Below are 115,343 nucleotides of genomic sequence, written 5' to 3' on the forward strand. Positions count from 1 at the left end.
CGTTGGTGAACCTAAAGATGTCATGTATAAAATGATTGATGATGCGATTAAATGGTTACCAGAAGATAAACCAAGATATTTAATGGGGGTTGGAAATCCAATCGATCTTATTGAAGGTGCTTTAAGAGGAATTGACATGTTTGACTGTGTTCTTCCAACGAGAGTTGCTAGACATGGTGCATTAATGACACATCATGGTCGAATCAATATTAATAATGAGAAATTTAAATATGACTTTACACCTATTGATGATCAATGTCATTGTTATACTTGTCGTCACTATACACGAGCATATCTTAGACATTTACATAAGTGTGATGAAATATTTGGAAAAAGTTTACTCTCTATTCATAACGTTGCTTTCTTATTGCAGTTGAGTGAAGATATTAGAATTGCGATTCAAGAAGATCGTTTGTTAGACTTTAAAGAAGAATTCTTAAATAGTTATGGTAGAGATGTATATGAAAGGGCGTTTTAAAAATGAAACTAAGTGAATTTGATTATCATTTACCTGAAGAATTAATAGCACAAACTCCCTTAGAAAAGAGAGATACTTCTCGTTTAATGGTATTAGACAGAAAAACAGAAACAATTGAAGATAAACATTTTTATGATATTCTTGATTATTTGCATGAAGGAGATATTCTGGTTAGAAATAATACGAAAGTTATTCCAGCAAGACTTTATGGAACAAAAGAAGAAACAAATGGTCATGTAGAAGTCCTATTACTAAAAGATAAAGGTCAAGATATTTGGGAATGTTTAGTTGGTAATGCAAGAATTGTAAAAATGGACACAATGATTACTTTTGGTGATGGTTCTTTAAAAGCAAAATGTGTCTATATTGGTGAAGAAGGTATCCGTCATTTTCAAATGATTTATGATGGTATTTTCTATGAAATTCTAGATAAGTTAGGAACAATGCCTTTACCTCCTTATATTAAAGAAAAACTTGAGGATCAAGATCGTTATCAGACAGTTTATGCAAAAATAGAAGGAAGTGCTGCTGCTCCAACAGCAGGTTTACATTTTACAGATGAAATCTTAGAAAAAGTGAAAGCAAAAGGTATTCAAATTCTAGATGTCACATTACATGTTGGTCTTGGAACATTTAGACCTGTAAAAGTAGATGATGTTTTAGAACATCATATGCATAGTGAATTCTATATGATTGATGAAGATGTTGCCAAAACATTAAATCAAGCAAAAGAAAATGGTCAACGTATTATTAGTGTTGGAACAACTTCTACACGTACACTTGAAGCCAACTTCAAAAAATATGGAAAATTCAAAGCAACACAAGAAAGCACTGATATTTTTATCTATCCAGGTTATCAGTTTGTTGCGATTGATGCATTAATTACAAATTTTCATTTACCAAAATCAACACTTGTTATGTTGGTAAGTGCCTTTGCGAATAAAGATTATATCTTAAGAGCCTATCATCATGCTGTAGAAGAAAAATATCGTTTCTTCTCATTTGGTGATTGCATGTTTATTCAATAATGAAAATTAACTATGATTTAAAGTTACAAGAAGAACTTGAAAAAATTAAAGGCACAAAACCATCTTTATTATTACATGTATGTTGTGGACCATGTTCTAGCAATGTTATTAAAGAATTATGTGAACATTTTGAAATTACTATTTATTATTCTAATTCCAATATCTATCCACCAGAAGAATATCAAAGAAGATTTCAGGAATTATTACATTTCATTGAAAGATTCAATCAGGATTTTCAACAAAACATTCAAGTCATTGAAGATAAGTATAATCACTCTGAATGGATGAGTCATATGTACCCATTGAAAGAATTACCTGAAGGTAGTTTAAGATGTCGTCTATGTTACAATTTAAGAATGAGAAGAACATTTGATTATGCAAAAATCAATCACTATGATTATTGGACAACTGTTTTAAGTATCTCTCCACATAAGAATAGTCAATGGATTAATGAAATTGGTGATAGTTGGCAAAGTGAAGCACCAAAATTTCTATATGCTGATTTTAAGAAAAATAATGGTTATTTAAAATCTACTCAGATGACCAAAGAATATGAAATGTATCGACAAAACTATTGTGGTTGCATGTTTAGTTATGAAGAAATGTTAAAGAGAGAAAGTCAGAAATAACTTTCTCTCTTTTCTATTTTCCCAAAGTTTTACTTCTATCTGTATATGATGTATGTAACATATCTTCAGCTAAGTCACTCATCGGCGCTTGATAAAAATCTTGATATAATTGTTTGATTTCTGGATTCTCATGACTCTTTCTTAAAGACATAGATTGATCTCGATTGTATAATCCAGCAATGCGTTTTGCACGTAAAATATCTCCCTGGTATTGAGTATCTTTTGGTTGACCTCCACCACCAATGCAACCGCCAGGACAAGTCATGACTTCTATAAAGTGATATTGTTTATTAGATGTTTTCATTTTTTCAATAAATGCACTCGCATTCTTTGTTCCAAAAATCACTGCAATATTAACCGTTATTCCATTAATCTCAACACTTGCTTCCTTGACATCATCTAATCCTCTTACTGGAGTATAACTCAACAAATCAGCAGGAGCACTCTGACCTGTCATAATTTCATAAGCAGTACGCAAAGCAGCTTCCATAACACCACCTGAGTTACCAAAAATAACTCCTGCTCCACTAGCTTCTCCCATTAATGGATCAAATTGAGAATCTTCTAAAGAAGTAAAATCAATATTTTCTTCTTTTGCCCATTTTGCAAGTTCTCTTGTCGTAATGACATAATCCATATCACGCATATTATCAATTCCTAAATATTTACCAGCATCACACATTTCTTCTCTACGAATTTCATATTTTTTAGCGGTACAAGGTGTTACTGCAATATTGACAATTTTTGTTGGATCTAAATTCATTTTTTTAGCAAAATATGTTTTAACAGTTGGTCCTTGCATACCAATTGGACTCTTAGCTGTTGAAAGATGTTCACGCATATCAGGATGATATATTTCTAAATATTTCACCCATGCTGGACAACAACTTGTGAATTGTGGTAAAGGCTTTGTTTGATTTGTTAAGCGACGTATTAATTCTGTACCTTCTTCCAAAATTGTTAAGTCCGCAGAAAAATTTGTATCTAAAACAAATTGACCTCCCAGTTTTCTTAGTAATGCAACCATTTTCCCTTCCACAAAAGAACCATCAGGCATTCCAAATTCTTCACCTAATGCTATTCTGACTGATGGAGAAGTATTAAAAATAATGATTTTATCAGGATTTTTCATTTCTTCTTGAACCAATGGATATTCATAAGTTTCATGAATACTTGATACTGGACATACATTTGCACATTGTCCACAATTGATACAGACAGCTGTATCTTGTGTATCCTCTAAACGATATGTTCCATGAACGCCAATATAATCTTGACAAATTGTTTTACATTGACCACATCGAATGCATTTCTCTTCATCTCTTTGAATTGATGGATTATCACATTCTATTGGTACACGAATATCCATTCCTAAATGTTTACTCATACTCTATCCTCCTATAAATAGTAATCGTTACTATTATTATATCATTGTGACAAATATTGTCAATTTAAAAAGAAATCGTAATGATTATTTTCATTACTGATTCCTTTGTCCGTGATTTAAACGATTATATATATTTTGCATTTTATGATCTAATTCAGATATATCAATTGCACACTGGATTAACTCATCTTTAATATCTTCTGGAACATTATTCTCAGTCTTATATCTTAATCTATGTTCTAAGGAAGCCCAAAAATCCATCGCAATTGTTCTAAGTTGTACTTCTACATGAATAGGTTGTGCTCCTTCTGCTAAAAATATAGGCACCTCTAATACCAGATGTAAACTTCTATAACCATTAGGTTTGGGATTTTGAATATAATCCTTTATCTTGATAAGTCTAATATCATCTTGATCAATTAACAATTGTGCTACCACATAGACATCATCTATATAATTACAAATCACTCGAATTCCAGCAATATCATGAATATGATTCATAATCTCTTTTTCAGTTAATGTAATATCTTTATCAATTGCTTTTTTAATAATACTTTCTGGTTTCTTTAACCTAGATTCAATATGATGAATAGGATTATGATCAAACTTTACTTTAAATTCAGAATCTAATATTTCCAACTTTGTTTGAATCTCTTTAATCCCTGCTTCATAAATTTGTTGCATACGCAATAAGCTATTCACATTACTAAAAACTGGACTTTTAATAACCTGATTCAAAATATCTTTTTTTAAATTTTTGTTATCTAATAATCTTAATTTTTCTTTATTTACCATTTCTAATCACCTTACTACTATTTAATACAATAGACATGAACTCATAGTGAACTTATACTTCACAAATGAAGTATGAAGATATAATATTACTTTTTCATTAATTAACTCTTCTTTTACTAAAAATTAACAAATCATAACGATTAATCCGTCTAATAACTTTGTATTCCCTATATTTAATGTTATAATAAAATCAGTGTAAAATATCATGAATAGGAGGAGATTTTTTGTCTTGGAATATAGTTCCTGAGTGTGTATCTATCATTATTCTTATGATCATATGGATATACTCAAGAAAAGGAAGTGCTTTACCAACTTTAAAGAATCAACTTTTCCAAAGTTGCTTTCTGATTACTTTTTGTGCAATGGCAACAAATATTTTATCTACTGTAATGATTCAATATCTGCATTTATTTCCTATTTGGTTAACTGAACTCATAACAACTCTTTATTTCATTTGTACACCACTTATGGGAATGATTTATTTTCTTTATTCTGCTTCTATTATTTATGATAATGATTACTTATTCAAAGTTATGTTGATGGGAAGCATTCCTGGTATAGGTTATGTTATTTTGGTTTGTTTAAACCCTGTTCTTCATCTTTTATTTCAATTAGATTCAATTAATGGTTATACTCGTGGTTCATTAATTGCTGTTACTTATATTATTTTTTACATATATTGCATAGCAAGTGTCATTATTGTCATGATTAATAAAAAGAAGGTTGATTATCAAATTTATAAAATATTAACAACCTTTCCAATCATTGCTGTTATCGTTATTATTATTCAACAAATTTATCCAACTATTATTTTATCTGGAACTGCAGCAACAATGGCTTTATTAATTATTTATTTACATTTACAAAATAAGCAATTAACAATTGATTCAATTACGAATCTCCCTAATCGTTCTGAATTATTTTCTATGATGGAAATCTTAATTCATAAAAATAATCAAGCTCCTTTTATTCTTATGGTTATTTCTTTAAGAGATTTTAAAAGAATTAATGAGATCTATGGTCAATTAAAAGGAAATGAATTTTTAAAAATAATTTCACAATTTTTATGTACTATCACAAGTCGAAATCACGTATATCGTTTTAATGGTGATGAATTTGCTATTCTCATTCCAGGTGATTCCCAAGAAGAGGTCAAGTCTATTACTCATAAACTGACTGAGAGAATGAATCATTCCTGGCAACTCCATGATTATCGAATTCATATTTCTACAGTTATTGGTATCGCAAGTTATCCTTCTAGTGCTATCACTGCTGAAAAGTTAATTACAGCAGTTGAATATGCTGTCATTCAGGCAAAACATGATCCCCATAAAGACATTTATTATTGCGATTTAGAAATGATGAATTCTATTTCTAGACGTGATGAAATTATTCAAATATTAAAAGATAAGATTGCTGATAAAAGTTTTGAACTCTATTATCAGCCAATTATTAATATGGAAACTGGAAAATTTCAATATGCTGAATCTTTACTCAGAATACCTGATTCACCTCTAGGACCTTTATATCCAGATGAATTTATTCCGATTGCTGAAGAAACAGGATTAATTATTGAAATGACATATCAAATCATTGATAAAGTTTGTCAATTTATTCAATTACTGATTAATGATAATATAGAGATGACATCTATTCATATTAATTTTTCTGCTTCTCAATTTAATGAAGATAATCTTGTTGAAAAAGTAATAAATATTATTGAAAAAAATCAAATTCCTTTTTCCAAAATTAAAATTGAATTTACTGAAACAACTATTGCTAAAAACGTTCAGTTGGTGACTGACTTTACCAATACCTTAGCTCAAAAAGGTATCCGCATGGGTCTTGATGATTTCGGAACAGGTTATTCTAATATTGCATCAGTTCTTGATATACCGTTTGGAACAATTAAATTAGATAAGAGTTTAATATGGTCAGCTATTGAGCATCCTCGTTCTGCTATTATTGTAAAAAACTTAACACGTGCTTTTCAAGATTTAGGATTATCAGTTGTTGCTGAAGGAGTTGAAAATGAAGAACATGTACAATTGATTAAAGATTGTCATATTGATTATGTACAAGGCTTCTATTATGCACGTCCAATGGATAAAGAACAAACAATTAAATTTCTTAAAGAAAAATGCATCTCTAATTAATTGAGGTGCATTTTTTCTAGATTCATTAGACTCTCTTTTGCAAAGAAATGTCATGATTTCTACATCTGTAAGACTCTAAAACGAAACAAAATCATATATATTTTTCAGTTAGAACATTAATATTATTCTAGTGATTTCTCATCTTATCCACAAATTCTTTGATTTTTATAGTTGCAACTTTTAATTCTTCTATACTATAAGCATAAGATACACGAATAAAACCTTCACCCGCTGGTCCAAAAGCAGTACCAGGAACACAGGCTACTTTTTGATCATCTAATAGTTTTTCACAAAACTCATCTGATGTTAACCCTGTTGATTTAATACATGGAAAAACATAAAATGCACCTTGTGGTTTAAATGTTTCTAGTCCCATATCATTAAATGCCTTGACTAAGAAATTTCTTCTTGTTTTATATGAATCACGCATTTTTAAAACTTCATCCTCACAATGTCTCAGACCTTCAATAGCACCATATTGAGCAGGTGATGGAGCTGACATAATAACATATTGATGAATCTTATTCATCGCTTTTGTAAGTACTTCATTGGCTAAAGTATATCCTAAACGCCATCCTGTCATCGCAAATGCTTTTGAAAAACCACTAACAACTATGACTTGATCTTTAATTTCATCAAATGACGCAATTGAACAAAATTCCTCCTCATAACTTAATTCAGCATAAATTTCATCAGATAAAACAATCATTCCTGATTCTTTAATAATGGGAACAATTTTTTGATAATCTTCTTTTGTCATAAAACCACCAGTTGGATTAGATGGATAATTCAACAAAATAGCTTTCGTTTTAGGAGTAATAGCTGCCTTCAACAACTCTGGCGTCAATTTGAACTGATCTTCATGACGTAAATTAATAGGAACGGGAATTCCTCCTGCTAATTCTACTCCAGGGGTATAAGCAACATAGCCAGGATCCAGAACAATCATTTCATCACCAGGATTAAGAATAGCACGAATTGCAATATCAATTCCCTCAGAGCCACCCACTGTCACAATACAGTTCTTATCAGCATGATAAGTGACTCCAAATCTTCTTTGATAATATTGACAAATTTCTTCTCTTAATTCTAGAAGTCCTTGATTTGCTGTATAGAAAGTACGCCCTTTTTCAATAGAATAGATCGCAGCTTCTCTAATTGCCCAAGGTGTTGTAAAATCAGGTTCACCAACCCCTAAAGAAATAACTCCTTCCATTTGTGAAGCTAAATCAAAAAACTTACGAATTCCACTTGGCTTAATGACTTTCACTCTGTCACTTAAAACATCTTCATAATTCATTATGGAGTCACCACCAATCTATCATTTTGACCATCTTCATCCTCAATCAAAACAACACCATTATTCTTATATTGCTTTAACACAAAATAAGTCGATGTCCCAGTTACACCATCAAGACAAGCTAACTTACTAGCCACAAAATGAGCAACCTCCTGCATTGTCTTCCCTTTTACAATAGCAACAAACTCAAAACTACCACTCAATAAATACATTGTATCAATTTCATCAAATTTATAAATATGACTAGCAATACGATCATATCCATATTCTCTTTCAGGACTTGCATTAATTTGTATTAATGCAGTAACGATTTCTGTATTTGTTAAATCCCAATTGACAATTGTATGATACCCACAGATAACTTTTTGTTTTTCTAACTCTGTTAATCTTTCAATTACATTATCTTTCGTTTCATCTAAGGCGGCCGCTAGGTCAGTAATCTTCATCCTCGCATTTTTTTGTAACAAACTTAATAATAATCTATCTTCCATAACGCTTCCTCCTTTAATATAGTATTTATTGTATTACATTTTCTTCCATTAGGAAAGCATTTCTTTTCATTAACAACAAGAAATCTATCATTTAATTTCCTAAAAACTAAAATTAAGACAATAAAATTTATCTTTATTCATAAATTTACATTCACTTTATAATTTACAAGAAAAGTATTTCTCTATTAGTAAATATCATATGATTGTGATAAAATAGATTTATGAAAGGGGTTATATTATGAAAGTATTCTACGTTTCAAGTTATGGAAAAAACAACGATAAGGGAATTTATATAATGAAATTTGATGAAGAAACATTAGAAATGAAAAGAGTTCAACAAATTTTAACAAAAGACTTCCCTTCTTATATGATTACCAAAAATCATGTCCTTTATGTTGCTTATAAAAATGCAAGTTCTCACAATGATGGTGGAGGCATTGGAAGTTTTACAATTCACTCTGATGAATTAATTCTTAATAATAATTATAGTTCAAGTGGACGTTCTTATACTCATTTATGCGTTGATGAAAAGGATCGTTATATTTTTGCAGCAAATTACCATGTTGGTGCGACTGCTTCATATCAATTAGAAAATGGTATTATTACTCAAAAAATATGTGCTGTACATCATAAGGGACTTGGTCCTGATCTATTAAAAAGACAAACTGGACCCCATGCTCATTGTGTTGGTATAACTCCTGATCAGCAATTCGTTTATTCGGTTGACTTAGGAGCTGATAAAGTTGTTATGTATCGTTACAATCAGGGTGTGCTATTAGAAGATACTGACTTTACTTTAAACATTGTTCCTGGTTCAGGTCCACGACATATGCTTTTTTCTCCAGATGGACGTTTTGCATATTTAGTTAATGAAATTGCTAATAATATTATGGTTTTTAAATATATTGAAGGACGCTTTAATTTAATTCAGGCTATTCATTGTTTACCTAGACATTTTAAAGGATTTTCTAGTGCGTCTGCCATTCGAATGACATCTTCTGGAGAACATTTGTTTGTTTCCAATCGTGGTCATGATAGTATTGCAATGTATCGTGTGAATAAAGAGACTGGTAAGATTTCTTTACTTTATATGGTTCATACAGGCAAAGGGCCTCGTGATTTTAATATTATTGATGATAAGTATTTAATTGTTGGTTGTCAGGAACTGAATTGTTTACAAGTTTTAACTTTTGATGAAGAGGCTGAGAAATTACTGATGAGTGATTCTTCTATTGAACTTCCTGCCCCAGTTTGTATTGCTTTTGAATAGTTCTCCATTTGGAGAACTTTTTCTATCCTCAAAGAACAGAAATAAAGAGGAATCTTTTTCTTTTCTTCATTATAATTGAAGTATGGAGGTTATAAGAGAATGGAAGAAATGAGAATCGAAAAGAAAGAGAGTTTTCAAATTATTGGTTTTCCTATTCATACAACAAATCGTAAAAAACAGGCTTCAAAAGCTATTTTAGAACATTGGAAACAATTTCATGAAGCGAACTTCATTGACCAATTGATTCCGCTTATGGATCAAAAAGATGATGGAATATTAGGTGTTAATGTTTATAATGTTGATAAAGATGATGCTAAAAAATTGGATTATTATATCGCTGTGGCTAGTTCTAAGACAGCAAATGATTTAGTTACTTATCAAGTGCCTGAATGTTTATGGGCAATTTTCCCTTGTACTACTGATACAATTGGAAAAACAGAAGTGATGGCAATTTCTAAATGGTTACCTAAATCACAATATAAACCTTTAAACTCAGGCTATATCACTGGGAAAATGAAATCTCAGGCACCTGATATTGAATATTATGGTCAAGATCATTATGCTGAAGTTTGGATTGCTGTAAGAAAAAAATAAAAAACGTACAATGTACGTTTTTTTATTATAGTTTTCTAACAGGAAATTGAATTTCCGTTAACCATTCATCCTCACTATCCTTATTCCAAATACCATCTATATAAGATTCTCTTTGATAACCAATAATTTCATATCCACTTTCCTCAATAAATTGAACTATCGCTTCATATGCTTTTGGTAATGTATAATAAGGTCCTTTATGTAAAACACATGCAGCTAGTTCAACTGCTGGAAGAACCTTGAACTGAACAAGTTTAGTATCTTCAGGCTTTTGAGTGATAGCTTCACAAATCTCAGCATGAATATCTGATTCACGATATTCCTCATCATAATAAATTGTAAAACAGTATTCAGGAATTGCACATTCACAACCAGCTTTTTCCATTTCACTTCCCATTGCTGGCATACATTCAAAAAGATCCTCATAACTATCCATATGCACCTGCATAGAAGCGACAATTACTTCTGGTATAGATTTCATAACAACACGATAGTCACTATTCATACAATTGCCTGCAAGGTATCCTTCCACACATGCAATTTGTTTTTGAATATGTACCATCTCTTGTAATAATTCACATTTCTTTTTTATTAACAAATCTTTTTCTGAAATACCTTCACTTGCTTTTTTAATTTCTTCCAATGAAAAGCCTAATTCACGCATTGCTAAAATTCTATGTAATTGTGGTAATTGAGCTGAAGTATAATAACGATAACCATTAATCTCATCTACATACTCTGGTTTTAATAAACCAATATCGTCATAATGTCTTAATGCTTTAATAGTGACTCTATTCATTTGTGCAAACATACCTATTTTATATAACTTCTGAGGTAACTTCTCTACATAACAATTTTCTCTACTCATCCTTGATTCCTCCATTATTCCCATTTAAATGATACAACAGATATAACACATCCGACAATAGTGATGATAACTAAAATACCAATTGAAAACATCATATGCTCACTTGAAACACCCATTGATATATCTTTTAATAATTGAATACCATGTGTAAGTGGTAAAATAGTAGCTACATTTTGTAAAAATGTAGGAAATATTTCAAACGGAATGGTTGCTCCTGATAAAAACAACATTGGAAAATAAACAAAAGTTGTTACAACATTAGCAATCTTCACTGTTTTACATAAACTTGCAATAACCATACCCAAACTAAACATTGAAAATAAGACAAGAAAATATGCTCCAATAAATGCCCATATATTTCCTTGCATGTGATAATCAAAAACAAAGATAGCAATCAATGATACAAGCATTGACGATAACAAAGCTGTTATTAGAGCAATTATCACTTGTACCAATAACATAAGCATAGGACTCACTGGTGTAACAAAGAAATGCTTTAAAATCTTCTTATCTCGATAATCTGCAAAAGTCAGTGGTAATCCCATGAATGCTGTTGCACAAATACCAACAGTCAATAATGAAGCAAAAGCACTATCCATAAATGTATATGAACTTTGACTGTTAACTGCTTGATTACCTGCAATCATTCCAATCAAACACAAAACACCAACTGGCATACCTACTCCAAATATCAATCCATCTGGACATCTTAATGATAATTTCCCTTCAACTTTTAACATTGTTAGCATTCTCTTCATACCAGTTTCTCCTCTCCCATATACCATAAATAAGCTTCTTCTAAATGATCGTAAGGACTTTTTTCAATGATTTCCTGAACTGTGCCCTCAACCCTTTTTTGCCCATCTTTAATCAGTAACACACGATCACAAAGATTTTCTGCTTCTTCCATATAATGTGTTGTTAATAATATAGTCATTCCCTGTTTTTTCAACAGTTTTAAAATCTGCCAAACTTCTCGACGGGCTGCAACATCAAGTCCCGTTGTTAATTCATCTAAAAAGATCACTTCCGGACTTGGAATTAAAGCAACGACAACTGACAGTCTTTGCCTTTCCCCTCCTGATAATTTATCAACTGGCTGATGAATATACTGTTCTAACTGAAATTGCTTTAACAGATAATGATAATCTGCTGGATGGCTATACATTGCCGCTCTTTCTTCACATACTTCACCAACTCTTATATTATTTTGATAATGTGATTGCTGTAATTGTACCCCTACTTTTTCAAATACTGTTTTTCGATGTTTAGCAGCATCCTTCCCCAATAACTTCGCAAAACCACTATCAGGAGTATTTAATCCTAATATACATTCTATGGTTGTAGACTTTCCAGCACCATTATGACCCAAAAGACCATAAACCTCTCCTTTTTTGACTTCAAAAGTCAAACAATCAACAACTTTTCTTCCATCATAAATCTTTGTTAATTCGTGAACTTCAATACATTTACTCATCATCTCTCTCCTTTCAAACCTAGGATATATCCTCCTGTTAGGGGAGAGTCAAGAATCAAAAAGGACAAAATAAATTTGTCCTCATCTATAACTCTAAAAAGTTATCAATTAACCCAAAATGTACAAATGCTTTATAAATACCATCCTTATCTACATCATCAGTTACATAATCTGCCATGGCTTTAATCTCATCTCCACCGCTATTAACTGCTACTCCTACATGACAATATTCAAGCATTGGTATATCAATTTTAGCATCACCAAATGCAAAAGTATCTTCTATATTTGCATTTAAATATTTTAACAATTCATCAATCGCATGTGCTTTTGTTATATCTTTAACACCTAAATCTCCAAATAATGCTGTTTCTCCAGCACCACCCCAAGTTCCAGGCTTCAAATCAGGAAATTCTTTTATTGAATCCAAATGATCCTGATAACTTTCCAATATAAAACTTACCTTATTCACATCATCACGATACAACTCACCATCAAAAATCATTTCTGGGAAAGCATCTCTCACACGCTTTTGACTTGCTCCTTCAGTTCCTTTACGTTTACAATATTCCTGAACCACTGGTTCTCCTCTTGTTTCAAAATTTTCACTTGCAAATAATCCATTATTACTCTCTAAATAAAATTCTAAATGACGAGATTTTAACCAATCAACAATATGTCGACACTGTTCTTTTGTGATTAATTGATGCATAACAACAGTATCTCCATCTTCTACATAACTCCCATTTCCACCAATCATTCCATCTAAACCAATATCCCATAAATAATCATAGACTTCAGCCTTACTTCTCCCTGTACAAATATAAACTCTATGACCTCTTTTTCTTGCTTCTTTAATAGCTAAATCAGCAGATTTAGGTAAAACATTCTCATAATCCAGCAAAGTTCCATCAACATCAATAAATATAATTTTCTTATCCATTTTTGTTCTCCTTTTCAATCATTTAATTAAATTTATTATAACGAATATTTTTAATAAATTCCTAATATTCATATTTAAAAAAATAAATTTTCATTGATTTCAATGATTTGAATGAAAAAAAGAAATAATTTATCATATGATTGAAATGATTAAAGATTCCAACAATGATTTAATGGTCCACTGCCATGTCCTAAATCAAGTCCATCTTTTAAAGCACCTGTAATATATGCTTTGGCTTTTTGAACACTTGTAACCATATCATCACCCATTGCTAAATTGGCTGCAATAGCACTAGATAAAGTACAACCCGTCCCATGTGTATTAGGATTATTGATATGTTCACTCTTTAACCAGATAACATCATCACCATGATATAATAAATCATCTGATCTATCTTCAAAATGTCCTCCTTTAATTAAAATATCACCATGATACCACTGGCGTATTTCTTTAGCTGCTAAAATCATATCTTCTTGACAAGTTATTGTATGATCTACTAACACTTCAGCCTCAGGAATATTAGGTGTAATGATATCTGCCATCAAAATGAGTTCCTCTTTTAATGCTGTTAAAGCCTGATCGGCTAATAATCTTGAGCCACTTGTTGAAAGCATCACAGGATCAACAACAATATTTTTTGCCTGATACTTTTTGAGTTGTTCAACAATTTGATGAATCAATTGTGTTTCTGACACCATACCTATTTTAATAGCATCAGGATAAATATCTTCAAAAACACATTGAAACTGTTCTTTTAAAAATTCAGGTGTCACATTCATAATATCTTTTACACCCAATGTATTTTGTGCAACCAAAGCTGTGATAATACTCATGCCATACACCTTATGTGCCATAAATGTTTTTAAATCAGCTTGTGCCCCTGCTCCACCTGTAGGATCAGTGCCAGCAATTGTTAATACTGTTTTCATCTTATACCTCCATATTTTGAAAAGATTGATATGTTTGATCGGCTGTTAAAACAATTTGATTCCAATCCGAATCATTCGCTTTATCATAAATTGCTTTAACATAAAAACCTGCTTTTTTTGCTGTCACAATAGCATGTAATGCATCTTCTACAACAATACATTTATCAATGGATAAATTTAATGTTTGGGCAGCATATTGATAACTTCTTTGATCTTGTTTGGTATATTGTATATCTTCACAAGAAATAACACTTTGAAAATAATGTCTCATATGAAATTGTTTTAATACATTTTCTGTTATGTCACGATGGTTAGCAGTTAATATACACATTGAAATATTTTGTTGTAAACATTTTTCTAAAAAAGCAATAACTCCTTCTTTAAGCGTCACTGATTGATATTCTTTTTCTAATTGCGTCATAAATCCCTTTTGAATATCAATCAATGATTCAGATAAATGATATGTTTCTTTTAAATATATAGCAGCTTCATGTAATGAAAGTGGTTTTAGAGATTGCAATAAATCTTTTTGTGGTTGAATATGAAGATGTTCTAAATAATGAATAGAGAGAACATCCCATATATGCATCGAATCAAGTAAAGTCCCATCTAAATCAAAAATATATCCTTTCATAATAACAATACCTGTTCTTTTAATTCAATTGCTGATTGTTGAATATGCTCTTGTGCTAAAATAGCACTCACAACAGCTACTCCTGCAACGCCTGTATCCTTTAAAGCCATAATATTTTCATGATGAATTCCACCAATCGCAACCACTGGTATAGAAACAGCATCACAAATATCCCTTAATGTTTGTTTATCAACTACAATGGCATCATCTTTTGTTTGCGTTGAAAAAACAGCACCCACTCCTAAATAATCAGCTCCTGCCTGATAAGCACTTACAGCCTGTTCAACAGAATGAACAGAAACTCCTAAAATCTTATTTGGTCCAATTCTTTTTCTTACATCCTTAGCTTGCATATCATGTTGCCCAACATGAATCCCATCTCCATTAACTGCTAACATGACTTCAACATTATCATTAATGATGAAAGGAACATGATATTTTTCACAAAGCTTCTTCACTTCTTTTGCTTCCTCAATAAAACTTTGATTATCCATATGTTTTTCTCTTAACTGAACACATGTAACACCACCTTTTAATGCTTCTTCAATATCTTCATAAAAAGAGTGATGTACCCATCTTTGATCAGTCACAAGATATAAACACATTGCTTGTTGTATACTATCTTCTTTCAACTTTAAGTCCCTCCTCTAAACGATGAAAATCCATCAAATAAAGATAATCCATTAAATAAACTCTCAAACTCCCTATTCCTAATTGTTCCTGTTGAATCCTTTGAAAAGCCAATTCACCACTATATCCCATAATTGCTGTAGCACAAGCAACAGCTAATAAAACTGACTCTGTATTTGCTGATACATAAACACCAGTTATTGCACTTAACATACATCCTGTTCCTGTAATCAATGACATTTGTGGACAACCATTTTGAATCAGATAAGCTTCTTTTTCATTCGCAATCACATCTATAGCCCCACTGATAGAAATCACTGCTCCTGTTTTTTGACTCAATCTTTTAGCAAAAGCAATCACATCATCTCTATTATTTTCATCAATCGCATCTTCCTCGCTTGCATCAACACCTCTTGTCGTTGATGTATTTAACGCAATTGCTTTTATCTCTGAAATATTTCCTCTAATGACAGTCATCTTAACTTCATCTAAGAGTTGCTGTATACACTCATTACGTAAAGAACTAGCACCAGCCCCAACAGGATCCAATATAACTGGATGTCCTAATGCATTCGCCTTCTTTCCAGCTTTTATCATTGACGCTATTGTTCTTTGATTTAAAGTTCCAATATTTAAAACCAATCCCTGACAAATACTTGTAATCTCTTCAACCTCTTTCTCATCATCAGCCATAATTGGACTTCCCTTAACAGCTAATACTGCATTGGCGCAATCATTCATTGTCACTGCATTTGTTATACAATGAATTAATGGCTTTTTCTCACACACATTTTGCATAATTTTTTCAAACATCTTATCATCTCTCCTTTTAATATAAAAAGGAATATGCCCGTGACATATTCCCTTACTTTGTAAAGTATAAATCCCTCCGTTGGCATTACCCAAATCAGGTGCGGTCGAAGTTCACAACTTCCTCTCAGCCTATTTATAAGCTCCCGTACTATCATATTCTATTTTTTCATCTTAATTATATAAATCATTTCATCATCTGTTTCTTGACTTTCTACAACTGTTTCTACTCCTGCCTGTTGAACCATCTGTACAGCTTGTTCAATTGTATTCATTGCTATTTTTAAATTTTGAGAAATACTCTTTGTTTTTGGCTTTGTCTGTGGAACTTTTGGTTCTATCTTACTCTTAATTTTTTGTTCCGTCTGTTCAACATTTAAACCTTTATCCATGATTTCTCTTAACATATTATTTTGTTTAGCAGTTGTATCTAACTTTAAGAGTGCACGTGCATGTCGCTCTGTAATATCTCTTCTTCTGACAGCTTCCTGAACTGTCATAGGCAATTGTAATAATCTTAATTTATTAGCAATTGTTGATTGTTTTTTACCAACTTTTTGAGCCAATTGTTCTTGTGTTAAATTTTGTGTATCAATCAACTGTTGATAAGCCAAGGCTTCTTCAATTGGTGATAAGTTTTCTCTTTGAATATTTTCAACAATCGCCGCAGTTGCTGTTTGTTGTTCATCTAATGTTTGTACAATACAAGGAACTTCATCCAATTTTGCAAGTTTACACGCACGATATCTTCTTTCTCCAACAACAATTTGATATTTACCATTATATGGTCTTACAACAATTGGTTGTAATAATCCATTTTGTTGTATAGATACTGATAATTCTTGAATCTTTTCATTTTCAAAATGTGTTCTCGGCTGATTTTCATTAGCAACAATTTGATTAATATCAATAAATTTATACATTGGTTCTTTCACATTCTTCACTCCTTATAATCCGTTTCATATTATAACATTTTTCGTAGCGAAACAAAAGATATCTTATGCTAAAAGGAACGTGAAATTTTATCACGTTCGTTATTAAAATTTATATTTTCTACCAATTGGCAGTCTTTCTCCATTATTTAATATCAGTTCCTGCCCTTGCTGAGAGTGAACATAAGTTTGATTCACAATAATACTTTTATGAATACGTTTAAAATTTATTGGAAGTTTTTTTAGCATATCACTTATTTTCTCTCTTATTCGATATTCACTATTTAAGGTATGAATAACGAGATAATGACCATATGATTCAATATAAGTGATTTGACTACTTTCTAATTGAATATGTGTATAACCTATTTTTAATGTTAATATACTTTCTAGATTTTGATAAATTTTTGTAATCACATGAATGATATTTTCAATATCATTATCAAACTGATCTTTACGGATAAAACCTAGAGGGCTATAATCTAGTGCTAAAAATATCAATTCAGCATTATTTAAAATATAGATAACGGTATGACTAGGATAAACATGTGATTGTAAATCCCAAATAGAATTAACTTCTTTAAATACAATGAATGGTTCTTTCAGGTTTTCATATGATACATATTGGATATGAGCAATAAAACGATTAAGATGAGTTTGGATATGTTGAAAAAGATAGTTATCTTTAGTATCTATATAAACATTAAGTTTCATTGTCTTTCCTCACTTTCTCAATATATTCAGCAAATCTCATAGTTGTATCTTGTAAAGCATCTTTAATATGGTAAGGATCGTCTATATGAATACCTAATTGTTCGATATATTCAAGTCCTCTTAAACAATTTTGTTTTTCAAAATAAAGATTATCTGGCATGATGCGTATCAATGTTCCATCTTTTAAAGTTATATTAAAGATAATGGAATGTCCTTTTTGCGCCCAGCCCATATAAACATCACTATATAATAATGTAAAATGGTCAATATCATTTATCTTGATTTGTAAATCCGGTATCTGAGGCTGATTGAATATTAAGCGAAATGATTGTAAATATCTATCTTTGAGATGAGTCGTAGCATAATAAGAAAGATGTGTTTTATCAATCTCTATATATTGTTTACTCCCATATGTTGATAGACCAACAATAGTTGCAATCATATATATCAAAACAAGTGCAATCTTCATTCCTCCTAAGGCATAAGGAGTTGTTTGAAAAAATGAGTTTCCTTTAAACAAACTAATCAAAAAATAATACACTCCTACATATCCAATTAAACCGCTTATCAAGTCAAGCAAAATCAGTTTACGACTTGTTAACTTACCAATAATGACTTTATCTTTCATTTCTTTCTCCTCCTGACATATTCATTATATCAATAGTTATATCTTTTATCATGTTTTAGGCATAAACAACCTTTTTTCAGGCACAAAAAAAGACGAATAGTTATCGTCTTATAATGGTTTCTTTTTAATTTGTCCAAATGCTCTAGGATATTTAGCAGGCGTTGTCTTAATTTTTTGAATATAAATATTACAACGATGATCATTTTCATCTGTTAATGTAAAATCAACTTCATTCATGACTTTTCCACCTAATTTCTCAATTCCCTGTTTTGCTTCACTCAATTCCTCTTTTGCTTTTAATCCTTTTAAAGTGATAAAATAACCACTAGGTTTTACCAAAGGTAAACACAATTCATCAAGAATATTCAATCTTGCAACGGCTCTTGCTGTTACTATATCAAAAGATTCACGATGATCTTTAGCATATTCTTCTGCTCTTGCACTTATGGCTTCAACCTGATCTAACTGTAAAACTTCTACTAAATGTTTTAAGAAAGTTATACGTTTTGTTAGTGAATCAACAATTGTGATTTTTAAATCAGGATAAATGATTTTTAATGGAATAGATGGAAATCCTGCCCCTGCACCAATATCACATAAAGATTGATGATTAAAACCATAATCAAAAGAAATTGTTAATGAATCATAGAAATGTTTAAGATAAACATCTTCTTTTTGAGTAATAGCTGTTAGATTCATTTTGTTATTCCATTCTATTAATGTTTCATAATATTGATGAAATTGTTGTAATTGTTTATTTGTAAGTGTGATTCCTTGTTTTAATAAGGCTTCAATAAATTGTTCTTGGTTCATATATACCTCTTAATAATATTGTTTTAAATAAATAAGCAATACAGATATGTCAGCAGGATTAATACCTGAAATTCTTGATGCTTGAGCAATTGTCATTGGTCTAATTTCAGATAATTTTTGTTTTGCTTCTAAAGATAAATTCAAGACTTGATGATAATCAATATCTAATGGAATTTGTTTTTCTTCCATTTTCTTTTGTTTTTCTACTTGTCTTAATGCTTTATCAATATAACCCTTATACTTAATGAGAATTGTTACTCTTTTTTCTTCTTCTAATGAAAGATGAGCATCTTCAATAAAAGGTTTTATCTTCTGATAATCCATTTCTGGTCTTTGAAGTAATGATTTTGCACTCATACCTTCATTTAAACGTGATGACCCCAATTGCTCTAAGACATCATTAATTTCATGTTTAGGAGTGAAACGGATACTTTCTAATCTTTCAATTTCATTATGAATACGTTGCATTTTATTTAAATATGTTTGATAAACTTCTTCACTAACAAGATGTGCCTGATAACCATATTTTCTTAAACGTTCATCAGCATTATCATGTCTTAACAATAAACGATATTCAGCCCTAGATGTCAACATACGATAAGGCTCTTTTGTTCCCTTTGTCACTAGGTCATCAATCATAACACCAATATAGGCTTCATCTCTTCTTAAAATCAATGGTGCTTTACCACTTAGTTTTTGAGATGCATTGATACCCGCTATTAAACCTTGTGCAGCAGCTTCTTCATAACCACTTGTTCCATTAATCTGCCCCGCTGTAAATAAATTTTTAATCACTTTTGTTTCTAAACTAGGCCATAATTGTAATGGATCAATTGCATCATATTCAATAGCATAAGCATATTTTAAAATTTGACAGTTTTCTAATCCTGGAATTGTTCGAATCATTTGTTCTTGAATATCATGAGGCATAGATGTTGAAAAGCCTTGAACATAAATCGTATTCATTTCTTTTGACTCAGGTTCTAAGAAAATCTGATGTTGTGATTTATCTGAGAATTTAACAATTTTATCTTCAATTGAAGGACAATAACGTGGACCGATTCCTTTAACAATTCCTGAATACATACTACATTTTGATAAATTATCTCTAATGATTTGATGTGTTGTTTCATTTGTATATGTTAAATAACAAGGTGTTTGTTCTTCTATTGAAATGAAGTTTGTTGTTTCATAACTAAAAGCTAAAGGTTCATCTGTTCCTGGTTGACATTGAGTTTTTGAATAATCAACACTGTTGATTTCTACACGAGGAGGTGTTCCTGTTTTTAATCTTTGAATTCTAAATCCTAAATCTTTTAATCTATCAGACAAAAATAATGATTGTCTCTCCTGATCAGGCCCACTTGGTGTTTTCTGATCACCAACTAAAATCTCAGCCTTTAAATAAGTTCCTGTCGTTAAGATAACCGTCATTCCTAGATATGTTTCACCAGTATCTAAAATCACACCTTTAACAGTATCGTCTTCTATAATTAAATCTTCAACCATACCTTCAACAATATCAAGATTATCCTGTTGCTTTAAGATATTTTGCATATAACGAGGATAAGCTTTTTTATCAGCTTGAGCACGCAAAGATTGAACGCCTGGACCTTTTGCAGTATTTAACATTTTCATTTGTAGATAAGTTGCATCGGCTGTTTTTCCCATCTGTCCACCCAATGCATCAATCTCTCTGACAATAATTCCTTTAGCCGGACCACCAATCGATGTATTACATGGTAAAGATCCTACATTATCAAAATGAGACGTTATTAACAATGTTTTATTTCCTATTCTCGCAGGGGCTAAAGCCGCTTCAATTCCTGCATGTCCTCCACCAACAACAATCACATCATACATATCTTTCACACTCCTTGACTAGCATTCATATTAGCACAAATTGATAATATTATCAATTTTAATTCATATATGTTATAATAAGTTGAGGTGAGATTATGAATCCAAAAGAGATCTTAAATAAATACTACAATTTTGCAGTTATTGGTGTTTCACAAAATAAAGATAAATTTGGTTATAAAATTTATCATAGATTACGTGAAAGAGGTTATAATGTATATGGTATTTCACCGATTTATGATTGTGTTGATGATATCCATTTATATTCTAGCCTAGAAGAAGTTGAACAGCCAATTGATGTGGTTGTCTTTGTTGTAAACAAGAAGTTTGCATATGATTATATTGATGAAATGATTGGTTTAGGTATTCATTATGCTTGGATGCAGCCGAATACTTATGATGATGAACTTTTGGAATATATGAAAAATGTTGGCATTACACCTATTTTAGCATGTGTTTTAGTAGAAACAGCATAGAGTGGAACAAATGAAAATAAGAACAGTTCATAAAACAGATTATCCTCATATATATCAATTTGTAAAAACAGCTTTTTCAACAGCTGAAGTAAAAGATGGTACAGAACAAGACTTTGTCTTACAACTGAGAGCAGGTGATACATTTATTCCTGAATTAGAATTTATCGCAGAAGATGAAACAGGAATCATTGGTCATATTATGATGACTCAACAAGTTATAGAAACGTCTGATCAACCTTTTATTGGTGTTTTAGTTGCTCCACTGAGTGTGGAAATCAATCATCGTAATCAAGGTGTTGGTCAAGCATTAATGAAACATGCTTTTCAAAAAGCCATTGACTTAGGATATATGGCTGCATTTCTTGTTGGAAATCCTGCATATTATCAGAGATTTGGTTATCGACAAACTGATGAATTTGGTATAGTCAATCATTCTGAGATTCCTGATCAATTTGTATTAGCCTGTGAACTTATTCCTGATGCTTTAAAAAATATCAGTGGAAAACTTAATATACATTAAAAAACAACACTAACAACTTTACGAGTTGTCTTGTGTTGCTTTTTTATTTATTTTCTTCTGCCTTAAATTCTTCTAAAATCTTTAAAGAACTGCTTGTTCCAATACGTGTTGCACCTGCTTCAATCATCGCTTTGCAAGTGTTCCAATCACGAATTCCTCCAGCTGCTTTGACCTGAACCTCATCACCAACAGTTTCTTTCATCAAACGTACATCTTCTACTAATGCTCCAGAAGGTCCAAAACCAGTGCTTGTTTTAATAAAATCAGGTTTTACTTTTTTAGCAATCAATGCTAATTCTTTGATTTCATCCTTCTCTAAATAACAGTTTTCAAAAATCACTTTACATAAAACATCATGTTGATGACAAATTGCTACAATACTTGACATCTCTTCTTCAAGATAGTCCCAATCATGCATTTTGACTTTACCAACATTAATGACATAATCAATTTCATCAGCCCCATCTTCAATAGCCTGTTTTGTTTCAGCTATTTTAACAGCCAATGCTGTTTGACCTAATGGAAATGAAATAGCTGCTCCAACATGGACATTTTCTCCTGCCAGTAATTCTTTACATAATTTAACTGGTTCACTATTAATTGCAACCATAGCTGCCCCAATTTCTTTTGCTTCTTGACATAATTTTTCAAAGTCCTGATGTGTTGCATAAGCCTTTAAAAAAGTATGATCAAACATATGCGCTAATTCTTCACTCGTCATCCATTTTTCCTCCAATCATATAGATCTATTAATAACATTATATTTGATATAATCATTATTTCAACAATAATCCAATATTTCTAAATGATTATTGATAATCATATCACTATTGCTTTGATTTATTTCTTTTTGAGCATATGCTATGACTTTTGTATGAGCACTTTTAGCAGCTTGAATTCCATAATAGCTATCTTCTACAACAAATAATGGCAGATATCCTTGCATCTGAATAATTTTCAAATAAATTTCTGGGTCTGGTTTTCTTATATGAACATCTTCTGATCCCAAATAGAATTTAACATATTCTTTTAATTGTGTTGTTTCTAAAACATTTTGAATAATTTGTCTAGGGGAAGAAGAAGCAATGATAATTTCTATTCCCTTTTGATATAATTTTTCAAAGCATTCTTTAACATCTGGATATAAGATTTGTTTATAATCAGGTTCCCCATATTGATTAATATATGTATGATATTGATCAATAAAATCTTTTTTTGTTAAATGGATCTTATTACAATTATGAAGATAAAAACCTTCCGTACTTAGACCAGTACTTGCATTTAATCTTTGTTTAGATATTTGGATATGGTTTTCTTGTAAAAACTTATTTAAAATATTTTGATACCAAGTTTCACTATCAATCAACACTCCATCCATATCAAAAATAATATAGGCTTTCATTTTAGTTACGCTTAAATGTTGCTGAAAAATCTACAAATGAGACATCAAGGACTGATATTGAAAATTCAATAGGTTTTCCATCTTCTAAATATCCAATATCCTCAATAAGCATAATTGGATTCTTCCCATCTAAAGATAATGCTTTTTTTACATCCTTATCAGGTAAGCCAGGTTTTAGTTTTTCTCTAATAATCGAAATTTTATAACCATGACTTTCTAAGTATTGATAGAAATGCTGAGAAGCGACTTTTGCATCATCAACAAAATTATCAATAAGTTTTTTATCAAAATATGAACGAGAAAACGAAGCCGGTTTATTATCAGCATATCGAATTCTATCCATAAACCAAACCTCCTGCCCAACTTCCATTTCTAAATAAGCTGCGACATCATGAGAGGCTGCGACTACTCCTGCATCAAGGAATTCAGTTTTACAAATGAATCCATTTCTATTAATAACTCGATCAATTTTATAAATACTCGTATTAAAAGCATCAGATTTTTCATCAATCTTTGATTGTGGTGATACAAATGTTCCTATCCCTTTTTTACGATAGAGATAACCTTCATTCACCAATTCATTTAGGGCTTGTCTGACTGTTGTTCGACTGACATCATATGTCTTAATCAGTTCAAATTCTGTTGGAATGGCTGTATCTTGTGGATAAATACCTTCATCTATTGAATTCATAATGATTTGTTTAAGTTGATAGTATAAAGGTAATGGTAAATTTTTATCTATACGGTATTGCATATATTCATCTCCTCAAGTGATTTTTTCATTATGATTATACCATTTTTTGGTAATTTTTATAATGTTATAGCAATTATTTATCAAAAATTAGGGTATATATACCCTAATTTAATGATAAGCATCACCCATATCCATATAACATTCTAAAACTGCAAGTTCTTCTTGATCCTGACAAATAGGCTTAATGACATACTGACCCACACTAGCTGGAATAAAAACAGCTTCTGCATAATGTATAATGATAGGTTCAAACTTCTGAAGCAGACTGATAATCTGGGCTTCTTCACCTTCTACAAGAACATGAAGTTTCACATGATCTTTTGTTTCAAAGAAGATTGGCTGATTAAACCAATAACGATCAACTTTTAATAATTCATATTCCATTGTTCCACTATGTTCCTTGCGCCAACCTGTTCCTCTTGCAACTTCATTCTTTTTAGAAATCAAATGTTTTTTCACAAATTCACTCTGATATTCTTCTTGAATAACTTTCGCTCCATGTTCAATATTAATTGGACGTGGTTTTCCATCAGCATCAATACGACCCCAATCCCAAAGTTTAAATGTTTGAAAACCAATTGGATTAATTTCTAAAACAAGTGTATCTTTTCCTGAAGCATGAATTGTTCCACTAGGAATAAAAATATGATCATGTGTTTTCATTGGAAAACAATTAATATACTTTTCATCATCAAATTGTCCTGTAACTTGTGCCTGTTTAAAAGCTTCAACTATTTCTTCCTTTTTGACACCTTCTTTTGTTCCTAAATAAACACATGAATTTTCATTTGTGTCTAACATATAATAACTCTCATAATGTCCAAATTGAGAATTAAAAACTTCTTGACCATATGCAATATCAGAATGGACCTGCAAACTTAAATTGCCACCTCCCCATGTATCTAAGAAATCACATCCAACAGGACAATTGTAGCCAAACCAGAAATAATTTTGATGACCTAGGAATGATAATGGTTGATATTGGATTATATCTCTTCCTACAATTCTCATTTCATGTTCCCCTACTTTAGCTAAGGCATTTTGAAAATTCATCCAGCCAGTCATACCCCAGGCTGTATTCTCTTTATCCAAACCACCATTTAAAACATCTTTACACCAGTGTCCACCCCAAATTCCTCGATTAAAGAAAGGTTCAAGTTTAAATGGATGACTAGCAAAATATGTTAAGGTCCTTCTAAAATCATCTCCTGTCACCATAACAGGCTGACCTTGAGTATCTCCATCAATCACATAATCCATATAAGAAAACATATGGCGTTTATGATTATCTAATAAGCGTGCTTCTACAAAATTAAAACGTTTTTCTTTAGTTAATGGATCTTCCTTTTCATTATGAGCTCCCCAATTAGGTAAATCTTCAAAATATCCATCTTTAATACGTTGAATTGTGACATTATGATAGATGAAAAGATCACCTCGACTAATAATACCTGCTCCTACACCATAAACAATAACTAATCCTGTTGCCACTTGGATATCTTGTTTTGCCTGTTCAACTTTATCCAAATCAAAATACTGTTTGATATCACCTGTAATAAAGACACCATTAATACGATCTTCAGTAATAAATTGACCTAATCGTTGTTGAATCATTTCCTCACTATAACGGATATTATTCATATCAATAAGTAATTGTGGATGCAATGCATCAATCAATAGTTCCTTTAATTCTTGATGATTGACTTCATAATAAGAGTCAATCACAACAACACACGGTCTTTTTAATGTTTGAATATGACTATCAATGATATTAAAAATTTGATCATATCCCAAATAAGATGTTGTCTGTGGAATTTCAAAGACAGGATGTAAATCAAAGTTTGGTGAGCGTGTTTTTATTTTTTCATACATAATTTTTTCCTCCCTTTAAATATCCATATAGATTTCTAATAAAGCACATTCTGTATTTTGAGATTGACCATAAGGTCTAACAGTATATTGACCTGCTGCTGCAGGAATAAAGACCGCCTCAGCATAATGAATAATCATTGGTTCAAAACTATCATCTAAACTTTCAATAATAGCTTCTTCTCCTTCTACTAGAACATGTATCATAATACAATCATTTGTATCAAAATGAATAACCTGACTAAACCAATAGCGATTCACTTCCATTGGTGCTTCAAAAGGCATAGTTCCACTTCTTTCTTTACGCCAGCCATAGCCAGAATCTACTTCAGGATGTTTAGAAATAAATTGATCTTGAATCATTTGAGTTTGAAATTCTTCTTGAATAACATGTTTTCCATGTTCAATATGAATTGGTCGTGGTTTTCCATCATAGTCTACTCGTCCCCAATCCCATAACTTAAAGGTTGTAAAACAGAACATATCAATTTCCAAAGTAAGAGTATCTTTACCAGATGAATGAATCGTTCCACCAGGAATAAAGACATGGTCATGTTTTTGAACAGGAAAATGATTAATATATTTTTCATCATCAAATTGTCCAGTTTCCTGTGCTTTTTCAAAAGCATTGACAAGTTCATTTAACTTAACCCCATCTTTTGTCCCTAAATATACTGAACTGTTTTCATTTGCATCCAAGAAATAATAACTTTCATAATGTCCCCATGAAGAATTAAATTCCTCTTGTGCATAAGCAAGTGTTGGATGAACTTGTAAGCTTAAATTTTCACCACCCCATGTATCTAAGAAATTAACATGTAATGGACAACGATATCCATATAAATACCAAATTTTACGTCCCAATGTCTCCTTTGGATAATATTGAATCAAATCAGTAGAAGGAAATTCAAAAATACAGTTATGAATATCAGCCGCAACTGCCTGCCAATCTAAAAAACCAGTAATTCCCCAAGCTGTATTCTCTAATTCTAAACCTGCACCTAATACTTTTTGACACCAATGACCTCCCCAAACACCTTTTGAAAAAATAGGAATTGGTTTAAATGGTGTCTTTGTAAATTGTTGAATCATATATTCATAATCATTATGATTCAACATAACAAAATCATTATCTCTATTACAATCAATAACATAATGACTCTTTTGAGTCATTTTTCTTTTATGTTTATCTAAAACCCGACTTTCTAAGAATAGAAAACGTTTTTCTTTACGAAGATACTCCTCATCTTCATTTTCTGCACCCCAATTTCCCATTCCTTTCATCATTCGCTCTTTAACTGTTTGATAACTAATTGATCCATAAATCGTTATATCTCCAGCATGAACAAGACTAGCACCAACACCATAAACAACTGTTAATCCCTTAGCCTCTTTAACTTTATTTTGTAATATAGTAATCTTATCGTGATCAAAAAATTCTTCAATTTTTGCAAAGCTAAACACTCCATTTACTCTATCATCAGTAATAAAGTTATGAAAACGTTCATCTAACAACTCTTTAGAATATCTTGCTTCATCAACACAGATAACACAATCTGGATGAAGTGCATCAATAATTTCTTTTTCAATGATTGCCTGATTTACCCCATAATAATAATCAATACAAACAACTGTTGTAAAATCTATTCTTTGTTTTTGGATTTCATTAACAATAGATTGAAATCCAGAAAGAGGTTCTCCACAATTAACTTTCTTAATTGGATACAATTCAAAATTAGGTATTCTATTCTCTATCTCATACATATATATACTTCCTTTATTAACCCGAATAGGCTAATAAAGTCATTTCTCCTTCCCACAATAATTTTTTTGTATTCGCAGTAATAAGAAAACTATCACCTGCTTTCAATGCGACACCATCAATACTGCCCTGACCTTCAATCACAAAAGCACCTAAATAAGGTTTAGGCATTGAGAATTCCCCTGAACCCATAACTACATATTTAAAGACTGAAAAATTCTCATTATCTGTTAGTTTAACTTCTGTTACATCGCCATTTTGGCGATATTGATAATGTGTATCCTGACAAACAAATGGTACCAAAATATTTTCCTTAGCTAAATCAACATGTGTATCTCTTAATTGACCATGACGATCTAAACGATCATAATCATAGAAACGATATGTTATTGGACTTGGATTACAAACTTCCATAAAAGTTGTGCCTTTTTGAATTGCATGAAGTGTTCCAGCCTGAATATTATAAAAACTTCCTGGCATAATTGGATAACGCTTCAATAATCCTTTCCAATCTTTTCTTTCAATATAATCCTCTAAATCTTTCATTGTTTTAGCATTATGACCCATAACAATATCTCCATGTGGTTCACAATTAACAATATACCAGCTTTCACTTTTTCCATGTTTTCCTAAATGTTTCATTGCATAATCTTCTGTTGGGTGGACTTGGACACTTAAATCTGCACATGCGTGTGCAATTCCCATTGCAACAGGAATATGTTCCCATCTTAAAGTTGAAGGTGTTCCAAATAATTCTGGATGTTCATCATACAATTCATTTAATTTTCTCCCTTGATAACTTCCACTTAATATTTCATTAGCATCTTCTGGCAATCCACTCATTGCTCCTAAGCCTGTAATTTCATCGATACACATACCTTCTGGTACATATTTTTCAACATGATAATGGTGAACCAATGTTCCATCTCCCCATAAAGCTGTTGAAAAAGTTGGTTTTAAAAATATATATTTTTCATTCATTATGATATCTCCTCTAATAAATATTCAATAGCTGCACTGACTGAATCAACAATTCGGGCAGCTGCTCTTTGTGCTTTTTTATCTCCATGAGTCATACAAAAACTATTCTGAACAAGTTTCATCATGCCTATATCATTTTGACTATCACCAATAACTGCAACATCTTCGATGGGTATATCATTGATTTCTAAATATGTTTGAATGCCTTGTTCTTTGGTTGCTATTGGCATAGTGATATCAAAACTTGTAGGTGATGTGACTTGACATTGTAACAGTGAATCTTGGAATACATTGTGATATACTTTGGAGAACTGAAAAGCTTCCTGAGGTGTTGTAAAGATATAATTGATATGAATAATAGGATATTTTTCATTGCGTAAATATTCTTCTAATGGATATGGATATATTTTTTGATTTTTGTTGTGTTCATTACAAAAGAGTTGATATGGATATGAACCTATTTCACCAAATATATACATATTTTCAGTATTTGTTACTTTTAACATAGATTTATATTTACTCATTTTTTGATATAATTCATTCAATTCATATGAAGAAAAAGGATATAGTCTGACAACTTCATGATTCATATAGATTTCTGCTCCATTCCATCCAATACAGTCAAAATCATAATCACATAACTTATCAGTTATATTGTTTAAGAAGGAATGATGGCGTGCAGTTGCTAAAGCAAATATATGTCCGCACTTTAGCCATCGTTTTATAGACTGCTGATCTTGATAAGTTATATCTTTCGTCTTGGGTTGTAGCAATGTATCATCTAAATCACAAAATATTATCTTAACCATATCCTTCACCTCATTTATACAATTCCTAATACGCCTAATACAATTGCAATAACCAAGTAAACTCCAATTAATTTAACAGCATTCATTTTCTTTTTCTTTAATAAATAATAACCTAAGAAAACTAAGCACATTGGGATCAATTTTGGAAAAATTCCATCTAATATTTCCTGGAAATTAATAGTACTGTATTCACTGACATATTGGGCAGTAATCGTAAAATTAACATAACTTGCTGTAATTGCACCGACAACTGTTAAACCTAAAACAGACATAGCATCCTGAATTCTTGACATCTGCTTACCCAAAAGAATATGGACTGCTTCACGACCAGATTTATAACCCTGCATATAGAATAATCTAGATAAAACAATATTAAATGCATAAATAGCAGCAACAGCAAAGACTGCACCAAGAGCACTACCACCTGATGATAGACCTATCGCAATACTTAAGATAATTGGTGGAAGTGTTGCTTGTGTAACAGCATCACCAATACCAGCTAACGGACCCATTAATCCAACTTTAATACTGTTAATAAATTCATCCGTCATCTCTGTTCCATTTCCTCTTTCTACTTCCATTGAGGCAACAATTCCATTAACAACAGCTCCAAAAACAGGATTGGTATTATAAAATACAGCATGACATTTTAAACGTTTAACCATTGTTTCTGGATCATTTCCATAAAACTTCTTAAAAATAGGTAACATTGAAAGAATAAAACCTGGTGCTTGTAATCTTTCATAACCAAAAACAGTTAAACAATATTTAAACCAAGAATACCAGCTTTTATTAATTTCTTGTTTTGTAAGTGTCACCTTACCGTTCTCTAATTCTTGTTGTTCATTTGTTTTTTGACTCATAACAATTCGTCCTCCTCATCTTCGGATTGACTTGACTGATCGTCAGAATGATTTCCCATAAACATATAATACATAACTGCTAAACATGTTCCAATGACTGCAGTTGCTACCATGTTTAATCCTAAAAAAGTAATACAAACAATACCAATTAAAAAATATATAATAAATTTAAAGTCTTTAAGTGTATATGTCACCAAAATAGAAATACCAACAGCAGGTAAAATACCACCAAGAACACTAGCAATATGTAAAACCAATTCTGGAATAGAAGCTAATAAATCAGCAGCATAAGCACTACCCAGCATAACAATGGTAAAAGTCAAACCAAATCTAATTACAAAACTTGTAATTGGAGGTAAAACCATATAAGCCATCTTCATTTTTTGAATATTATTTTCAGCAATATATTTATCTCCTAATTGATAAAAGATTGAACATAAAATTTCATATCCAGTAAAAACAGCTGCTCCTAAAACACCAACTGTTGCCGCCAATGTCACAGCAACCGTCGCATCTGCACCAGCCAACATTGCTAATGCAATAGATGGATAAGAAACAAAGGCCATATCAGCGGTTGCAACTCCACCAATCAAAACTTGTCCTAAATACATCGCCTGTATTGCTGCACCAATTGTTACACCTGTAGGAATATCTCCTAAAATGACACCTACAATTGTTCCACCTACAATTGGTTTAGACAAAGCATCAGAAAATGCTACACCTAAAGGCTGTGGATTTTCAACACTACCTAACCAACATGCAATACCAATTAAGATTGCCTGTATAACAGTAATTTCCATAAATTACTCTCCCTTCACTAAATCATTTTTCACTGAATCCCAATTTAACCCTTGTTCATCTGGAATCAATTTAAAATGTATTTTTATTCCTTTTGCAGTCAATTCATCACAATATTGAAAGTCTTTTGGTGATAAATAAATATTGTTATAAACTTTCTGCGTCCCCTCTGCCTTACTAGCAGTTCCAAAAATGATTTCATTACCAAAATCAACACCTTGAACACTTAACTGATAGAGTTGTTCAATCTTCTTAGCAATCAAATAATATCTTTTCTTACCAGAAACAGCTTTAGGAATTTTTTCAATAGCCTGTTCAACTGTAAAGATATAAACCTTTTTCCCAATGGCATTTCCAGCATTCACAAAAACTTCCTTTAAAAACTCATCATGCCCTAATTCATCGTCAACCAACAAAATAATAGCATCTCCCTGTCTTACCTTAGACCACATTAAAACAACCTGACCATGAATGAGACGATCATCAACTCTGACTAAACTTAATGACATATGAAACCCTCCTCTCCTTTAAAGTTATCGTGTTGTCGTGTTGTCATGACATCTTACATTATTAAATTACCACATCTCTATTAAGATTGCAAGGGCTTACAGCTTTTTTTCAAATTTTGTAAGTGATTGTTTAGCACTTTCTAAAACTTGTAAACATAAATCTTCTGTTCTCATATCTGTTGAAGCAAAAATAGCCACTTCAATAATCATTGCTAAATTCATTCCTGATAATAAAACTGCTGAACTTTGATGACTTAAAATATATCGACAACACTCATTATAAGGTGTCGCATTAGGAATATCTGTAACAATAATCATTTCATCATATGTCTTTTCCATTTGACTTAATTTTGTCTCCAATTGTTTTCTAAACAATTCTACGCCTTCTTCTCCTAATGATAATGTATCAATATTTTCTTTTTCACCAACTATCATTTGACAACTTTCATAAATGCCTTTACATAATGTTCCATGTGTAACCAATAGTATACCTTTCATAACTCTCTCCTTTAAAAATCAGCAAAATCTGGATGACTGCCAATCTTTCCATTCTCGCTACTTAAACTTCTTAATCTTTCTATATCCGTTTCTTTAAGGCTGAAATCAAATATATCTAAGTTTTCTTTTATTCTTTCTAATGTTTGTGATTTAGGTAATGGAATAATGTGATTGTCAATGGCATATCTTAAACATATTTGAGCAGGTGTCTTATGATAAAGACTTGCTAATTCTAAAATAAGTGGATCACTTAAAATTTGACCTCTTCCTAATGGACTGTAACCTTCAATAACAATATGATGTTGCTGACAATACTGAATTGTTTGCCAATCAGCATAGTAAGGATGAAATTCTATTTGATTCACACTCACCGGAATTTTGACAGATAATTCTTCTAAGTGATGTTTCATAAAATTACTTACTCCTAAAGCTCTTATTTTTCCTAATGCGTATAATTCTTCCATAGCTGCATATGTTTCATTATTCAATTCCACATAATTTTCACGATACTTTTTAGGGGCTGGCCAATGTATTAAAAATAAATCTACATAATCCATTTGTAAACGTTTAAGACTATCTTCAAAAGCTTGTAATGTTTCTTCTCTACCTCTAAAATCGTTACTTAATTTTGTGGTCACAAAAATCTGATCTCGGGGAATCCCACTTTCCTTAATAGCTTGACCTACTGCCTCTTCATTTCCATATCCCATAGCTGTATCAATATGTCGATATCCAGACTGGATAGCTGCAAGAACGCATTTTTTAGCTACTTCTAAATCATCTAACTTCCATGTTCCTAGCCCAATTTGAGGAATAAAAACATTCTCATTTAACTGAATTGTTTCCATTATTTCACCTTCTTCCTTTATATTGTAATGATGTCATGTCAACATTATAATACATCTCATCATAAATGATGTCAACTCTTGATTAAATAATTTACTTATTTTAATCAAAAAATATACTCAACAAACTTTATACTTATGTTTGAAGAGTATATTTCCAATATTATTTAGGACAAAGATAGCGCTCTTTACCAATACTTTTTTGTCCATATTCAATAGCAGCTTTAGGACAACGTGCAATACAAGCCATACAATGTGTACAATTTCCCTGCCACAATGGTTTCCCATCAACTAACTTTATATTTTTTAATGGACAAACTTGAACACATTTTCCACAAGTAATACATGCATCTGTTGCGTAAAACTTTTTATCATGAACAAATAACGGATAGAAAACATCATTAACAATACCACTATTTAATTTATCTTTCATGGTTATTTGAACTTGAGGGAAATTTTGATTTTGTTTGATATATTTTGCTATTTTTACAATCTCATCTTGGGCTTTATCGATGATGGGCATAACCTTCTTAGAAGGCGTTGTATCAAAGAGTGCTATATAATTTTCAGGCATAATCACTTCCTTGCACCCTTTATAATTTAGTCCTTTAGATTCTGCAAGCTTTTGAAGATATTTATCTGCATTTCCTTTAGAACCAGCACAACTCATTACAAAATAAATATCTTGATGACCATTAAGCTGAGTCTTTTTTAACCAGTTATTTACAATTCTTGGAATACGCCATGCATAAGTTGGTGTCACAATAATCCAAGGTTTTTTTGAATCAATGATACTATAATTAAGACACTGAATTTTATCAAAAAGATTTATTATCTCATCATCAACTTCTTTAGCAAGCCTGCTTGCGATTAATTCACTATTCCCTGTTCCTGAAAAATATAAGATCATTTTCTGCTCCTCCTATTTCTTAATATGCAAAACACTTTCATAAACCAGTTCAACTAAATCCACAATTTCTTTCCAGCGTTCCTCATTACCACTCATATAATAATAATTACGTGTTCCTACTCTATTCATATTGACAATTCCAGCTTCTTTAAGAATTTGTAAATGATGGGATACTGATGGTCTTGATAAATGGGCTTCTTTTGCGATTTGTCCAACTCGCTTTCCTGACAAATCACTTTGCAACAAGACAAGGATTATAACTTGTCTTGTTTCATCACCAATGGCTGTTAATACCTTTTGACAATCTTGAAAACCCTGTGTGATTTTTTCAATACGTTGTTGACAATCGTCTTTCATGTTTATTTCTCCTTATATATATTTGATATTTGATTTTTCTCTTGGGGCACTTCGTTGATATTGAACTTTTGGATAACCCATCACTAAAGCAGTGACTAATTTTTGACCTTTAGGTAAATCTAACTGTTTTTTAATCTGACGTGAATGGTTAGCAGCCATTGTAAAAAAGCCACTATATAAAACTCCCAAACCATATGCTTCTGCAACAAATTCCATATTTTGTGCTGCGAGAGCAGCATTAATATGATCTTTTGATGCAACCAAGATGACTTTTGGTGCTTCAAAAAAGAAAAAGTGATCAGTTATTTCATTTCTTTTTGCCATTGAACTCATTAAATTAGCAATTGGTTTTATCTTTCTAAATAATGATACAGCCATTTTCTCTAATTTGTCTTTCTCTTTATCTAAAACAATCAATGTAACATCCTGAGCATTTTTAGCAGTATGTGTTAATCTTCCTGCCTCAAGAATATTTTCTAGGATATCTTGATCAATATCTTTCTTTTGAAATTGTCTAATTGTTCTTCTAAAACGAATTGTGTTTAATACATCTTCAGGATTTAATCGATAATTGCCTTGCTTTAACATAGGCTCTTCATCATAACCACTTATAGAAACTGCATTTTTGGGACATATTGCTACACAATGTCCACACATAATACATTCATTATCAATAATAGATGCTTTTGTTTGTTGTAATTCTATATTTTTTGCTGGACAATCTTTAATACACATTTGACATCCTATACATTTTTGGGAATTAATATTTATTTGATGGTTTTTCATAAATATACCTCTTTCGTTTACTTTCATTAACCATTATATCAAAGTCTTATCAAATTGTAATAATGGTAAAGATATTCGTTACCATTAAATTCACCCCAAAAGAAAAAGGATAACTCAATTGTTATCCTCTATCTCCAAAAGTTAGCATTTCCACTACCAAGTGAAACAACTTCAAAACGAGTATTATTTGAAGTTCCACCTCTAAAATATGAGTTTCCAGAACCTTCACTACCCTTAAATATATCAATTTTATTACCTTTAATGGCTCCACCACGATCTACAACAATACCATAAATTGTTCCATCAGTTTTTAAATTATGATTAGAAATCTTTATAATTGTTCCAAATGGAATAGAACGATCTGCAGCTAAGCAGTAATATTTTTGTCCTTTATAGTATAAATATGGTGAATTAGAACCATTCACACCTGTTTTGGCAGATAATTTAATACCTGTAGAAGATGTTCCTCCACATCCATTACAATCTCCACCATATGTTGTCAAACGTCCTGTAAATGTTGTTCCTTTACTTACACCACCATATCTAATGACTTTATCTACTGGTTTTTCAATGATTTCTTCTTTGATCACTTTTCTATTTGTTTCATTACCATTAGCATATGTCATTAAATAAGTACGTTTGATCTTTCCATCTTTACCTTCTTGTTCAACAGTTTTTGTCCAACTTCCATTTCCTTTAGTCACTGTTGAATATTCTAATGTTTCTACACGAGTCATTGTTTTTGTTTCAACTCTTGTAATTTTAATCAGATCATTTTGTTGGACAACTGTATCTTTATCTTTATTTAAAGTATCATTCTTATCTAATTCTATATTTAATTCATTCAAAACATTTGATACTGTGTCCTGCTTGACTAAATAATCTTTTTCCTCTTGAATACCATCTTTTAACTTAATATCCACAGTTGGAATAAAATTCTTAATTTGTTCTACGGCTCCTGATGATACTGTCGCTAACATAACAATAACATAAACGCAAGCCACCGCTAAAATTCCTTTTGTACGGCTATCCGCCGAGACAACGATTTCTTTAGCTTTCTTTAACATAAATAAATATCCTCCTTATTTAATCCCAAACATTCTTTTGGCATTAAATGTTGTGATTCTAGCAACGTCTTCTATCTCCATGTTCTTTAGCTTTGCTATTTCCTGGGCAATATACACAACATTTGCTGGCTCATTCAACTTTCCTCGAAATGGGTGAGGTGCTAAATAAGGACAGTCTGTTTCGATCATTAAATGATCAATACCAATTTCCGTAGCCACCATTTTTGGTACTTTTGCATTCTTAAATGTCACTGGTCCAGCTAGTGAGATTTCAAAACCAATCTGAATATATCTCTTCGCCATTTCAACTGATCCACTATAACAATGCATAATGCCACGGTGTGCTGCCTGCTTTAACATACTATAAGTATCTTCATAGGCGTCTCTTGCATGAATAACAATTGGTTTATCATGTCTTTTCGCAATATCTATCTGTTTTTGAAAGATATCTTTTTGTTTATCACGTGGAACATCATCCCAGTAATAATCAAGCCCAATCTCGCCTAAGGCGACAACACGTGGGTTTTGTAGTAATGTTTCAATTTCATTTAAATCATCTTCTGTAGTATCCTTGCAGTCATTTGGACTTATACCTACTGTTGCATAGATAAATGGATACTCACAAGCTATCTCCACAGCTCTTTTTGATGATGATAAATCATATCCAGCCACAACAATATATTCTACGTTACTTGCAATGGCATGTTGTATGAATATATCTCTGTTTGCATATAATTCATCGCTATTTAAATGTGTATGTGTATTGAAGTACATCTCTTTCACCCTAGGGCATAATAACAGAAATGATAACCTTTGTCAAATTTCTAAATCTATTAAATGAAAAATAGTTGCTTTTTATCGACATTTTTCACTATTCCTTGCAGATAAGACCCATACTTATTTGTAGATTTAACAAATTTTTGTCATAATATTGTCACATTTCTATGATTGTAAATATTTCATCAAAGATTGTAGACAATTTCTATAATCACACTTATTCTCTACATATTATATCTGTTTAAAGCTTTTTTAGTCGAAAAAAAGAGTTTATCTTTTGATAAACTCTCATCTATTAACCTTTAAAATCAAATTGAGTGAAAACATCACTAACTGGTAAATTATTTTCAATACTTTCAATTGTATGAGCTAATAATTCAGCAACACTAATTTGTACTAATTTATCGAATTGTTTATCTTCTGGAATAGAAATTGTATCAGTAATGACAACTTCTTTTGCAATACAATCTTTTAATCTACCAATTGCTGGTCCAGATAAAACACCATGTGTACATGCAATATAAACATCTTTAGCACCTTTATCTTTCAATACTGATGCTCCGGCTACGATTGTTCCAGCAGTATCAATCATATCATCAATTAAGATACAGTTTTTACCTGAAACATCTCCAATAATCCCCATAACCTCTGCCACATTAGGTTTTGGTCTTCTTTTATCTATAATTGCTATTGGACAATCTAATAGTTCTGACATTTTTCTAGCACGTGTTGCTCCACCATGATCTGGAGAAACAATACATAAGTCTTCAATATTTTTATTTTTAAAATATTTACAAATAAGAGGTAGTGCCTGCATTTCATCTACTGGGATATCAAAGAATCCTTGAATTTGTGCGGCATGTAAATCAATAGTGACAACTCTTGTTACACCTGCAACTGTTAATAAATCAGCCACAAGACGTGATGTAATTGGTTGTCTAGGTTTTGCTTTTCGATCTTGCCTAGCATATCCAAAATATGGCATTATCGCTGTGACTTCTTTGGCAGAAGCTCTCTTCAAAGCATCTGCTAATACCAAGATTTCCATTAAATTTTCAGTAACAGGATTAGATGTTGATTGAACGATAAAAACATCTCGCCCTCGCACTGATTCACCAATCTCAACTAAAATTTCTCCATCTGCAAAATGATGAACATCACATTTCCCAACTTCAGTACCTAATTGCTTAGCGATTGATTTTGCTAAATCTTGACTTGATGATAAAGCAAAAATAGTTATGTTATTTTTCATGTTTACCTCTTTTTCTCCTTATTTTTTGTTATTTCTACGATTATATTCTTTGATTCTTGCTTCTTCTAAAACTTTACTATAACCTTTTTTATTTTCTTGTCTTGCTCGTGCAATAGCCATAGCATCTTCTTCTACTTCTTTTGTAATAGTAGACCCAGCGGCAATATATGCATTTTTTCTCACTGTAACTGGTGCTACTAAATTTGTATTACATCCAATAAATACATTATCTTCTATTTTTGTTAATGATTTATTCTTTCCATCATAATTTGATGTAATTGTTCCACAACCAAAATTAACATCTTTTCCAACTTCAGCATCTCCCACATATGTTAAATGCGAAGCCTTACTTCCAGCCCCAAATAAAGCCTTTTTCATTTCCACAAAATTCCCTAAATGAGCATGTTCCATAATATGACAATTTGTTCTTAATCTTGCATAAGGTCCAATATCAACACCATTTTCAATAATAGAATCACTTAATACAGAGAATTTAATAACAACATCATCTTTAATCTCCATATTTGTAAATTCACAATAGGGTCCAATATGACAATTGTTCCCAATAACTGTCTTTCCTTTAATAATACATCCTGGTTCAATCGTTGTATCAATACCAATCACAACATCTCTACCAATATAAGTATTTGCAGGATCAACAATATTGACACCATTTAATAAATGTTCTTTATTGATACGGTCTCTTAGAATCTGTGTTGCTTCTGCTAATGCAACACGATCATTAATTCCACCTACTTCATTAAAATCATCAATTTTAAAAGCATCTACTTTTAATCCTTGTTCATTCATGATTCCAATGACATCTGTTAAATAATATTCATTTTGAGCATTTTGATTTGTCACTTTTGATAAAGCATCAAATAATGCCTGATTATCAAAACAATACTCACCAGTATTCATTTCAGTAATATCCATTTGTGATTCTAACAAATCCTTAAACTCAACAATTCCCTTGACTTGCTCATTATCTTTAATAATTCTTCCATAATGAGTTGATGTATCACAATCAGCACTCATAACAGTAGCCTGATTATGATTTTGTTGATGATAATCAATAATTCCCTGCAATGTTTCTTTACGCACTAGCGGTGCATCTCCACATAATACAAGAGTTATTCCTTCTTTATCAGCAAGTTTATCTTTAGCTTGTAATACTGCATGTCCTGTTCCCAATTGTTCATTTTGATAAACAAATGTTACATCATCAACAATCGCTTCCACTTGCTGAGCACCATGTCCAACAACGACAATTGTTTCATCGACACCTAATGCTTTTAATTCATCTACAACATGATTAATCATTGGCTTATATAAAACCTCATGTACGACTTTCGGTTTTTCGGACTTCATTCGTGTTCCTTTACCGGCAGCTAATACGACAGCATATACTTTCATATCTCTCTCTCCTTAACGCCACTATTCTAACAAAAATTACATAAAAAAAAAAGAGGAAAGAAGAAATACTTACCTTATTTTCAATATTTTTCTTCCTCTTCCTGTAAGATTTCAGTCTTTCTGACAAAATTATATTTATTTTGGAAATAAACATAACCTGATTCTAGGATTTTTTGGTCTTTTGTCAAACCAAAAACACATGATCCACTTCCTGACATTAATGCACCATCAAAACCTAATTCAAGCATTTCTTTTTTTATCAATTGTATATCAGGAACAATATCTAATGAAGGTGCTTCTAATGTATTTCCAAGATGTTCAACAACACTTTGATAATCATTATTTTCAATCGCTTCCTTCATTTTTAAAATTGCTGGATGAACAGCAGTCTTTAAATCTAACATACCAAATGATTTTTTAGTAGGAACTCCCTTTTTAGGTTTCACTAATAGTAAATAACAATTAAACTGATGTTCAATAAATTCTAATTTTTCTCCAATCCCTCTTACCAAAGCCATTTGCTGATAAATACAAAAAGGAATATCAGCGCCAACTTCTTTACCAATACTTGCTAATGTTTCTAAAGAGAGATTTAAACGAAACATTTGATTCATCGCTCTTAAAACAGCTGCTCCATCAGCACTTCCACCTGCTAGTCCAGCTTGGGTTGGGATATGCTTATAAATATGAATCTTCACACCCGCATGTAGATGATAACGCTCTATCAATATCTTTGCGACCTGATACATAATATTTCTTTCATCAGTTGGCATACGATACGTATTAGATGTAATTTCAATTCCTTTATTGATACGATCTATATAAATCAAATCATGAAGCGTAATGGGTGCCATAATCATATCTAATTCATGATAACCATCATCACGCTTTCTGACAACATCTAGTGCCAAATTCACTTTTGCATATGCTTTTACTTTCAATTTTTCATCATCCTCTCGTTGGATATATTTTACGGGCAACTCCTTTTGTGTCTATACCACCTATGCCACTTTGCTTATGTGAAGTATGATTAATAATTTCCTCAATATCACAATAATTTCTAACACTTTCATTCGCAACTAAACTTGCTACATAAACAGGATCTAAAGCATGAATATTAATACGTTTAGGACTGGATGCAAAGTTTGCCCCACTCGCTAACAACATTTCATAATAAGATTGACATGCTCCTGCAATGATAATCAATGCATCTTTATCACTTTGATAGACCCTTGCATTTTTTATAGCTTCCACATAGTCATAAGAATGCTGATACTGACTGATATCTGATTTATCTCTTTCTTTTCTTAAAGCATCATGACCAGTAATCACTAATATTTGTGGTTTATGCTTTTCTAATAAATCAACAACCTGATCTTTCATCTCTGCTTCAGGCATATAATAACAATCCGCTCTTATTTTTAATTCGTCATATTTCTTTTGACACATATTTAAATATTTTTGATCACCATCTAAGTGTAAAACCTTACCTCTTATGACGGGTTGTCTTGTGATTGTAAATTCCTGTTCAGGTTCTGGCTGAATTTCACTTAACTCTAAATCTTCCTCTTCGCTATCTGCAATCAACCTCAGTTCAACACCTCTTAAATAATAAACATTTTCTTTTATATCAAAAATCTCAAATAAAATATCTCCTTGATATTTCTTTCTAACAACATAATCTCCAATTTTCATAACCTCACCATATTAATATATGATTTTTATAAAAATTGTGTGAGTTTTAAATAATCATCTATTGTTAATTCTTCTGGTCTTTTTTGTTCAATAATTTGACATTTTTGCAATACATCTTTTGTTTGATCATGAAATACATTTTTTAAATTATTATAAATAGTCTTTCTTTTTTGTTGAAAAGATTGTTTCAATATTCCTGTTAATAATGGATTATATGTTTTATCTATATGAATTCCAATAATTGCACTATCAACTCTAGGTGCTGGTGAAAAAACATTTTTAGACACCATCATATCTAAATGAATATCCCCAACACTTTCAATCATAAAGGTTAATGGACTATGGTAATTGGGATCTGTTAATTTCAATGCCACTTCTTTTTGTACCATTGCATGGATACTTGATAGAGCTGCTCCTGAAGTCAATATATGTTCTAAAATATCAGTTGTAATATAATATGGTAAATTAGCTACAATGCAAATATTTTGATAATCCTGTTTTAGTCTTTCTACTGTTTCTTTTAAAGGAACCGTTAAAAAATCTTGAAAAATAATTTCAATATTTTTAAATTCACCTAATGATTCTTTTAAAACATCTTCTAATCGTGTGTCTATCTCATAACACAATACATGTCCAGCATGATAACTCAACTGTTCACTTAAAGCACCAATACCAGGTCCTATCTCAATTACACAAGTTTGTTTGTCAATATGTGTTGTTTCAACTATTTTTTTAATTGTATTTAAATCTATCAAGAAATTCTGTCCAAATTTCTTAGCAGCCTGCAATTGATACTTTTCTAATAAATACATTGTATTTGATTTTTTTGCTATGTCTTTCATCTCATCACCTTTATTTATTATAGCATAAACATTAAAAAATAGTGATATTTTCCTTAATCAAAAATGAACTCATTGATTGAGTTCATGAATTGTTTCTTTATACATTCGCCCTAATGGAATAACCTCTCCATTATTTAAATAAATTTCTTTTGCATTATAACTTTTAATTTTTCTTTTATTCACTACAAATGATTTATGAACTTGAATAAAACCAACTTCTGATATCTCCTTCATAAGTTCTTTGAGATTTTTTCTTTCATGCATCTCACCATTAATTGAATGAATAATAATTTGATGTCTTAATGATTCGATATAAAATATATCTGAAAGTCTGATTTTCACTTTCATAGAACCCTTTTGATAAATATAATAACGAAAATGTTCTTGAATTTGTTTTAAGACGACATCTTTATAAAAATAGAGTTCATTTTCTAATTGATGACTTTTAAAATACAAATTAATTTGATAACATAAACTTTTTTGAAGAATTTCAAAGTTTTCTGGTCCTATCATATAAATAAGAGTATCCAAATTTCTCTTTATATTCATATACTTTTGTAAGTCATCCTGACATTTTATTTCGATAAAATAAATGTCATATTGTCTTGTCATAAGAAATTCATTAATTTCAAATTCTTGGATATTCTCTTTTAAAAATGTTTCAATCATTTTCTTTTTTATTTGATCTTGAGAGATAATTGTACATCTAATCATCTTGATCAGCCTCCAATTTCTCTAAGTAATATGATAAATAACCACCCGTATTTAAGTAATCCAATATTTTCAGTGAATCTTTAAATTGAATGCCATGATTTTTAAGATATTCTACTGCTTGACAAAATGTTTCTCTATCTCTAGTAACCAATGACTCAAATGTATAAGTAGAACCATCATACATATTCACCACAAACAATAAATCATAACCATAAGTTCCAAATGGTGCTCTATTGACTTTTTGATACGTTACCTTAATATAATCAATCTGATCTAAATTGAGCATCATTTGATAAACATGCTTTCTATGCCATAGGAACTGATAGAAACCCATAATTTTATCTATAAAAGAATAATGATAAGTATAATATAATTTATTCTTATCAACTTTCCACATCACCTGACAATAAGCAATGCCTGGAATGACAATTCCTATTAAAATAACATCGAGTACAATTGCAAATAAGCGAATGCCCTGCCATGCATTTGCATCATACAAAAAATAAGAAAAAATAAATATGACGAATGTATATGCGAGTGCTGACTTTAATTTAGGTTGACCAACTTTTCTTTCCATAATAATCCTCTTTTCTTATTTATTTTTAAAATAAACAACTGTAGAAATAATGAGTATGCTAAGTGCAATAACAAGATAACTATTGTGTAAAAGAAATCCTAAAAATGATGAATTATGATAGGGTGTAGTAAAAGTATACCACAGTCCAAATATGGCTAAAAGGATAAGTCCCTCTTTAATACCTAGGCTTGCTATAGTGGAGTATGAATTTCGCGTATTTTCCCCAAATAACTCTTTTTGATTGGATGGCATGTCTTTATACATAACCAGATAATCTTCATAGTTATCAGGTGATGATGATAATAATTTCCATCCATCATTTTGATACTGACTTATTACTTTTGGAGACACATTTAATAATTGATAGACTCTCTGATCATTATTTGATTTCACAAATCGATAAATATTGACTTTTAATGGCGCAAATAAAGTAAATGGAATTATCGTTCTTAAAATATAACCTTTTTGGGCTTTCTTATTGAAATAAGCCTCTGTTGCTACTGGATTTAAATCACTTTTTATTGTATACATTTTCTAAACCTCCTTACACCTGTATTATACTCTCTTTTATAAAACAAAAAACAACCCTGACATCAACAGATTATAAACGGCTCCAACTGCATGAATTTAAAAACGGATGAGTTCATCTCATCCGCTAATCATTTTAAATATATCTTGTTCACTATTAATAGAAGCATAATGATTAACCAATAGATCAAGCTGTTCTTCATTGCATGCCTGAATCTGATTCGTCACTTCATCCGACAAATTTCCTAACTTTGTTTTCAATAGATTCGTAATCACTTCGATCTTTCCAGCTTTCAGGCCTTCTTTTATTCCAGCTTGTAATCCTTCCTTCTTTCCAACTTTTAAGCCCAATTCTCGACCTTTGTTTGTTGCTTTGTTTAATGCATTCGTTACACTTGTACACATATCAATTTCCTCCTTTTCTTCCTGTTCAATCATTCTTAATATTCTTTCTTCTCCAATAATCGTTGCAACGACTACCGCTGCTTCCTTTGACATCACCATTCCTATTAAATGACTGATATCCCCATCCCAGCAATAGAACTGCTGAACTGCTCCAATCACTTTCTGATTATCCTCACAGTGGAGTTTCTCATTCACTTCAATGGTCTTGATGTCAATGACATTTAAATTCCAGTTGTTTATCTTTTCTCTGATACTTTCTGGAATCTTCATCATATCTGTCAGCGTTCTTGGCTGTATCCAATGTCTTTGCCCAGTATATAATACAAAGGTAATCACTGGAATAGGATGAAAGGCTCTTCTTGCATTTCTGTCTGACTGGTTATACTGCTGATTGTAGCCAATCGTATCATACATCAAAACCCGAAAAGGCATGGAGTAGTCAATAGCCTGCTGATGTTCAATAGCGATAATGACATCAATATCATCGATCTTTGCAAGCATGATGGAATCCCTCCGCTTGCCAACGGAAGCAATCCTCTCATCCTGATAGAAGACAGTCGAACTGTCACTATCAAAAACTAGTAAATCAGAAGGTGCGATCTTCTGTCTGCCATTAAAAAGAAACAAATTCACAAAATCAGCAAATCTCAGCTTATCCTTAAGAAAATCAGCGACAACATCTGCTGGTTTTGTTTCTAATAGTTGATTCATAAACAATTCCTCCTTTTTATATGAAAAGGCAGTAAAAACAGATGAGGAATGTCTATAAGGACATTTTATAATATTTGCTATAAGAAAACAATGATTTATCATATTAAAAATATCCCTATACTTATATATACACAAAAAAATTCCATTTTTCTTTTTTTATTTGAAAAAAATATAAATTATTTAAAAAAACATAAAAATCATATATAATTGGACAAAGAGGTGAACATCATGGATAGAAAAGATAAAATTATAAAATTAATACAAAAAAATGATAAGCCAATCTCCGCAAGTAAGTTAGCTTCTCAATTAGGTGTAAGTCGTCAAATTATTGTTGGAGATGTTGCCTTACTTCGTGCAAGTGGATATAACATTATAGCAACTCCTAGAGGGTATATTTTAGATCAGCAACAAAATCATGGAACCTATACGATTGCTGTTAAACATACACAAGAGGCTTTAGAAGATGAACTTTATACGATTGTTGATTTAGGTGGTTCTATTATTGATGTTATTGTAGATCATCCCATTTATGGACAATTGACTGGAAAATTACATATATCATCTCGTTATGATGTTGATCAGTTTTTAAAAAAGGTACATCATGGACAAGCCAAACCATTAAGTCAATTAACTGATGGATTGCATCTTCATACAATCCAATGTCAAAGTCAAGAAATATATCAGCGTATTATAAATGCATTAGATGAAAAAGGATATCTTTTTAAAAAATAATGATAAGATAGTATGTAAGTGCTATCTTTTTTTATTGTGAAATTTTTGTCTTGACAACCCGTCTATTCTGTATATAATAGGTCATAACATGTGTCATGACACATGTTATAGACACATATAAAAGGAGAGGGTATTATGAATACACATAAAAAAATACAGACAATGGTTTTATCTGCATTATTAATTGCGGTAGGAGTTGTTATTCCAATGATTTCACCAATTAAGATTCAAGTTGGGCCAATGTCATTTACTTTAGCTTCACATGTTGCGATTATGATTGCATTATTTGTTTCACCTGCAGTTGCAATTGCTGTTGCATTAGGAACGACTTTAGGCTTCTTGTTAGCTGGATTTCCAATTGTTGTTGTATTGCGTGCATTATCTCATGTTATTTGGGCTGGAGCTGGTGCATATTACATACAAAAGAACACTGATTTATTCAAATCACCTACTAAGACATTAGGATTTAATTTAGCAATTGGATTACTTCATGCCATTGGAGAAATGATTGTTGTTATCCCATTCTACTGGGGAGCTGGAATGGATTTACAAGCATTTATTTATATGGTCTTTGGTTTAGTTGGATTAGGAACAATTATTCATAGTTCTGTTGATTTTGTTATTTCTTTAGTTGTTTGGAAAGTTTTATCAAAAAATGCCAGCATTGCCAATATTGCTAATGTCAAAACTGTATACTTAGTAAAAAATGCATAAATATTAAAATGGATGAAAAAATCATCCATTTTTTTAATCCTGACTTATATATTGTGGGGGTATGCTATCAGATAACCAAACTGTCTCATTACCCAAATAAAATGAAATACCATCTTGGTAAGCCTTATACGCTTCAATCTTTAAAATAATTGGAGATGAATCATGGCGTTTGCCAACTTGTAATGCTGTTTCCTTATCTAAAGATAAATGGACATATTGTCTATTCATTGGTTGTAATCCTTTTTGCATAATTGAAGGGATAAATCGCTTAGCTGTTCCATGATATAAGATATGGGGAGGAACTTGTTGTTCCTTTTTTATTTTACTTTGTAATGAATGACCATAATATGCTCTTATTTTATGATTTTTCAATTCATATCTTTGTTTATTGGAACATTGCATAAGTTCAATAATATTCTCTTCTGTTAATTGACCATACTTATCTTCCAAAGCCTTTAGTAATTGTTCAACCTCAACCCAACCTTGTTCATCCATAACAAGATGATATTGTTCTGGATGATGTCTTAATGCAAAAGAAATTTCTTTTCCTAATTGTGTATAATTCATATTATTCACCTAGTTTCTCTAAAATATCCTGTTTTGTAATTTGTGCCATATTTAATCTCTTAAATAATGTTTTAGCATTTCCATATCCTAAATGAAAGAGATCATAAACTTTCATTCGTCTTTTCTTATCTCCAATAATATCTAAAGAAATAAATTCCGGCCATGTAATCGTTTCAACATCTTTAGTAAATGTCACAACATTTTTTAATGCTTCTATAATTGCTTCTTCACGTGCTTCAGCTATACCTAACTTTTTCTCTCCAATAGCATCTTTTTTATCAACAAAAGCCTGTTTAATATTTGGTACCCTTTCAATAATGATATTACGAATACGCATACCAGGATAATCAGGATCAGTTAAAACAATAACACCTCTTTTTAGATTAGCCTGTTCAATTAAATCTAAAGTCTTATCATCAATAGCCAAGCCATTTGTCTCTATTGTATCAGCATCAAATAATTTTTTTATAACAGCGGTATCTGTTTTTCCTTCTACCACAATAACTTCTTTAATCTTTTCCATTTATATCACCATTTTTATTATACTATGGCAAAAGAAAAAGGAAAGATAAACTTTCCTACTTTAAACCTCTAAATACACCTAAAACATCTTCAGACAATCCATCAGAAACAATAATCATATGACCATTAACTTCAACTTTACGACCATCATTTCCTAATTTCTTATCTTTTACAATACGATCATAATCATCACCATCTTCATAACGATAAACATCAATATTCCCATTTTCAGTTACATAACGGTATCCTTCAACACCACCAATTGATGTTGCATCCAATGTATCTTTAGAAGTATAAGTAATATTCTTATCTTTTAAACCACTTTCAAAACGTGTATACCAATCATTATTTGTGTTGTCATTGTTGTTGGTATTGTTATCAGTGATAGAATTATCAGATGTCTTGTTATCATTATTGTCCTTTGGCGTATCATTACGACATCCTGTAAAGACTGTTAAACATAATAAAAGCATTAATATTTTTTTCATTTTCTTACCTCCATATAATTATCATGCTCATTATATGAAAGAATATACATCACTTAAGAAAAACGTTTGATCTCTCCACATGCTATTTTATGACCAGAATTTCCTGCTGGCTGACTATGAAAATCATCTGCATTTTCATGAATAACAAGTGTTCGATCAATAATATCCTGAGGTTTAAATTTATCTATAAAGATAATTCCCCAAGCTCTTCCTTTTGATGCAAAAAGCGGAGACAAATCTCCCAAATGACTAGGATGTTCTTTTTTTGTTGGATTATAATGTCCTTTTGTTTTTTCATAGGCAACTTTTGTATTATTGATACAACTATTACCTTCATGAATATGAAATCCATAAAATCCACTTTGATTTGTCTTTGGTAAACCCATAATTTCATAAACCATAATTGTTCCTGAAAGATAAGGATAAAAACAAACTGTACCAGATATTTTTTCTCCCATCATATAAGCAAAAGCATAAGGTTTATCATTAATAATTGTTGTTAAAATTTGGGTTGTCATTCTTGTTGGTTTTATTTCCATTATTATCACCAACACATTATATTCTTACTTTTTTTAAATAGAACTTTCTTTCCATCCTTCTTTATGTAAATCCAAACTATAGAGAATATGACCAATGTTCCCATAACCTGCAAAACGTTGTACATCAAAAAAATTCTCCCGTAAAGATATCCAGTTTAATTCATTTTCTTCACCATAAACATCAATATTCTCTTTAAGTTGACCAGCCCAAACTTCTAAAATCATATCTTCTAAATAATAATTTAAATCATGAGTATGTGCTAAAGATATATCCTTACTGCTAATATGTGTTTCTTCATATAATTCACGATAAGCAGCTTGTACACTTGTTTCGTTCTCTTTTCTTTTTCCCCCAACCAAATTATACATTCCTTGAAAAGGATTTTTTCTTCTTAAACACATCAAGACCTTTTGCTCATCATGACTAAAGACAACAATTACATTATACTTCTTCATACTTTTCCTCTTTTCCTATTCATAATCATAACAAATTTGTTTATAATAAGAAAGAATTGGAGGTTATTATGACAAAATATACAACTTTATTATTTGATGCTGATGGAACACTATTAGATTTTCAATCAGCAGAAAAACAAGCTCTTAAAAATACGTTTGAAAAATATCAAATTCCTTTGACACCTCAATTAAAAGAAAGATATGAAGTTATCAATTCTGATTTATGGAAACAATTTGAATTAGGTATTATTGACAAAAAAACAGTTGTTTATACCCGTTTTGTTAAACTTTTTCAAGAATTTGAAATTAATGCAGATGGTATTGCTTTTGAAGATGATTATCAATCCGCATTAGGAAGAGGACATGAACTTTTACCTCATGCTTATGAAGTTATTGAGAACTTATCACAAAACTATCAACTTTATATTGTTACAAATGGGGTTTCAAAAACTCAATATAGTCGTATGAAAGAATGTGGTTTAAAAAGTTATTTTAATGATATTTTTGTATCTGAAGATACTGGATATCAAAAACCTGCCAAAGAATATTTTGATTATTGTTTTCAAAGAATTGAGAATCTTGATTTAAAAAAAACATTAATCATTGGTGATTCTTTATCTAGTGATATTCAAGGAGGAATCAATGTAGGAATTGATACATGTTGGTATAATCCACAGCATTTAGAAAATACAAAACAACTTCCTATCACTTATACAATATCTGATTTAAGGGAATTATATATGATCTTAAAATAAAAACATGAATCATTACGATTCATGTTTATTTTTCTTCATTTACATTTTCAAATGCCTGTGGAATAAGATGTTTATCTTCTTTATTTTTGATTTGGAAATATAAGATTGTTAATAAAGAACATACAATAAAGATACCAATAAATACCCATATTTCTGTTGTTAATGAAGCAGAAGCCATACTAATGACTTTTCTAAATCCATTAACACTATAAGTGTAAGGCATAAAGGCATGAATTGCTTTATAGAATACACTTGATGTTTCTAATGGATAAGTTCCAGCTGAGCCACCTAAGTTAATAATCATAAAGACAAGCAATAAGAAGTCTCCAATGTAACCAGTGGTCATACTTAATAATATGACAATTGACATATAAGCTGCTGCAACTAAAATTGCAAAGAGATATGTTAATAGTAATTGTTGTGGTTCAAAACCATTAATCACTCTTAAACATGTAATCATAACAATTGCTGCTATAGTTGAAATACTATACATAACACTGGCTTTAGATAACCAATATTTCCATCCATTTTCTGCATTTTTAATACCATGTCGAATTGGATACATCAAGACAAAGGCTAAAGCTGTTACATATAATGCTACACTCATCATATATGGTGCCATTGCGTGTCCATTGTTTTCAACAACTGAAATTTCATTATGTGTTGTATCAACTGGTGTACTCAACATATCAATTGTTGAATTTGTTGTATTCATCTTGCTTTGATCAGCACCATCTTTTAAACGAGAATTGAGTGTTTGAACACCATCATTGACTTCATCTAAACCACTACCTAAAGTTTTAGATCCATCAGCCAATTGACTTGCACCACTACTGATTTGTCCTGCTCCACCATTTAATTGATCAGCACCATTAAGTAATGTCTGATTATGAGAAACAAGTTGTGTTGTCCCCATATAAATTTGACTAGCACCTGTATCTAAAGCTTTAATACCACTGACAAGTGTTGGTGTTTGTTTTACAAGTAAATTCGTTCCTTGTGCCAATTGTGTGCTACCAGAAGTCAATTTTTGGTTGTTAGATGTGATTGTTGCTAATCCATTATTGACATTTTCAGTTCCTTTGACATATGCATTCACACCATAAACCAAACTCTTTTCTTTTGCTATATTAACATTAACAACTTCATTTTTATCATTAACTGTTTGATAAGTTCCACCATTCACAGATGCATCTATCTTATCAAGTCCTGCCTGCATTGTTGATAAAGCCTGAATCATTCCCATTGTCTCTGGTGTTTTTCCTTGTGCATTTAGATTGTCTAAAACACTCTGAATAGATGCTGATAATTCATTAATTGCCTCATTATTCTTAACAGCAAGGTACTGAGCTGTCGTAATTACACCGTCTTCAGACAATAAACTATCATTGATACCATTTGATGTTTTTAATGCAGTAAGAATTTGCGTTTTTAAATCTTTATCCATCGTTGTATCATTTTCAATTTGAGCAATCAGTGCATTGTTTTGTTCTTGAGAACTTGTGGCTACGTTTTTAAGACCATTTAATTTCTCACTCAATTCTTGATTGCCTGCTTCTAATTTAGCAATATCTTGTGCTTTGGCTTCTAATTCTTTTGCCATTGATTCAGATAATGTTTGTATTTTTGTCAATAATAACTTATTGGCACTACTGATTTGTTTTGTGCCACTTCCTAAATCCTGTACACCTTTCATGAGTGTTGGATTGTTGCTTACTAATTGTTGTGTTCCTAAGTAAGCTTTTGATACACCATCTGTATAATCAGTAAGTCCACTCTTTAAGGCTTGTGAGCCTGTATTTAATTCTTGGATACCAGTAGATAAAGCACCAGTTGAACTGTTTAATGTATCTAACCCATCTTTTAAGGTATATACACCATTATCAACAGTCAATACACCATCTGTATAATCTTTTAATCCTTTTGTTAAAGTATTCGCACCATCTTTAAAAGTTAAAGAACTTGATGCAAGAACTTTTAAATTATCTGAGATTGTCTGATTTCCATTAACCAACTGATGAACACCATCAGATAACTTATCCGTGCCATCACTTGCTTCACCTAATCCATCAGATAAAACACCAATTGAATCAAAGATTGTTTGTGCATATGTTTTCGTTACACTTGAAGAAATTTCTGCTTTAATCTTAGCAATTGCTGAGTCATCCATCTTAGAAGCAATATAGTTTGTTCCTGGATTGGTTGTATAATTGATAATCATTTTTTGTGGTTGATTATCTAAGAGTGTTGTAGCATTTTTTGAAAAATCCTGAGGAATTGTGATAATCATGTAATAATCACCATTCTCTAGCCCTTTCATGGCATTTTGCGCATTCACAAAATGAAAGTCCATAGATTCATTATCCTCTAGGTTCTTAACAAGTTCCTCCCCTACATTTAACAATGAATCATTATAAGTGACTTCTTTATCCTCATTCACAACTGCAACGGGAATGCTTCCAGAATTTCCATAAGGGTCCCACATAGAACCTAAGAAAACACATGAATAAATACTTGGAATAGCAATAACAGCCACCATAACAATCTTAATCCAAGTATTATGGAAAACATTCTTCCATTCTTGTTTAACCATAAGAATCCTTCTTTCTTTGTTTTCTATAGACATTTAATATCTATGGATATATAATGTCTATAGAGTATTATAGTGAAATGACTATAAAAGTCAACTCTTTTAGATACAAAAATGGATTTTTTTGTTAAAATAGAATAAGAAGGTGAAAGTGATATGAAAATTAGACAGAGTTTTGAACAAGCAATATGTATTTTATTATTAATTGGTGCCAGTGATAGTCCTATTAAGAGTCATGAATTAAGTCAAAAGTTAGATATATCTGATTCTTATCTAAAGAAAATAACCAGACAATTAGTTGTTGGTGATTTAATCACTTCAAAAGCAAGTAAACTTGGAGGCTTTGTTTTAAAAAAGAAACTTCAGGAAATATCTTTTTTAGATATATTTGAAGCGATTGAAGGAAAGGAAAAATTTATTGAAACTACTCATTTGGTTGAGAAAGTATTTGATCCTAATCTAAAAGTTAAGGAAACAGAAGCTGTTATTGTTGACTATTTAAATACTGCTGAAGAACAATATAAATCAAAGTTAAAAGAAATTACTTTAGATCATATTTTTAAATCAGCACATCAATCATAGTTATTTATTAATATTATCAAGGAGAATAAAAAATGAATGAATATATATTAAATTTTGTAAAAGATATTATGGCTATTGATAGTCCTTCAGGATATACACGTGATGTAATAGCTTATTGTGAAAATGAAGCTCATCACTTAGGTTATCAAACAACAAAGACTAAAAAAGGAAATTTAGAAATATATGTAGATGGACAAGATGATTATACGATTGGATTTTGTGCTCATGTAGATACTCTAGGTTTAATGGTTAGAAGTATTAATAGTGATGGCACTTTAGCTTTTACAAATGTTGGCGGTCCTATTATTCCAACATTAGATGGAGAATATTGTCGTATTCTCACTCGTAATCATCAAATCTATACAGGTACAATTCTTTCTAATTCCCCTGCTGCGCATGTTTTTAAAGATGCTAAGGATAGAGAAAGAAGTTGTGATACTATGCATGTCCGCATTGATGAAATGGTGAAATCCAAAGAAGATGTTTTAGCCTTAGGAATTAATAATGGAGACTATATAGCCATTGATCCTAAAACAACCATCACATCATCTGGTTTCATTAAATCAAGATTTTTAGATGATAAGATGAGCGTTGCTATTTTATTTGGTATGTTAAAAACACTTCATGAAACTAATAAGAAACCTCTACATAATATTATTTTAACTATCTCTACATTTGAAGAAGTGGGTCATGGTAGCAGTTATATCTCTGATCAAATTGATGAATTAATAGCCGTTGATATGGGATGCATTGGTTTAGATCTAGATTGTAGTGAGTATGATGTTAGCATTTGTGCAAAAGATGGTAGTGGTCCATATGATTATGAAATCACTTCTCGTTTTATTCAATTAGCAAAAGATCATCAATTACAATATGCTGTTGATATTTATCCTTTCTATAGCAGTGATGTATCAGCGGCTTTAAGAGGTGGACAAAATATTAAAGGTGCACTGATTGGTCCTGGTGTTGCAGCATCTCATGGGATGGAAAGAACACATATTCAGGCGGTTGAAAATACTTTAAAATTAATTTTAGCTTATATTAATTAACTCTTTCTTACGAAAGAGTTTTATTTTCGTGATTTTATTGGAGAAATTCTATATAATAAAAGAAAGTGTGGTGAAAACATGAAAAATCCTTTAATGCGAAGATCAATTATAGTTGCAATGCTTCTATTAGTCCTTTTTGGCTTTTTTGCAACTATATATACAGATAACATGTCTCAAAGTCTTTATAATGAAACAAATGAGTATTTAAAAGATACAACGATTCAAACATCTATTGCGATTAGAAATCGCATGAATGAAAACATTACTCAATTAAAAACAATTGCTTTAATGATTGAACAAAATCAATTCCAAGAAGACAGTCTCATGCATTATTTAGATGAATTAGCACAAATAAATGGTGAAAAAAGATTTGGTATTGCTGATTTAAAGGGGAATGTAGTCACTTCTGATCATCAAGATTTTAATATTTCAAATCGTCAATATTTTAAAGATTCTTTAAAAGGAGAAAGTTACATTTCAGAAACAATGATTGATTATGTTGATGGTCAAGCAATCAATGTTTGTTCAGTTCCTATCTATAATCAAAATAAAGAAGTCAAAGCCGTTTTATTTGCTACATTTTCAACTGATAAATTATCATATATTCTATCTTCAGCAACTTATAATGATATTGGATTTTCATTTATATTTAATGAAGCTGGAGTAATTATCTTATCTTCTACAAAAGATGATTCTCAAAAAAATATTAATGATATTAGTCAGGGTTGTCTCAATCAAATAGATGTTTCAGGAAATGGTATTTTAACATTTACTGATGCTAATCATACAGAGAATTATTTGATTTATGCAAATATAGTTGATAGTGACTGGTTAGTTGCATCTGTATTTCCAAGAGAAATTGCAACACATAAGATTCAGGAGTTTATTCAGACTGCTTTTCTAACTTGGTTAGCTATTGGTAGTGGTAGTGCTCTTTTGATTTCGTATGTTTATTTTATACAACGTAAAAATAAACAGGATATTACCAAACTTGCCTATATTGATCCTGTTACAGAACATTATAACTTTAATAAGTTTTTAGAAATATGTCAGAAAAAACATCATCTTTCTCAATATGTTTTAGTTAATTGTGATATTAAAGGTTTTAAATGGTTTAATGAAATTTATGGTGAAGAAATTGCGAATAATCTTTTAAAAACAATTATATCTTGTATGGAGCATATTTGTCATGATGACGAATTATATTGCCGACAGGAATCAGATCATTTTGCCTTATTACTCAGAAAACAAGATCATCAACAATTAGAATTAAGATTACTTAATTTAGCACAATATATCCGAAGTCAATTTTTTAACTTGCATACAACTTCACAATATTATTTCTATTTTAGTCTTTTTGAAATCCAAAATGATATTATAGATATCCACTCTGCTTTTAAAAAGACACAATATGTCAAAAAAGAATTAAAAGCGTTATCAAAAGATGATGTCATCTTTTATCAAGAATCATTCTTCCAAGAAGGTCTTTACGCACAACAAATCGAAAAAGAATTTCAAACAGCTATCGACAAAAATCATTTTAAAGTCTATGTTCAACCAAAAGTAGAATTAAAAACAGGGTTAGTCCAATCAGGTGAAGCACTTGTGCGATGGCAACATCCTAATCATGGTATTATTTCTCCTGGTTCATTTATACCTATCTATGAAAAAAATGGTATGTTAGAAATTTTAGATGCTTATGTTCTCGAAAAGGTTCTCCAAAAATTAGTTTACTGGAATGAATATTATCATCAGAAAATTTCTATTTCAATTAATGTTTCTAGAACTTATCTGTTTAATGAAGGATATATTGATCAATTTATTGAGTTAATTGAATCTTATCCTATTGAACCTTGGCAAATTGAAATAGAAATTACAGAAACAACAGCTTTAAATCATAAAGAAGAATTAATTATGATTTTAAAGAAATTAAAAGAACATCATTTACGTATTTCTTTAGATGATTTTGGAAGTGGTTTTTCATCTTTAAATATGTTAAAAGATTTTCCTATTGATGTTGTGAAAATTGATCAGGAATTTTTTAGAACGAATACTTATACGCATAATCGAAGTCATATTATTATTGAAGAAGTTATTGAATTATGTCATAAGCTTAATATTATTGTTGTGGCTGAAGGTGTTGAAAATAAGGAACAAAATGATTTTCTGATTGAACATCATTGTGATTATATTCAAGGTTATTATTATTATAAACCAATATTAATAGAAGAATTTGAAAATTCATTTTTAAAAAAAGCTGAGTAAAATCAGCTTTTTATTTTCGTATCAATAAATTCAAAAACTTTATTCCAATAAGCTTCAGGATTATAATCTTTTGCTTGGGCATGTCCAGCTTCTTCTACTACGTAGATATCCTTGACTCCTTTGGCAGCTTCATAATTCGTATAAACCATATCAGTAGGTACAAAATCATCTTTACCCCCATGTATGAATAAAATAGGTTGTTTAGCCTTTTTTAATTGTTCTACACTAGATGCCTCTTTAAAATCATAACCTGCTTTTAATCGCCCTACTAAATTAGATATATCTAAAACAGGAAATGTTGGTAATGAAAAACGCTTATCTAACTCACTAGCAAAAATATCCCATACACTCGTATATCCACAATCTTCCACATACCCAATAACATGTTCTAAATTATCTCCAGCACTCATCATGACAGTTGCTCCACCCATAGAAACTCCATGCAGAATAATTTGAGCCTGTGGATCTTGACTTACAATCCAATCTACCCAACAAGCAATATCATCTTTATCTAACCACCCCATACCAATATAATCTCCCTGACTTGTTCCATGAGCACGATTATTAGGTAAAAGGATATTATATCCTTTCTCATAATATTGAATACCATAAGACATCATATTTGTATTATCAGACTTATATCCATGAATCAATATACTCCACATATGATTATTCTCATGCGTTAAATATTGTCCATTTAAACGTGTCGAATCATTTGATTCAATAATCATTGGCTTTGTCTTTTTCATAAATGCCTTACCAATAGCATCTTCTTTTTGTTTATTATCTGAAATAATCTTCTCATCTTGAGTCAAAACTCCAATTTTATCATCCTCTTTAATCTCCCTTTGATCAGATGAACTTGTTGGTGATAATGCATATCCTACAAAATAAGACCCTATTCCATATCCCATACTTAATAATATAGAAAATATAATAAATCCTATAATGAATCCCTTTTTTTTCATATATTTCAATCCTTTCATTTCTCTCATTTTATATAAAAGCTCTTCATTAATCAAGAAAAAAAATAATAGCAGAATATTTCTGCTATTATCTATTCACTAATTAATTGTTTTTCAATTAGAAATTCTTTTGCTACATCCATTGATTTTTGTTTTAATTCATCAACTTTATAATTCAATTCAACCATAACATCTTCATTTAAATAGTTTTGTAATTGATTAATCAAAGGAATAATTTCAGGACATTCATCTTGAATTCTTTGATTAATAACTGGAATTGCATGATATGGTAAGAAGAATGACTGATCATCTTTTAATACTTTTAAATCAAATTTCTTCAATAACCCATCTGTTGAATAAGCATCAATAACATCACACTCTTGACTTGCTAAAGCAGTATATCGAGGTGAACCATCAATAGGTACAATCTTTTTAAATTGGATAGGATAGGCTTTTTGTAGTCCTAACCAACAATCTTTTCTTTCCATAAATGTTAATGTTGGAGAAAAAATCAACTGTTTAGATACTTTACATAAATCACTAATGGTTTCTATGTTATATTCCTTAGCAGTGTTTTTATCCATAGCTAAAGTATACGTATTGTTAAAACCAAGAGCATCTAATACTGTTAAATTAAATTGAGATTGAAATTCTTGTTTTACTGTTCTATAAACTTCATCCACATCACTATTTGGTTCAAGACCTAAAATACTACCATAAATAGTTCCAGTATAATCAACATACATATCAATATCGCCACCTTTAATGGCATCTAATACAAAAGAACTAGAACCTAATGATAATGCTTGTTCAACTTGAACATCAGTATTTCCTTCAATTAAATATTTTAACATATAACTTAAAGTTTCCTGTTCTGAAAAATCCATACTTCCGATTTTTATTTGAATACCACTTTTTTGACTTCCCATATTGGTATAAATGAAACTACCAGCCAATGCAAGACATGTCAAAACAATAACAATTTTATCAATCATTCCTTTTAATGCACTTCGTGGTTTCGCTAACTGAAAACTTTTAGGTGTAACAAGTCGTTCTAAGATAGAGAAAATATAATCAATAAGTAATGCTAACGCACAAGCAGGAATAGCCCCTGCTAAAATTTGATCTGTATTGGTTGTACGAATACCAGCATAAACAAGATAACCTAAACCACCAGCACCAATAAAAGCTGCTAAAGTCATCAATCCAACAGAACTTACAGCACTAATTCTCACCCCAGCCATAATAACTGGTGCCGCTAAAGGAATCTGAACTTTATATAAAACCTGTAATCTTGTAAGTCCAATCCCTTTGGCTGCCTCAAGAGTCTCTTCATTAATACTATCCAAACCTGCAACTGTATTTTTTATAATTGGTAACAATGAATAAAGAATAACCATCACAATAGCTGGCTTTGTTCCTATTCCTAATAAAGGTATCATAAACCCTAATAATGCCATTGATGGAATTGCCTGTATTAAATTAGCGATTGCCATAACAGGCTTTTTAGATGGCTTAAAATAAGTAATCAATATTCCTAAAGGAATTCCCACCACAATAGATATCAATATAGCTAACACTGTTAATTGAACATGTTCTACAAACAATCCTAAAATGTTTGAAAAGTTTTGGATAAAATAATTAAAAAATCCGCTCATTATTCTCCCTCACTTTCATCATACTTCTTAGATAACGTTGTCACTAAAGTACTTTTTGTAATTAATCCAACCAAATGCTGATCATCAACAACTGGTATCGTATATTTATCTTTTTCTCTAGCAATATTTAAAACATCAACAATAGAATCATCAGATTGTACAGTTATACAATCCGTTTCCATTACTTCGTCTACACGTTTTCCTTTATTGGCTTCATCGGCAGCCTGCGCAGCATAAATCATTCCCATAAAGGTATGTTTTTTATCAACAACCATTAAACTATCTACACGATAGTTAAACATAATATTTAATGCTTTAATACTTTTTAATGTATGTGGACAAACGATTGGTTCTTCAATCATAATATCTTTTGCCTTAATCAGTTCTGGAGAATCCCAGATACGTTTTTTACCTACAAAGTTTAAAACAAAATCATTAGCAGGATTCTTTAAAATTTGTTCAGGTGTATCAAACTGTTGCACTTTTCCTTCATTCATAATACAAATACGATCAGATAATTTAATTGCTTCAGCCATATCATGTGTTACAAAAACAATAGTTTTTTGAATATTGTTTTGTAAACTCAACAATTCATCTTGTAACTGATTTCTTGTAATAGGATCAAGAGCACTAAAGGGTTCATCCATTAAGATAATATCTGGTTCACTCGCAAAAGCTCTTGCAACACCGACTCTTTGTTGTTGTCCACCACTCATTTGAATAGGATATTTGTCTAGGAATTCATCAACATCTAATCCTACCATATTCATGACATCTTTGACTTTATCAAGGAGATGTGGATCTTTTTTATTTTTAAGTTTGGGAATTAACTCTATGTTTTCTTTCACTGTCATATGTGGAAATAAGCCAGTTTGTTGAATAACATAACCAATATTTCGTCTTAATTCTATTTCATTTTCTAAACTAATATCTTTCCCATTAACAATAATTTTACCACTTGTTGGTTTAATCAAGCGATTAATCATTTTTAATGCAGTTGTTTTTCCACAACCACTTGGTCCAATAATACATACAAATTCACCATCATTGATTGTTAAAGATATATCTTCTAGTACATGTTTGTCTTTAAATGACTTATATATATTTTGAAATTCTATCATTTTATCAAATCCTTTCTTATTCTATTTTATTCCTATAATGTGACTAATTTGTGAATTATTGAACAAGATCAATGAATGACTTTTATTATTATAACACATTTTTTTCATTTTGTCTTTCTCCCTATTTTTAACGAACATCAAAACTCTATTAAATAACAATCTCTTTATAAAATATTCATCAATCATAAAATTATCAATCTCTATAATAATTACTTTTTTTATTTGAAAACTTTGAGTTTTATTTTATAACATTCATAAGAAAAAGGACAAAATCAATTTGTCCTTTCTCATTATGAAGTGAATATTTCTATGTATGTAGAACGCTCTTTTTCAGGAATATCTAAGAAATCTAATGCTTCTTCTAATGTATAACCATTTTTGCTCATCAGTTTTTTAATAAATTTCATCATTCCATACGTCTCTCCTATTGCCTTTCCTCTTGCTTCTCCAATGGCTTCACCTTCAAGCAATCCCTTTCTTCTAATCTCTTCCCATATCTCACACATCTCTTGTTTCCCTCCTTCATTTTCTTTGTAATAGTTTACTCTCTTTCTTAGAAACTCATAGTGTATATCTCTTGAATCAGTACAGAACATATCATGCATTAATCTCCCTAATGCTGTATCCTCCTGAATGCTTGCATTCACATAGATAATTTCTCTTCCTTCTTCAAACATCTGATTGTTTTCATCAATTCTACAATGACTATGATAGATTGGCAATCCATATCCCAATACATCTGTCTCAGTTATAAAGATAATGATGACATTAGGCAGCTTATCCCATTGTTCATTGGGAAACGATGTATTCGCATCTATCAGACTTCCATGAAACCTCGCTCTTTTGGGATGGGCTCCTTTCGTATCTCTCTGTACTTCAATGTTGATATAGTCATCACCATCCCTGACAAGTACATCAATGCTGATAGATCTACCCAGAATATTATTGATATCATACTGAGCATGACATTCAATGATATCAACACTCCTTTCAAGGATAATTTCAAGAAACTGTCTGACAACATCCTCATCCTTAAAGACAATCCTCATGAAGTCATCATCCATCAGCCTCAGTCTGGCAATAGAATCAAGATAATCAGTATTGTTTTCACAAATCAAAAAACTCATTACATAACCTCCTTATATTGATATAAGGAATCTAATAACAATATAGCACAATAATTGCTTAAAGTAAATATTCATTCAAAAGATCCCTATACTTATATATACGCAAAAAAAGTTCATTTTTCTTTTTTTAAATCATAAAAACTCAATTTTTTTCAATAAAACAAAAAATAGACCTCTCGATCTATTTTAAGTTCTTAAATGCAGTTGATATTAATCTCTATGGCATACTTGCAAATTAAAATTGAGTTTTAAAAAGAGGAGTTCAATTTCCATGAACTCCTCCATTGTTCCAAGTGCTTAACTTAATGATTTTAGCAAAATTGTTATTTATTTTTTAGTTAAACCAGCAGATTCTAAATTTTTTACTGTTTGTTCATAACTTACATATAAGACTTTACCATCTTCTTTAGTATTTGTAATTAATTTAGCATTTTTTAAGGCTTCAAAATCTGTTTTCTCATAATCTACAACTGTTGTTTCAGTAATCTTTTCATCAGTCACATCAGCCTTATAATTAACACCCTCAATATTATACAATTCTTTATATTGAGCAACTGTTTGTTCTATTAATGTTTTTGTTATTCCTAAACTTTTAAAGTTCATCTCAGATACTGCAGTTTGTTTTAAAACACGATCTCCTGAATACTCGATTGTGTTTGAAATTTTAGCGCCATTAATTTCACCTTCATAGACTGCTGTCTCAGTTTTAGCATTTCCACCACAACCACTTAATATAGCAGCTGCCATCATAATACACATTCCCATTTTTAATAATTTTTTCATAATTCCCTCCACTTTTTTGTAAGTTCCCAATCTTACTATTGTTATTTAACATTAAAATACAACTTTCCTTTAAAATTGTAAATCATTATTTTGTTATTGATTTATTAAGTCTTAAAAGCAAAAAAAGAATATGAATTATTTCATATTCTTAAATGCAGTTGATAACATCAATTTAATTCTATTTAACTGATTAACTTCACTTGCCCCGGGATCATAATCCACTGCAACAATATTACTTTGAGGATATTTTTTACGTAATGCTTTAATTACACCTTTTCCTGTCACGTGATTAGGTAAGCAGGCAAATGGCTGCATACAGACAATATTAGGTGCACCTTCCTCAATGAGTTCAATCATTTCACCTGTTAAAAACCAACCTTCTCCTGTCATATTTCCCATTGAAACAACTTCTGTTGCTTTTTTAGCAATTTGATCAATTGGTGTAGGTGCATCAAAACGCTGCGAAGCTTTTAATGCTTTAATCATATCTTTACGTAAGTAATCAACAAACTTAATTGCTGTATTACATAAAATAACAGATGATTTCTTGACATCAAAATGTTCATGTTCATACCAAGTATTATAGAAACAATATTGGAAGAAATCAATTAAATCTGGCATAACTGCTTCTCCACCTTCAGATTCAATAATTTCTACAATCTGATTATTAGCTGTTGGATGGAATTTAACAAGAATTTCTCCAACCAATCCAACTCTTGGTTTCTTAATATCTAATAATGGTAATTCATCAAAATCTTTAACAATCTGATAAACATTTTTCTTAAATTCTTTCATACTTCCATTTTGAACATTTTTTTGACACTTTTCTACCCATGACTGATAAAGACGATTAGCAGAACCTTCTACGGCTTCATATGGTCTCACACGATATAAAACACGCATGAATAAATCTCCATACATTGCTCCAATAACGACCTTTTTAGCAAGGTGATAAGTAATTTTGAAACCTGGATTATTTTCCAAACCTGATAAATTGGCTGAAATGACAGGAATTTGTTCCATACCTGCATCTTTTAATGCCTTTCTAATAAATGCAATATAATTTGTTGCTCGACATCCTCCACCTGTTTGAGAAATCATTAAGGCAACTTTATTTAAATCATATTGACCACTATTTAAAGCATTCATCATTTGTCCTGTTACTAAAATACTTGGATAACAAGCATCATTATTAACATATTTCAATCCTTGTTCAACAGCATCTTTATCAACTGATGGTAAAACTACAAAGTTATATCCTTCTGAGTTCATGGCTGTTTCTACAAATTGAAAATGTAATGGTGACATTTGTGGGCAAAGAATCGTATAGCGCTCTTCTTTCATTTCTTTTGTAAAAGGAACTTTTACTTGTTCATATTTTTGAGAAAGATCAATTTTTTCAACTTTCTTTTCAACGGTTGCTTTTAAAGAGCGAATACGGATACGAATAGCTCCTAAATTACTTCCTTCATCAATTTTTATTAATGTATAAATCTTATTTCTTGCTTTTAATATTTCAGCAACTTGATCAGCAGTAACAGCATCTAATCCACAACCAAATGAAGTCAATTGAATCAATTGTAAATCCGTTTGTGATGAAACAAATGATGCTGCCTTATATAAACGAGAATGATAAGTCCATTGATCAACAACCCTTAACTTTAAATGTTCCTGATCCAAATAACAAACACTATCTTCACTTAATACAACAAAACCTTCACTCGTAATCAAATCAGGAATTCCATGATTAATTTCAGGATCAACATGATAAGGACGTCCTGCTAAAACAATCCCTTGCAAATGATGTTCCTTCATATATTGCATAGCACGTTTTCCTTCTTCACGAATATCTTGTTGGCAATGCTGTAATTCTTGATAAGCTTTATCAATCGCCTGATGTAATTCTTGAGCAGTGAGATGGAATTCTTTTAATTCTTCTTTTAAGACTTGAAATAATGTTTTAGGATTATTTAATGAAATAAATGGATTTTTAAAACAGATATTTTTCTGTTGAATATTATCTACATTGTTTTTAATAACTTCAGGATATGAAGCAACAACTGGACAATTATAATGATTTCCAGCATCTTCATTCTCCAATCTTTCATAAGCAACTGAAGGATAGAAAATAAATTCAATTCCTTTTTCAATTAGATTCTCAATATGTCCATGAGTGATTTTAGCAGGATAACAAGCACTTTCACTAGGAATAGATTCAATTCCTTTTTCATATATTGCTTTAGATGATCTTGCTGATAAAACAACTCTAAACTTTAATTCAGTAAAGAAAGTATGCCAAAATGGATAATTTTCATATATATTCAGTGCTCTTGGAATACCAACAGTTCCTCTCAATGCATCCTCCTGAGCCAATGAATGATAATTAAACACACGACGGTATTTATAGTCAAATAAGTTAGGTAAAGTTTTTGATTTCAGTGGTAAATTAGCTCCACGTTCACAACGATTCCCACTAATAAATTCTCTACCATCATTAAAAGCAGTAATTGTTAACATACAATTATTTGTACATTTTCCACAATTTTTCATTGTATTTTCATAAGTTAATTGTTCTAATTCAGATAAAGTTAAAATCGTTGACCCTTTACCATCATCTTTTTCCATGGCTAATCTTGCCATTCCATATGCACCCATCAAACCTGCTATATCAGGACGAACAACTTCAATATCAGCTTCTTTTTCAAAAGCTCTCAATACAGCTTCATTATAAAAAGTTCCCCCTTGAACAACAACATTCTTGCCAATCTGATCTTTATTTCTTAACTTAATAACCTTATATAAAGCATTCTTAATAACAGAATAAGATAATCCAGCTGAAATATCAGCTAATGTTGCACCTTCTTTTTGAGCCTGTTTGACTTTTGAATTCATAAACACAGTACAACGGCTTCCTAAATCTAGTGGATGCTTAGATGTTAAAGCCAATTCAGCAAATTCATCAATTTGATAACCTAAAGAATGAGCAAATGTTTCTAAGAACGACCCACATCCTGATGAACAAGCTTCATTTAATGTAATATCCTGAATCACATTATCTTTAATTGTAATAGCCTTCATATCCTGCCCACCAATGTCCAAGATAAAATCTACATCAGGCTGAAAATGCTTTGCAGCTGTATAATGGGCAATCGTTTCAACTTCTCCAATATCAACCTTTAAAGCAGCTTGTATTAATGCTTCACCATAACCAGTAACTCCTGCTTTTTTTATCTGACAGCCATCAGGTATTAAAGCATAAACTTCTTTCATGATGCGAATAATTAAATCCAACGGATTTCCTTCATTAGAATTATAGAAAGAATAAAGAATAGAACCTTCATTATCTATTAATATCACTTTTGATGTTGTTGAACCAACATCAATTCCTAAATAAATATCTCCCTGGTATTTTTTTATATTTCTTTTCTTTGTCATAGCTTGAAGATGGCGTTCTCTAAAACCTCTTAATTCATCACTATTATGGAACAATGGTTCTAAAGTATGAGCAGCTTCATTTCCTTGACTTTTTAATGCTCTTAAATTTTCTATTAATTCAGATAATAAGATATCTTTTTCTACTTCTTTCGCATTTAAACATGCTCCCATAGCAACAAACAATTGAGAATTATCTGGGAAAATCACTTCATCCTCAGTTAAGTTTAATGTTTCAATAAAACGTTGACGTAACTGATCTAAGAAATATAAAGGTCCCCCTAGAAAAGCAACCTTACCTTTAATTGGCTTTCCACAAGCCAATCCACTAATCGTTTGATTCACAACGGCCTGAAAAATAGAAGCAGCAATATCTTCTTTTTTGGCACCTTCATTAATAAGCGGTTGAATATCGGTTTTAGCAAATACACCACAACGTGAAGCAATTGGATAAATACGTTGATAATTTTTAGCCAGTTCATTTAATCCAGAAGCATCAGTTTGTAATAGCGTTGCCATCTGATCAATAAATGCCCCTGTTCCTCCAGCACATGTTCCATTCATACGTTGTTCTAATGAACCCTCAAAGTATGTAATCTTAGCATCTTCACCACCAAGTTCAATGGCTACATCTGTTTGAGGTATATAGGTTTCTATTGTTTTTGTACAAGCGATAACCTCTTGAACAAATTTTACATTTAATGATTCAGAAATTGATAATCCTCCTGAACCCGTAATAACAGGATGAATTCTCATCTGGGGATATTGTTTTTCTATTTCTTCTAATAATGTTAAAATTGTATTTCTGACATCAGAGTTATGTCTTACATAACGTGAAAACAAACAGATATCATCCTGATCTGTCAGATATGCTTTTACTGTAGTAGAACCGACATCTATTCCTAAATAATATTGACTCATAACTTTCTCCTTCAACCAAATAATCCAACCATCCACCATTTTATTACAAATTACTCCACAAATATTAACCGAATATCACAATTATTTCAATCATTGTGATTAAAAATCATTCATCACTGACACTCTTTAACAATTTGTGATATTCTCTGCAAAATCCTTATATACTCTTTTGCATCCTTTTCACCAAGTTCTGATAAAACATAACTCATCCTTATAATAATTGCATTTCGACGATTCTCACCAAATTTTCGACCTTTATCTGTTATATAAACTTGAATCTTTCTTTTATCTAAAGGATCCATAGTTCTTTCAATATAACCTTTTTTAGATAAACTATTTAAAACAGCTGCAACTCTAGATGTATTAACATCAAACCTTTGACTTATTTCATAAGCATTAGCCCCATTATTTTCATCTATCAAATAAAGTAAGACACCAATTTCTCCTTTAGCAATTTCAGAAATATTATTATAAATAATATTTCCAACCTGTTCATTTCCAATAACACATTCAATCATTTGTTTTGCATAATTTTGATAATCCATACTAATTACCTCACACTATGAGCATTTTATACAACTTATTCTCTTTTGTCAATCAAATTATTATTTTGTCGAATTTTTAAAAAGCGTTAATAAGAATTGATGAAAAATAATGAACTTGATACAATAGAAGAAAGAAGGAAGTGAAATAACATGTATCAAACAATAAAAGAACTTTCCCAACAATATTATTTAGATACAATTGAAACCAGAAGAGATTTGCATAAATATGCAGAAAGAGGATGGTTAGAAACTAGAACAGCCTGTATCATTGCAACTAAATTAGAAGAATTAGGTTATCAAGTTTTTGTAGGTGAAGATATTATGGATAAAAATGCACGAATGGGTCTACCACCTGAAACAGTTCTCCATCTGAATTATCGTCGTGCACAAAAAGAAGGTGCTAACCCTCAATATTTAGAAAAAGTCAAGATGGGAATGACAGCCGTTGCTGGTGTATTAAAAAATGGTGAAGGTCCTACTATTGCTTTGAGATTTGATATTGATGCTTTAGGTTTAATAGAAGAATCTTCTCAAAATCATTATCCATTCTCAAAAGGATTTTCTTCTGTTCATATTGGTGCAATGCATGCTTGTGGACATGATGGACATACTGCAATTGGTTTAACAACAGCACGTATATTAATGGATATTAAAGAACACATTCATGGTACAATTAAACTTATATTTCAACCTGCTGAAGAAGGTGTAAGAGGTGCTAAATGTATTGCTGAAAGTGGTTTTTTAGATGATGTTGATTATCTCTTAGCCGCTCATATCATGCCTTCAAGTTCTCATAAATATGATTTATATTTTGGTATGAATGAATCTTTTGCGACTACAAAATTAGATATTACTTATCATGGTATTTCAACCCATGCTGCTGAATCACCACAGTTTGGTAAAAATGCATTACTTTCAGCCGCTAACTGTATCATCAATTTACATTCTATTCCTCGTAATAGTAGTGGTGAAACACGTGTTAATGTTGGAACTGTTCATGCTGGAACAGGGCGAAATGTTGTACCTGAAACTGCAAAACTCGAAATAGAAGTGCGTGGAACATCAACTGAAGTTAATCGATATATGGAAATTTATTCTCGTGATATTATCAATGCATCTGCATTGATGCATGACACAGTTGTTGAAATCGAAGAAATGGGTAAAGCCTATGCCCTGAATTGTAGCGAAGATTTTATGAAAAAGATTCGTTCTATCTGTGAAGAATTTATGCCTGATTTAAAACTACCAAAAAAGAATTTAAGCCCTTTAGGTGGTAGTGATGATTTTTCATATATGATGGAACGTGTTCAAGCGCATGGTGGACAAGCAACTTATATGAAACTTCTTACTCCTATAACTTCATCACCACATAATGATTCATTTGATTTTAATGAAAAAGTCCTTGAAAAGGGACCTAGAATATTTGCAAGTATTGTTTATGCTTTACAATCACAAGAAATCGCTTGTTAAAGATAATTGCATATCATAACAATCAAACCATTTAAAAACACTTACTCAAAAAATGAAGTAAGCGTTTTTTTATTTATTTTTTCTTTGTGTATCGACGTTGTTGACGTCTATTAGGTTTATGTTGTTGTTTTGATTGTGCACCTTTTTTCACAGGTTCACTTAAATCTGTCATTGGGTAATAAGGATTATCACAAACACGGATTTCCTGTTTAATAAATTTTTGAACATCTTTTAATTCTGACATTTCTTGATAACAGCATAATGTAATTGCATCGCCATTTGCACCTGCTCTGGCAGTTCTTCCAATTCGATGAACATAATTTTCAGGTTGATCTGGTAAATCAAAATTCACAACATGTGTTAGATTTTCAATATCTATTCCTCTAGCAGCAATATCAGTTGCTACCAAGATTCTTGCTTTATCAGCTTTAAAATGATTTAAAGCACGTACTCTTGCATTTTGTGATTTCCCACCATGAATAGCCTCTGTTGGTATACCATGCTTATTTAATTTTTTACATAAAGTATCTGCATTACGTTTTGTTCTGACAAAAACAATAGCATTATAAATCTGAGGATTTTCTAATAATTTCATCAATAACTTTGCTTTATTTGCCTTATCAACAAAATACAAAGACTGATTAATTTTTTCAACAGTCATATTTCCAGAACTCACCATGATTCTTACAGGATCATTTAATATTTCATCAACAAGATGTTCAATTTCTTTAGGTAAAGTTGCTGAGAACATCATTGTTTGACGTTTAGCTGGTAAATATTTAATAATCTTACGTACATCTTTAATAAATCCCATATCTAACATACGATCAGCTTCATCTAAAACAAAATACTCAACATGTTTTAAATCCAAATATCCTTGTTTATATAAATCATCAAATCTACCAGGAGTCGCAATTAAAATATCTATTCCTCTACCAATCTTTGTCACCTGACTAGATTGTCCAACCCCACCAAAAATAACTGCTGATTTTAAATTAACAAACGGTCTCATGATTTCAAAAGTTTCATTAATCTGAATCGCTAATTCTCTTGTTGGAGCCAATATTAATGCTTTTATTGTTCTGGGATATTTTTCTGACTCATCACGTAAATATAACTTTTGTAGTATTGGTAATGCAAATGCAGCTGTTTTACCAGTTCCAGTTTTCGCACACCCAAATAAATCTCTACCTTCTAATAAAACAGGAATAGCCTTTTCTTGAATAGGTGACGCTTCTTTATAATTTAATTGAGTTACTGCCTCAATTAATGGTTTGATTAATTCTAATTCACTAAATTTCATTGATTTCCTCTTTTCTTCACATCTGCCCTAGTATAACATATAATCCCCAAAATACGAAACTTTTTTACAAAAACAAAAAAACATAGATTATTCCATGTCTTTTCGTATAATATGATAATCATTTTTATTCATATGCTTAACTGCATATAAAGCTTCATCAGCCAATTTTAATGCTTCTTCAAAAGACAATTCCTCGGCTTTAAAATAAATTGCTCCAACACTTGCTGAAATATGTATTTCAGCTGTCATCTTTTGGCAAGACATATCATGAATAAAACTCTCTATCTTACTTTCTAACTCTGTATAACTAATATCTCCTAATAAAATACAAAATTCATCTCCACCAAATCTAGAAATAAAGGCTTTATCACCAAAAATATGTTCTAGTTTTAAAGAAACATTAATTAACAGCCAATCTCCATCCAAATGACCATATGTATCATTCACTAATTTAAAATCATCTAAATCAATAAATACCAATCCACATAACTGATTAGGATTATCTAAAAAATAATCCTGACATTTTTCAATAAATGCCATTTTATTCAAAACACCTGTCAATAAATCCTTATGTGCAAGTTCTTCTAATCTATCTCTTTCAGTTAATAAATGTTTTTGTTTATTTTGTAATACCATTATATTCTTATTTCGCATCTTTAATTTATAAATCATAATGCCACCAATCATTGCTAATAAAAGAAAAATAGCAATAAAAATATATCTATATACATAAATTGTATCAGAAAAAGTATATTTATAAGCTCTATCAACAGTCTTATCAATAATAATCATATCTAATTGATCTTTATCAATTGATTTAATACCCTTATTAATAATTGAAATTAATAAAGGATCATTTAAATAACTATCATCATATTGAACAGGTGATAAACTATGAGCATCACCAATACCTGCCTTAGCAATAATAGATAAACTTTCATATTTAGGCTTATTTAATATTCTCTTTAATGAATATTCATTTTGTAATACCAATTCTACTTCATCATTAATCAGTGCATCTAAACAAGATTCAACATCATCATAACGTACAACATGAAAATAAGGATATTTATTTTGAATAACTGTCTCAATTGTACCTGAACCAGAACATATTCCTATATCTATTTTAGCATCTGGATTAAACATATGACCATTCTTACTTACAAATAGCTTTTCAGCTTCAATATAGGGTTCTGTTAACTGTAATTCAGGAAGTTGTGCATTAATACTGTTATATTCAACACTTGCAATTAAATCTATATTTCTACTCTTTAAATCCTTATAATCAATATTCCCTCTAGGTAATTCAATATATTCAAAAGGAATCCCTATATATTCTGATACAAGATTTAAAATATCTATACTTATTCCTTTGATTTCATCATTTTCCTTATATAACAATGGATCAGGATAAGGAATACAACCTATTTTTAAAGAATCAATATGTTCAATATAATTTTTCTCTTTTTTTGTTATGGGATCAACTTTAAAAACAGGAAAATATTTTTCTAATAATTCTTCTAATAAATTAGGATAACGATTTTGTAATTGAATCATTGCATCATTAAGTTCTCTTAATAAAGTCTTGTCTTCATTATTTAATAAAAAATAATAACTACTCATTCCAAAACGTCCTAATAATTTCATTGAATCATTATCAAATTTCATAACATTAGCAATAATTCCATCAACTTCATGATTATTTAAAGCATTAACCAATTGTTCATGATTTTCATAAACACGCATATGATCATCAAAATGATTCTGTTTCGCATAACTATGAAATAAATCTTTATATTGATAAGTCGTTTCATTCTCAACACCAAAAGTCATATCAGAAAAACGTTCAAAATCTTCAAAAACAACATCTGATCCCTTGTGAGTCATCACAACAGCACTCACTCTTCCTAAAGCCAAAGCACTAAAATCATATTCAGATAATCTTTCTTCAGTAATCTGTGCTGGTGATATCATATCAATTTCTTTATTCTTCAGTTTCTTAAGTCCTTCATTCCAGCTTTTCATCTCAACATATTCAATTTTCCAACCCGTTATCTCTGTTAAAAGATTTAAATATTCAACCTCATATCCTGCTACTTTTCCATCTTTTAAACTATGATAATTTTCTAAAGGATAATATCCTACCTTAATCTTCTTTTCCACTGCCTTTACAGGCACAATAAAAGATATAAATATCATAATCACTAATAAAAATTGATATGTTTTTCGACAATAAACCTTCATCCCCATCACCTATTTTTATTTTACTATTATATTTGCATGAAGTATATCTTTTTATCCATCAAAAATAAAATCATTTAAAAAGCATAGTTTTTACACTATGCATCTCAATATATCATTATTGATCATCATCTATATTTATATCACCAACTGGTAAACATAAATAAGTAAAACTATTAATCTGTTGAATTTGACCTTTTATAATATAAATACCTCCACACAAGAAATCAATAACACGTTGTGCTTCCGTTCTTTCAACATTCTCAATATCTAAAATAATCCGATATCCTGCTTGTAATTGATCTAAAACCTCTACAGATTCACTATAACTTCTAATCTTATATATGATTTCCTTCACTTTTATTCCTCCTCAAATAAAGCTCTTCCAATTCTCACCATCGTTGCTCCTTCTTCTAAAGCAATCTTATAATCCTGAGACATTCCCATAGATAACTCATTGAGTGGATAATGAGGATAAGCCTCTTTTAAACGCTCTAATAACTCCTTTGTTTTCTTAAAATAAATACGTGTTTCTTCTACTTCAATATTAGGAGCCATCATCATTAAACCATCTACAATTAAAGAAGAACAGCCATTCACATATGCCATAACATCATTCATTTCCTCTTCATTAAATCCATGTTTACTTTCTTCCTTAGCAATATTAACTTGAAGTAAAATATGAACCTTCATATTTCTTTTCATTGCCTGTTTCTCTAATTCATCAATCAAATGATAACTATTTACAGAATGAATCAATTCAACCTTATCAATAATATATTTCACTTTATTCTTTTGTAAAGTTCCTATAAAATGCCAATGACCTTGACCATGATACTTTTCATATTTATCCAAAAAAGGCTGAACTCTATTTTCACCATAATATAAACAACCACATTTCTCTAATTCTTCAATTGCTTTTTCATCTACATATTTTGTTGCTGCAATCAGCTTTGCTGGTTTTATTTCTTCTAATATCTCTTCAACTGCTTGTTTATTGACTTTCATATCTTCACCTTCCATAGCAATATTATATAACTTTTTGATAATTTTTCTATAATTTTATGTCATAATCAAAAAGAGTTCACATATATATGTTATGATATAAACAACAAAATGGGGTGATAAAACAATGAATGATTTATTAGAAAGATATTTAGGAGCTGTTTGTTCTTATTTTCTAGGACCTAAAAAACATGTCGTCTATAACGATTTAAAATCTCAAATACAAGCATATGCTCATCAATACGATGACTTAGAAGATTTATTAGTCAGTTATGGACATCCCAGGAGTGTAGCCTTAACCTATGGATATAGACCCCTTATCCAACATCTCTTTAATCCAAAAATCGTCAGTTTTGTTGAAAGAATTGTCTTTTTTGTTTCAGGATGTTACCTATTTTTTTCAACCCTATATTATCTTGAACAATTTAACTGTTTACCATTTCAATCAACACAACATGTCGTATCAACCCTCAATATGTCAACAATACTAACATGGATATTATCTCATCCATTTCATATCATGGGAGGCATTGCAATCACTTCCATTGTTGTTTTGATAAGTTTAGATCAAAAACACCCCATATCTCAAGAAATAGATCCTGCCTGGTCATTACAAAAACTCTATGACTTACCCCATCAATCACATTACCCTAGTCACATAGCAGAAACACTTTTTATGACTATATTTACTCTGTTCTTTACTTGTTATGCTATCTTCTTTACAAGAGATATCATTATCCAAATTCAACACGAATCCTATCAAATGATTCATCTCATGACATATTTCTTTCAACCATTCATCATGATTATCTTCTTTGACTATATCATCGATATGACAAAAAAAATATATACAAAAAAATACTTAAAATATAGTACCCTCATTAATCTCTTTACCCTTACAGCCCTTTCAATATTTGTTATTAACTCATCATTTCTACAAGATTACTTACTTCCCCTTAATATTAACTGGAATTATACATTCGTTAATATATTTATCATAGGTGCTCTTGTTATGATATACATTATCTCACTTTATAAATTACTACGAAATCTAAAATCATATCGTTCTCTCTTTAGAAAATAGGACACGACTATCAAGCCGTGTCCTTTATCAATTCTTTTTTCTCTTCCCATCTTGTCTTAATTATTTTATTAATCAAAAAGATAACTGCTAACTCACCATAATATATAAAACCAAACTCACTCTTTAAAAACAAAAATACCTTTCCAATAAAAGGAATATGCATAACATATCTACCTATAATATCACTTCTCTTTGTCTCATAATTATCATAAAAATCCTTACCCTCAGCTTGTGTTCTATAATAAGTATTCCCATCATTTCCTATCTGTGTCTCTCTAAAATAATGAGTCAACAAAATATTATCACCAAACCTATTCGCCTTAAATGTAACAATCGTATCAGGTTCAATAGTCTCCTCAACAGGTATCAATTTTGTTAAAACTAAAGAAAAAGTCGGTATTCTTGGTTCCATACTATCCGTCATAACAGTATAAAGACGATATCCTGTTAATTGTGTAACCTTATCAGGAAAATACACAATCAATGCAAAACAAAACACCAATTCAACCATCAATATCTTATGAAACATTGATAACATTCGTTTAGCACATCTCACAATATCGCCTCCTTATCTATTGATTAAAAAAACCGTCAAAAGACGGTTTTTTTATTATTTAAGTGTAGCTACCACAGTTAAATTAGCTCCATTTAACTCATCATATGTTGCTCCAGAATCTGCTTTATTTGTTACAGTAATTGTATATTTTTCTTTTGAAGAAGTTGATGGATTAGATACCTTTCCATCAGTTACCAGTTGACTCTCACTATCTTTTATAACAAAATCCACTTTACCACTAATATCGTTACCACTAGAAGTTTTAAGTGTTGGAACGATTTCTAATGATGTTGCTAAACTATCATCATTATTAATTGCAAAAGTTACTGGTACATCAATTGTTGCCTCTGCATTTAATGTATAATCAGCTTTTATAGGATTAGTTATTTCTTCAGTAATTGTTACAGGTTTACGAAAAGTCAAACTAGCAGTACCAGTTGCTTCCGTTTGATCCCATGCTGCAAATGTGAAAGCTGATGTTGCTACGATAGCACCAGCTGTAGCTAATGAAAGTATTGTACTTTTTTTCATAATATTTTTTCCTCCTCTATTATAGTTATGAATATAGTATATATCCGTCTTTTTTATACACTTATATTCTATAGCAAAAATAGAGTTTTGTATAATACTTAGTTTATCATATCTAGTTATGTGTTTTTTGATATACCTACATGTTTTCGTAAGTATTTTTAACCATATTAAGAAATGTGACTCCGGCATCAGAGAGAATCTCTCTTTTTCTTTTAATAATAACAAAGTTCTTTTGGATATTACATCTTTCAAAAGGTATGCTTTTGATATGAGAATATTTAAGTTCTTCGATTTGCCACTTGTTTCCTAACATGAATGCGTCTGTATGATTGATCATATTAATCATTGCATGATAGTTACTCATTGTAATGGTTTTTTGAAATGATGAGAGAGGTGTTTTATCAATTGTGAGTGATAAATTGAGGTTTGAGAAGAAGTCATTTGGTAAATGGATATATGGATATGGGCATAACTCTGATGCATTGACTAATTCTTTTGATGCAAGTGGATGTTTTTCATTGACATGGACATAGAGTGGTCCTTCTCCTAATATATATACGGAAACTTCTTTGGTTTCTGCCATTTTCTTAAAGATGTTTAATTGGTAATTATTTAGAATTGTAATTCCTAATTCTGATTTTATATTGCTGACGTTGTCTAAGACTTCTTCAGCTGTTGTTTCAATAAGATGGATTTCTGTATCTGCACTATCCATATATTTGTAGAATTCTAGAATAAAATCATCTTTTAGAAAAATGGAATCAACTGATACAGATAATTTTCTATGAATGACTTCTTCTGATAAGTTTTTGAGTCTTTCTAAGACTTGAAATTGATTTAATATTGAACGTGCGTAATAATATAGCAATTGTCCTGTTGGTGTTAAACTGACACCTCTATTTGTCCTTATCAGCAATTCTTTGCCCATTTCTTCTTCTAAGGCATGAATAGAACGACTTAAATTAGGTTGTGATATATATAGTTTTTCTGCTGCTTTATTGATACTCCCACAATCAACAACCTCAATAAAATTTCGTAACTGCTCTTTTTTCATTGAATTCACCTTTCCCCTGGTTTTATTTTATTACATATATCCTTCATTCAAAGCAGTAAAAAAGTCTTTGGCTTCATCATGAATATTTGCTTTCTTGGTTGCCTCTATGACATACCATGTAAATTCGTAATCTTGTATTATAATTGGAATTCTTTTCCCTACTCTATTTAAGAAATAATCTTCTTCTATCAGTTGTTTTGCAACCTCTGTAACAACTTCTAACAGTTCATAATAACCAACAGGTCCTTTTCCAATATATCGCATGTGTTCATCATAACAATCATGATCTTCATAACCAATATTTTCAATTCCCTCTTGTTTATACCAGTCAAATAAAATTTCCATTGTTTCTTCATCTAAAATATCATACTCATCCATTTCTAAAAAAGCATAATTCCATCTATCTTCACTATATAAACCTTCATCTTCTCCAGAATAATTTTCTTTAAAAAACGTTTCATCGTTTTTTGAAATATTAAATTCTGAAATATTTGAATAATCTTTATATTCGTTACATTCATTTGAATATATGAAAAAACTGACTGAGTAAGAATCACTCAAATCCCAACTATCTAAAATGTTTTTTATTTTTTTATAAAGATATTCTTGTAAATTAATCATTTGTCCCCCCCATCGAACTCAACTTGACTGTTTCTTATTAAATTTTATCATAACTTATATGAAACGCAAACAGAAAAAAGATTTCTGTAGAAAATTATCAAAGTTTGAAAAAAGGCAGGTTTTCATAGATAAGGTAAATGAGATATAGTATAATGAGAGAAAGAAATGTAACCGTTATCATAAATATTATTTTGAAAAGAGGAATCATTATGTATCATGCTCAACTTAAAATTCGTTGTTTTCATGATGTTGATTTAAAACAAATTCTTTTGGGGTATGAGCCTAAAAAGAATTTTTCACATCTTGTTGAAGAATATGATTGTTTTTATCCTGAAATCATAGCAACAAGTGATATATTAATTGTTAAAATGGAACAATTGAATATATCTGATATACAGTCTTATAAAAAGAAAAATGCTTTATTGATTTTATGTGTAACATATGAACAATGGCAAAATTTATCTTCAGAAGTTTATGAGGTTATTGATGATATATGGGTTTTACCATGGTCAATTGATTTTTTAAAGTTGAGAATAAAACAAATTTTTCATCAAATTAAAGAAAGAAAAGATAAAGATTTACATGAACAATACTTGAATACACTTATTGATAGTATGCCAGATATGGTATGGTTTAAAGATAATGATGGGATTCATCTTAAAGTGAACAAGGCTTTTTGTCATACTGTTGGAAAGACTAGAGAAGATGTGACAGGTAAGGATCATTGTTATATATGGGATGTTCCTAAAGAGGAATTTGAAAAAGGTGAGTTTGTTTGTAATGAAACTGAAGATTTAGTAAGAAAGTTAAGAAAGACTTGTCGTTTTGATGAAAAAGTGAAAAGTAAAAAAGGATTGCGTCAATTCCATACTTATAAATCACCTATCTTTAATGAAGAGGGTGATGTTATTGGTACAGTGGGAATTGGTCATGATATTACTGATTTACAAAATATGAGTACTGAATTAGAAATTGTTTTAAGAAGTATGCCTTTTGCTATTTTAGTAAAAAATGATAAGAATGAAATTATTAATATTAATAAGAAGTTTGAAGAATATTTTCATGTTCATGAAATTGATTTAGTTGGTCATATGTATGATGAATGGAAAGCATCTGCATTAAAAGATATTATTGATTGTGGAGATTATTATCAATGTATTAACAAGTTAAATAATGAAAATCAGATCTTAGAATATCATATTGAACCTATATTTGATATTTTTGAAACTTTGGTTGGTCAACTTTGTATCTTTAGAGATATTACTGTTGAAACTAATCTTGAAAAACAGATTATTTGGAATTCTCATACTGACTTTATGACTGGTTTATATAATCGTCGTTATTTATATGAATATATGAATGAGCAACACAATCAACAAAGTCTTTGTTTACTTTATGTTGATTTAGATGAGTTTAAAAAGATTAATGATACTTTTGGACATCAAGTTGGTGATACTGCTTTATTAGAAGCTACTCGTATTTTAAAAGATTGTTTTAAAAATGATTTTAATGCTCGTATAGGTGGAGATGAATTTTTGGTTATTATTAAAAATGATGTAGAAAAAGATATTATTGAAAAAAAGGTTCAGACATGTATTAAGGCTTTTCGTGATACTATGATTCCTTCTATTCATCAACAATTACTTTCTGCATGTATTGGTATTACAACGCATCATGGACAAAATGCTGATTTAGATGAATTAATCAAACAAGCTGATGCTGCTTTATATAAAGCTAAACAATTAGGTAAAGGTCATTATTGTTTCTATGATACACAAATAAACGAGGATAGTTAATCCTCGTTTTCTTATATCAATTTTATAAATTGGTCATATGTTGAAATATCTTGTAATGTTTCTCTGTTTTCATTTAGATAATTATATAGAAACTTAAATAGATAAACATTTTTTTGAACTAATGGATTTAAGACTGTTACTAAGACATGTTGGATATGACGTTCATCGACAACAATATCTTTATCTAAATGAATATAGACACAGATGCAAAAGTTTTCTTTTTTACTAATGCAATGAGGAATAATGTAATTATTGATAATGAGAGCATTACCATGATTTTCTCTATTTAATATTGCTGTTTTTTCTTCATTGTTAATTGTATTTGTTTCTTGTAATTTTAAACAAACATTATTAAGAATTTGTTCCCATGTATCATCTTCTTTAACATGATATTCATAACTGAGACTTTTTGGAAATATAGAATATTTATTTTTATGAATACTAACATTATCTAAAATTGTCTCTATAGAAATCATTTCTTCTTCATTAAGAATATGATCCATATAAATCACTTCAATATCATTTAATTTTAAATCTCCAATACTATCAATAATTAATGAAGCCCCTTGTAATATCTCTTTATCTAATGTCTTTGTTAAAAAGACTTCAATATTATTCATATAATCCATTAATAATTGTTTATTTAAATATGCGATAGCATTTTTAGAAGAATAAATAATAATTTTATGTTTCTTTTCTTTTATTTTTTCTAAACATACTGCAAAATAAAGTCCAATAAAATCAGTATTTGGTATTTCATAATGATATAATTGTTTTAAATATTGAATAAATTTAAAACTTAAATCAAAAGAAAATGGATATAATGCTTTAAAATCAGAAATATTATAGATTTCTTTCATCTTTAAATAATGTGGAAAACATAAAACCCTTTTTAAATGATCATATAATTGATATACCAATTCATCTTCTTCATCTAAATCTATCATCATTTCATTTTTCATTAATCCTAATATACGATATATATGTTGTTTAGATAAAGATAAATGAATATCAATACAATGCAAAGAAATTGTCTGTAAAATCATATCTGCCTTTTTATTAGCATGTATATTTGCTTTTTGATAATAATCTAAAAACTCTGGTTCATGTATATCCTGATTATCATAATCTCCTTGATATATTGTTGCAGCAATAAAGAGAATAGCAATTTGATGTGTACTGCAGTTAGGAAAATCTTCTTTTATTTGCTGATTATGTGATATTAATTCTTCTAAACATAGATAATTTTCATAGGAAATCTGAAATAAATTAAGATAATATTTTAGATTGTTTTCAATTAAATTACATAACAGCATACATTTTTTTATAATTGTTTCATTTAAACGATGACCTTTTCTACTGACTTCAATATTTAAATAATGAGCATAGTTGGTTTTAACAGTATTCATTTTTTCAGAAGCTGTCATTTTAGAAACATATAAACATTGAGATAAATCATCTATTGTTAAATATTCTCTTTGAACAAGTTCATAGAGAATAACTTCTTCATCATTAATATATTGATTCATTAAATCTTTATATTTTTCAACTTCAGTAATATTAATCTTATAACCACTTGTATTATTAATCAGTTCCCCTATATTTTCTGCTTCTAAATACATTTTAATTGTTGATAAATCTCTTAAAATTGTCCGTTTTGATTTTTGAACTTGAGATACAATAGAATCAATAGAAACAGGTGATGATGCATGAATTAAAAATTCAAGAATAAATTGTTGTCTTTCATTCATAACTTTTTCTCCTGCTCAATAGCATCCATCGCTTTTTTCATCCTTTTTAATCCTTCTTCTAATTTACTTCTTGGACAACCACAATTCATACGCAAAAATCCTTGTCCATTTTCACCATAAACTTGACCATCCATCACAGCAATACCACCTATATCAATAAACGCTTTTTGAATTTGATTCATTGAAAAAGGAACCTTTCTTACATCAATCCATGCAAGATATGTCGCTTCTGGCATCTGAAATGAAAAATCAGGAAGATTTTCTTTTAGAAAATGTTCTACATATTGCATATTCCCCTTAATATAATCAATTAACTGGTCTATGTAATCATCACATTTTTGATAACCCACCATGCACGCATACATTCCCATAATATTGGCTGAGTTTACAAAATCTTTTTCTTTTGTTTGAATTAAGAATTGTTCTCTGATTTGAGTATTGGGAATAATAGCATAAGAACCACCAAGACCAGGTGTATTCATTGTTTTACTTGAAGAAGAAACTAAATACATATCTTCATATTGTGTTAAATATTTAAGAATGGGCTGATGTTTTCGATTAGTAAGTATAATATCCATATGTATTTCATCTGATATAATTTTGATTTGATACTTTTTACATATATCAATAATTTTATGAAGTTCTTCTTGACTCCATACTCTTCCAGTTGGATTATGAGGTGAACATAATAATAAAATCTGACAATTTTTAGCTTTCTTTTCAAAATCTTCAAAATCAATTTGAAAAGAATGATTTTGAGATTGAAGATGACAAGATATTAATTTTCTATTATTCTTTTGTACAACATTAAAAAACGCATCATACATTGGATTAAAACAAATAACTGAATCATTTTCTTGACTAAGTAGTCTTAATAAAACAGAAACACTATAAATGACACTTGGACTATATACAATCCAATCCTTAACAATTTCACAATCAAATCTTCTTTTAAAGAATTGTTGGATTGCTGTTTTAAAATCATCATGATTCCATCTTGTATAACCAAATATCTGATGTTGTAACACTTTTTCTAGTTGTTGTGTAATTGGTACAGGTATTTTGAAATCAGTATCAGAAATAGAAAAAGGTAATAAATCACTTTTTCCAAAACGATCTTCAATATAGTCCCACTGTGTACAATATGTTCCTTTCCGATCATTGATTTCATCAAAATTTATCTTCATAAAATACCTCCTTTTTATGCACATGAATTAGAGTACTCAAAAGCACTCTAATTCATCTTTTTTATGCGTCCTTTTTTTTAAATATCTTTTTAAATAACAGAATTAATACAATATTTAATACAACACCAAATGCATAGGCTACATAGAATGCCCATCCTGGTGTCATTAATCCAAGTAGAGGATCAAATACACCAATTCCAGGAGCTAAACGTTCAATTCCTAATAGAATAGTAACAACACCTGTTATTCCTCCTGCTAATGTATTCGCAGTAATCATTGGAATTGGATCTGATAAAGCAAATGGAATAGCTGGTTCTGTTGCAACTGTTGCCCCAACAATAATAGCCGAAGCTGCTGTATCATGTAATTCTTCTGGAAATAATTTTGGTTTAATGTAGGCAAGAATCCCTGCCGCAACTGGTGGAACTTGTGCAACAACACCAACGATTGCATACCAAGTATATACTTTTTCTGCAACTAATGCAAAACAGAATGTCCATGCTATTTTATTAATTGGTCCTCCCATATCAAATGCAAGCATTGCTCCGATAACAAATGCAAGAGGAATCTGATATTGTGCAGGAACATTGTTTAAGAAATTTAAGATTGTAGACATTAATGTTCCTAAGAATGGACCTACTAAATAATAAGCAATTAAACCAAAGATAAAAATTGTTAATGCTGGAATAATTGTTAAATTCATTAATGATTTTACTGATTTTGAATATTTAAATGATTTAATCCATTTTACAAAATACCCAATTGTAACCCCAAAGAAAATAGCTCCTAAGAAACCTGCTCCAGATTCAGTTCCTAACATAGCACTATCATTAGCAAAATATGTAATAATAAATGCAGGTCCTAAAGCTGGTTTATCTCCAATACTATTGGCAATATATGCACCCATAATTGGAATCATAAACTTAAATCCTAAATATCCAATAGATTCAATAATCCATGTGAAAGTTGGTACCATACCATCTTCAAAACCATTATATGGTAATCCAAATCTCATCAAAATATTAGCAACAGCAACCAAAACTCCGCCCCCAATAACAAATGGTAACGCAGCTGAAATACCTGCCATAATATGTGACATCATACTTCCACTTTGTGATTTTTGACTACCTAACTTAATACTTGATTGTTCTGCAATAAACACTTCACTTCTTTGTTCTAATTCATCAAAAACAACATTCACTTCTTTTAAAGCATCACTAATTTTAATGTTAACAATTTTCTTACCACTAAATCTTGCTTTATCAGAATCAGTAATTCCCCTTCCTACTGCTAAAATAACATAATCAGCTTCAGCAATCTGTTGATCAGTCAATGCATTCTCAACCCCACTTGCACCTTGTGTTTCCACATGAATTTCATGTCCAAGTTCTCTTGCTTTTTTCTCAAAAGCTTCAGCTACCATGTATGTATGTGCTATCCCAGCAGGACAATTCGTCACTGCAACAATTTTTAACTTCTGACTCATTTTTTCCCCTCCTAATTTTCTAAAACACGATTCACTTCTGTTAATAATGTTTCAATATCACCATTTTTTAACATATCAACAAAATCTTCATAAATTAATTTTCTTGCTAGTTTTGATAACATTGCCAAATGAAAATCATTCTTATCATCTGGAGCAATTAAACAAATACAAGTTTTTACAGGTTGACCATCTAAGGCATTCCATTCTATTCCATTTTGACATCTCGCAATAATAATTCCTGCTTGTTTTACACATTTATGTCTAGCATGTGGAATTGCTATTCCATTACCAAACCCTGTTGTTGTTTCTTTTTCTCTTAAACATAATTGTTCAAAAAAAGTTTCTGCATTATCAACACGATTTAATTCATAAGCTTTTAAAGCAAGATTATGCAATATTTCTTTTTGTGTTGTCCCTTCTAATTCTAAAACAACATCTTCCTTATTCACTAAACTCATTTCTTTTTCCCTCCTTATCTATATCATATAAAAAAATACAAATATGAAAAAGTCAAAAATTGTCCTCTATTTATGACAATATATTGAAATATCAAGCTTTTGTCATCATTAAATGACAAAAAGTTGATAAAACAAAAAAACGCTCAGTGAGCATTTTTTCGAATTTAGAAATTGTATTGATTTATTTACTGATTATAGCCTCTTTCTTATTGACTATTTTTTGAATTATTTAAAACTTGAGTCTTGAATTCTTCATAACTGATATCTTGAAAAATAAGTTCAAATACTTTATCTAATTGTTCCATTGTACATGTGTTTAACCACTCTAATGAAGAATCCGGATATTTTCCTTTGATGATTTTTAGACAGTCTTTTCGTTTTTCTTCAGCAATTCCAATTTTCTTTCCTTCTTCAATAGCTTTTTTCTTGGCTTGAAACCTTTTCGATTCAATCACTTCTCGATCCCTTTTAAGATTACAATAAGCTAAATAATTATCTGCATTTAAATACTTATCCATAAATTCTAAAATTTCTTTACCTGATTTTTCTTCATCCATCATTTCAATTGCTCCTCTATTTTATATAAGTCAGTTTGATAAGCCTAGGGTTTCCTAAGCTTACCAATATGAATCATACTTGTGATGATATTTTACTGACCTAAGACTTCCTTCTTAAATTCTTCATAACTGATATCCAGATAAATAAGTTCAAAAACTTTATCCAACTGTTCCATTGTACATGTCTTTAACCACTCTAATGAACAGTTCGGATATTTTCCTTTGATGATTTTTAGACAGTTTTCTCGTTTTTCTTCGGCTTTTCCTTCAGCAAATCCAATCTCCTTTCCTTTGGCAATTCCAATCTCTTTTCCTTTGGCAATCCCACTTTTCTCAGATTGCATCATTCTTGATTTAATAATAAGCCTATCTCTTTCAATATTACAATAAGTGAGAAATTCATCTGAGTTCTGATAACTTTCATATAACCCAACCACTTCTTTCCCTAATTTCGTTTTAGGTTTTTTCTTATGATTCTCCTCATCTGCAAACATCCAAAATACCTCTCTGATACCTTCACTTTTTAATTCCATATTATCTGCCTCCATTCTTTGTGTCTGTAAGATATGAAACTCCAATAATCCTTTTTCCATCATTATCTGATACTGGTCATCGTATAATCGTGCGATATGATAGTCATGATCATAATTTTTAACAGGTGAACCTGTATAAATAATCAGTTGTATCACTTTTTCAAGTTCTCCGTAGTTTTTGCCATCCTGTAGCTGTCGTTCTACCAGTCTCATTGCATAAAGCTGAAATCTTCCCAGTTCATCCTCACCAATATATCCATTCTGCATTTCAAAATTATAGTATCTGCCAAAATCATCCTTAACCACAACATCCAGAACCATCTTAGAACTTTCTTTGTTCAAACCATATGTATCACAATAGACAACTTCAACTATACTCATATCATCATAGCCAGAAACACAACTGCAAAGTTCCCTTCGAAAGTTTTCGCTATGATGCATCAGGTAATGAAAAAAATAATCCGAACAGAATAATGAAACTCCTTTTTTTCCTTGTTTGTTTTGACTCATTTTATTTGTATATCCTTTCTTGAAAGTAGCCCCTACTTATATATACAAATAAAATCTTCATTTTTCTTTTTTTATGAGAAACTTTTTTAATTTTCTACATATATTATATATTTTCACACAAAAATATGCAATAAGCAATTTTATATTTTGTTTAATCTGTATAATTTATTGTAGAAAAAAGGAGAAACAAATATATTTCTCCTATAACATCTTATCTAATTTTTGTACCATTTGGTAATGATTCAACAGTCGCAAGTTCTAATACTTTTTTCTTAGAACCAGCAAGAATCATACCTTGTGATTCTACTCCTCTTAACTTCGCTGGTTTAAGATTAGCAACAACAATAACTTTCTTTCCTATCATTTCCTCAGGTGTATAAAAATCTGCAATTCCTGAAACAATTTGTCTTGTTTCTTTTCCTATATTGATTTGAGAAACTAATAATTTATCAGCATCAGGATGTTTTTCACATTTTTCTACTGTTCCAACAATTAATTCTATTTTTGCAAAATCATCTATAGTTATTTGATTTTCATCTTCTTTTGGTTCTGCTTTTTTTGGTTGTAATGCTTCTACTTTCTTTTCTACTTCTTTTGGATCTAATCTAGCAAACAATTGTTGTGGTTTATCTGTTACTTTTGTATCTTCTTTATATAAACCAAAAGTTGTGAGATCTTTCATTTCTCTTTGATCAGTATGAATTTGATCTAAGATTTTTGTAGAAGTTGAAGGCATATATGGTTCTAATGCAATTGCAGCAAAACGAATAGCTTCTATTAAATTATAGAGAACTGTTGCTAAACGATCTTTTTTATCTTCTTCCTTAGCAAGTGCCCAAGGCATTGTATCATCTATATATTTATTTGTTCTTCTTAATAAGACAAAGATTTCATCTAATGCTTTAGAAGCTTTATATTCATCCATTAATGTTTGTACTTTTTGTGGCATAGCTAAAGCAATTTCTTTTAATTCATCATCTACTGGTTCATTTACTTTTGGATTTGTGACAATTCCATCAAAATATTTATTTGTCATAGCAATTGTTCTATTCACTAAGTTTCCTAAAATATTTGCTAAATCTGAATTAATACGTTCTACTAATAAATCCCAAGTAATACTTCCATCATTATCATAAGGAATTTCATGTAAAACATAATATCTAACAGCATCTACTCCAAAGATATTAACTAAATCATCAGCATAAATAACATTTCCTTTTGATTTAGACATTTTACTTTCACCTTGTAATAACCAAGGATGTCCAAAGACTTGTTTAGGTAAAGGAATATCTAATGCCATTAACATAATTGGCCAATAAATTGTATGGAATCTCACAATATCCTTACCAATCAAATGTAAATCTGCTGGCCAATATCTCTTATATAATTCTCCATGATTTCCATCAACATCATAACCAAGACCAGTAATATAATTTGTTAAAGCATCAATCCATACATAAACAACATGCTTAGGATCAAAATCAACTGGAATAGACCAAGTAAATGAAGTACGTGATACACATAAATCTTGTAATCCTGGTTTTAAGAAGTTATTCATCATTTCATTTTTTCTTGAAACTGGCTGAATGAATTCAGGATGATCTTCAATATGTTGAATCAAACGATCTGCATATTTAGATAATTTAAAGAAATAGGCTTCTTCTTTGGCATCATGAACTTCTCCACCACAATCAGGACATTTTCCATCAACTAATTGAGATTCTGTAAAAAATGATTCACAAGCAGTACAATACTTTCCTTCATAATGTCCTAAATAAATATCACCTTGATCATATAATTTCTTAAATATCTTTTGAACTTGTTGAATATGATATTCATCTGTTGTTCTCATAAAACGATCATAAGTTGTATCCATTAAATCCCATATTTCTTTAACAACTGCTGCTTTTTCATCAACAAATTGTTGAGGTGGAACACCTGCTTCATTCGCTTTAATTTCAATTTTTTGTCCATGTTCATCTGTTCCTGTTTGAAAATAAACATTGTATCCTTCTTGTCTTTTACTTCTTGCGATTGCATCTGCTAAAATAATTTCATATGTATTTCCAATATGAGGCTTACCAGAAGTATAAGTAATTGCTGTTGTTAAGTAATAATCTTTTTCGTTTTTCATATGTTCTCCTTTCAAAATAAAAAACGTCCTTATATAAAGGACGAAATCATCGCGGTACCACCTTTTTTACACTCTTGTGTCACTCATGACTTTAACGCAGTTAACGTTTATCCCTAACTATTTGAGATAACAGCTCCCAGACCATCTTCATAAAAGTTATGTCCTGATTTGCACCAACCATCAGTTCTCTATAACGCCCTTTTAATCTCTTCTGTTCTTCGCCTTTATTACCTTTTAACCTTAACAAATATCACTTTTAAAGTCAATAATATCTCATCCTTTTTTCAATAAATTCACTTTTTGATTATCATTTAAACTAATTCATTAAACAATTGATACATCTTCTCCTGAATCTTATTCACATCATTTAATGCTTCATCAATCTTTCTAGCAATAATATGATTATCTTTCTTACAAACACAATAACCACTTTGATGTTCAATTAATAACTCTACAGCATATTGTCCCATTTGAGAAGCCAAAATACGATCCTGTGGAACAGGACTTCCACCTCTTTGAATATGTCCTAAAACAATCGAACGTCCTGAAAAATGTGTTTCCTTAGAAATTCTTTCAGCCAGCTTCTCGACATCTATCATATTTTCACTAGCAATAATAATCGCATGTTTTTTGCCTTGTTCTTTCTCATAAAAATCCATCATTTTCACAATATAATCTTCATCATATCCCGTATTTTTTGTAATAATAAATTCACTGCCACAAGCAATACCAGAATAAAGTGCTAAACTATCACGATTGTTCCCCATCACTTCAATTACAAAACAACGATGATGTGAACTTGATGTATCTCTTAATTTATTAACCGCATCAACAATATTATACAAAGCTGTATGAAAACCGATTGTTTCATCAGTTCCATTAATATCATTATCAATCGTTCCAGGAACCCCAATACAACAAATTCCTTTCTGACTTAATTCTAATGCTCCTCTATAAGAACCATCACCACCAATGACAATCAATCCTTCAATACCTCTTTTTTGTAATTGATGAACAGCTTGTAATTGAACAGTTTCTTCAACAAATTCTGGCAAACGTGAAGAACCAAGAATCGTTCCTCCACGACTTAATACTTCTGATACATCACTATTTTTAAGACGTTTGATTTGACCTTGAACAAGTCCTGCATAACCATCTTGTACACCATAAACTTCAATCTGTTTTTTACTTGCAACTCTTGTAATGGCTCTAATGGCAGCATTCATCCCAGGAGCATCCCCACCAGATGTTAAAATCGCTATTTTATTCATGAGATCATTCCTTCTTTCTTATTCACACGGTTCCATATAGACATAATTTCCTTCAATACTAAATGTACATTTATCTTGTGATGCTGCTTTAAAAGCTTCATAGTTAAATTGACTATCATCTAAACGTGTCGCTAAATCTTCTATTCTTACATAAATCTTCTTTTCTTCTTTCATTAAACATTTTAATCTTGTAGGATCCGCATTTTGTGGTTCTAATATAATATCACTGATTTCATTTTGTATCAGGCTTGGAACCTTATAAAATCCCTCAGCAAATTGTTTTAATAAATCAATGGAATGAAAATTTTGTACAAAAGGTAATCCTCTTAATGTTTCTACTTCTTTTTGTTTAACAGTTACTACTTTCCCTATATCATTAATTTCATAATAAGTTTGATTTATTTGTGCATAAGCAATAGGTATCGCTTCTTCTATATTAATCTTTAAATCACCTTTCCAATTCATTTGTACTGTTGCATTTTGAATATGATCTAAGGCCTTAAGTTCTTCTACAATCCTTGCCTTATTAACTAAAAAATAAACAGAAGATTGATTGACTGAAACATGTTCAAGGATTTGTTCATCAGTCATTTTCTCACTTCCAACAATTTGGATAGATTGAATACGAGAATAGGAACTACATAAGAAACCAATAATCATTAACAAAACAATCACAAAACCAATAATTTTAACCTTTTTCTTTAATTTTCTTTTCTTTCTTTGTTTATATGTACGAAAAACTGGATTTTCATCATATTCATTATAAACATATTTCCCCATAACATCACCTTTGATTTATTCATTTTATCATAAATGATTATCGAAAACTATCAAATTCCCTTATTTATTAAACAGGAGAGTTCATTCGTTTGGCTTGTTTTTTCTAATATTTAGGTGTATATTGTAAAAAAGTACTTAAAATATTAAAAGTAATTGGAGGGCCTATGAAAAACTTTATTATTTGGCTTGTTATGCAATTTTTGTATCGTGGAATGAAAGTTCTATATCATGATGATTATCGTATAAAAAATGAACTAGATGGGTGGCATAAGGATAAATCTATTCAGCTAAAGGTTCTCAATGGACCAACACTGACGATTCAATATACTTATCAAAAAGGATTAAGTAAAACAAATCAAGGATATGCTGATATTGTGATTTGTTTTAAAAGTATTCAATCAGCGTTTCTTGTTTTTACAGGAATGATGAGTGTTAAACAAGCCTATTTAGAACATCGCTTTTCTCTTAGAGGTGATGTTAATGAAAGTATGCGATTTGTTAGATGTGTTGATCTTGTAGAAATCTATTTATTTCCACGTTTTATGACAAAACGCATCTTAAATCATCAGGAAAAGAAATATAAATCAACTTTATCTATTTATTTAAAAGCAATCTTTACACTTTAGGAGGATATATCTATGTATTTTGAATTTATGAATAAAACAAAAATTTATGCTGGTAAAAATGCTTTAAGTCAACTTAATTATGAATGTCAACAATATCATATGAAACATCCTCTTATTATTACTGATGATGTTTTGTATCAATTAAATTATGTTCGTATATTACAAAAACATTTATCCATTCCTTATAGTCTATTTACTCATGTCCCTGTAGACTCTTCTACTGAAGTTGTCGAAGAAATCAAAACCTTTTATATTCAGGAAAAATGTGATGGTATTATTGCTCTTGGTGGTGGTAGTGTTTTAGACACAGCAAAAGGTGTTTATTTAATGATATCTCAACAATGTGATCGTATTCAAGATATCATGGGGTTTGAAGATTTAAAAGTTGGTTTACAAGTGCCATTTTTTGCGATTCCAACAACAAGTGGAACAGGTAGTGAAGCCACTTGTGTGGCAGTTGTCAACGATCCTCACAAACATGTCAAATTAGAAATTATTTCTCAACATATTCAAAGTGATGTCGCCTTTTTAGATCCTGTCTTTACCATCCATTTACCATTAAAAACCACTGCTTCAACATCTATAGATGCCTTAGTTCATGCGATTGAAGCCTATTCTTGTGCTGGTAAAAACCCAATTAGTGATATTTATGCTATAAGTGCTATTTCTCTTATTTCTACTCACTTGCCTAAAATAATTCAAGATCCTAAAGATGAAGATTTACGTTCTCAGCTTGCCTTAGCTTCTTATTTAGCAGGTGTTGCTTTCTCTAATTCTATGGTAGGGATTGTTCATGCGATTGGTCATGCATTAGGGGCTGTCTGTCATATCCCTCATGGTGAAGCAATGAGCATGTTATTGATTCCTTGCATGCGATTTAATCTTTCTGTAAATCATGAGTTATATGGTGATTTATTACTTTATTTAGGTCAGAAAGAAGTCTATGCAAAAACACCAAATGAAAAACGTGGTGAACAAACGATTGTCATGATTGAGGAATTATTAAAACAATTGCATGTTTCTGTTGGATTACCGATTTCGTTAAAGTCTATTGAGACACTTCATGAACATATTGAAGAAATTGCTGAAAAAGCATTGAATGATGGTGCTTTATTAGTGAATAATCGTTATACTTATAAAGAAGATATTATTTCTATTTTGGAGGGACAATATGGATATTAAAACACTTGTTGAAACACAAAGAAAATATTTTTTAACATTAGAGACGAAAAATATTCAAAATCGTATAAAGACAATTCAAGCTATCAAACAATGGATGATAAAACATCAAGATGAAATTATGGAAGCTTTAAAAAAGGATTTAAATAAACATGAAACAGAATCATATATGGCTGAAATTGGTTTAGTTCTAAGTGAAATGAATTATCAGTTAAAACATATAAAGAAATGGTCAAAAAACAAATCTGTCTGGACTCCACTCGCACAATTTTATGGTGATAGTTATGAAACATATGAACCTTACGGCGTTACACTTGTGATGAGTCCATGGAATTATCCTTTCATGTTATCAATTGAACCTGCTATTGGTGCTATTGCTGCTGGAAATACAGTTATTATCAAACCGAGTGCTTATGCTCCGCATGTGTCATCTGTTATTAAAAAAATGATTGATGAAAGTTGTGATCAAAAGTATGTTGCTGTGGTAGAAGGTGGCCGCACTGAAAATACGCAACTGCTAGAACAACGTTTTGATTATATTTTCTTTACAGGTAGTGTTAATGTAGGTAAATTGGTTATGGAAAAAGCGAGTCGTCATTTAACTCCTATCACTTTAGAATTAGGTGGTAAAAGTCCATGTATTGTTGATGACCAACATAGTTTAAAATTAGCTGCAAAGCGTATTGCTTTTGGAAAGTTCTTAAATGCTGGACAAACATGTGTAGCACCTGATTATCTTTTCATTAGAGCAGAATTAAAAGATCAGTTTCTTGTTTATATGAAAGAAGTTATTCAAGAATTTTTTGGTGATCATCCTATTGAGCATTTACAATTAGTCAAAATCATTAATCAAAAACATTTTCAAAGACTTTGTCATTTATTAGAAAATCAAGAAATTGTTATTGGGGGAAATTATGATGAAACAACATTAAAGATTGCTCCTACTGTTGTTGACCATGTTGATGGAGATAATGCTTTAATGCAAGAAGAAATTTTTGGACCTATTTTACCTATTATGACTTATCATGATTTAAATGAAGTTATTCAATTTATTAATCAAAGAGAAAAGCCTCTTGCTTTCTATATCTTTTCTCATTCAAAAGCTATTCAACAAAAACTGTTAAAGAGCTGTAGTTTTGGTGGTGGATGTATCAATGATACGATTATTCATCTGGCTACAAGTGAACTTGGATTTGGTGGAGTTGGTCATAGCGGTATGGGATCATATCATGGTAAAAAGAGTTTTGAAACTTTTTCTCATACAAGAAGTATTGTTAAAAAAGCAACTTGGATAGATTTACCTTTTAGATATTATCCTTATAATTCTTTTAAAGAAAAAATGATTCGTTTCTTTGAAAAATGATTTCATATTTTGAAAAAGACTGTTTATTTCTATCTTTAAGATATAAAATAACCAACGGGAGGATTTATATATGATTAAAATTATGTTATGTTGTGCATCTGGTATGTCAACAAGTTTATTAGTTGAAAAAATGAAAAAGGCTGCTGCTGAACAAAATATTGAAACAGAAATTTGGGCAGTTGGTGCTAATGAAGTCAAAGCGAATGCAGGAAAGGCTGATATTATTTTATTAGGCCCTCAAGTGCGTTATGCTCAAAAAACAATTGAAGCAGAAGCTGGCGGTGTTCCAGTTGCTAATATTGAAATGCGTGATTATGGAACAATGAACGGAACTGCTGTATTAAAACAAGTTTTAGATATCGTTCAAAAATAGAACTGGAAGACAATATCTCTTCCAGTTTTTTTATTTTCATCATAATTAATCTATAGATAATCCAAAACCCATATTAAAAACTCATCAACAGGTAACGGTTTAGAAAAAATATATCCCTGTACACTATAACAATGAATAGATTCTAAAAATGCTAATTGTTCTTTTGTTTCAATCCCTTCAGCAACAAGTGAAATATTTAATTGATTTGCCAATTGTACAAAACTAGCAATAATATCTTTACTTTTTTGACTCCTTATATCATCAAAGAACTTCTTATCCATTTTGATACCATCTACATCAAAATCCTTTAATAATCCTAATGCTGAAAAACCAGTTCCAAAATCATCTAATGAACAAAGAAAACCATATTGATGAATCTGATCAATAATTTTCTTTGTTTTTTCAATTTGTTGATTATCAAAAAACATAGATTCAGTTAATTCTAATTCAATCAAGTCATCAGGAATACAATAATGCTCTTTCACCTTATAAAAGTCATTTAAAAAATGACTATCATTAAAATGTCGCCTAGATACATTAACAGATATAGGAAACGCTTCATAATGCTGATTCAACCATTCTCTTATAAAAAGACAAGTTTTTTCAAAAATGTATAAATCTAACTTTATAATATTATCATTTCTTTCAAAAACAGGAATAAATTCTGATGGATAAATATATCCCAATTGTGGATGTATCCAACGAATAAGCGCCTCTGCTCCACAAATTTTATGATTAGCTAAATCAACTTTAGGCTGTAAATACATATGAAAATATTGATTTTCGATAGAATCTTCAAACATATAATTGAGTTCTTGTTCTTTTTTCATCGTTTCCATAATTTCTTTATCATAATAATGACATTGTGATTGTTCACCATGAATACGACAAGCCAATCGTGCACAGTCTTGTATCATATTAATCTCATCATGATTATTTTCAATGAAACATGCCCCCTGGACAATTCTTAAATGGGCAGCATTTTGTTGATCAAGAGAATGAATCTCATCAATCATATTATCAAGTCTTTTTTGGATCTCTTGTTTTTGTGATTCATGTAAGCATAAAAAGAAATGATCATTTTCACTTCGTGCGACTATCTCATTTGAATGTATATGACATTCAAGAACATGATAAATACTTTTTAAAATACGATTTCCCACTTCAAAACCATCATTTTTATTAATTAATTTAAATTGTTTAATATCAATAAAAACGATGACATAACTGTGTGGTGATACATCTTTTATCAATCGTTTACATGCAATTTGAAATCCTATATTATTAAGTCCTTTTGTTAATGGATCACGATATGCAATATCTTCAAGATAGCTTTTTTGTTTACGATAAAATGAAATGAGTAATGCAAATAAAATAATAAAAGCCAAAATAATACAAGCAACTAATATAAAATTATAAAAAATAAATTGATAAGCTTCACTAGAAATCAGTTCTGCTGGTACTAATGTTAATAAACTCCAATCGTTTAAACCAAGATATTGATAAGAGAGAATCAATGATTTATCATCAGAAGATGTAAAACTAAAAACATCTGATGCTCCTTGACTGATATCCTTTCTCATTTTATTAATATTATTCATTGTATTTTTGTCACTATCTTCTTTAAAAATACTATCTAATTGCATAAATGGTTTTAAATCAGTAGGAGAAATAATCACTTGTCCATTTTTATCAACAATACATGATAATCCATTTCCTTGAAAACTTTTTGGTTGAATAAGATCCTGAATATTTCTCTTATCACAAATACCAATAAGTACTTTTGTTATTTCTTTATTATCCTTTAAAGGTATTGAAAAGAGAAGACTTTGATCTGCAAGTTGAATAATCTTATTTTTACCTTGAAATACATCTTGAATAAGAGTTAAATCAGTCTTTTTATTTTGATTTGGAAAGGTATTCCCTTGCTGATCAATCATATAAAGATTTGTCATATTTAAAGTTTTCATTTTCTTATCAAGAATATTCTCAATATCTTGATAATCAGATGAATTATCAATTGAATCAACAAATAATTCTAATGAAGTTTCTACAGAATGAATTCGTGTTGAAATATCATTGGCTAATTGAACTGAAACATCCGTTACATAAGTATGAGTCACTAACTCTAATGTTGAACTCAAATAACAAGTATTTATAATTAATAAAATAATGATAATCAATAAAATGATATAAATATAGATAAATCCACCTTTATACTGAATTGAAGGTATTATCAATTGATTATATTTTTTCACTATATGTTCCTCCAATGATAAAATAATTTCAATATTATTTTATCATTATCATTCCAATAAGCAATTGAATAATTGGGTACATTAGCATATAGTATAATCAATTTTTTTATGATAAAATAATGATATCTAAAAAATAGGGGTGATTGACTTGAATAAAAAACCAACTTTATTTAATTATTTATATGACAGTCTTCGTGATTTAATCATTACTGGTCGTTTACCATATGGTTCAAAGATGCCTTCAATCTCTGAAATATGTTTGCTGTATAATATTGGTATTAGAACCGTTAAAGATGTTCTTAAAAAATTAAAAGAAGATGGATATATAGAGACCCATGAAAGAAAAGCATCTATTGTTATTTATCAACCTGATCAACTCAATAATCAACGTCAAGGTATCTATTTTTTACAACATCGTAATGAAATGATTGAAGTTTATAAAACTATAAATATTGTGTTGCCTTTATTTATTTCTTTTGCAGTTGAGGTGCTAAAAGATGATGATTTATATAAATGGATAAATTTATTAAAGCAATCACAAAATAAAAATATTTTGATTCGTGAAAAAATCTTTTCTCATATGTTATATGATATTTTAGAGAAGTCTTATAATCCTTTGCTTAGAAGTATATTTTCTAGTTTAGAAATTTATGCACAGCCAATTTACTTTCTTAATTATGAAGCAAATATCCAATATATTCAGTTAGAAAAGAAATTTAAGAATATTGATTGGGTAGTAGAGTCTTTCATCACAAAAGATAAAATAGAAATTGATTATCGTTTTCATTTAATGTTTGAAACAGTCATTCAAGGTATTGATAAAGTACTCAATTCATTGACTTCTCAGTATCCTGATATTTTAGAATCAAAACCTCAATTTCATTGGTTTGCACAATTAGGTAGAAATCATTATTATACAAGTATTGCCCGTGATATCATTGATAAAATTTGTTTAGGTATCTATCCAGAAGAAAGTTTTCTTCCTGCTGAAGCCAAATTAGCACAATCATATTGTGTAAGTGTTTCGACAATAAGAAAGAGTTTACGAATGATTAATGAACTTGGATTCGGACAAACAATGAATGTGAAAGGAACAAAAGTTTTTATTCAAAACAATCATGATGCAATCAAATGTTTAAAAAATAAACAATATCGTCAAGACACATTATTATATTTAAATGCTATGCAAGTCATGATTATATTGATTGAAAAAGCAGCATTATTAGCTTTTCCATATATTGATAATCAAGATATTCAACAATTACAAAATGAAATGACAAATCCAAACAAGTTTTTTTTAGAAAGTCTGTTAGATTGTATACTTGCTCATTTACCTTTATTACCTCTTCAACAGATCATTCAAGAGATCAATCAAATTATCTATTGGGGATATTATTTTTCTTTTTATCCAACTGAAAAAAGAAATATAAATATAGTGACGATTAAAAGTCACAATGCTTTTGATTATTTATGTGATCACAATGCTATTTTATTTGCCAAAGAAATCTCTTCTAGTTATAAACATGCATTGAATGTTGTAAGAGATTATCTCATTGATTTTGGTTTAACAGAAGCAAAACACATCATTACACCAAATTAAAACCACTACAAATGTAGTGGTTTAGTTATTAACATGCTGATGTGGTGTAAATGTATTATCATCAATAGCCTTAAATTGATATCCTAAAGCCTGATAATGTTCAATGATCTTTGGTAAGGCTTCTACTGTTGTTGATTTTGCTGCTGTATCATGAGCAAGAATCATAATATTATTAGCTTTACTTGCTGTTCCTTCTTTAATCAATTTACTTACAGCCACATTATTCCCTGAAGCATCGCCGGTACTTGCATTCCAATCATAATACTGATATCCTCGTGCCTGAACTTCTTTCGTCAGTGTACTCATAATACCTTTGCAATATTTTCTAGAAACAGTATTAGATGCCCCTCCAGGGAAACGAATATACTTTGGAACAAAGCCAATCTGCCCTTTAACCATTTGTCCTATTTTATCCAAATCATCAAAATAAGCATTAACTGAAGCATATACTTTAGAATAAGAATGTGTATATGTATGTAATCCAATTGTATGTCCTTTATTATGTGCTTCTTTAATCAAATAATTATATTTCTGTCCATTTCCAGTAACAAAGAAAGTTGCTTTTGCATTATATTGATCTAAAACTTTTAAAATTTTTGCTGTATTTGATGATGGACCATCATCAAAAGTTAAGTAAACAACCTTATTCCCATTTTGACCAATTGAACTTGTAGGCTTATTCTCAACAACTGCTACTGTCTTTGTATAAGAATTTTTATTCCCTGAACGGTCTGTAACAGTATATTTCACTTCATAGGTTCCAACTTTAGCTGTATTCACCTGTTGAGAATCAACAGTCACTTTAGGTTCTGGATCTCGATTATCTTTAGCTTTAATGCCAGATAAATAATCAATTTTTCCATTTTTCGAAACTGTGAAATCATGTAATCCTGTTAATACTGGTTTCTCTTCATCCTTTACAATTTTAACAATGGCTTCTTTTTCTGTCTGATTACCAGCTTCATCCTCAACAACAACCGTAACATTTGTCTCGCCTGCTTTTTCAAAAGAATAATCCTCTTTAAATCGTACAGTTGTGTTTGTTTGATCTTTAATATTCTTAACTAAATCCTCAGCTTTCACATTCATTCCTAAATCAATATCTAAATTCTCAATATCAAATGTTGGGGCTTGTGTATCAACAACCTCTAACTGAAGTTCATATTCTTTATCATTAATTTTATATTTAATAACATATGTTCCTAGTTTTTCAATATTAACAGCAGAATCATCAATTTCAATATCCGCTATATCATGTCCATGAACATCCTTAATATAATCAACTGCATTATAATTTCCCTTAATCTCTACTTTTTCAGCACTGTTCTTAAATTCAATTGCTGGTCGATTTAATATTTTTATCCCTACAATAACGACTATAGCAACAACCACAACTCCTCCAAGAACACTTAATACTATTTTCGTATTCTTTTTCATTTTATCCCAACTTTCTATCTTATCCCTTATAGTATACCTTTATTATATACTAACTTTACTGAGTATAAAAGATATTAACCCTTTTTTCGACAAGAAAAAAGAGCCTCATTTATTTATGATTCTTACTTAATATTGGGTAAATAAAAATAAAGAAGTCTTAAAATCATTGAATTCATCAATGAAATTAATGCTTCCTTTTTTATTTATACCCTAAAGCAAGAAAGAACCTTATTCATCAATCAGCTCTATAATTCCTTGACTAATGGCAATCCCCATTTGCTTTAATTTTTGATTGTCATTTAAATACTGATAATCAGGACCATGAATATAACCTAATTCAACTAATACAGATGGAACAGTATTATTCTTTAAAACAGCTAATGAACTTCCATCTTGTAATCCTCTGTCTTTTGAATAATTAAGTTTTGTAATCTGTTGACTAATCGCTTTTGCCAGATTTTCACTTTCTTTATTTCTTGTATAAACTTCAAATCCCGTCACATCATTTGATTTATCATAATCATTGACATGAATAGATACAAAATATTTAGCATGATGCGTTTGACTCATTTGTGCACGCATATTTAAGTCTGTTACTTTATCTTCATGTAATGCTTCATCGCTCGTACGCGTATAAACAGCTTTTATATTTTCTTTTTCAAGTGCTTCACCTATTGCTTTTGCTGTAGTAAGTGAAATATTTTTCTCATGAAGCTTACCTGCATTAGCCCCTGCATCAATTCCGCCATGACCTGGATCTAGAACAACCGTAGCACGATAATTCTTTTCTACCTTAGCTTCCACTGTTGGCTGTGAATATGAGAGGAAGAGTGAGACAATATGTTCTCCAATAAAAGAAGCACCTTTATATATTCCAAATAATAGAGCAATCCCAATAATTGCTACAAAAGCAACACGATCAACTCTTAGTTTCTTTTTTTTCTTCTTTTTTGCCATTATTTCACTCCTTTTCTGTTTTATTCTATCATTTTTAAAAAGGAGTTCAACCATATTATGACATATTTTCTATTATTTTTTTAACTGCCTCAAATTTTTTTGAAAAGTCCGTTTTAAGTATTTCTTTTTATTAAAGTTCCGTTTTTTTGTTATTTCATCTTTTTTTACTATAATGTATGTATAGGTATGGATTACTTCTGTATGAAAGGAGTCATTAACGATGGTTAAAAGTAATTCAATTCATCATTTAACTTATAAACAAAGGCAACACATTGAAACTCTTTTAAATGAATCCGTTAAGCTTTGCAATATTGCTTCAGAACTTCATAAGGATCCAAGAGGCATCAAAAAAGAAATTGTCAACCACAGGCAACTCTCCGTTAGACAGAATGCAAAAAACAAATGTGGTTTGCAGATTGTCTGTAAAAAATCAAGACTCTGTAATAACTGTGAATCTGGTTTATGCAAATACTGCAGCTATGCTAAATGTTCTACTCTCTGCTGTGATTTCCAGGAACTTCCTGAATGCAAAACAATGAAACGTTTCCCATATGTATGCAATGGCTGTGATAAAATCAAGGAATGCCCTTTACCAAAGGTATTCTATAAGGCTTCTACTGCTCAAACTGAATATGAATTTAATGTTTCAGAACACAAAAAAGGTCCTCAATTAAATGCAGTTCAAATGAAGCAGCTTGATAAGATTATCAGTGATGGTGTGAAACGAGGAATAGCCATTGAAGTCATCATAGAAACAAATCATCTTCATATTGCTCCCAGTACTGTCTATCATTACATTGATCTTAACTTATTGGAAGTCAAGAACATCGATCTGAAACGTAAAGTCAGATATCACCAAAGGTATACAATAAAGCCAAAAGCGAAGCCATTAAACTATGATTATTTAAATAATAGACGATTTGATGACTTTACTCAATATCTACTTGAAAATCCTGGAGTAAATATTTGGCAAATGGATACTTTAATAGGTAAAAAGGGAGAAGGCGAAAATACAGTCTTATCTCTTCTCTATACAAAAACAAATCTTCAGTTGTTTTTCAAACTAAGATCAAACTGTGCAGATGAAGTGAATAGAGTTTTTGAAAGAATCAAAAAGCATCTGGGAAGTGATCTCTTCAAGGAAATATTTGAATGTCTGCTTACAGATAACGGAAAGGAATTTTCAGATCCGTTATCAATTGAAGCAGATTCTCAGACTGGCGAAACACTTACACATGTTTTTTACTGCAATCCAGGAAGAAGTGACCAGAAAGGAAAATGTGAAAAGAATCATGAACACTTTAGAGAATGCATTCCTCAGGGTATAAGTTTTAATCCATATATGCATTCAGATATCATAAAGATATCAAATCAGGTAAACAATTATCCCAGAAAAATGTTAGGCTTTCATTCACCATATGAAAGTACAATGTCATTACTCAATAAAAAAGTATTTGAGCTAAATCAGCTTCATGAGATACCCGCTCATAAAGTTACACTCAAATACCCTAGAAAAGTTTAAAATCAAGATAAATCCATACCTTATCCAAGAATGAAAAACGGACTTTTCAGAACAAATTAAAAAAATTTGAGCTGAAACAGAGTTTTTGTGTACTCATTTTCTTGATTTCACACCCTTATTTTATCACACTTTCAAAATATTTCATCTTCTTTTAATCATTAAAAAGCAGGAAAAAACGGAAGTTTCGAACTCATCGGACTTTCCGTTCAAATTTGAGCTTTTTTTATTTAACCTCAAATTTTTTTGAAAAGTCCGTTTTAAGTATTTCTTTTTATTAAAGTTCCGTTTTTTTGTTATTTCATCTTTTTTTACTATAATGTATGTATAGGTATGGATTACTTCTGTATGAAAGGAGTCATTAACGATGGTTAAAAGTAATTCAATTCATCATTTAACTTATAAACAAAGGCAACACATTGAAACTCTTTTAAATGAATCCGTTAAGCTTTGCAATATTGCTTCAGAACTTCATAAGGATCCAAGAGGCATCAAAAAAGAAATTGTCAACCACAGGCAACTCTCCGTTAGACAGAATGCAAAAAACAAATGTGGTTTGCAGATTGTCTGTAAAAAATCAAGACTCTGTAATAACTGTGAATCTGGTTTATGCAAATACTGCAGCTATGCTAAATGTTCTACTCTCTGCTGTGATTTCCAGGAACTTCCTGAATGCAAAACAATGAAACGTTTCCCATATGTATGCAATGGCTGTGATAAAATCAAGGAATGCCCTTTACCAAAGGTATTCTATAAGGCTTCTACTGCTCAAACTGAATATGAATTTAATGTTTCAGAACACAAAAAAGGTCCTCAATTAAATGCAGTTCAAATGAAGCAGCTTGATAAGATTATCAGTGATGGTGTGAAACGAGGAATAGCCATTGAAGTCATCATAGAAACAAATCATCTTCATATTGCTCCCAGTACTGTCTATCATTACATTGATCTTAACTTATTGGAAGTCAAGAACATCGATCTGAAACGTAAAGTCAGATATCACCAAAGGTATACAATAAAGCCAAAAGCGAAGCCATTAAACTATGATTATTTAAATAATAGACGATTTGATGACTTTACTCAATATCTACTTGAAAATCCTGGAGTAAATATTTGGCAAATGGATACTTTAATAGGTAAAAAGGGAGAAGGCGAAAATACAGTCTTATCTCTTCTCTATACAAAAACAAATCTTCAGTTGTTTTTCAAACTAAGATCAAACTGTGCAGATGAAGTGAATAGAGTTTTTGAAAGAATCAAAAAGCATCTGGGAAGTGATCTCTTCAAGGAAATATTTGAATGTCTGCTTACAGATAACGGAAAGGAATTTTCAGATCCGTTATCAATTGAAGCAGATTCTCAGACTGGCGAAACACTTACACATGTTTTTTACTGCAATCCAGGAAGAAGTGACCAGAAAGGAAAATGTGAAAAGAATCATGAACACTTTAGAGAATGCATTCCTCAGGGTATAAGTTTTAATCCATATATGCATTCAGATATCATAAAGATATCAAATCAGGTAAACAATTATCCCAGAAAAATGTTAGGCTTTCATTCACCATATGAAAGTACAATGTCATTACTCAATAAAAAAGTATTTGAGCTAAATCAGCTTCATGAGATACCCGCTCATAAAGTTACACTCAAATACCCTAGAAAAGTTTAAAATCAAGATAAATCCATACCTTATCCAAGAATGAAAAACGGACTTTTCAGAACAAATTAAAAAAATTTGAGCTGAAACAGAGTTTTTGTGTACTCATTTTCTTGATTTCACACCCTTATTTTATCACACTTTCAAAATATTTCATCTTCTTTTAATCATTAAAAAGCAGGAAAAAACGGAAGTTTCGAACTCATCGGACTTTCCGTTCAAATTTGAGCATTTTTTTAACTGGTTAAAAAAATGAACAGATTAATTCTGCTCATTTTTAACGCGTATACGCATAATAGCCTTTCTTAAAGCAATTTCAGCTCTTAATACATCTCCATCTTTATCCTGTAATCTTGATTCTGCTCTACGTTTTGCTTCTTCAGCACGACGTAAATCAATTTCTTCTGGAGATTCAATAGCATTGGCAATAATTGTTGTTTCATCTTCATTAACATAGACAAAACCACCTGCTAAGGCAAATTTAAATCTTTCCCCTTGACTGATATAATTCATTTCTGATATATCTATAGCACTTGCTAAAGGTAAATGGTTGGCAAGAATTCCAATTTGTCCTGAAGTTGTTCTTAAATTCAAAAGCTCAACTTCAGTCTCTTTATAAATACCTCTTGGTGTTACAATCTTTAATTTAAATGTTTTCATTTTCTAAAGATTTTGCCTTTTCAATAGCTTCTTCGATGCTTCCAACATTATGAAATGCTTGCTCTGGTAAATAATCCCATTTTCCATCAAGAATCTCTTTGAAACCTCTAATTGTATCTTCAACACGTACATACTTACCTTCCATTCCTGTAAACTGACTTGCAACAGTAAATGGTTGAGATAAATAGTTACGTACACGTCTTGCTCGTGCTACTGTGACTTTATCATCTTCACTTAATTCATCCATACCAAGAATAGCAATAATATCTTGTAATTCCTGGAATCTTTGTAAAATTTGTTGAACGCCATGAGCAACTTCATAATGTTCTTGTCCGACAACTAATGGATCAAGTGCTCTTGATGAAGAATTCAATGGATCAACAGCTGGATAAATTCCTAGTGCTGCAATAGAACGATCCAATACAACTTTTGCATCAAGATGAGCAAATGTTGTTGCTGGTGCAGGGTCAGTTAAATCATCAGCAGGAACATAAACAGCCTGTACTGATGTAATTGAACCTTTTTTTGTTGAAGTAATACGTTCTTGTAATTGTCCCATTTCAGTAGCAAGCGTTGGCTGATAACCTGCTTGTGATGGTACACGTCCTAATAAGGCAGATACTTCTGATCCTGCTTGTGTAAATCTAAAGATATTATCAATGAATAACAAAACATCCTGATTTTGTTCATCTCTAAAATATTCTGCCATTGTTAAACCTGTTAGGGCAACTCTTAAACGTGATCCTGGTGGTTCATTCATTTGACCAAAGACAAGTGTTGTTTTATCCAAAACGCCACTTTCTTTCATTTCATAATATAAATCATTTCCTTCTCTTGAACGTTCTCCAACTCCAGCGAAAACAGATAAACCACCATGTTGTGTAGCGATATTATTGATTAATTCCTGAATCAAAACAGTCTTACCAACTCCAGCTCCACCAAATAATCCAATCTTTCCACCTTTAATATATGGACAAATTAAATCAATAACCTTAATTCCTGTTTCAAGAATTTCTGTTTCTGTTCTTTGTTGAGCATAAGTTGGTGCACTTCTATGAATTGGCATAGTTGAAACATAATCTGCCAATGCTTCTTTCCCATCAATGGGTTGACCTAAAACATTAAACATTCTTCCTAATGTTTCATTTCCTACAGGAACACGAATTGGGTTCCCTGTATCAATAGCATCGAGACCTCTGGTTAACCCATCAGTTGGTCCCATCGCAATACAACGTACTATATCATCACCAATATGTTGAGCAACTTCAACAGTTAAAGATACTCCCTGATTGTCAATTTGAATTGCTGTATTTAAAGCTGGTAAATGATCAGCATCAAACACAATATCAACAACTGGCCCTACAGCACGTACAATTTTTCCTATATTTAGCATAAGGCACCTCCTTTTATTGAGCATTTGCGCCCGCAACAATTTCACTAATTTCATTAGTAATTGCTGTTTGTCTTGCTTGATTGTATTTCAATAATAAATCTTCAATTAATTCTTGAGCATTATCAGTTGCATTTTCCATTGAAGATCTTCTTGAAGCATTTTCACTTGTGACTGATTCAACAAGATATCCATAAATCACTGATTGTAAATACATTGGTATTAAATGATTTAATACTTCTGCAGGACTTGGCTCAAATATTGTAAACTTTGATGTGATTTCCACATCATCAAACTCTGCAGTATTCACTGGTAAAAGTGTAATAACTCTTGGTGTAAATGTGAGGTTATTGACAAATTCTGTATAGATAATCTTCATTTTATGAATTTCTTGATTTCTATACATCTGTGTTAATTCTCCAACTAATCTCACAATTTCTCTAAAATTCATTGTCGTATTTAAATCAATATAATCATGATTATATTTAATACCACGATGATTCAGATATCCTGCTCCTTTATTTCCAATCATATAAACAAGATCACCTTCATGGATTTCCTGCTCCATTGTCTTAAAAACATTCGCATTATATCCACCACAAAGACCTAAACTTGAAGTCATAACAATATAAACATTCTTACCTTGAGGATTATCCTTTAAATAAGGATTATCAATCATTCCCTGATTACTGACTAAAATTTCTGCAACTGTTTCTTGTACCTTACTATAATAAGGTTTTAACTGTTCTAATTGATTTCTTGTTTTTCTTAATTTAGATGTTGCTACAAGTTGCATCGCTTTTGTGATTTTTTTGGTTGATTCTACAGATTTAATACGTCTTTTAATAGACTGCATATTACTTGCCATAGTCTCTAACCTTCCTTATTCACAATTAAGAATTTATCAACAAATGCACTCATAACTTCTTTCATCTGATTTGCTAATTCGTCACTGATCACTTTTTTTGTTTCAATTTCCTCAATAATATCAGCATGATTTAATTTCATTTCTGCATAGAGTTCATTGACAAATTGTGATACTTTTTTGACTGGTATTGTTTTTGTAAAACCATATTTTAAAGCAAACAATGAAATCACTTGTTCTTCAACACTACGTGGTGAATATTGAGCTTGTTTTAAAACTTCACGTACTTTTTCACCATGATCTAAAGTTGCTTTTGTGGCAGCATCTAAATCACTACCAAATTGTGCAAATGCTTGCATTTCTGTAAATTGTGCCAATTCTAGTTTTAAAGAACTTGACACCTGTTTCATAGCCTTAATTTGTGCAGAAGACCCAACACGACTCACTGATAGTCCTGTATCTATTGCCGGTCTAAATCCGGAATTAAATAAATCCTGCTGCAAGAAAATTTGCCCATCTGTAATAGAAATAACATTTGTTGGAATATAAGCTGAAATATCTCCAGCTTGTGTTTCAATAATTGGTAAAGCAGTAATTGATCCACCACCATTTTCTTCATTCAAACGACATGCTCTCTCTAATAATCTCGAATGTAAATAAAAGACATCTCCAGGATAAGCTTCACGTCCTGGTGGTCTTTTTAACAATAATGATACTGTACGATAAGCAACGGCATGTTTAGATAAATCATCATAAACAATTAAAACATCCTTACCTTCTTCTAGCCATTCTTCAGCCATAGCACAACCTGCATATGGGGCAATATATTGAACTGGTGCCAATTCACTTGCTCCAGCAGCAACAATTGTTGTATATTCCATAGCTCCGCCTTTACGTAATTTTTCAACAATTTGAGCAACTGTTGAATTCTTTTGTCCAATCGCAACATAAATACAATATATATTTTGTCCTTTTTGATTAAGAATCGTATCAATCGCAATTGCTGTCTTTCCAGTTTGACGATCTCCAATGATTAACTCACGTTGTCCTCTTCCAATTGGAATAATTGCATCAATAGATGTAATTCCAGTCTGTAAAGGCTGATCAACTGACTTTCTTGTCATAACCCCACTCGCTACTTTTTCAATTGGTCTTGTATGTGTATAAGCAATACTTCCCTGACCATCAATAGGCTGTCCTAAAGGATTAACAACACGTCCTAATAATCCATCACCTACAGGTACTTCAATAATCTTACCTGTACGCTTAACCTCATCACCTTCCTTGATAGTTCCTTCACTACCAAGCAAAACGGCACCTACGCTATCCTCTTCAAGATTCATAACCATACCATATACATCATCAGGAAATAGTAAAAGTTCTCCTAACATGGCACTATCTAACCCATGAACAAGTGAAACACCATCACCAACCGTCATGACTGTTCCAACATCTTTCGATTCTAAAACATCATCATAATGTTTAATCTGTTCTTTAATTAATGCACTAATTTCATCTGGTCTTAGATCCACTACCTTCACCTACTTTCTTAATAACTCTTTTCTCAGTGATTCTAATTTATAAGAAAGTGAATCATCATAAATATGATTATCAATTTCAACTTTTATTCCACCAATCATATTCTCATCAACAATCATACGTAATTTAACTTTCTTTCCAACTTTCACACTTACCGATCTCTCAATATGTTCTATTTCTTTTTCAGTTAGTGTAAAAGCACTATAGACCTTCCCAACCTTTATACCAAAATAGTCATTACAAAGAGATTGAAATTCTTGGCAAATTCCAACAATATATCTCATTCTTCTTTTCTTTATTAACAACAATAGAAAATTATAAACATAGTGTGTAACCTGTTTATAAAAACTCTTCTTTAAAATATCAATCTTAATATCATCCGCTAAAGCAACATGACTAAAGAAACGTACAAAAGACTCATCTTGAAAAACATCAGCAATTTTCTGCATATCCTTTTGATAAACATCAATAGCATGTTCTTCTTTTGCTAATTCAAATAACGATTCAGCATAACGTCTTGATATAGCATCCATTATTTGATTACCTCTTCAACAAATTCATTGACTAATTTCTCATTTTCTTTTGTATTCATTTCTTTTTTCATAATTTTTGTTGCAACATCCATTGCAATATCAACAATTTCTTCTTTCATATCAGCTCTTGCCTGAACCTTTTCAGCAGCAATTTCTTTTTCTGCCTGTTCAATTTTACTCGCTGCTTCTTTTCTTGCTTCAACAATAATATCATCACGTACTTTCAAAGCGTCAGACTTTGCCCGTTCCACAATATCACGATATTCTCGTGCTGAATCACGTGCCTGTTTCTCACTTTCAACAACGAATGTTTTTGCTTTTTCATTCATCTCTTTGGCTTCATCAATTTGATTTTCAATAAAATCTGCTCTCTTTTCAAAATAAGCTTGTACTGGAGACCAAAGATATCTTTTAAAAACAAATAACATCACACCTGTCGATAATAACTGAACAATAAGTGTTGTTATATTGGGGAATAATTTACCAGCAATATCTATATCCACGTCTTATTCCTCCTTCATCATTTGTATTCTGCAATATTTATCCAATAAACATTGGGAAAACGAACATTAATAAGAAAGAAATTAATAACCCATAAATAGCAACTGTTTCTGATAAAGCGATACCTAAAATCATCATTGTACGAATTTTACCTTCTGCTTCAGGATTTCTCCCAACTGCTTCTACTGCCTTACTCGCTGCAATACCTTCACCAATACCTGTTCCTAACCCTGCACATACAGCAATACCAGCTGCAATTGCAATTAAACCATAATCTGTCATTTTCTATACCTCCAAATTTAATTTTTGTTTTTTAATTCTTTACATGTTATTCTGCTTCAATAGAAATCAGAATACTAGATAAAGTCACGAAGACTAATGTTTGAATACATCCAGCAAACACATCAAAATAGGCATGTAAAACTGGAGCTAAAATAGGTCCTAAAATGTTAAATGGCAGAATAAATCCAGATAACCAACCTGTAAATTGATAAACCAGTGACATTAATATTGTTCCACTCAATATATTACCAAATAAACGCATTGATAATGATATTAATGGTGATACTGCACTGAGAATATTTGTTGGCGGCCACACCAATTCTTTGATATATGTTAGTCCACCTTTTTTCTTTAATGCATTATATTGTATTAATATAAATGTAACTAAAGTCATAGCTAATGTTATTGAATAATTAGATGTTGGGGCATTAAAACCAATCAACCCACTTAAATTAGCAACAATTAAATAAACAAATAACATCGCAAAATAAGGATAATAATTTTTTTCAAACTGCGATGGCATAATTGATTTTAAATAATCATAAACCACCTGAATTCCTGTTTCGCATACTAACACAATACCCTTAGGTTTTTGTAGAGGATCTGCTGCCATCACTTTTTTTCCTGCATAAATAAAGAATAAACACAGGGCGGCAATAATAATCAAAGAGAATACCAGTTCCACTTGTAACTCTATGTGTATTGTCGATAGTATTGCTGTATTAACCATCCACTTCACCTCCTTTATGAATATATCCTTCTAAATATATTGATATTTTTGTACACATGTAGCCTAAGAAAACACCTAACAAATGGAACCATGGTGTTTTCACTGCCACATAAAAACCAAAAGCATATAATGCTAATTTGACAATAAACATGAATGCTATAATTGCAGTACTCATTGAAAATTTCAGAATACCTTCACTCATCTTAATAATCAATAAAAAGACAATGACATTAATAATATACCCTAAAACAAACCCAAATATATAAGATATGTCATGAAATATAACACCAACTATTGCCAAAATAAGACATCCGATTAAAAACACATAAATCGATTTCTTTAAAACTGTTATTTCATTCATGACGTCCCACTCCTAACAGCAATTTGATAACATAAATAAATGCCAACAATAAGCAAATTAATAAAATAATAGGTTGGCATCCAAAATATGCATCTAATTTAACACCCAAAAATGTACATAAAATGAACGTCCCTATAACTTTTATTCCTAATTCTAAAGCAAATAAAAGATCTTTTAACATTGATTAATTATCTGTTCCAAACAGACGATCACCAGCATCACCTAAACCTGGAACAATATAACCTTTATCATTTAATTTCTCATCTAAAGCAGCAACAATTAAATCAACATCAGGATGAGCTTGTTCAATCATTGCAATACCTTCAGGAGCTGCCACAAGACAAGCTAACTTAATATATTGGGCACCTCGTTTTTTAATATTTGTAATCGCTGCACAGGCACTTCCTCCAGTTGCTAACATTGGATCAACAACAATCACATCAGCACTATCTAAACAAGATGGAAATTTTGCATAATATTCTTCAGGCTGAAGTGTCTCTTCATTACGGGCCATTCCAATATGACCTACTTTGGCATTAGGAATAATGTTTTTAAACCCATCAACCAATCCCAATCCAGCTCTTAAAATAGGAACCAGTACAACTGGTCTCACTAATGTTTTACCAGTCATTGGACAAATAGGTGTCACTATTTCAACATTCTTTAATGGTAACCCTTTTGTCACTTCATATGCCATTAACATTGCAATTTCATCTAAATTTTGTCTAAATTCTTTTGTTCCTGTATCCTTATTTCTCATAATTGTTAACTTATGATCAATTAAAGGATGATTTAAAATTGTCGTTGCCATGATTATCCTTCTTTCTATTTTATATAAGTTTTTCCATTATACATTGTCACTTTATCAGTTAAAGTCTTCACTCTTGCAATACATTCAGCTTTCACTTCATCAGTTTCATCATTTTTTAAACGATATGCAATAATTTTTCCTACTTCTCTAAAATCCTCTTCATTAAATCCTTTTGTTGTCATAGCAGGTGTTCCGACACGAATACCACTTGCTTTAAAAGGTTTTTCAGTATCAAAAGGAATGGCATTCTTATTAGCAGTAATATTAATTTCATCAAGTAATCTTTCTGCCTTTTTACCACTAATACCACAACTTGCTTTCACATCAATTAATAAAAGATGATTATCTGTTCCTCCAGCAACAAGTCTAAATCCTTCTTCTTTTAAAGATTCTTCTAAAGCCTTCGCATTTTTAATAATCTGTGAAGCATATTCTTTAAATTCAGGTTGTAATGCTTCATGGAAACAAGCTGCTTTTGCAGCAATAATATGCATTAAAGGTCCACCTTGCATACCAGGGAAAACTGCTCTATCAATGTCAGCTGCAAATTCCTCTTTACACATAATAACTCCACCACGAGGTCCTCTTAATGTCTTATGCGTTGTCGTTGTCACAATATCTGCATGTGGGAATGGTGATGGATGTAATCCCGCAGCTACTAATCCAGCAATATGTGCCATATCAACCATAAATAATGCGCCATTATCATGAGCCACACGAGCCATAAATTCAAAATCAATAATTCTTGAATAGGCACTTGCTCCGGCAACAACTAATTTAGGCTTAATTTCTTCAACCTTTTTTTGATAATCTTCATAATCAATTGTTTCACTCTCTTGACTTACACCATAACTATAAAAATCATAATTAATACCAGAATAATTTAATGGATGACCATGTGTTAAATGCCCTCCATCAGCAAGTGACATCCCTAAAACTTTATCACCATGTTGCAATAAAGCTAAATAAACAGCTGTATTTGCTTGCGCACCACTATGAGGCTGTACATTCGCATGTTCACAGCCAAATAATGCTTTTAAACGATCTCTGGCAATATTCTCTACTTCATCAACAAAACCACAACCACCATAATATCTTTTTCCTGGATATCCTTCAGCATATTTATTTGTTAAAACTGATCCAGCTAATTCTAGAATTTGTTCAGAAACAAAATTCTCTGAAGCAATTAATTCAATATTATTTCTTTGTCTATTTAATTCTCTTTCAACACTTTCAAATATTTCTGTATCCCTCATGATTTATTCCTCCTCTAAAGCCATCATTTTTTGAATTCTCTGATCATGACGTCCACCTTCATAATCAGTATTTAACCAAGCATTTAAAATTTCAACTGCTAAACCTTCACCAATAACTCTTTGACCCATAGCAATCATATTTGTATCATTATGAGCTCTTGTTGCTTTTGCACTAAAAACGTCATGAACCAAAGCACAACGTATTCCTTTGACTTTATTAGCTGTAATTGAAACACCAATCCCTGTTCCACATACAACAACACCTTTGTCACATTCCCCCGAAGCAACAGCCTTAGCAGCTTTTGATGCATAATCTGGATAATCACAGCTTTCTTCATTGTAAGTTCCAAAATCAACGACTTCATACCCCTGTTTACTCATTTCTTCCATTAATACATTCTTTAAACGCAACCCACCATGATCACATGCTACTGCAATTTTCATTTCAAGACCTCCTCAATGTCCTCTTTTGTTATTTTACCCTCACGTAATATTTTTATTTCATCTCCACTGACATCTACAACAGTACTTGCTATAGAATCAGTTGTCTTCCCATCAACAATCAAATCAATACGACCATCTAACTGATCTAGCACTTCTTTTGTTGATGTGGTATTGGGATGATTTGACAAATTTGCACTGGTCACTAACATCGGACCAACATTTCGTAATAATGCTAAAACATAATCATTATCAGGAATACGAATACCAATTGTTTCTTTACCATTGGTCATGATTGGATCAACACCTTCTCTTTTTTTAAAGATTAATGTGATCATCCCAGGCATAAAGGCAGATATTAATTTCCATGCCCAATCACTAACATAAGCATACTTTTCAATATCTTCTTTATAAGCAACCATCAGTGTAATAGCCTTAGAATAATCTCTATTCTTCGCTTCCATTAGTCTATCCAACGCTTCTCTCGAGCCAAATTTAACGCCAACTCCATAAACCGTTTCTGTTGGAAAAGCAACAACTTTTCCTTCATTGATTACATCACATACAATATCTATATCTTTTGCTGATACTACCTTTGTCATTTACATCACCCTCTGTGGGATATTTTACCATAAAATATTGAGAATTTATAGAAATATAGGCATAATTAAGTTTTTTTTAAATAATGAAAAGATTCCTTCATCTTTATCAAGGAATCTTATGAAACTATGAACTATTATTAACTCTTTTGTAAAACCAAATGTTTATCTGAAATTGCCTTAAAACTATCATCATGTGTCACAACAATAATTGTTTTACCTTGTTCTTTTAATTTAACTAATAATTCTAATATTTTATCTTTATTCTCTTGATCTAATGAACCTGTTGGTTCATCAGCCAATATAATCTGACTATCATGAACAATCAACCTAGCTAAAGCTATTCTTTGCTTTTCACCACCTGAACATTCACAAACCAACTTATTTTCATAACCATCTAATCCAACCATCTTTAATGCATCAATCATCTTATTTCTATTTTTCTTTCTTAATTTTATTGTTGGAAAAACAATCTGCAAATTATATAATACTGTTTTTTCTTCTAATAAAGCAAAATTTTGAAAAATAAAACCTATCATTTCACTATGCATCTTCCTTTTATCTTTCTTTTGAACTTCTTGATGATTCAATAAAATTTTCCCACTATCAATATCCTCTATTAAACCAATTATATTTAATAATGTCGTTTTTCCAACACCAGACTTTCCCATAATCACCATAATCTCATTTTCTTCAATTTCTAATGAGTAATCTTTAAAAATAACATGATCTCCATATGATTTATTGATTCTTTCTAATTTAATAATTGCAGACATTTTTACACCTCCTTCAATAATTCAATTTTATATATTAAGCGACATGTTTTATAAAAAATATAAAAACCATCAATAACAATCATCATACTTAAATAATATAACAAATCTTGTAATACCCCTATTTTAACTGCTATTATTATTGGAATCATAAAAGTCATCATATCCAATAAATATAATTCTTTATATAAATGGATATACTTATATCCATAAATCATTTTTAATGAAATTTCTTTATCATTATTTTTAATATATATATTAACCAATAATTCCAATATCAAAAAATAAGTAAACAAATACAATCCTAAAAACAAAACATTGTCAAAAACAACTGGTAAAGCATTTTCTCTTAAAATCCATTGAATATAGATTCCATTATCTTGAATATTTATTTGATCTCTATCTATTTTATCAGTTAATAATGTTTTATAATAATCAATACTTTTTTCTTTCTTTAAATATAAACTATGATACATATAAGGATAGTCTTCATTCATAATTAAAATGATAGGATTTTTAATAGAAGTAAGAATAGAAAGTGATGGATCATAAAATTCATATTTTTCTTTTATATATTCTACTTTTGTATTAAGTGTATATTGATATTGTTTAACATCAATATTTTTATATTCTTGAGGAATCAATAATGTTGGACCTTGAACATTTTTATGGATATTGTATAGTGATAGAAATTCTTGATTAACAATAATATAAGGAATATATTGATTATTATTTTGACTATTTCTTAAAATATCTGTAAAATCACAAGCTATTGCTCCATTTTGACATAATATCTTAGAATAATCTTTTGAATTCTGAATATTTTTTATATCATAAACATTATTAATAATATCTTTTTGCTTATAATAGCTATACAGCATCTGATAATATGGATAAGTTGGTAATACACTATATATAATAAAAAATGTAAATATAATCATAAAAATGACTTTACTTATCAGTTGAATAAGAACTAAAGAATGGAAGGATTTTTTTCGGACGATATTTATATAACTTTTTGTTTTGTATAAATAAAGCATAAAAATAATAACTAATATTACAAATAAGCCTATTGATATAAATATAAATAATATAATATCTTTTATAAATGATATAGTATGGCTATTCACTCTTGAAACAAATACTATATAGTATAATAACATTGAAGAAAGTAAGACAATGAAAGATAAACAACTTTCCTTTAAAAAATAATTATAGAATATATTGATTTGTTTATATCCCATTAAATTCACAATGGCTATTTCTCTGTACTTTTTAAATAAGTCATATAATAAACATATTAAAAATGATATAGAAAAGAAAACAAGAACAACATAACTATTATGTGATATCAATTCATTATGTTCTGAAAGTTGTTCTGATATATCATATTGACTATCATCAAAATGAATCTTAATAAGTTCTTCAATTTCTCTTTTATCATCATTATTATTTATAAATACATAATAGTTAACATTATTATTAACACTTTTATAATCTTTAACAAATTCCCCCATACATCTTTGTTCGTAAATTATATGATTTGTTTTTAAATAATTCTTATTAAATAATTCTATCATTCCACTAGCATTAGAATCTTTACGAGTTGTCACATACCCTTGACTTATCATATTTCCATAATCAATATTCTGTCCTTGATATTCAAATTGATCTTTCAAAAATGTAAAATATAAATTATCTGGATCATAAATATAATTTCTTATAACTTTATCTCCATTATCTAAATATTGATCATATCCCGTTTTAATAGTCATTTTATCTCTGATTGCTAAATCTAATAACTGTTTATGAAAAACATCTATTGTTTCTCTATTTGCATTAAATACTGAAAACTCATACCGTTGTTTATGTGATATATTGGTTAATACATTTTCAACATTTAGTGCTTCAATATCTTCCTTAGATCTATTTTGAAATAAAATACTAAAAAAAAGGGAACTTATTAATAATATAATAAAATATAATTTCTTATTCATAAGTTCCTCTC

116 protein-coding genes, 1 riboswitch and 1 other annotated feature (1 of these 118 only partly in view) are annotated in these 115,343 nt (G+C 30.4%); of the genes, 24 read left to right on the forward strand and 92 right to left on the reverse strand.

What is annotated here, in order from left to right:
• The 3 genes in view from tgt to BN1865_RS08375 are tightly spaced (at most 2 nt apart) and all read left to right on the forward strand, a layout consistent with a single transcriptional unit that may run on beyond the window.
• Positions 1-478, forward strand: the final stretch of a protein-coding gene (gene tgt, locus BN1865_RS08365) for a tRNA guanosine(34) transglycosylase Tgt (protein WP_050636812.1). The gene continues 656 nt to the left of window position 1, outside the view; the window shows 478 of its 1,134 coding nt (coding positions 657-1,134); its start codon lies beyond the left edge, outside the window; it ends in the stop codon at positions 476-478.
• A gap of 2 nt (positions 479-480) precedes the next feature.
• Positions 481-1,506 (forward strand): tRNA preQ1(34) S-adenosylmethionine ribosyltransferase-isomerase QueA, encoded by a 1,026-nt coding sequence (queA, locus tag BN1865_RS08370; RefSeq protein WP_050636813.1) that lies wholly within the window; start codon positions 481-483, stop codon positions 1,504-1,506.
• A complete protein-coding gene (locus BN1865_RS08375; RefSeq protein ID WP_050636814.1) occupies positions 1,506-2,135 on the forward strand; it encodes an epoxyqueuosine reductase QueH in 630 nt (209 codons plus the stop codon). Before queA ends, BN1865_RS08375 begins: the two co-directional genes overlap by 1 nt.
• A 13-nt stretch (positions 2,136-2,148) precedes the next feature.
• On the opposite strand, the gene BN1865_RS08380 is transcribed toward BN1865_RS08375, so the two are convergent.
• Both BN1865_RS08380 and BN1865_RS08385 read right to left on the reverse strand, forming a co-directional pair.
• On the reverse strand, positions 2,149-3,522 hold the full coding sequence (locus BN1865_RS08380; protein WP_050636815.1) for a [FeFe] hydrogenase, group A: 1,374 nt from the start codon (positions 3,520-3,522) through the stop codon (positions 2,149-2,151).
• A gap of 93 nt (positions 3,523-3,615) precedes the next feature.
• A complete protein-coding gene (locus BN1865_RS08385) occupies positions 3,616-4,317 on the reverse strand; it encodes a GTP pyrophosphokinase (RefSeq protein WP_050636816.1) in 702 nt (233 codons plus the stop codon).
• Positions 4,318-4,541: 224 nt separating this feature from the next.
• Between BN1865_RS08385 and BN1865_RS08390 the strand changes: the two genes are divergently transcribed.
• Complete coding sequence (locus BN1865_RS08390; protein WP_050636817.1) at positions 4,542-6,473, forward strand: putative bifunctional diguanylate cyclase/phosphodiesterase; 1,932 nt, start codon at positions 4,542-4,544, stop codon at positions 6,471-6,473.
• 127 nt (positions 6,474-6,600) lie between these two features.
• On the opposite strand, the gene BN1865_RS08395 is transcribed toward BN1865_RS08390, so the two are convergent.
• Positions 6,601-7,773, reverse strand: a complete 1,173-nt coding sequence (locus tag BN1865_RS08395; protein WP_050636818.1) for an aminotransferase class I/II-fold pyridoxal phosphate-dependent enzyme — start codon at positions 7,771-7,773, stop codon at positions 6,601-6,603.
• Positions 7,773-8,264 carry an Lrp/AsnC family transcriptional regulator gene (locus tag BN1865_RS08400; protein WP_050636819.1) on the reverse strand — a complete coding sequence of 164 codons (492 nt, stop codon included), beginning with the start codon at positions 8,262-8,264 and terminating at the stop codon, positions 7,773-7,775. The genes BN1865_RS08395 and BN1865_RS08400 overlap by 1 nt, the downstream gene beginning before the upstream one ends.
• Positions 8,265-8,502: 238 nt before the next feature.
• Between BN1865_RS08400 and BN1865_RS08405 the strand changes: the two genes are divergently transcribed.
• On the forward strand, positions 8,503-9,534 hold the full coding sequence (locus tag BN1865_RS08405; protein ID WP_050636820.1) for a lactonase family protein: 1,032 nt from the start codon (positions 8,503-8,505) through the stop codon (positions 9,532-9,534).
• A gap of 99 nt (positions 9,535-9,633) precedes the next feature.
• On the forward strand, positions 9,634-10,128 hold the full coding sequence (locus BN1865_RS08410; RefSeq protein ID WP_050636821.1) for a GyrI-like domain-containing protein: 495 nt from the start codon (positions 9,634-9,636) through the stop codon (positions 10,126-10,128).
• Positions 10,129-10,153: 25 nt separating this feature from the next.
• On the opposite strand, the gene BN1865_RS08415 is transcribed toward BN1865_RS08410, so the two are convergent.
• From BN1865_RS08415 to mnmG, 13 genes are all read right to left on the reverse strand, one after another.
• The gene (locus BN1865_RS08415; protein WP_050636822.1) at positions 10,154-10,996 is read right to left on the reverse strand and encodes a MerR family transcriptional regulator; all 843 of its coding nucleotides are present in this window, start codon (positions 10,994-10,996) and stop codon (positions 10,154-10,156) included.
• A gap of 14 nt (positions 10,997-11,010) precedes the next feature.
• Entirely contained in the window at positions 11,011-11,754 is a 744-nt protein-coding gene (locus BN1865_RS08420) for an ABC transporter permease (RefSeq protein WP_050636823.1), read from the reverse strand.
• Positions 11,751-12,473, reverse strand: coding sequence for an ABC transporter ATP-binding protein (locus BN1865_RS08425; RefSeq protein ID WP_050636824.1), 723 nt, complete (start codon positions 12,471-12,473; stop codon positions 11,751-11,753). The genes BN1865_RS08420 and BN1865_RS08425 overlap by 4 nt, the downstream gene beginning before the upstream one ends.
• Positions 12,474-12,558: 85 nt before the next feature.
• On the reverse strand, positions 12,559-13,413 hold the full coding sequence (locus BN1865_RS08430; RefSeq protein WP_050636825.1) for an HAD family hydrolase: 855 nt from the start codon (positions 13,411-13,413) through the stop codon (positions 12,559-12,561).
• A gap of 149 nt (positions 13,414-13,562) precedes the next feature.
• Positions 13,563-14,342, reverse strand: coding sequence for a bifunctional hydroxymethylpyrimidine kinase/phosphomethylpyrimidine kinase (gene thiD / locus BN1865_RS08435; protein WP_050636826.1), 780 nt, complete (start codon positions 14,340-14,342; stop codon positions 13,563-13,565).
• Position 14,343: 1 nt separating this feature from the next.
• Positions 14,344-14,976: an HAD family hydrolase gene (locus BN1865_RS08440; protein WP_050636827.1), complete on the reverse strand. Its 633-nt coding sequence runs from the start codon at positions 14,974-14,976 to the stop codon at positions 14,344-14,346.
• A complete protein-coding gene (thiE, locus tag BN1865_RS08445; protein ID WP_320410394.1) occupies positions 14,973-15,608 on the reverse strand; it encodes a thiamine phosphate synthase in 636 nt (211 codons plus the stop codon). The genes BN1865_RS08440 and thiE overlap by 4 nt, the downstream gene beginning before the upstream one ends.
• On the reverse strand, positions 15,595-16,419 hold the full coding sequence (thiM, locus tag BN1865_RS08450) for a hydroxyethylthiazole kinase (protein WP_050636828.1): 825 nt from the start codon (positions 16,417-16,419) through the stop codon (positions 15,595-15,597). Before thiM ends, thiE begins: the two co-directional genes overlap by 14 nt.
• A 54-nt stretch (positions 16,420-16,473) precedes the next feature.
• A riboswitch (TPP riboswitch) is annotated at positions 16,474-16,576 on the reverse strand.
• Between the two features lies 1 nt (position 16,577).
• A complete protein-coding gene (gene noc, locus BN1865_RS08455) occupies positions 16,578-17,351 on the reverse strand; it encodes a nucleoid occlusion protein (protein WP_050636829.1) in 774 nt (257 codons plus the stop codon).
• Between the two features lie 102 nt (positions 17,352-17,453).
• The gene (locus tag BN1865_RS08460) at positions 17,454-18,062 is read right to left on the reverse strand and encodes a LytR/AlgR family response regulator transcription factor (protein ID WP_050636830.1); all 609 of its coding nucleotides are present in this window, start codon (positions 18,060-18,062) and stop codon (positions 17,454-17,456) included.
• Positions 18,052-18,690, reverse strand: a complete 639-nt coding sequence (locus BN1865_RS08465; RefSeq protein ID WP_050636831.1) for a hypothetical protein — start codon at positions 18,688-18,690, stop codon at positions 18,052-18,054. The genes BN1865_RS08460 and BN1865_RS08465 overlap by 11 nt, the downstream gene beginning before the upstream one ends.
• Before the next feature lie 108 nt (positions 18,691-18,798).
• Positions 18,799-19,503 carry a 16S rRNA (guanine(527)-N(7))-methyltransferase RsmG gene (rsmG, locus tag BN1865_RS08470; protein ID WP_050636832.1) on the reverse strand — a complete coding sequence of 235 codons (705 nt, stop codon included), beginning with the start codon at positions 19,501-19,503 and terminating at the stop codon, positions 18,799-18,801.
• Positions 19,504-19,512: 9 nt separating this feature from the next.
• Positions 19,513-21,366 carry a tRNA uridine-5-carboxymethylaminomethyl(34) synthesis enzyme MnmG gene (gene mnmG / locus BN1865_RS08475; RefSeq protein WP_050636833.1) on the reverse strand — a complete coding sequence of 618 codons (1,854 nt, stop codon included), beginning with the start codon at positions 21,364-21,366 and terminating at the stop codon, positions 19,513-19,515.
• A gap of 95 nt (positions 21,367-21,461) precedes the next feature.
• Here mnmG and BN1865_RS08480 point away from each other — a divergent pair, with 95 nt between their 5' ends.
• A complete protein-coding gene (locus tag BN1865_RS08480) occupies positions 21,462-21,839 on the forward strand; it encodes a CoA-binding protein (protein WP_050636834.1) in 378 nt (125 codons plus the stop codon).
• A 10-nt stretch (positions 21,840-21,849) separates the two neighbouring features.
• Complete coding sequence (locus BN1865_RS08485; protein WP_050636835.1) at positions 21,850-22,359, forward strand: GNAT family N-acetyltransferase; 510 nt, start codon at positions 21,850-21,852, stop codon at positions 22,357-22,359.
• Between the two features lie 43 nt (positions 22,360-22,402).
• Here the strand turns inward: BN1865_RS08485 and deoC are convergent, their stop codons facing one another.
• The 26 genes from deoC to BN1865_RS08615 form a co-directional block, all read right to left on the reverse strand.
• Complete coding sequence (deoC, locus tag BN1865_RS08490) at positions 22,403-23,080, reverse strand: deoxyribose-phosphate aldolase (RefSeq protein WP_050636836.1); 678 nt, start codon at positions 23,078-23,080, stop codon at positions 22,403-22,405.
• Positions 23,081-23,140: 60 nt separating this feature from the next.
• Positions 23,141-23,761, reverse strand: coding sequence for an HAD family hydrolase (locus BN1865_RS08495; protein ID WP_050636837.1), 621 nt, complete (start codon positions 23,759-23,761; stop codon positions 23,141-23,143).
• A gap of 1 nt (position 23,762) precedes the next feature.
• Positions 23,763-24,515, reverse strand: a complete 753-nt coding sequence (locus BN1865_RS08500; RefSeq protein ID WP_050636838.1) for a GntR family transcriptional regulator — start codon at positions 24,513-24,515, stop codon at positions 23,763-23,765.
• A gap of 108 nt (positions 24,516-24,623) precedes the next feature.
• Entirely contained in the window at positions 24,624-26,387 is a 1,764-nt protein-coding gene (locus BN1865_RS08505) for a class I mannose-6-phosphate isomerase (protein WP_050636839.1), read from the reverse strand.
• Positions 26,388-26,402: 15 nt separating this feature from the next.
• A complete protein-coding gene (locus BN1865_RS08510) occupies positions 26,403-28,148 on the reverse strand; it encodes a class I mannose-6-phosphate isomerase (RefSeq protein ID WP_050636840.1) in 1,746 nt (581 codons plus the stop codon).
• 16 nt (positions 28,149-28,164) lie between these two features.
• Positions 28,165-29,127, reverse strand: a complete 963-nt coding sequence (locus tag BN1865_RS08515) for a class I mannose-6-phosphate isomerase (protein ID WP_050636841.1) — start codon at positions 29,125-29,127, stop codon at positions 28,165-28,167.
• Positions 29,127-29,936 (reverse strand): HAD-IIB family hydrolase, encoded by an 810-nt coding sequence (locus BN1865_RS08520; protein WP_050636842.1) that lies wholly within the window; start codon positions 29,934-29,936, stop codon positions 29,127-29,129. Before BN1865_RS08520 ends, BN1865_RS08515 begins: the two co-directional genes overlap by 1 nt.
• A gap of 14 nt (positions 29,937-29,950) precedes the next feature.
• Entirely contained in the window at positions 29,951-30,799 is an 849-nt protein-coding gene (locus BN1865_RS08525; RefSeq protein WP_050636843.1) for a PTS system mannose/fructose/sorbose family transporter subunit IID, read from the reverse strand.
• Positions 30,796-31,599, reverse strand: a complete 804-nt coding sequence (locus tag BN1865_RS08530; protein ID WP_050636844.1) for a PTS mannose/fructose/sorbose/N-acetylgalactosamine transporter subunit IIC — start codon at positions 31,597-31,599, stop codon at positions 30,796-30,798. Before BN1865_RS08530 ends, BN1865_RS08525 begins: the two co-directional genes overlap by 4 nt.
• A 3-nt stretch (positions 31,600-31,602) precedes the next feature.
• Positions 31,603-32,106: a PTS sugar transporter subunit IIB gene (locus BN1865_RS08535; protein ID WP_050636845.1), complete on the reverse strand. Its 504-nt coding sequence runs from the start codon at positions 32,104-32,106 to the stop codon at positions 31,603-31,605.
• A gap of 96 nt (positions 32,107-32,202) precedes the next feature.
• Positions 32,203-32,604: a PTS sugar transporter subunit IIA gene (locus BN1865_RS08540; RefSeq protein WP_050636846.1), complete on the reverse strand. Its 402-nt coding sequence runs from the start codon at positions 32,602-32,604 to the stop codon at positions 32,203-32,205.
• A gap of 11 nt (positions 32,605-32,615) precedes the next feature.
• Positions 32,616-33,452, reverse strand: coding sequence for an aldo/keto reductase (locus BN1865_RS08545; protein WP_050636847.1), 837 nt, complete (start codon positions 33,450-33,452; stop codon positions 32,616-32,618).
• Between the two features lie 160 nt (positions 33,453-33,612).
• A complete protein-coding gene (locus BN1865_RS08550) occupies positions 33,613-34,359 on the reverse strand; it encodes an EFR1 family ferrodoxin (protein WP_050636848.1) in 747 nt (248 codons plus the stop codon).
• A gap of 12 nt (positions 34,360-34,371) precedes the next feature.
• Positions 34,372-34,716: an ArsR/SmtB family transcription factor gene (locus BN1865_RS08555; protein WP_050636849.1), complete on the reverse strand. Its 345-nt coding sequence runs from the start codon at positions 34,714-34,716 to the stop codon at positions 34,372-34,374.
• A gap of 12 nt (positions 34,717-34,728) precedes the next feature.
• Entirely contained in the window at positions 34,729-35,502 is a 774-nt protein-coding gene (locus BN1865_RS08560) for a nitroreductase family protein (RefSeq protein ID WP_050636850.1), read from the reverse strand.
• Positions 35,503-35,630: 128 nt separating this feature from the next.
• On the reverse strand, positions 35,631-36,569 hold the full coding sequence (locus tag BN1865_RS08565) for a 3D domain-containing protein (protein WP_050636851.1): 939 nt from the start codon (positions 36,567-36,569) through the stop codon (positions 35,631-35,633).
• Between the two features lie 15 nt (positions 36,570-36,584).
• Complete coding sequence (locus tag BN1865_RS08570; RefSeq protein WP_050636852.1) at positions 36,585-37,343, reverse strand: TatD family hydrolase; 759 nt, start codon at positions 37,341-37,343, stop codon at positions 36,585-36,587.
• A 298-nt stretch (positions 37,344-37,641) separates the two neighbouring features.
• A complete protein-coding gene (locus BN1865_RS08575) occupies positions 37,642-38,598 on the reverse strand; it encodes a ribose-phosphate diphosphokinase (RefSeq protein WP_050636853.1) in 957 nt (318 codons plus the stop codon).
• A gap of 18 nt (positions 38,599-38,616) precedes the next feature.
• Positions 38,617-40,014, reverse strand: a complete 1,398-nt coding sequence (glmU, locus tag BN1865_RS08580) for a bifunctional UDP-N-acetylglucosamine diphosphorylase/glucosamine-1-phosphate N-acetyltransferase GlmU (RefSeq protein WP_050636854.1) — start codon at positions 40,012-40,014, stop codon at positions 38,617-38,619.
• A gap of 80 nt (positions 40,015-40,094) precedes the next feature.
• The gene (gene ispE, locus BN1865_RS08585; RefSeq protein ID WP_050636855.1) at positions 40,095-40,955 is read right to left on the reverse strand and encodes a 4-(cytidine 5'-diphospho)-2-C-methyl-D-erythritol kinase; all 861 of its coding nucleotides are present in this window, start codon (positions 40,953-40,955) and stop codon (positions 40,095-40,097) included.
• A gap of 7 nt (positions 40,956-40,962) precedes the next feature.
• Positions 40,963-41,709, reverse strand: coding sequence for a sporulation peptidase YabG (locus tag BN1865_RS08590; RefSeq protein WP_050636856.1), 747 nt, complete (start codon positions 41,707-41,709; stop codon positions 40,963-40,965).
• 26 nt (positions 41,710-41,735) lie between these two features.
• Positions 41,736-42,551: a 16S rRNA (adenine(1518)-N(6)/adenine(1519)-N(6))-dimethyltransferase RsmA gene (gene rsmA / locus BN1865_RS08595; protein WP_050636857.1), complete on the reverse strand. Its 816-nt coding sequence runs from the start codon at positions 42,549-42,551 to the stop codon at positions 41,736-41,738.
• Between the two features lie 69 nt (positions 42,552-42,620).
• Positions 42,621-43,265 (reverse strand): LytR/AlgR family response regulator transcription factor, encoded by a 645-nt coding sequence (locus BN1865_RS08600; RefSeq protein WP_050636858.1) that lies wholly within the window; start codon positions 43,263-43,265, stop codon positions 42,621-42,623.
• Positions 43,258-43,842 (reverse strand): hypothetical protein, encoded by a 585-nt coding sequence (locus BN1865_RS08605; protein WP_050636859.1) that lies wholly within the window; start codon positions 43,840-43,842, stop codon positions 43,258-43,260. The genes BN1865_RS08600 and BN1865_RS08605 overlap by 8 nt, the downstream gene beginning before the upstream one ends.
• A 15-nt stretch (positions 43,843-43,857) precedes the next feature.
• Positions 43,858-44,373 (reverse strand): hypothetical protein, encoded by a 516-nt coding sequence (locus BN1865_RS08610; protein WP_050636860.1) that lies wholly within the window; start codon positions 44,371-44,373, stop codon positions 43,858-43,860.
• A 117-nt stretch (positions 44,374-44,490) separates the two neighbouring features.
• Positions 44,491-45,486 carry an Rpn family recombination-promoting nuclease/putative transposase gene (locus BN1865_RS08615; protein ID WP_050636861.1) on the reverse strand — a complete coding sequence of 332 codons (996 nt, stop codon included), beginning with the start codon at positions 45,484-45,486 and terminating at the stop codon, positions 44,491-44,493.
• A gap of 228 nt (positions 45,487-45,714) precedes the next feature.
• On the opposite strand from BN1865_RS08615, the gene BN1865_RS08620 reads away from it, so the two are divergent.
• Both BN1865_RS08620 and BN1865_RS08625 read left to right on the forward strand, forming a co-directional pair.
• Positions 45,715-46,218 carry a 3H domain-containing protein gene (locus BN1865_RS08620; RefSeq protein ID WP_050636862.1) on the forward strand — a complete coding sequence of 168 codons (504 nt, stop codon included), beginning with the start codon at positions 45,715-45,717 and terminating at the stop codon, positions 46,216-46,218.
• 135 nt (positions 46,219-46,353) lie between these two features.
• Positions 46,354-46,932 (forward strand): hypothetical protein, encoded by a 579-nt coding sequence (locus tag BN1865_RS08625; protein ID WP_050636863.1) that lies wholly within the window; start codon positions 46,354-46,356, stop codon positions 46,930-46,932.
• Positions 46,933-46,965: 33 nt separating this feature from the next.
• Here BN1865_RS08625 and BN1865_RS08630 read toward each other — a convergent pair whose 3' ends face one another.
• The 5 genes from BN1865_RS08630 to BN1865_RS08650 are packed head-to-tail and all read right to left on the reverse strand — an operon-like array spanning position 46,966 to position 49,504.
• Positions 46,966-47,499: an RNA 2'-phosphotransferase gene (locus BN1865_RS08630; protein WP_050636864.1), complete on the reverse strand. Its 534-nt coding sequence runs from the start codon at positions 47,497-47,499 to the stop codon at positions 46,966-46,968.
• Position 47,500: 1 nt separating this feature from the next.
• Complete coding sequence (gene rnmV, locus BN1865_RS08635) at positions 47,501-48,022, reverse strand: ribonuclease M5 (protein ID WP_050636865.1); 522 nt, start codon at positions 48,020-48,022, stop codon at positions 47,501-47,503.
• 55 nt (positions 48,023-48,077) lie between these two features.
• Positions 48,078-48,509, reverse strand: coding sequence for a hypothetical protein (locus tag BN1865_RS08640; RefSeq protein ID WP_050636866.1), 432 nt, complete (start codon positions 48,507-48,509; stop codon positions 48,078-48,080).
• 53 nt (positions 48,510-48,562) lie between these two features.
• Positions 48,563-49,048: a superoxide dismutase family protein gene (locus BN1865_RS08645; protein ID WP_050636867.1), complete on the reverse strand. Its 486-nt coding sequence runs from the start codon at positions 49,046-49,048 to the stop codon at positions 48,563-48,565.
• A 33-nt stretch (positions 49,049-49,081) separates the two neighbouring features.
• Positions 49,082-49,504, reverse strand: coding sequence for an NUDIX hydrolase (locus BN1865_RS08650; RefSeq protein WP_050636868.1), 423 nt, complete (start codon positions 49,502-49,504; stop codon positions 49,082-49,084).
• Positions 49,505-49,572: 68 nt separating this feature from the next.
• On the opposite strand from BN1865_RS08650, the gene BN1865_RS08655 reads away from it, so the two are divergent.
• Positions 49,573-50,259 carry a YjjG family noncanonical pyrimidine nucleotidase gene (locus BN1865_RS08655; RefSeq protein ID WP_050636869.1) on the forward strand — a complete coding sequence of 229 codons (687 nt, stop codon included), beginning with the start codon at positions 49,573-49,575 and terminating at the stop codon, positions 50,257-50,259.
• Positions 50,260-50,284: 25 nt separating this feature from the next.
• On the opposite strand, the gene BN1865_RS08660 is transcribed toward BN1865_RS08655, so the two are convergent.
• A complete protein-coding gene (locus tag BN1865_RS08660) occupies positions 50,285-52,852 on the reverse strand; it encodes a YhgE/Pip domain-containing protein (RefSeq protein WP_050636870.1) in 2,568 nt (855 codons plus the stop codon).
• 153 nt (positions 52,853-53,005) lie between these two features.
• Between BN1865_RS08660 and BN1865_RS08665 the strand changes: the two genes are divergently transcribed.
• The 3 genes from BN1865_RS08665 to BN1865_RS08675 all read left to right on the forward strand — a co-directional run bounded on the left by BN1865_RS08665 (position 53,006) and on the right by BN1865_RS08675 (position 56,745).
• Positions 53,006-53,431, forward strand: coding sequence for an Rrf2 family transcriptional regulator (locus BN1865_RS08665; protein ID WP_050636871.1), 426 nt, complete (start codon positions 53,006-53,008; stop codon positions 53,429-53,431).
• 32 nt (positions 53,432-53,463) lie between these two features.
• Positions 53,464-54,480 (forward strand): M42 family metallopeptidase, encoded by a 1,017-nt coding sequence (locus BN1865_RS08670; protein ID WP_050636872.1) that lies wholly within the window; start codon positions 53,464-53,466, stop codon positions 54,478-54,480.
• 78 nt (positions 54,481-54,558) lie between these two features.
• On the forward strand, positions 54,559-56,745 hold the full coding sequence (locus BN1865_RS08675; RefSeq protein WP_050636873.1) for an EAL domain-containing protein: 2,187 nt from the start codon (positions 54,559-54,561) through the stop codon (positions 56,743-56,745).
• A 2-nt stretch (positions 56,746-56,747) separates the two neighbouring features.
• On the opposite strand, the gene BN1865_RS08680 is transcribed toward BN1865_RS08675, so the two are convergent.
• The 7 genes from BN1865_RS08680 to BN1865_RS08710 all read right to left on the reverse strand — a co-directional run bounded on the left by BN1865_RS08680 (position 56,748) and on the right by BN1865_RS08710 (position 67,297).
• Positions 56,748-57,713 (reverse strand): alpha/beta hydrolase, encoded by a 966-nt coding sequence (locus tag BN1865_RS08680; protein ID WP_232780360.1) that lies wholly within the window; start codon positions 57,711-57,713, stop codon positions 56,748-56,750.
• Positions 57,714-57,802: 89 nt separating this feature from the next.
• Positions 57,803-59,368 (reverse strand): ABC transporter permease/substrate-binding protein, encoded by a 1,566-nt coding sequence (locus BN1865_RS08685; protein ID WP_050636874.1) that lies wholly within the window; start codon positions 59,366-59,368, stop codon positions 57,803-57,805.
• Complete coding sequence (locus BN1865_RS08690; protein ID WP_050636875.1) at positions 59,368-60,489, reverse strand: ABC transporter ATP-binding protein; 1,122 nt, start codon at positions 60,487-60,489, stop codon at positions 59,368-59,370. The genes BN1865_RS08685 and BN1865_RS08690 overlap by 1 nt, the downstream gene beginning before the upstream one ends.
• 290 nt (positions 60,490-60,779) lie before the next feature.
• Positions 60,780-61,616, reverse strand: a complete 837-nt coding sequence (locus BN1865_RS08695) for a hypothetical protein (RefSeq protein WP_050636876.1) — start codon at positions 61,614-61,616, stop codon at positions 60,780-60,782.
• A gap of 327 nt (positions 61,617-61,943) precedes the next feature.
• Positions 61,944-62,399, reverse strand: a complete 456-nt coding sequence (locus BN1865_RS08700) for a DUF1307 domain-containing protein (protein ID WP_050636877.1) — start codon at positions 62,397-62,399, stop codon at positions 61,944-61,946.
• A gap of 135 nt (positions 62,400-62,534) precedes the next feature.
• The gene (locus BN1865_RS08705; protein ID WP_050636878.1) at positions 62,535-66,752 is read right to left on the reverse strand and encodes a 2-hydroxyacyl-CoA dehydratase; all 4,218 of its coding nucleotides are present in this window, start codon (positions 66,750-66,752) and stop codon (positions 62,535-62,537) included.
• A 113-nt stretch (positions 66,753-66,865) separates the two neighbouring features.
• Positions 66,866-67,297 carry a MarR family winged helix-turn-helix transcriptional regulator gene (locus BN1865_RS08710; protein ID WP_050636879.1) on the reverse strand — a complete coding sequence of 144 codons (432 nt, stop codon included), beginning with the start codon at positions 67,295-67,297 and terminating at the stop codon, positions 66,866-66,868.
• 150 nt (positions 67,298-67,447) lie between these two features.
• On the opposite strand from BN1865_RS08710, the gene BN1865_RS08715 reads away from it, so the two are divergent.
• Positions 67,448-68,767 (forward strand): amidohydrolase, encoded by a 1,320-nt coding sequence (locus tag BN1865_RS08715; RefSeq protein WP_050636880.1) that lies wholly within the window; start codon positions 67,448-67,450, stop codon positions 68,765-68,767.
• Between the two features lie 73 nt (positions 68,768-68,840).
• Here the strand turns inward: BN1865_RS08715 and BN1865_RS08720 are convergent, their stop codons facing one another.
• The 4 genes from BN1865_RS08720 to BN1865_RS08735 all read right to left on the reverse strand — a co-directional run bounded on the left by BN1865_RS08720 (position 68,841) and on the right by BN1865_RS08735 (position 73,334).
• On the reverse strand, positions 68,841-70,070 hold the full coding sequence (locus BN1865_RS08720) for a DEAD/DEAH box helicase (protein ID WP_050636881.1): 1,230 nt from the start codon (positions 70,068-70,070) through the stop codon (positions 68,841-68,843).
• Between the two features lie 87 nt (positions 70,071-70,157).
• Positions 70,158-72,314 (reverse strand): transporter substrate-binding domain-containing diguanylate cyclase, encoded by a 2,157-nt coding sequence (locus BN1865_RS08725; protein WP_050636882.1) that lies wholly within the window; start codon positions 72,312-72,314, stop codon positions 70,158-70,160.
• Between the two features lie 115 nt (positions 72,315-72,429).
• Positions 72,430-72,669, reverse strand: a complete 240-nt coding sequence (locus BN1865_RS08730; RefSeq protein ID WP_050636883.1) for a cell division protein SepF — start codon at positions 72,667-72,669, stop codon at positions 72,430-72,432.
• 2 nt (positions 72,670-72,671) lie between these two features.
• Positions 72,672-73,334 carry a YggS family pyridoxal phosphate-dependent enzyme gene (locus BN1865_RS08735; RefSeq protein WP_232780361.1) on the reverse strand — a complete coding sequence of 221 codons (663 nt, stop codon included), beginning with the start codon at positions 73,332-73,334 and terminating at the stop codon, positions 72,672-72,674.
• Between the two features lie 109 nt (positions 73,335-73,443).
• Between BN1865_RS08735 and BN1865_RS08740 the strand changes: the two genes are divergently transcribed.
• Positions 73,444-74,400 (forward strand): hypothetical protein, encoded by a 957-nt coding sequence (locus tag BN1865_RS08740; protein WP_050636885.1) that lies wholly within the window; start codon positions 73,444-73,446, stop codon positions 74,398-74,400.
• A 10-nt stretch (positions 74,401-74,410) separates the two neighbouring features.
• On the opposite strand, the gene BN1865_RS08745 is transcribed toward BN1865_RS08740, so the two are convergent.
• From BN1865_RS08745 to BN1865_RS08760, 4 genes are all read right to left on the reverse strand, one after another.
• Positions 74,411-74,956, reverse strand: coding sequence for a S24/S26 family peptidase (locus BN1865_RS08745; RefSeq protein WP_050636886.1), 546 nt, complete (start codon positions 74,954-74,956; stop codon positions 74,411-74,413).
• Positions 74,957-75,010: 54 nt separating this feature from the next.
• Positions 75,011-75,487, reverse strand: a complete 477-nt coding sequence (locus BN1865_RS08750; RefSeq protein WP_050636887.1) for a hypothetical protein — start codon at positions 75,485-75,487, stop codon at positions 75,011-75,013.
• Between the two features lie 136 nt (positions 75,488-75,623).
• On the reverse strand, positions 75,624-76,541 hold the full coding sequence (locus BN1865_RS08755) for a LysR family transcriptional regulator (protein ID WP_050636888.1): 918 nt from the start codon (positions 76,539-76,541) through the stop codon (positions 75,624-75,626).
• A 30-nt stretch (positions 76,542-76,571) separates the two neighbouring features.
• Positions 76,572-77,162, reverse strand: a complete 591-nt coding sequence (locus tag BN1865_RS08760; protein WP_050636889.1) for a hypothetical protein — start codon at positions 77,160-77,162, stop codon at positions 76,572-76,574.
• A gap of 209 nt (positions 77,163-77,371) precedes the next feature.
• On the opposite strand from BN1865_RS08760, the gene BN1865_RS08765 reads away from it, so the two are divergent.
• Positions 77,372-78,958, forward strand: coding sequence for a sensor domain-containing diguanylate cyclase (locus tag BN1865_RS08765; RefSeq protein ID WP_050636890.1), 1,587 nt, complete (start codon positions 77,372-77,374; stop codon positions 78,956-78,958).
• 11 nt (positions 78,959-78,969) lie between these two features.
• Here BN1865_RS08765 and BN1865_RS08770 read toward each other — a convergent pair whose 3' ends face one another.
• From BN1865_RS08770 to BN1865_RS08810, 9 genes are all read right to left on the reverse strand, one after another.
• Positions 78,970-80,709: a PTS sugar transporter subunit IIA gene (locus tag BN1865_RS08770; RefSeq protein WP_050636891.1), complete on the reverse strand. Its 1,740-nt coding sequence runs from the start codon at positions 80,707-80,709 to the stop codon at positions 78,970-78,972.
• The gene (locus BN1865_RS08775) at positions 80,706-81,896 is read right to left on the reverse strand and encodes a MalY/PatB family protein (protein WP_050636892.1); all 1,191 of its coding nucleotides are present in this window, start codon (positions 81,894-81,896) and stop codon (positions 80,706-80,708) included. The genes BN1865_RS08770 and BN1865_RS08775 overlap by 4 nt, the downstream gene beginning before the upstream one ends.
• A gap of 61 nt (positions 81,897-81,957) precedes the next feature.
• Positions 81,958-83,382 carry a fructose-specific PTS transporter subunit EIIC gene (locus BN1865_RS08780; protein ID WP_050636893.1) on the reverse strand — a complete coding sequence of 475 codons (1,425 nt, stop codon included), beginning with the start codon at positions 83,380-83,382 and terminating at the stop codon, positions 81,958-81,960.
• An 11-nt stretch (positions 83,383-83,393) separates the two neighbouring features.
• Positions 83,394-83,840: a PTS fructose transporter subunit IIA gene (locus tag BN1865_RS08785; protein ID WP_050636894.1), complete on the reverse strand. Its 447-nt coding sequence runs from the start codon at positions 83,838-83,840 to the stop codon at positions 83,394-83,396.
• A gap of 206 nt (positions 83,841-84,046) precedes the next feature.
• A complete protein-coding gene (locus BN1865_RS08790; RefSeq protein ID WP_050636895.1) occupies positions 84,047-84,400 on the reverse strand; it encodes a hypothetical protein in 354 nt (117 codons plus the stop codon).
• An 89-nt stretch (positions 84,401-84,489) separates the two neighbouring features.
• Entirely contained in the window at positions 84,490-85,440 is a 951-nt protein-coding gene (locus tag BN1865_RS08795) for a PD-(D/E)XK nuclease family transposase (RefSeq protein WP_050636896.1), read from the reverse strand.
• A 211-nt stretch (positions 85,441-85,651) separates the two neighbouring features.
• Positions 85,652-87,574 (reverse strand): methionine--tRNA ligase, encoded by a 1,923-nt coding sequence (gene metG / locus BN1865_RS08800; RefSeq protein ID WP_050636897.1) that lies wholly within the window; start codon positions 87,572-87,574, stop codon positions 85,652-85,654.
• Positions 87,575-87,607: 33 nt separating this feature from the next.
• Positions 87,608-87,802, reverse strand: a binding site (T-box leader).
• Positions 87,803-87,885: 83 nt separating this feature from the next.
• Entirely contained in the window at positions 87,886-88,845 is a 960-nt protein-coding gene (pfkA, locus tag BN1865_RS08805) for a 6-phosphofructokinase (protein ID WP_050636898.1), read from the reverse strand.
• A gap of 18 nt (positions 88,846-88,863) precedes the next feature.
• Entirely contained in the window at positions 88,864-89,625 is a 762-nt protein-coding gene (locus BN1865_RS08810) for a cell division protein FtsQ/DivIB (RefSeq protein ID WP_050636899.1), read from the reverse strand.
• A 164-nt stretch (positions 89,626-89,789) separates the two neighbouring features.
• Here BN1865_RS08810 and BN1865_RS08815 point away from each other — a divergent pair, with 164 nt between their 5' ends.
• The 4 genes from BN1865_RS08815 to BN1865_RS08830 all read left to right on the forward strand — a co-directional run bounded on the left by BN1865_RS08815 (position 89,790) and on the right by BN1865_RS08830 (position 93,166).
• Positions 89,790-90,251, forward strand: coding sequence for a hypothetical protein (locus BN1865_RS08815; RefSeq protein WP_050636900.1), 462 nt, complete (start codon positions 89,790-89,792; stop codon positions 90,249-90,251).
• Positions 90,252-90,263: 12 nt separating this feature from the next.
• Positions 90,264-91,433: an iron-containing alcohol dehydrogenase gene (locus BN1865_RS08820; RefSeq protein WP_050636901.1), complete on the forward strand. Its 1,170-nt coding sequence runs from the start codon at positions 90,264-90,266 to the stop codon at positions 91,431-91,433.
• Positions 91,423-92,793: an aldehyde dehydrogenase gene (locus BN1865_RS08825; RefSeq protein WP_050636902.1), complete on the forward strand. Its 1,371-nt coding sequence runs from the start codon at positions 91,423-91,425 to the stop codon at positions 92,791-92,793. Before BN1865_RS08820 ends, BN1865_RS08825 begins: the two co-directional genes overlap by 11 nt.
• A 70-nt stretch (positions 92,794-92,863) precedes the next feature.
• Positions 92,864-93,166, forward strand: coding sequence for a PTS sugar transporter subunit IIB (locus BN1865_RS08830; protein ID WP_050636903.1), 303 nt, complete (start codon positions 92,864-92,866; stop codon positions 93,164-93,166).
• A 50-nt stretch (positions 93,167-93,216) separates the two neighbouring features.
• On the opposite strand, the gene BN1865_RS08835 is transcribed toward BN1865_RS08830, so the two are convergent.
• Positions 93,217-95,424 (reverse strand): bifunctional diguanylate cyclase/phosphodiesterase, encoded by a 2,208-nt coding sequence (locus BN1865_RS08835; protein ID WP_050636904.1) that lies wholly within the window; start codon positions 95,422-95,424, stop codon positions 93,217-93,219.
• A gap of 139 nt (positions 95,425-95,563) precedes the next feature.
• Between BN1865_RS08835 and BN1865_RS08840 the strand changes: the two genes are divergently transcribed.
• A complete protein-coding gene (locus BN1865_RS08840; RefSeq protein ID WP_232780363.1) occupies positions 95,564-97,024 on the forward strand; it encodes a GntR family transcriptional regulator in 1,461 nt (486 codons plus the stop codon).
• 21 nt (positions 97,025-97,045) lie between these two features.
• Here BN1865_RS08840 and BN1865_RS08845 read toward each other — a convergent pair whose 3' ends face one another.
• Positions 97,046-98,461: a polysaccharide deacetylase gene (locus tag BN1865_RS08845; protein ID WP_050636906.1), complete on the reverse strand. Its 1,416-nt coding sequence runs from the start codon at positions 98,459-98,461 to the stop codon at positions 97,046-97,048.
• A gap of 228 nt (positions 98,462-98,689) precedes the next feature.
• A complete protein-coding gene (locus tag BN1865_RS08850) occupies positions 98,690-99,418 on the reverse strand; it encodes an N-acetylmuramoyl-L-alanine amidase family protein (protein WP_050636907.1) in 729 nt (242 codons plus the stop codon).
• 220 nt (positions 99,419-99,638) lie between these two features.
• Here BN1865_RS08850 and BN1865_RS08855 point away from each other — a divergent pair, with 220 nt between their 5' ends.
• Together BN1865_RS08855 and BN1865_RS08860 are read left to right on the forward strand one after the other, a co-directional pair.
• A complete protein-coding gene (locus tag BN1865_RS08855) occupies positions 99,639-100,940 on the forward strand; it encodes an IS30 family transposase (RefSeq protein ID WP_050635889.1) in 1,302 nt (433 codons plus the stop codon).
• A 364-nt stretch (positions 100,941-101,304) separates the two neighbouring features.
• Positions 101,305-102,606, forward strand: coding sequence for an IS30 family transposase (locus BN1865_RS08860; RefSeq protein ID WP_050635889.1), 1,302 nt, complete (start codon positions 101,305-101,307; stop codon positions 102,604-102,606).
• A 249-nt stretch (positions 102,607-102,855) separates the two neighbouring features.
• Here BN1865_RS08860 and atpC read toward each other — a convergent pair whose 3' ends face one another.
• The 16 genes from atpC to BN1865_RS08940 all read right to left on the reverse strand — a co-directional run bounded on the left by atpC (position 102,856) and on the right by BN1865_RS08940 (position 115,332).
• Complete coding sequence (atpC, locus tag BN1865_RS08865; RefSeq protein WP_050636908.1) at positions 102,856-103,254, reverse strand: ATP synthase F1 subunit epsilon; 399 nt, start codon at positions 103,252-103,254, stop codon at positions 102,856-102,858.
• Positions 103,241-104,647 carry a F0F1 ATP synthase subunit beta gene (gene atpD, locus BN1865_RS08870; RefSeq protein ID WP_050636909.1) on the reverse strand — a complete coding sequence of 469 codons (1,407 nt, stop codon included), beginning with the start codon at positions 104,645-104,647 and terminating at the stop codon, positions 103,241-103,243. Before atpD ends, atpC begins: the two co-directional genes overlap by 14 nt.
• Positions 104,648-104,660: 13 nt before the next feature.
• Complete coding sequence (gene atpG / locus BN1865_RS08875) at positions 104,661-105,512, reverse strand: ATP synthase F1 subunit gamma (RefSeq protein ID WP_050636910.1); 852 nt, start codon at positions 105,510-105,512, stop codon at positions 104,661-104,663.
• 5 nt (positions 105,513-105,517) lie between these two features.
• Complete coding sequence (gene atpA / locus BN1865_RS08880; RefSeq protein ID WP_050636911.1) at positions 105,518-107,041, reverse strand: F0F1 ATP synthase subunit alpha; 1,524 nt, start codon at positions 107,039-107,041, stop codon at positions 105,518-105,520.
• 9 nt (positions 107,042-107,050) lie between these two features.
• Positions 107,051-107,581, reverse strand: coding sequence for a F0F1 ATP synthase subunit delta (locus BN1865_RS08885; RefSeq protein WP_050636912.1), 531 nt, complete (start codon positions 107,579-107,581; stop codon positions 107,051-107,053).
• Positions 107,581-108,084, reverse strand: a complete 504-nt coding sequence (atpF, locus tag BN1865_RS08890) for a F0F1 ATP synthase subunit B (protein ID WP_050636913.1) — start codon at positions 108,082-108,084, stop codon at positions 107,581-107,583. The genes BN1865_RS08885 and atpF overlap by 1 nt, the downstream gene beginning before the upstream one ends.
• Positions 108,085-108,121: 37 nt before the next feature.
• Positions 108,122-108,364: an ATP synthase F0 subunit C gene (gene atpE, locus BN1865_RS08895; protein ID WP_050636914.1), complete on the reverse strand. Its 243-nt coding sequence runs from the start codon at positions 108,362-108,364 to the stop codon at positions 108,122-108,124.
• A gap of 46 nt (positions 108,365-108,410) precedes the next feature.
• Positions 108,411-109,094: a F0F1 ATP synthase subunit A gene (locus BN1865_RS08900; RefSeq protein ID WP_050636915.1), complete on the reverse strand. Its 684-nt coding sequence runs from the start codon at positions 109,092-109,094 to the stop codon at positions 108,411-108,413.
• On the reverse strand, positions 109,087-109,455 hold the full coding sequence (locus tag BN1865_RS08905) for an ATP synthase subunit I (protein WP_050636916.1): 369 nt from the start codon (positions 109,453-109,455) through the stop codon (positions 109,087-109,089). Before BN1865_RS08905 ends, BN1865_RS08900 begins: the two co-directional genes overlap by 8 nt.
• Entirely contained in the window at positions 109,448-109,636 is a 189-nt protein-coding gene (locus BN1865_RS08910) for an AtpZ/AtpI family protein (protein WP_050636917.1), read from the reverse strand. Before BN1865_RS08910 ends, BN1865_RS08905 begins: the two co-directional genes overlap by 8 nt.
• 3 nt (positions 109,637-109,639) lie before the next feature.
• Entirely contained in the window at positions 109,640-110,266 is a 627-nt protein-coding gene (gene upp / locus BN1865_RS08915; RefSeq protein ID WP_050636918.1) for a uracil phosphoribosyltransferase, read from the reverse strand.
• Between the two features lie 14 nt (positions 110,267-110,280).
• A complete protein-coding gene (gene glyA / locus BN1865_RS08920; RefSeq protein WP_050636919.1) occupies positions 110,281-111,522 on the reverse strand; it encodes a serine hydroxymethyltransferase in 1,242 nt (413 codons plus the stop codon).
• 3 nt (positions 111,523-111,525) lie between these two features.
• Positions 111,526-111,966 carry a ribose 5-phosphate isomerase B gene (rpiB, locus tag BN1865_RS18185; protein ID WP_050636920.1) on the reverse strand — a complete coding sequence of 147 codons (441 nt, stop codon included), beginning with the start codon at positions 111,964-111,966 and terminating at the stop codon, positions 111,526-111,528.
• Positions 111,963-112,565, reverse strand: a complete 603-nt coding sequence (locus tag BN1865_RS08930) for an L-threonylcarbamoyladenylate synthase (RefSeq protein ID WP_050636921.1) — start codon at positions 112,563-112,565, stop codon at positions 111,963-111,965. The genes rpiB and BN1865_RS08930 overlap by 4 nt, the downstream gene beginning before the upstream one ends.
• A gap of 137 nt (positions 112,566-112,702) precedes the next feature.
• Entirely contained in the window at positions 112,703-113,338 is a 636-nt protein-coding gene (locus tag BN1865_RS08935; RefSeq protein ID WP_050636922.1) for an ABC transporter ATP-binding protein, read from the reverse strand.
• Between the two features lie 2 nt (positions 113,339-113,340).
• Positions 113,341-115,332, reverse strand: coding sequence for a hypothetical protein (locus tag BN1865_RS08940; RefSeq protein WP_050636923.1), 1,992 nt, complete (start codon positions 115,330-115,332; stop codon positions 113,341-113,343).
• Positions 115,333-115,343 lie beyond the last annotated feature (11 nt).

The sequence above is a fragment of the Candidatus Stoquefichus sp. SB1 genome, from assembly GCF_001244545.1.
Classification (GTDB): Bacteria; Bacillota_I; Bacilli_A; order Erysipelotrichales; family Coprobacillaceae; genus Stoquefichus.

Bases quoted from the DNA above. Each gene is read 5' to 3' on its own strand.
- BN1865_RS08415 (WP_050636822.1), bottom strand. From the start codon at position 10,996: ATGAGTAGAGAAAATTGTTATGTAGAGAAGTTACCTCAGAAGTTATAT.
- BN1865_RS08690 (WP_050636875.1), bottom strand. From the start codon at position 60,489: ATGATAGAATTTCAAAATATATATAAGTCATTTAAAGACAAACATGTA.
- BN1865_RS08830 (WP_050636903.1), top strand. From the start codon at position 92,864: ATGATTAAAATTATGTTATGTTGTGCATCTGGTATGTCAACAAGTTTA.
- BN1865_RS08575 (WP_050636853.1), bottom strand. From the start codon at position 38,598: ATGAAAAATAACATAACTATTTTTGCTTTATCATCAAGTCAAGATTTA.
- BN1865_RS08850 (WP_050636907.1), bottom strand. From the start codon at position 99,418: ATGGCAAAAAAGAAGAAAAAAAAGAAACTAAGAGTTGATCGTGTTGCT.
- BN1865_RS08420 (WP_050636823.1), bottom strand. From the start codon at position 11,754: ATGAAGAGAATGCTAACAATGTTAAAAGTTGAAGGGAAATTATCATTA.
- BN1865_RS08640 (WP_050636866.1), bottom strand. From the start codon at position 48,509: ATGAAAAAAATATTAATGCTTTTATTATGTTTAACAGTCTTTACAGGA.
- BN1865_RS08540 (WP_050636846.1), bottom strand. From the start codon at position 32,604: ATGAAAGGTATACTATTGGTTACACATGGAACATTATGTAAAGGCATT.
- BN1865_RS08520 (WP_050636842.1), bottom strand. From the start codon at position 29,936: ATGGTTAAGATAATATTTTGTGATTTAGATGATACATTGCTACAACCC.
- BN1865_RS08675 (WP_050636873.1), top strand. From the start codon at position 54,559: ATGAAAAATCCTTTAATGCGAAGATCAATTATAGTTGCAATGCTTCTA.
- BN1865_RS08940 (WP_050636923.1), bottom strand. From the start codon at position 115,332: ATGAATAAGAAATTATATTTTATTATATTATTAATAAGTTCCCTTTTT.
- rsmA (WP_050636857.1), bottom strand. From the start codon at position 42,551: ATGAAAGACATAGCAAAAAAATCAAATACAATGTATTTATTAGAAAAG.
- pfkA (WP_050636898.1), bottom strand. From the start codon at position 88,845: ATGAATAAAATAGCGATTTTAACATCTGGTGGGGATGCTCCTGGGATG.
- BN1865_RS08935 (WP_050636922.1), bottom strand. From the start codon at position 113,338: ATGTCTGCAATTATTAAATTAGAAAGAATCAATAAATCATATGGAGAT.
- BN1865_RS08485 (WP_050636835.1), top strand. From the start codon at position 21,850: ATGAAAATAAGAACAGTTCATAAAACAGATTATCCTCATATATATCAA.
- BN1865_RS08465 (WP_050636831.1), bottom strand. From the start codon at position 18,690: ATGAAAGATAAAGTCATTATTGGTAAGTTAACAAGTCGTAAACTGATT.
- BN1865_RS08440 (WP_050636827.1), bottom strand. From the start codon at position 14,976: ATGAAAGGATATATTTTTGATTTAGATGGGACTTTACTTGATTCGATG.
- BN1865_RS08535 (WP_050636845.1), bottom strand. From the start codon at position 32,106: ATGTCATTAAGTTTAGTCAGAGTTGATGATCGTCTCATTCATGGTCAG.
- BN1865_RS08845 (WP_050636906.1), bottom strand. From the start codon at position 98,461: ATGAAAAAGAATACGAAAATAGTATTAAGTGTTCTTGGAGGAGTTGTG.
- atpC (WP_050636908.1), bottom strand. From the start codon at position 103,254: ATGAAAACATTTAAATTAAAGATTGTAACACCAAGAGGTATTTATAAA.
- BN1865_RS08565 (WP_050636851.1), bottom strand. From the start codon at position 36,569: ATGTTAAAGAAAGCTAAAGAAATCGTTGTCTCGGCGGATAGCCGTACA.
- BN1865_RS08720 (WP_050636881.1), bottom strand. From the start codon at position 70,070: ATGAAATTTAGTGAATTAGAATTAATCAAACCATTAATTGAGGCAGTA.
- BN1865_RS08785 (WP_050636894.1), bottom strand. From the start codon at position 83,840: ATGAGTTTAGTGAATAAGGAAGATGTTGTTTTAGAATTAGAAGGGACA.
- BN1865_RS08505 (WP_050636839.1), bottom strand. From the start codon at position 26,387: ATGTATGAAAAAATAAAAACACGCTCACCAAACTTTGATTTACATCCT.
- BN1865_RS08810 (WP_050636899.1), bottom strand. From the start codon at position 89,625: ATGGGGAAATATGTTTATAATGAATATGATGAAAATCCAGTTTTTCGT.
- atpE (WP_050636914.1), bottom strand. From the start codon at position 108,364: ATGACAGATTATGGTTTAATTGCAATTGCAGCTGGTATTGCTGTATGT.
- BN1865_RS08655 (WP_050636869.1), top strand. From the start codon at position 49,573: ATGACAAAATATACAACTTTATTATTTGATGCTGATGGAACACTATTA.
- BN1865_RS08725 (WP_050636882.1), bottom strand. From the start codon at position 72,314: ATGAAGGTTTATTGTCGAAAAACATATCAATTTTTATTAGTGATTATG.
- BN1865_RS08400 (WP_050636819.1), bottom strand. From the start codon at position 8,264: ATGGAAGATAGATTATTATTAAGTTTGTTACAAAAAAATGCGAGGATG.
- BN1865_RS08900 (WP_050636915.1), bottom strand. From the start codon at position 109,094: ATGGTTAATACAGCAATACTATCGACAATACACATAGAGTTACAAGTG.
- BN1865_RS08480 (WP_050636834.1), top strand. From the start codon at position 21,462: ATGAATCCAAAAGAGATCTTAAATAAATACTACAATTTTGCAGTTATT.
- BN1865_RS08545 (WP_050636847.1), bottom strand. From the start codon at position 33,452: ATGGAAACAATTCAGTTAAATGAGAATGTTTTTATTCCTCAAATTGGG.
- BN1865_RS08790 (WP_050636895.1), bottom strand. From the start codon at position 84,400: ATGATGGATGAAGAAAAATCAGGTAAAGAAATTTTAGAATTTATGGAT.
- glmU (WP_050636854.1), bottom strand. From the start codon at position 40,014: ATGAAAGTATATGCTGTCGTATTAGCTGCCGGTAAAGGAACACGAATG.
- BN1865_RS08570 (WP_050636852.1), bottom strand. From the start codon at position 37,343: ATGTACTTCAATACACATACACATTTAAATAGCGATGAATTATATGCA.
- BN1865_RS08560 (WP_050636850.1), bottom strand. From the start codon at position 35,502: ATGAAAAACCATCAAATAAATATTAATTCCCAAAAATGTATAGGATGT.
- atpG (WP_050636910.1), bottom strand. From the start codon at position 105,512: ATGGCAAGTAATATGCAGTCTATTAAAAGACGTATTAAATCTGTAGAA.
- BN1865_RS08405 (WP_050636820.1), top strand. From the start codon at position 8,503: ATGAAAGTATTCTACGTTTCAAGTTATGGAAAAAACAACGATAAGGGA.
- BN1865_RS08615 (WP_050636861.1), bottom strand. From the start codon at position 45,486: ATGAATCAACTATTAGAAACAAAACCAGCAGATGTTGTCGCTGATTTT.
- rpiB (WP_050636920.1), bottom strand. From the start codon at position 111,966: ATGAAAATTGCAGTAGCATGTGATCATGGTGGGTTGCGTTTAAAGAAT.
- BN1865_RS08755 (WP_050636888.1), bottom strand. From the start codon at position 76,541: ATGAAAAAAGAGCAGTTACGAAATTTTATTGAGGTTGTTGATTGTGGG.
- BN1865_RS08625 (WP_050636863.1), top strand. From the start codon at position 46,354: ATGAATACACATAAAAAAATACAGACAATGGTTTTATCTGCATTATTA.
- queA (WP_050636813.1), top strand. From the start codon at position 481: ATGAAACTAAGTGAATTTGATTATCATTTACCTGAAGAATTAATAGCA.
- BN1865_RS08510 (WP_050636840.1), bottom strand. From the start codon at position 28,148: ATGTATGAGATAGAGAATAGAATACCTAATTTTGAATTGTATCCAATT.
- glyA (WP_050636919.1), bottom strand. From the start codon at position 111,522: ATGAGGGATACAGAAATATTTGAAAGTGTTGAAAGAGAATTAAATAGA.
- BN1865_RS08715 (WP_050636880.1), top strand. From the start codon at position 67,448: ATGTATCAAACAATAAAAGAACTTTCCCAACAATATTATTTAGATACA.
- BN1865_RS08760 (WP_050636889.1), bottom strand. From the start codon at position 77,162: ATGATTAATTTACAAGAATATCTTTATAAAAAAATAAAAAACATTTTA.
- BN1865_RS08500 (WP_050636838.1), bottom strand. From the start codon at position 24,515: ATGCAATACCGTATAGATAAAAATTTACCATTACCTTTATACTATCAA.
- BN1865_RS08375 (WP_050636814.1), top strand. From the start codon at position 1,506: ATGAAAATTAACTATGATTTAAAGTTACAAGAAGAACTTGAAAAAATT.
- BN1865_RS08905 (WP_050636916.1), bottom strand. From the start codon at position 109,455: ATGAATGAAATAACAGTTTTAAAGAAATCGATTTATGTGTTTTTAATC.
- BN1865_RS08590 (WP_050636856.1), bottom strand. From the start codon at position 41,709: ATGAAAATTGGAGATTATGTTGTTAGAAAGAAATATCAAGGAGATATT.
- BN1865_RS08530 (WP_050636844.1), bottom strand. From the start codon at position 31,599: ATGGAAATTACTGTTATACAGGCAATCTTAATTGGTATTGCATGTTGG.
- BN1865_RS08740 (WP_050636885.1), top strand. From the start codon at position 73,444: ATGAATGATTTATTAGAAAGATATTTAGGAGCTGTTTGTTCTTATTTT.
- BN1865_RS08860 (WP_050635889.1), top strand. From the start codon at position 101,305: ATGGTTAAAAGTAATTCAATTCATCATTTAACTTATAAACAAAGGCAA.
- BN1865_RS08630 (WP_050636864.1), bottom strand. From the start codon at position 47,499: ATGAATTATACACAATTAGGAAAAGAAATTTCTTTTGCATTAAGACAT.
- BN1865_RS08670 (WP_050636872.1), top strand. From the start codon at position 53,464: ATGAATGAATATATATTAAATTTTGTAAAAGATATTATGGCTATTGAT.
- BN1865_RS08650 (WP_050636868.1), bottom strand. From the start codon at position 49,504: ATGAAGAAGTATAATGTAATTGTTGTCTTTAGTCATGATGAGCAAAAG.
- BN1865_RS08770 (WP_050636891.1), bottom strand. From the start codon at position 80,709: ATGAATGAAAGACAACAATTTATTCTTGAATTTTTAATTCATGCATCA.
- rsmG (WP_050636832.1), bottom strand. From the start codon at position 19,503: ATGAACCAAGAACAATTTATTGAAGCCTTATTAAAACAAGGAATCACA.
- BN1865_RS08685 (WP_050636874.1), bottom strand. From the start codon at position 59,368: ATGAGCGGATTTTTTAATTATTTTATCCAAAACTTTTCAAACATTTTA.
- BN1865_RS08410 (WP_050636821.1), top strand. From the start codon at position 9,634: ATGGAAGAAATGAGAATCGAAAAGAAAGAGAGTTTTCAAATTATTGGT.
- deoC (WP_050636836.1), bottom strand. From the start codon at position 23,080: ATGACGAGTGAAGAATTAGCGCATATGTTTGATCATACTTTTTTAAAG.
- BN1865_RS08380 (WP_050636815.1), bottom strand. From the start codon at position 3,522: ATGAGTAAACATTTAGGAATGGATATTCGTGTACCAATAGAATGTGAT.
- rnmV (WP_050636865.1), bottom strand. From the start codon at position 48,022: ATGGAAAAGATTAAAGAAGTTATTGTGGTAGAAGGAAAAACAGATACC.
- BN1865_RS08460 (WP_050636830.1), bottom strand. From the start codon at position 18,062: ATGAAACTTAATGTTTATATAGATACTAAAGATAACTATCTTTTTCAA.
- BN1865_RS08645 (WP_050636867.1), bottom strand. From the start codon at position 49,048: ATGGAAATAAAACCAACAAGAATGACAACCCAAATTTTAACAACAATT.
- BN1865_RS08620 (WP_050636862.1), top strand. From the start codon at position 45,715: ATGGATAGAAAAGATAAAATTATAAAATTAATACAAAAAAATGATAAG.
- thiD (WP_050636826.1), bottom strand. From the start codon at position 14,342: ATGAAAACAGTATTAACAATTGCTGGCACTGATCCTACAGGTGGAGCA.
- BN1865_RS08930 (WP_050636921.1), bottom strand. From the start codon at position 112,565: ATGACAAAGGTAGTATCAGCAAAAGATATAGATATTGTATGTGATGTA.
- BN1865_RS08515 (WP_050636841.1), bottom strand. From the start codon at position 29,127: ATGAATGAAAAATATATATTTTTAAAACCAACTTTTTCAACAGCTTTA.
- BN1865_RS08430 (WP_050636825.1), bottom strand. From the start codon at position 13,413: ATGGATAAGAAAATTATATTTATTGATGTTGATGGAACTTTGCTGGAT.
- BN1865_RS08710 (WP_050636879.1), bottom strand. From the start codon at position 67,297: ATGGATTATCAAAATTATGCAAAACAAATGATTGAATGTGTTATTGGA.
- BN1865_RS08700 (WP_050636877.1), bottom strand. From the start codon at position 62,399: ATGAAAAAATTATTAAAAATGGGAATGTGTATTATGATGGCAGCTGCT.
- BN1865_RS08775 (WP_050636892.1), bottom strand. From the start codon at position 81,896: ATGAAGATAAATTTTGATGAAATCAATGATCGGAAAGGAACATATTGT.
- atpD (WP_050636909.1), bottom strand. From the start codon at position 104,647: ATGCTAAATATAGGAAAAATTGTACGTGCTGTAGGGCCAGTTGTTGAT.
- BN1865_RS08610 (WP_050636860.1), bottom strand. From the start codon at position 44,373: ATGTATACAATAAAAAGTGATTTAAATCCAGTAGCAACAGAGGCTTAT.
- BN1865_RS08795 (WP_050636896.1), bottom strand. From the start codon at position 85,440: ATGAGTCAAAACAAACAAGGAAAAAAAGGAGTTTCATTATTCTGTTCG.
- BN1865_RS08815 (WP_050636900.1), top strand. From the start codon at position 89,790: ATGAAAAACTTTATTATTTGGCTTGTTATGCAATTTTTGTATCGTGGA.
- upp (WP_050636918.1), bottom strand. From the start codon at position 110,266: ATGGCAACGACAATTTTAAATCATCCTTTAATTGATCATAAGTTAACA.
- BN1865_RS08910 (WP_050636917.1), bottom strand. From the start codon at position 109,636: ATGTTAAAAGATCTTTTATTTGCTTTAGAATTAGGAATAAAAGTTATA.
- BN1865_RS08665 (WP_050636871.1), top strand. From the start codon at position 53,006: ATGAAAATTAGACAGAGTTTTGAACAAGCAATATGTATTTTATTATTA.
- BN1865_RS08695 (WP_050636876.1), bottom strand. From the start codon at position 61,616: ATGAGTTTTTTGATTTGTGAAAACAATACTGATTATCTTGATTCTATT.
- BN1865_RS08885 (WP_050636912.1), bottom strand. From the start codon at position 107,581: ATGGATGCTATATCAAGACGTTATGCTGAATCGTTATTTGAATTAGCA.
- metG (WP_050636897.1), bottom strand. From the start codon at position 87,574: ATGAAAAACGAAAAAGATTATTACTTAACAACAGCAATTACTTATACT.
- thiM (WP_050636828.1), bottom strand. From the start codon at position 16,419: ATGTTTGAAAAAATTATGCAAAATGTGTGTGAGAAAAAGCCATTAATT.
- BN1865_RS08780 (WP_050636893.1), bottom strand. From the start codon at position 83,382: ATGAGTCAGAAGTTAAAAATTGTTGCAGTGACGAATTGTCCTGCTGGG.
- BN1865_RS08550 (WP_050636848.1), bottom strand. From the start codon at position 34,359: ATGATCTTATATTTTTCAGGAACAGGGAATAGTGAATTAATCGCAAGC.
- BN1865_RS08765 (WP_050636890.1), top strand. From the start codon at position 77,372: ATGTATCATGCTCAACTTAAAATTCGTTGTTTTCATGATGTTGATTTA.
- BN1865_RS08495 (WP_050636837.1), bottom strand. From the start codon at position 23,761: ATGAAAGCCTATATTATTTTTGATATGGATGGAGTGTTGATTGATAGT.
- BN1865_RS08425 (WP_050636824.1), bottom strand. From the start codon at position 12,473: ATGAGTAAATGTATTGAAGTTCACGAATTAACAAAGATTTATGATGGA.
- BN1865_RS08705 (WP_050636878.1), bottom strand. From the start codon at position 66,752: ATGAGTCAATATTATTTAGGAATAGATGTCGGTTCTACTACAGTAAAA.
- BN1865_RS08750 (WP_050636887.1), bottom strand. From the start codon at position 75,487: ATGAAAAAAAGTACAATACTTTCATTAGCTACAGCTGGTGCTATCGTA.
- BN1865_RS08600 (WP_050636858.1), bottom strand. From the start codon at position 43,265: ATGATTAGATGTACAATTATCTCTCAAGATCAAATAAAAAAGAAAATG.
- BN1865_RS08825 (WP_050636902.1), top strand. From the start codon at position 91,423: ATGGATATTAAAACACTTGTTGAAACACAAAGAAAATATTTTTTAACA.
- BN1865_RS08605 (WP_050636859.1), bottom strand. From the start codon at position 43,842: ATGGAAAGAAAAGTTGGTCAACCTAAATTAAAGTCAGCACTCGCATAT.
- BN1865_RS08525 (WP_050636843.1), bottom strand. From the start codon at position 30,799: ATGAGTCAAAAAACAAATGAACAACAAGAATTAGAGAACGGTAAGGTG.
- BN1865_RS08395 (WP_050636818.1), bottom strand. From the start codon at position 7,773: ATGAATTATGAAGATGTTTTAAGTGACAGAGTGAAAGTCATTAAGCCA.
- BN1865_RS08385 (WP_050636816.1), bottom strand. From the start codon at position 4,317: ATGGTAAATAAAGAAAAATTAAGATTATTAGATAACAAAAATTTAAAA.
- BN1865_RS08660 (WP_050636870.1), bottom strand. From the start codon at position 52,852: ATGGTTAAACAAGAATGGAAGAATGTTTTCCATAATACTTGGATTAAG.
- BN1865_RS08855 (WP_050635889.1), top strand. From the start codon at position 99,639: ATGGTTAAAAGTAATTCAATTCATCATTTAACTTATAAACAAAGGCAA.
- BN1865_RS08680 (WP_232780360.1), bottom strand. From the start codon at position 57,713: ATGAAAAAAAAGGGATTCATTATAGGATTTATTATATTTTCTATATTA.
- BN1865_RS08820 (WP_050636901.1), top strand. From the start codon at position 90,264: ATGTATTTTGAATTTATGAATAAAACAAAAATTTATGCTGGTAAAAAT.
- mnmG (WP_050636833.1), bottom strand. From the start codon at position 21,366: ATGTATGATGTGATTGTTGTTGGTGGAGGACATGCAGGAATTGAAGCG.
- BN1865_RS08735 (WP_232780361.1), bottom strand. From the start codon at position 73,334: ATGGAAGGTGAAGATATGAAAGTCAATAAACAAGCAGTTGAAGAGATA.
- BN1865_RS08555 (WP_050636849.1), bottom strand. From the start codon at position 34,716: ATGAAAGACGATTGTCAACAACGTATTGAAAAAATCACACAGGGTTTT.